At 48.6% G+C, this 115,343-nt stretch carries 64 protein-coding genes, 1 tRNA gene and 2 pseudogenes (2 of these 67 only partly in view); 29 read left to right on the top strand and 38 right to left on the bottom strand.

From position 1 onward, the window contains the following. The 4 genes from T360_RS0101680 to T360_RS0101665 all read right to left on the bottom strand — a co-directional run. Positions 1–299 carry the 5' portion of a GH92 family glycosyl hydrolase gene (locus T360_RS0101680; protein ID WP_028911250.1) on the bottom strand. It extends 2,089 nt beyond the left edge of the window, so only the first 299 of its 2,388 coding nucleotides appear in the window; the start codon lies at positions 297–299; the stop codon falls past the left edge of the window. A 19-nt stretch (positions 300–318) separates the two neighbouring features. Further along, a complete protein-coding gene (locus T360_RS0101675) occupies positions 319–1,422 on the bottom strand; it encodes an ROK family protein (RefSeq protein WP_028911249.1) in 1,104 nt (367 codons plus the stop codon). Between the two features lie 21 nt (positions 1,423–1,443). Further along, complete coding sequence (locus T360_RS0101670) at positions 1,444–3,165, bottom strand: class I mannose-6-phosphate isomerase (protein WP_028911248.1); 1,722 nt, start codon at positions 3,163–3,165, stop codon at positions 1,444–1,446. Between the two features lie 148 nt (positions 3,166–3,313). Then, a tRNA-Leu gene (locus T360_RS0101665) sits at positions 3,314–3,398 on the bottom strand. A gap of 154 nt (positions 3,399–3,552) precedes the next feature. Here T360_RS0101665 and T360_RS0101660 point away from each other — a divergent pair. Continuing rightward, complete coding sequence (locus tag T360_RS0101660) at positions 3,553–4,650, top strand: mannose-1-phosphate guanylyltransferase (RefSeq protein WP_028911247.1); 1,098 nt, start codon at positions 3,553–3,555, stop codon at positions 4,648–4,650. Here T360_RS0101660 and T360_RS0101655 read toward each other — a convergent pair whose 3' ends face one another. The 4 genes from T360_RS0101655 to T360_RS0101640 all read right to left on the bottom strand — a co-directional run bounded on the left by T360_RS0101655 (position 4,651) and on the right by T360_RS0101640 (position 7,617). Continuing rightward, positions 4,651–5,043, bottom strand: a complete 393-nt coding sequence (locus T360_RS0101655) for an HIT family protein (RefSeq protein WP_028911246.1) — start codon at positions 5,041–5,043, stop codon at positions 4,651–4,653. A 20-nt stretch (positions 5,044–5,063) separates the two neighbouring features. Further along, a complete protein-coding gene (gene greA / locus T360_RS0101650; RefSeq protein WP_028911245.1) occupies positions 5,064–5,531 on the bottom strand; it encodes a transcription elongation factor GreA in 468 nt (155 codons plus the stop codon). 143 nt (positions 5,532–5,674) lie between these two features. Next, the gene (locus T360_RS0101645) at positions 5,675–6,631 is read right to left on the bottom strand and encodes a phosphatase PAP2 family protein (RefSeq protein WP_028911244.1); all 957 of its coding nucleotides are present in this window, start codon (positions 6,629–6,631) and stop codon (positions 5,675–5,677) included. Continuing rightward, positions 6,622–7,617, bottom strand: a complete 996-nt coding sequence (locus tag T360_RS0101640; RefSeq protein ID WP_028911243.1) for an NAD(P)-dependent oxidoreductase — start codon at positions 7,615–7,617, stop codon at positions 6,622–6,624. The genes T360_RS0101645 and T360_RS0101640 overlap by 10 nt, the downstream gene beginning before the upstream one ends. A 161-nt stretch (positions 7,618–7,778) precedes the next feature. Here T360_RS0101640 and rnr point away from each other — a divergent pair, with 161 nt between their 5' ends. The 5 genes from rnr to pulA all read left to right on the top strand — a co-directional run bounded on the left by rnr (position 7,779) and on the right by pulA (position 18,541). Continuing rightward, a complete protein-coding gene (gene rnr / locus T360_RS0101635) occupies positions 7,779–9,944 on the top strand; it encodes a ribonuclease R (protein ID WP_028911242.1) in 2,166 nt (721 codons plus the stop codon). Between the two features lie 39 nt (positions 9,945–9,983). Continuing rightward, a complete protein-coding gene (locus tag T360_RS0101630; protein ID WP_081772650.1) occupies positions 9,984–11,624 on the top strand; it encodes a transporter substrate-binding domain-containing protein in 1,641 nt (546 codons plus the stop codon). A gap of 116 nt (positions 11,625–11,740) precedes the next feature. Continuing rightward, on the top strand, positions 11,741–14,419 hold the full coding sequence (locus tag T360_RS0101625) for a 4-alpha-glucanotransferase (RefSeq protein ID WP_028911240.1): 2,679 nt from the start codon (positions 11,741–11,743) through the stop codon (positions 14,417–14,419). Continuing rightward, positions 14,420–16,633 carry a glycoside hydrolase family 97 protein gene (locus T360_RS0101620; protein ID WP_028911239.1) on the top strand — a complete coding sequence of 738 codons (2,214 nt, stop codon included), beginning with the start codon at positions 14,420–14,422 and terminating at the stop codon, positions 16,631–16,633. It begins immediately after the preceding gene. Between the two features lie 3 nt (positions 16,634–16,636). Then, on the top strand, positions 16,637–18,541 hold the full coding sequence (pulA, locus tag T360_RS0101615) for a type I pullulanase (RefSeq protein ID WP_028911238.1): 1,905 nt from the start codon (positions 16,637–16,639) through the stop codon (positions 18,539–18,541). Between the two features lie 96 nt (positions 18,542–18,637). Here pulA and T360_RS16450 read toward each other — a convergent pair whose 3' ends face one another. The 7 genes and pseudogenes from T360_RS16450 to T360_RS0101580 all read right to left on the bottom strand — a co-directional run bounded on the left by T360_RS16450 (position 18,638) and on the right by T360_RS0101580 (position 31,087). Further along, positions 18,638–20,410, bottom strand: a complete 1,773-nt coding sequence (locus T360_RS16450; RefSeq protein WP_231488023.1) for an alpha/beta hydrolase — start codon at positions 20,408–20,410, stop codon at positions 18,638–18,640. Further along, a complete protein-coding gene (locus T360_RS0101600) occupies positions 20,407–21,591 on the bottom strand; it encodes a hypothetical protein (RefSeq protein ID WP_028911237.1) in 1,185 nt (394 codons plus the stop codon). The genes T360_RS16450 and T360_RS0101600 overlap by 4 nt, the downstream gene beginning before the upstream one ends. 17 nt (positions 21,592–21,608) lie before the next feature. Beyond that, complete coding sequence (locus T360_RS15595; RefSeq protein WP_197019248.1) at positions 21,609–23,537, bottom strand: alpha/beta hydrolase-fold protein; 1,929 nt, start codon at positions 23,535–23,537, stop codon at positions 21,609–21,611. Between the two features lie 22 nt (positions 23,538–23,559). Continuing rightward, entirely contained in the window at positions 23,560–25,701 is a 2,142-nt protein-coding gene (locus T360_RS0101590) for a TIM-barrel domain-containing protein (RefSeq protein ID WP_028911236.1), read from the bottom strand. 9 nt (positions 25,702–25,710) lie between these two features. Beyond that, on the bottom strand, positions 25,711–27,036 hold the full coding sequence (locus T360_RS15925) for a family 43 glycosylhydrolase (RefSeq protein WP_081772663.1): 1,326 nt from the start codon (positions 27,034–27,036) through the stop codon (positions 25,711–25,713). An 81-nt stretch (positions 27,037–27,117) separates the two neighbouring features. Beyond that, positions 27,118–28,440, bottom strand: a pseudogene (locus T360_RS14355) (glycoside hydrolase family 43 protein); the annotation flags it as partial. Between the two features lie 148 nt (positions 28,441–28,588). Next, the gene (locus T360_RS0101580) at positions 28,589–31,087 is read right to left on the bottom strand and encodes a glycosyl hydrolase 115 family protein (RefSeq protein WP_028911235.1); all 2,499 of its coding nucleotides are present in this window, start codon (positions 31,085–31,087) and stop codon (positions 28,589–28,591) included. A gap of 248 nt (positions 31,088–31,335) precedes the next feature. On the opposite strand from T360_RS0101580, the gene T360_RS0101575 reads away from it, so the two are divergent. Continuing rightward, a complete protein-coding gene (locus tag T360_RS0101575; protein ID WP_231488021.1) occupies positions 31,336–35,268 on the top strand; it encodes a two-component regulator propeller domain-containing protein in 3,933 nt (1,310 codons plus the stop codon). Positions 35,269–35,295: 27 nt separating this feature from the next. Here the strand turns inward: T360_RS0101575 and xyl3A are convergent, their stop codons facing one another. The 8 genes from xyl3A to T360_RS0101535 all read right to left on the bottom strand — a co-directional run bounded on the left by xyl3A (position 35,296) and on the right by T360_RS0101535 (position 47,422). After that, positions 35,296–37,878 carry a xylan 1,4-beta-xylosidase gene (xyl3A, locus tag T360_RS0101570; RefSeq protein WP_028911233.1) on the bottom strand — a complete coding sequence of 861 codons (2,583 nt, stop codon included), beginning with the start codon at positions 37,876–37,878 and terminating at the stop codon, positions 35,296–35,298. A gap of 12 nt (positions 37,879–37,890) precedes the next feature. Next, positions 37,891–40,365 (bottom strand): glycoside hydrolase N-terminal domain-containing protein, encoded by a 2,475-nt coding sequence (locus tag T360_RS0101565; RefSeq protein ID WP_028911232.1) that lies wholly within the window; start codon positions 40,363–40,365, stop codon positions 37,891–37,893. Between the two features lie 229 nt (positions 40,366–40,594). Further along, complete coding sequence (gene xyn10D/fae1, locus T360_RS0101560) at positions 40,595–42,790, bottom strand: bifunctional endo-1,4-beta-xylanase/feruloyl esterase (protein ID WP_028911231.1); 2,196 nt, start codon at positions 42,788–42,790, stop codon at positions 40,595–40,597. A gap of 226 nt (positions 42,791–43,016) precedes the next feature. Next, positions 43,017–43,325, bottom strand: coding sequence for an HI0074 family nucleotidyltransferase substrate-binding subunit (locus T360_RS14350; RefSeq protein WP_051523273.1), 309 nt, complete (start codon positions 43,323–43,325; stop codon positions 43,017–43,019). Between the two features lie 104 nt (positions 43,326–43,429). Beyond that, positions 43,430–46,027: a carboxypeptidase-like regulatory domain-containing protein gene (locus T360_RS0101550; RefSeq protein WP_028911230.1), complete on the bottom strand. Its 2,598-nt coding sequence runs from the start codon at positions 46,025–46,027 to the stop codon at positions 43,430–43,432. 3 nt (positions 46,028–46,030) lie between these two features. Beyond that, entirely contained in the window at positions 46,031–46,726 is a 696-nt protein-coding gene (locus T360_RS0101545; RefSeq protein ID WP_028911229.1) for a GLPGLI family protein, read from the bottom strand. 71 nt (positions 46,727–46,797) lie between these two features. After that, on the bottom strand, positions 46,798–47,043 hold the full coding sequence (locus tag T360_RS0101540; protein ID WP_028911228.1) for a hypothetical protein: 246 nt from the start codon (positions 47,041–47,043) through the stop codon (positions 46,798–46,800). Between the two features lie 16 nt (positions 47,044–47,059). Beyond that, entirely contained in the window at positions 47,060–47,422 is a 363-nt protein-coding gene (locus T360_RS0101535) for a hypothetical protein (RefSeq protein WP_028911227.1), read from the bottom strand. Positions 47,423–47,633: 211 nt separating this feature from the next. Here T360_RS0101535 and T360_RS0101530 point away from each other — a divergent pair, with 211 nt between their 5' ends. The 3 genes from T360_RS0101530 (at position 47,634) to T360_RS15920 (ending at position 51,782) form a co-directional block, all read left to right on the top strand. Beyond that, complete coding sequence (locus T360_RS0101530) at positions 47,634–49,127, top strand: lipopolysaccharide assembly protein LapB (protein ID WP_036928449.1); 1,494 nt, start codon at positions 47,634–47,636, stop codon at positions 49,125–49,127. Between the two features lie 228 nt (positions 49,128–49,355). Further along, positions 49,356–49,838, top strand: coding sequence for a DUF6078 family protein (locus T360_RS14345; RefSeq protein WP_051523272.1), 483 nt, complete (start codon positions 49,356–49,358; stop codon positions 49,836–49,838). A gap of 120 nt (positions 49,839–49,958) precedes the next feature. Then, positions 49,959–51,782 carry a VapE domain-containing protein gene (locus T360_RS15920; protein ID WP_081772647.1) on the top strand — a complete coding sequence of 608 codons (1,824 nt, stop codon included), beginning with the start codon at positions 49,959–49,961 and terminating at the stop codon, positions 51,780–51,782. A 129-nt stretch (positions 51,783–51,911) separates the two neighbouring features. Here T360_RS15920 and T360_RS0101515 read toward each other — a convergent pair whose 3' ends face one another. The 3 genes from T360_RS0101515 to T360_RS0101505 all read right to left on the bottom strand — a co-directional run bounded on the left by T360_RS0101515 (position 51,912) and on the right by T360_RS0101505 (position 55,034). Continuing rightward, positions 51,912–53,036, bottom strand: a complete 1,125-nt coding sequence (locus tag T360_RS0101515; protein ID WP_036928447.1) for a helix-turn-helix transcriptional regulator — start codon at positions 53,034–53,036, stop codon at positions 51,912–51,914. A gap of 87 nt (positions 53,037–53,123) precedes the next feature. Beyond that, on the bottom strand, positions 53,124–53,759 hold the full coding sequence (locus T360_RS14340; RefSeq protein ID WP_051523271.1) for an AAA family ATPase: 636 nt from the start codon (positions 53,757–53,759) through the stop codon (positions 53,124–53,126). 132 nt (positions 53,760–53,891) lie between these two features. Then, positions 53,892–55,034 carry a DUF4421 family protein gene (locus T360_RS0101505; RefSeq protein WP_028911223.1) on the bottom strand — a complete coding sequence of 381 codons (1,143 nt, stop codon included), beginning with the start codon at positions 55,032–55,034 and terminating at the stop codon, positions 53,892–53,894. Positions 55,035–55,163: 129 nt separating this feature from the next. Between T360_RS0101505 and T360_RS0101500 the strand changes: the two genes are divergently transcribed. Continuing rightward, complete coding sequence (locus T360_RS0101500) at positions 55,164–59,177, top strand: hybrid sensor histidine kinase/response regulator transcription factor (protein ID WP_028911222.1); 4,014 nt, start codon at positions 55,164–55,166, stop codon at positions 59,175–59,177. Here T360_RS0101500 and T360_RS0101495 read toward each other — a convergent pair. The 5 genes from T360_RS0101495 to T360_RS0101475 form a co-directional block, all read right to left on the bottom strand. Then, on the bottom strand, positions 59,172–60,326 hold the full coding sequence (locus T360_RS0101495; protein ID WP_028911221.1) for a glycoside hydrolase family 76 protein: 1,155 nt from the start codon (positions 60,324–60,326) through the stop codon (positions 59,172–59,174). The genes T360_RS0101500 and T360_RS0101495 overlap by 6 nt on opposite strands. 17 nt (positions 60,327–60,343) lie before the next feature. Continuing rightward, a complete protein-coding gene (locus T360_RS0101490) occupies positions 60,344–61,468 on the bottom strand; it encodes a SusE domain-containing protein (RefSeq protein ID WP_028911220.1) in 1,125 nt (374 codons plus the stop codon). Between the two features lie 53 nt (positions 61,469–61,521). Further along, positions 61,522–63,138 carry a RagB/SusD family nutrient uptake outer membrane protein gene (locus T360_RS0101485; protein WP_028911219.1) on the bottom strand — a complete coding sequence of 539 codons (1,617 nt, stop codon included), beginning with the start codon at positions 63,136–63,138 and terminating at the stop codon, positions 61,522–61,524. A gap of 20 nt (positions 63,139–63,158) precedes the next feature. Continuing rightward, positions 63,159–66,248 (bottom strand): TonB-dependent receptor, encoded by a 3,090-nt coding sequence (locus T360_RS0101480; RefSeq protein ID WP_036928569.1) that lies wholly within the window; start codon positions 66,246–66,248, stop codon positions 63,159–63,161. Between the two features lie 105 nt (positions 66,249–66,353). Next, a complete protein-coding gene (locus tag T360_RS0101475) occupies positions 66,354–68,504 on the bottom strand; it encodes a GH92 family glycosyl hydrolase (protein ID WP_369793476.1) in 2,151 nt (716 codons plus the stop codon). Positions 68,505–68,680: 176 nt separating this feature from the next. Here T360_RS0101475 and T360_RS0101470 point away from each other — a divergent pair, with 176 nt between their 5' ends. Then, the gene (locus T360_RS0101470; protein ID WP_028911216.1) at positions 68,681–70,138 is read left to right on the top strand and encodes a glycoside hydrolase family 125 protein; all 1,458 of its coding nucleotides are present in this window, start codon (positions 68,681–68,683) and stop codon (positions 70,136–70,138) included. 54 nt (positions 70,139–70,192) lie between these two features. On the opposite strand, the gene T360_RS0101465 is transcribed toward T360_RS0101470, so the two are convergent. The 3 genes from T360_RS0101465 to T360_RS0101455 all read right to left on the bottom strand — a co-directional run bounded on the left by T360_RS0101465 (position 70,193) and on the right by T360_RS0101455 (position 77,320). Next, entirely contained in the window at positions 70,193–71,806 is a 1,614-nt protein-coding gene (locus T360_RS0101465) for a RagB/SusD family nutrient uptake outer membrane protein (protein ID WP_028911215.1), read from the bottom strand. A 19-nt stretch (positions 71,807–71,825) separates the two neighbouring features. Further along, complete coding sequence (locus T360_RS0101460) at positions 71,826–75,035, bottom strand: TonB-dependent receptor (RefSeq protein WP_028911214.1); 3,210 nt, start codon at positions 75,033–75,035, stop codon at positions 71,826–71,828. Positions 75,036–75,295: 260 nt separating this feature from the next. After that, positions 75,296–77,320, bottom strand: coding sequence for a bifunctional carbohydrate acetyl esterase/feruloyl esterase (locus tag T360_RS0101455; protein WP_028911213.1), 2,025 nt, complete (start codon positions 77,318–77,320; stop codon positions 75,296–75,298). Positions 77,321–77,525: 205 nt separating this feature from the next. On the opposite strand from T360_RS0101455, the gene T360_RS0101450 reads away from it, so the two are divergent. From T360_RS0101450 to T360_RS0101430, 6 genes and pseudogenes are all read left to right on the top strand, one after another. Next, positions 77,526–79,826 (top strand): PP2C family protein-serine/threonine phosphatase, encoded by a 2,301-nt coding sequence (locus tag T360_RS0101450; protein ID WP_028911212.1) that lies wholly within the window; start codon positions 77,526–77,528, stop codon positions 79,824–79,826. Between the two features lie 323 nt (positions 79,827–80,149). Next, positions 80,150–83,233, top strand: a complete 3,084-nt coding sequence (locus T360_RS0101445; protein ID WP_231488020.1) for a TonB-dependent receptor — start codon at positions 80,150–80,152, stop codon at positions 83,231–83,233. 29 nt (positions 83,234–83,262) lie between these two features. Beyond that, entirely contained in the window at positions 83,263–84,984 is a 1,722-nt protein-coding gene (locus T360_RS0101440) for a RagB/SusD family nutrient uptake outer membrane protein (RefSeq protein WP_028911210.1), read from the top strand. A gap of 560 nt (positions 84,985–85,544) precedes the next feature. Further along, a pseudogene (locus tag T360_RS16685) lies at positions 85,545–86,429 on the top strand (family 43 glycosylhydrolase); the annotation flags it as partial. Positions 86,430–86,948: 519 nt separating this feature from the next. Further along, a complete protein-coding gene (locus tag T360_RS16680) occupies positions 86,949–87,647 on the top strand; it encodes an acetylxylan esterase (protein WP_369793479.1) in 699 nt (232 codons plus the stop codon). A 26-nt stretch (positions 87,648–87,673) separates the two neighbouring features. Beyond that, a complete protein-coding gene (locus T360_RS0101430) occupies positions 87,674–89,125 on the top strand; it encodes a family 43 glycosylhydrolase (RefSeq protein WP_028911209.1) in 1,452 nt (483 codons plus the stop codon). 53 nt (positions 89,126–89,178) lie between these two features. On the opposite strand, the gene T360_RS0101425 is transcribed toward T360_RS0101430, so the two are convergent. Together T360_RS0101425 and T360_RS0101420 are read right to left on the bottom strand one after the other, a co-directional pair. After that, positions 89,179–91,110, bottom strand: a complete 1,932-nt coding sequence (locus tag T360_RS0101425; RefSeq protein WP_028911208.1) for an alpha-amylase family glycosyl hydrolase — start codon at positions 91,108–91,110, stop codon at positions 89,179–89,181. A 109-nt stretch (positions 91,111–91,219) separates the two neighbouring features. Next, complete coding sequence (locus T360_RS0101420; RefSeq protein ID WP_028911207.1) at positions 91,220–95,254, bottom strand: two-component regulator propeller domain-containing protein; 4,035 nt, start codon at positions 95,252–95,254, stop codon at positions 91,220–91,222. Positions 95,255–95,516: 262 nt separating this feature from the next. Between T360_RS0101420 and T360_RS0101415 the strand changes: the two genes are divergently transcribed. The 11 genes from T360_RS0101415 (at position 95,517) to T360_RS0101365 (ending at position 112,965) form a co-directional block, all read left to right on the top strand. Beyond that, positions 95,517–98,546 carry a TonB-dependent receptor gene (locus T360_RS0101415; RefSeq protein WP_028911206.1) on the top strand — a complete coding sequence of 1,010 codons (3,030 nt, stop codon included), beginning with the start codon at positions 95,517–95,519 and terminating at the stop codon, positions 98,544–98,546. Between the two features lie 40 nt (positions 98,547–98,586). Further along, positions 98,587–100,152, top strand: a complete 1,566-nt coding sequence (locus tag T360_RS0101410; protein WP_028911205.1) for a RagB/SusD family nutrient uptake outer membrane protein — start codon at positions 98,587–98,589, stop codon at positions 100,150–100,152. A 63-nt stretch (positions 100,153–100,215) separates the two neighbouring features. Further along, complete coding sequence (locus T360_RS0101405) at positions 100,216–101,130, top strand: hypothetical protein (RefSeq protein ID WP_036928444.1); 915 nt, start codon at positions 100,216–100,218, stop codon at positions 101,128–101,130. Positions 101,131–101,179: 49 nt separating this feature from the next. Further along, positions 101,180–102,388, top strand: coding sequence for an esterase (locus T360_RS0101400; protein ID WP_028911203.1), 1,209 nt, complete (start codon positions 101,180–101,182; stop codon positions 102,386–102,388). 3 nt (positions 102,389–102,391) lie between these two features. Continuing rightward, entirely contained in the window at positions 102,392–104,755 is a 2,364-nt protein-coding gene (locus T360_RS0101395; protein ID WP_028911202.1) for a beta-glucosidase, read from the top strand. Between the two features lie 207 nt (positions 104,756–104,962). Continuing rightward, a complete protein-coding gene (locus T360_RS0101390; protein ID WP_028911201.1) occupies positions 104,963–105,580 on the top strand; it encodes a fumarylacetoacetate hydrolase family protein in 618 nt (205 codons plus the stop codon). A gap of 36 nt (positions 105,581–105,616) precedes the next feature. Then, positions 105,617–108,763, top strand: coding sequence for a type IX secretion system sortase PorU (gene porU / locus T360_RS14330; RefSeq protein WP_036928441.1), 3,147 nt, complete (start codon positions 105,617–105,619; stop codon positions 108,761–108,763). 80 nt (positions 108,764–108,843) lie between these two features. Beyond that, complete coding sequence (gene porV, locus T360_RS0101380) at positions 108,844–109,968, top strand: type IX secretion system outer membrane channel protein PorV (protein WP_051523268.1); 1,125 nt, start codon at positions 108,844–108,846, stop codon at positions 109,966–109,968. Between the two features lie 25 nt (positions 109,969–109,993). Beyond that, complete coding sequence (gene ispF, locus T360_RS0101375; protein ID WP_028911199.1) at positions 109,994–110,473, top strand: 2-C-methyl-D-erythritol 2,4-cyclodiphosphate synthase; 480 nt, start codon at positions 109,994–109,996, stop codon at positions 110,471–110,473. Positions 110,474–110,911: 438 nt separating this feature from the next. After that, positions 110,912–112,174 carry a glycosyltransferase family 4 protein gene (locus T360_RS0101370; RefSeq protein ID WP_028911198.1) on the top strand — a complete coding sequence of 421 codons (1,263 nt, stop codon included), beginning with the start codon at positions 110,912–110,914 and terminating at the stop codon, positions 112,172–112,174. Continuing rightward, positions 112,171–112,965, top strand: a complete 795-nt coding sequence (locus T360_RS0101365) for a glycosyltransferase family 2 protein (protein ID WP_028911197.1) — start codon at positions 112,171–112,173, stop codon at positions 112,963–112,965. Before T360_RS0101370 ends, T360_RS0101365 begins: the two co-directional genes overlap by 4 nt. 4 nt (positions 112,966–112,969) lie before the next feature. Here T360_RS0101365 and T360_RS0101360 read toward each other — a convergent pair whose 3' ends face one another. Together T360_RS0101360 and T360_RS0101355 are read right to left on the bottom strand one after the other, a co-directional pair. Next, positions 112,970–114,757: an alpha-amylase family glycosyl hydrolase gene (locus T360_RS0101360; protein ID WP_028911196.1), complete on the bottom strand. Its 1,788-nt coding sequence runs from the start codon at positions 114,755–114,757 to the stop codon at positions 112,970–112,972. 126 nt (positions 114,758–114,883) lie between these two features. Next, positions 114,884–115,343, bottom strand: the 3' portion of a protein-coding gene (locus tag T360_RS0101355; protein WP_081772646.1) for a DUF5115 domain-containing protein. Its footprint extends 914 nt past the window's final position; only the last 460 of its 1,374 coding nucleotides appear in the window; its start codon lies beyond the right edge, outside the window; its stop codon occupies positions 114,884–114,886.

Here is a 115,343-nt window from a genome sequence, read left to right as displayed (position 1 = left end):
CCTCCCACCTGGAACTCATGCAAACAAGGGAAACCATCAATAGAACCATGCCCGTCTTCATAGCCAACAGCCTCCCAACCTTGGTTATTACCATAGGTTCCATTGGTAGAAGCACCCAACTTTGCCAATCCAAAAGGCTCGGCTGCAGGGGTATAGAAGAACCAACGACTATGTACTGTACCGAGATTAGGCTTCACATAGTCTAATAATGTCTCGTCGAGCTTTGTGCTCTCTGGTGTAGAGCAACTCATCAAACAAGCTAAGGAAATCAATCCTAAGATAAATCTAGATTTTTTCATTTTTGTGTTATGTTTTAAGTTATCTATTGTTATCAAGTTGTGCCAATGCAAATGTATATGCACCTAAGGCAATAGCGCGACTAGCACCCAATTCAGATAATGTCACACCAATCTTCTTTTCACAGACGTATCTGACTTGTCTTCCGATCATGGGAACCTGTACAAACAGGTCTTTCCCTTCCAGGAATGCAGTCAGTTCTGCCTGGTCTGTCAGGTTATAGGCATCCATCTGCAGACAAGGGAAAGAGTCACCACCAAATGTCTTCAACTGCGCTTTCAGTTCCATCATCAGTCTTGGCATAATATATTTGGCAGCACCTGATACGCCTCCACCTATGGTCACTATACCATCAACGATGTTAAGCGCATTAACGATAGCAGCACCAGCCATCTCTCCTAGTGCCTCAAAAGCAGCGATAGCAGCCGACGGATTACCCATCTTTGCGCCTTCTGCAATATCAAAGATATCTTTTGGAGTAAGCATACTGGCATCGGTCTGTGCCAACTCACCATAGACTCTACGGATGGCACGGATACTCACACTCTCTTCGGCTATCAGCTCCGGATATCTCTTGTTGCGCATCAGCCACAAATCGCCACCACAACCGTTATCACCGGTCAACAGCTTCCCATCTATGACCACACCTGCACCAAACCCCGTTCCTAAAGTGACGCCTATAAGATTCTTATAACGCCTGTCACACCCATGTGCCTTCAGCTGCTGGTTGATGGCAGGCAACGAACCAGCAAGTGCCTCACCGTAAGCAAACAGGTTCCCGTCGTTATTGATAAAAACAGGCACACCAAACTTTTCTGCCAGAAACGGTCCTAACGCCACACCACCTCGAAACGAGGGGAAGTTTGGCAGGTCGCCAATGATGCCATGTTCATAATCAGCGGGACCTGGAAAGGCAAAACTGATGGCCACAGGTACTTCATCCAGTTTATCCATCACTTGCGAGAACCCTTCGACAAGCACCTGCAGACATTTCTCTGTATGATCGGTCACTGCAGCCAGATGGATGGGTTCAAGCAATTCCTTACAGCCTTGTATAGCCGAGAAAACGAAATTTGTACCTCCCGCATCAAGCGTCAGTACTATTCTTTTATCGTGTTGATACATAAGTAGCTACAAGTTATTTGGTTAGCAACGTACATAAGCTTTTATGGTCATGCATGTCTTCCCTTCTGAAAGACCGAAAGGACGAATAGTGTATTCACCCACGCAGGCCGGTACGATGAAGGTCTCTGCATAATGCACCACGAAGGGTTCGAACGCATGGGTAGGACTCTCAATGACAGCCTCCTCACCTTCTATCAAATTAAACACATTCACCCCATTATCGGTATGATGCGTGACAGCCTCACTGAAGGTATGCCTACGTGTTTCTATAAACTCATTCCGATGCAGTCCTGTGCGCTCCTCTGTCCAACCGTCACCTTCTGCCACAACCTCAAACTGATTGCGCAGATGCTGATACACATACTTTGTATCACGCCCCCAGTCGATAACATCCTTACCACGCTCCACATTAATCGGACGCGGCTTTCCGTCTAATCCTAATCGCTGCCAGTCCCACAACTTGAAAGTAAAGATATTGGGTGTAGAACTGATCTCCAGAACCATACTCTCCGAACCAGAGCAATGCACCGTACCGCCAGGAATCAGGAAATGATCATGTTTCTTGGCATCTATCTTATTCACATATTTCTCAGCATCAAACACGAGATCGCCTTTTTGTGCTTGGCGCAAGTCGGCTATCATCGCTTCCTTATCAATACCTTCTTTCAATCCCAGATAGACAACAGCCTCTTTACCGGCATCCAACAGATAGTAGCTCTCATCCTGAGTATAATACATTCCGAAATTCTCACGGATAAACTGAGTGGTAGGATGAACCTGAAGACTCAGGTTTCCACCTCCCATCGTATCCAGGAAGTCGAAACGGATGGGGAAGTCCTTACCGAAACGAGCCTCAACAGGCTCACCAAGCAACGGTCTGCTTTTCAATAAGACCAGATCGACAGAAGGTAATTCAAAACGAACACCATTCACCTCAAACAACAAACTATTCTCTTCGGGCACACAATCAAAGCACCAACCAAAGTTTGATACCGAACGATCCAGATCGCACACCTCTTTCATCCATTGTCCACCCCATGGGGCTGGATCAAAGAATGGCACAACACGGAAAGGTGTCTTTGAGGTGAGCTCTATACCTTTGAAGAACGTTGCCTTATCTATCATTTTGGGTACTGCTGGTATATGCGTATCCAACCACCAGTCGATATCGGCAAAACATTTATCTTTATACTTGTCTAATACGCGCCAGTCGATAAACAAGCCCCTTTTATATTGAATTGAGACGGCATCGTCACGGTTGTCAACACCCAAGGCCTTCACTTCGTGCCTACGGAAACGTTGCTGGATCTCCCAGCGCGCCATATCGACATAGACTTTCAGCGCACCAGATGGTGCCACTTCACACGCGCCTATACCTATTATAATAGTAGGCTCTGTCACCGACGTCAACTCCTCACGAACCGCCTCCAACTTATCAGAACAGAAAAAATCGTCCAACTTTAGGTTGGTTACATAACCAAAGAGCACATCATCGGTCATGAAAGGGGCTGTCATCTTTCTGATTTCTGACTCAGGTTTCATGAGATCACGTGTACGAATGACTCTCCCTAAACCCGAAAACTCACGGATAATAGCCTCCTCATATACACCAGTATAGAAATCTACGCACAAAACCTGATGCTTCATTGCTTCCTTCAATTGGGCAATGATGGCCTCCCAGCCTTGCACAATAGTCCCTTCATACTTCGTAGAAGGAAACTTGTCATAATTAGCTTTCCTCATTGTTAGTTAATGTACTTAAGTTTAGAATTTGCGCTTGCAAAATTATAGACATTAACTGAGTAAACAAAATTAATTTGCATTTTTTAAAATAAAAAAAGTGTTGCAAGTATTTACTCACAACACTGCTGCTCTTGGAAAACTTATTTCTTGGTACCCAGACCCGGGATCGAACCGGGATGGATTGCTCCACTGGTGTTTGAGACCAGCGCGTCTACCGATTCCGCCATCTGGGCTTAACAGAAAACTGTTACATCTCCTAAAGCGGGTGCAAAGATACTACTTTTATTTGAATTACCAAAAGAAAATGAAAAAAAACTCTATTTTTCTTGCTAGTTTCATAAAAAATGCGTATGTTTGCAGGTAGAATATAATACTAAAATCCTAATGATGGAAATAACAGATAAAAAAAATTACTGCGTGATTCTGGCAGGGGGTCGCGGCCAGAGATTATGGCCTGTTAGCCGAGAGCAGCACCCCAAACAGTTCTTAGACCTCTTTGGCACAGGCCGTACATTATTACAGTCAACTTACGATCGCTTTGCAAAGATATTGCCTCCTGAGAATATATTAATATGTACATGCGCAGGCTATCTCGATTTAGTAAAAGAGCAGCTACCTGAAGTTGCCACCAGAAATATTATTGTAGAACCCATACATCGCAACACTGCCCCCAGCGTAGCATGGGCAGCTATGCGTATTCTGCACCAAACGCCAGATGCCAACATTGTCGTATCGCCAAGCGATCAGTTGATACTGAATGAAGCTTCATTTGTCCATAGCATAGATATAGGCATAGGCTATGTCAAAGAGAACAATGTTCTCCTGGCAATGGGTGTAAAGCCCACGCGCCCTGAACCCGGATATGGTTACATCCAGCTTGGCGACCTGAGTTGCAAGCCCGATGTATATAAGGTAAAGTCATTCACCGAGAAACCTGAACGCGACTTTGCACGTATGTTTATGGAGAGCGGCGAGTTTTACTGGAACACGAGTATCTTCATCTCCAGCGCCTATCACCTGCTCGACACATTTGAGCATGTTTTCCCATCGGTGCTTCGCAAATTACGCTACGAGAATCCCAACTACACAGAGGAAGAAGAAGCCAAGTTTGTGGCCGAGAACTATTCTCGCTACCCCAACCTCTCACTCGACTATGCCATCTTAGAGCAAAGTGACAACAACGTATTTGTGATGAAGTGCGACTTTGGCTGGGCCGACCTGGGCACATGGCATGCTATCTACGAAGTGATGCACAAGGTAAACGACGACAATGTTGTGATGGACTCAGAAGTGATTCTTGAAGATTGCAAAAACAACATCATCAAACTCCCTAAAGGAAAACTTGGGGTATTCAATGGTCTGGAAGGTTATATTGTTGCCGAAGAAGACGGAGTACTACTCATCTGCAAGAAGAGCGACAACTCATCGATGGTGAAGAAATATGTAAATGAGGTAAGGATTAAATATGGTGATGAGTTTGTGTAATCACACAAACTCACCACGTATTTTTTCAGCAATCGCTTTAAACTGTTCTTCAGTAAGCTTCAGTTTTTCACGACGGAAATCCACATCAGCCTCACTCTGCATAGGGATGAGGTGGATATGTGCGTGGGGCACTTCAAGACCCAGCACTACCTGTGCAACCTTCTTGCAAGGGAATGCTTTCTTCACGGCCAAAGCCACACGTTTTGCAAACACCTGATAGCGCGCCAGCTCATCATCGGTCATATCGAAGATATAATCAACTTCGCGACGTGGAATCACCAACGTATGCCCCTCTACCAATGGATTGATATCGAGGAAAGCATAGAACTCTTCGTTCTCAGCACACTTGTAGCTGGGAATCTCGCCTGCAGCGATTTTGCTAAATATATCCATACTCAATTATCAATTATATCTTATCCCACGGTAATCTTATCGATGCGCAGCTTGATAACGCCACGAGGTATCTTCACCTCCACCTCATCACCTTCCTTGTGGTTGAGCAAGCCCTGGGCAATAGGTGTCTGGATAGAGATCTTACCCTCACGCAAGTTAGCCTCACTCTCACTCACGATAGTGTAGGTCATCTTAGCCTTGTTGGTAAGATTAGTCATCTCAACCTTAGACAGGATCTGTACAGAATCAGTACTCAATCTGCTGGTATCGATGATCTTTGCTTCTGAGATTGTCATCTTCAACTGATTGATTTTATCCTCAAGATGAGCCTGTGCCTCCTTAGCGGCATCGTACTCAGAATTTTCACTCAGGTCGCCCTTCTCACGGGCCTCGGCGATAGCTGCTGACGCCTTTGGACGCTCAACACCTTCTAAACGCTGCAGTTCGGCTATCAGTTTGTCGTAGCCTTCTTGTGACATGTATGCCATAACTATTCAATTTTATTAATTTACACTATTACTTGGATGGACAAAAAAGAAAAGAATCCCGACTCACGTTGTGTCGGAATCCCTATTTTATAAAATGTCTTATCCTTACTTAATCGGATGCAAAGATAAACATTATTTTCGAATCAAACAAATTTTTTCGATAAAAAAAACAAAATGGCGTAAATAGCAAATGCCGAAACCCAACCACCTATCACATCAATCGCATAGTGGGCTTGGATATAAACAGTAGCCATACACATCAGCACATAAAAAGGCAGAAGTGCGTACAACAACTTCTTATTACGAGCATGCCATGCCAGCAGCAGCAGAATAGTGGTTATACCCACATGACTACTTGGGAAGGCTGCTGTAGGACGTTCACCTGCGTCATGAGCGCTGGCAACACACTGATAGAAGAAGCCATCTTGCCATCCTGGTGTGGTCAGCGACTCAGAGTGCGTAGCAAAGAAATCACCGATATTCGGCAGGTTCCCCTGTGCTATCTGCTCTACGCCTGCCGCCAGATAGTAATACTGCGGTCCTGTAACAGGCAGCAGCACAAAGATGACATAATAAAGCATGAACGACGCCAGGAGGATGAATGCCACACGCAGGAACTCCTGATAGCGATACCAGAAATAGTAGAATATCACAAGTGCTATCAGCGGATAATACGAGGCATACCCCAGATGCATCAGCTCACTAAACACCGGATTGCTTATCTTCTGTGAGAACAGCAAGGCTGGCTGACAATGAAACAACTGCTGCTCATAGCCGGCAAACACATGGTCGAGATTCGGGAAGATACGATTTATCTCGAAAGTATCCGGATACCACCACGACAGTAATATGAGTTGCAATGCCACTCTGAACATCATCGTGAGTCGGCATGGAATCATGCGATACACACCCCACAGGGCCAATGTAGAGATGACCACCTGTACACGTCCCCATATCATCGCACCAGGAGCCTGTAACTTGGTGTAGGTAATGACAATGAGCAGCAACGTGAACACCAGATAAGCCATCACGGCCCACTCAAAAGCCATCAAACCCTTATGAGGTTTCTTTTCTATCTCAAATAATTTCTTTATAGCCATCGGTTATCCTGATACCATTTGATTGTTTCCTTAACGCCATGTTCCAGATCATACTGGGGTTTGTAACCCAACTCACTCACTGCAGGCTGAATATCGCATCGCCAATTGCGCTGACGCAGGATGTTATACTTATCGTTATTGAGGGCAGTAACCTTACCGGTCAACCTACCTATATATTCGCCAAAGAATGTCACCACGCGCAGCACCCAGATAGGTGCCTTGATACGAATCCACCAAGGATGGCCCAGTTCCTCACGGATAAGATTGCTGAATGTGGCACTTTGATACACATTACCATCACTCAAGAAGTACTTACGACCATTTTTACCCTTATACAAAGCCAGGAATACGGCTTGCACCACATCCTTTACATATACAAAGGTAATATCCTGCCGCTTATATCCCACAGCAAAGTCGGAGTGCTGCTTGATACTCTTAGCCATGATAAAATAGTCCTTTTCGCGAGGGCCATAGACACCTGTCGGACGTAATATTATATAAGGTACGCGAGAGGCCATCTGCTCAAGATACTGTTCGGCCGCCAACTTACTGCGTCCATAGGCCGTATTAGGCTGTGGGGTGTCAGTCTCCTTGATTTCCTGATAAGGCTGTTGTTCACGGATAGCCCCAAAAATACTGAGACTGCTCACAAACACAAATCGTTTCAGTGGCATCTCCACCTCCAAGAGTGCATCGATAAGATTCTTGGTACCCTCGGTATTGATTCGGAAAAAATCTTGTTTATCCAAACACTTGGTCACACCAGCAGCGTGCACCACATAATCAAAACGATGCCCACGCAGTTGCTCTACAAGTTGGTCTTTCGACGAGAGGTTCAACTCAATAAAGTTGATGCGCTCATCCTGCAGATAAGCCTTAGAACTACTTCCTCGCACCGCAGCCCAAGTATCAAAGCCACGACGGAGTGCTTCCTCAACAATAAACGAGCCAATAAAGCCACTCGCCCCAGTTACTAATATCTTCATGCAGTTTACAATTTGAGTGCAAAGGTACACAAAAGTTAAGAGTTAAGAGTTAAGAATTAAGAAAAAATAAGTTCTGGCAGCAAATTTTCTTAACTCTTAATTCTTAATTATTAATTAAATTGCTATCTTTGCAGTCAGAAAATAAAAAAAGAAAACAAGCTATGGGTAAGAAGAAAGGCGGAAAAAGGCTAGGAAAGAAACAGGTGAGCGAATTGCTGCAGAATCTGTTTCAGCATAATCCTAACGAAACATTCTCGTTCAAACAGATTTTTAAAGTATTGAAACTCGATACGCATCCACTCAAGATGCTTGCCATCGATGTGATGGAAGAGATGGCATGGGACGACTTCCTGCTGAAGGTGAGCGACAACTCCTACAGACTGAATCAGAAGACTCAGGTTCAGGAGGGCATTTTCCACCGGAAAGCCAGTGGTCGCAACTCTTTTGTGCCCGATGATGGTGGCACGCCGGTGTTTGTGGCCGAGCGCAACTCGATGTCGGCCATGGATGGCGACCGCGTCCAAGTATCACTTATGGCACGTCGCGATAAGCACATCAAAGAGGCGATGGTCATCGAGATTGTGAAGCGTGCCCGCGACACCATCGTTGGTAAGTTGCGTGTTGAGAAAGATTTTGCTTTCTTGGTCACTGCCGACTCAACGATTGTACACGACATCATCATCCCTAAACGCAAGCTTAAGGGTGGAAAGACCGACGATAAGGCCGTTGTAAAAATCATCCAGTGGCCCGACCAGGATCATAAGAACATCATCGGATCGGTGATTGACATCCTTGGAAAGACCGGCGAGAACAACGCCGAGATGCATGCCATATTGGCTCAGTACAACCTGCCCTACAAATATCCGAAGCTTGTAGAAGAGGCTGCTGAGAAGATTGATGCTGCCATCACACCTGAGGAGATAGCCCGTCGCGAAGATTTCCGCGATGTGTTCACTTGTACTATCGACCCGAAGGATGCCAAGGACTTCGACGATGCGCTGTCCATCAGACCAATCACCAACACCCAACACCCAACATCCAACACCTGTCTCTGGGAGGTGGGTGTTCACATTGCCGATGTATCACACTACGTAAAAGAGGGTTCAATCATCGATAAGGAGGCTTTCGCGCGTGCCACCAGTATCTATCTGGTAGATCGCACTATCCCTATGCTTCCCGAGCGCCTATGCAACTTCATCTGTTCGCTGCGCCCTGATGAGGAGAAGCTGTGCTACAGCGTAATCTTCAAGATGGACGACGAGGCCAACATCAAGGATTGGCACCTGGCTCACACCGTCATCAAGAGTAACCGCCGCTATGCCTATGAGGAGGTACAGCAGATTATAGAAGAGGGCAAGGGTGAAAACGCCGAGGTGCTACTGAAACTCGATGCACTGGCAAAGAAACTGCGCGAAGCCCGATTCAAGAACGGCAGCGTGAAGTTCGACCGTGAGGAGCTGCACTTTGACATCGATGAGACAGGCAAGCCCATCAGAGCTTATTTCAAGGTATCGAAAGATGCCAATAAGTTGATTGAAGAATTCATGCTGCTGGCCAATAAGACCGTAGCCGAATCAATAGGTCGCGTAAAGAAGGGTGTTAAAGCCAAGACACTGCCCTATCGTATCCACGACCAACCCGACCCACAGAAGTTGGAGAACCTGCGTGAGTTTGTTGCCAAGTTCGGCTATAAAGTGAAGACAGCAGGCACGAAAGGGGCTATCACCAAGTCTCTCAATGCCCTGATGTCGCAAGCCGAAGGTACCCGCGAGCAGAATGCTATCGAGACAGTTGCCCTGCGTGCCATGATGAAAGCTAAGTACAGCGTGCACAACATCGGTCACTATGGTCTGGCATTCGACTACTACACGCACTTCACTTCGCCTATACGTCGTTATCCCGACATGATGGTTCACCGTTTGTTAACCAAGTATCAGGATGGTGCCCGCTCGGCCAACAAGGAGAAGTACGAAGAGCTTTGTGAGCACTGTAGCGACATGGAGCAGATCTCTATGAATGCAGAGCGCGACTCTATCAAGTACAAGATGGTTGAGTTCATGGCCGATAAGATAGGCAACACTTACGATGCCCATATCAGCGGCATCACATCCTACGGTATCTATGCACAGATAGACGAGACTCACTGCGAAGGTATGATTCCTATTCGCGACTTGGGCAACGACTATTACGACTTCGATGAAAAGAACTATATGATTATCGGTCGCCGCCATCACACCAAGTACCAGCTGGGTGACCCGATACGCATACAGGTGGCCCGTGCCAATCTGGAGCGCAAACAGTTAGACTTCACGCTAGCCGAAGATTAATTATAGGAACTTATATAACAATAGTTACACGCGATAACAATGAGACGGTATAAACACGTATTCGTAGGACTGTTACTGACCACTTTATGCTGCATGCCTATGCGTGCAGCATACGTTCCACCAACAGAGCAGATCACCATTGGCCTCGATGCCAACTATGCTCCACTGCAGTCTGTAGATAAAGACGGTCTGCCACATGGCTACGATATCGACTTCACACGCGAACTGATGAAACGTATGGGTATCAAATTCTATTATGTACCCAACCTGTGGAACAAGGTTGCCACATCAGTACTGAATGGTGATACCGATCTGGCCATGATGGTCTATTCACCTTATCGCAAAGACTCTATCTACTATTCACGCCCTATCTTCCGCCTGTATTATCAGGTGGTTTACCGCAAGGACGACTATAAGGTCTTCGACTTCCGCAACCTGAAAGACAAGACATTTGCCTTCCTGAATTCACGCCATATCAGCGAACTGGTGGAGCGCGAGGGTGGTAAAAGTGTGAAGGTGAACGACCTTGACCAGTCGTTCCGCGAACTGGCAAGCGGGCGCTATGATGCCATCATCTGCTACCGCTATCAAGCCAAATATTTCATTGACCATTATCACTTAGACAATCTGGCTCGTGAAGAGATCTCACTACAGCCGCGCGAATATTGCTACGTCGGACATAACAAGGAACTCATAGATGCCATCAGCTTAGAAATCGCCAAGATGGATAGTGAAGGGCTGGTGGACAAAATCTATGGTGCCGAAATCAAAGATGTCATCAAGCACAGCTTCATTCCTCAGTGGTTATGGTATGTAGGCTTGGCTATCATCATCTCATTCATCACGCTATATATATTCACGCTCTACAAATCGCGCCGCAAGCTTAAATTCAGCAATGCCATGCTTGAAACCAACTATAACATTCTGGAGATGAGCCACATGGAGCTGGAGCAAATTAACCATCAGCTGATAGAGGCCACGGCCAGAGCCGAGGAGTCATCAAAGATGAAGACCAAATTCATCCAACAGATATCTCATGAGATTCGTACACCTCTGAATATCCTGAGCGGATTCACACAGATATTGACTACACCCGATTTAGAATTAGGTGAAGAAGAGAAGAAACAGATTTCAAAAGATATCGTGGCTAATACCGAGCGTATCACAGGACTGGTCAACAAGATGCTGGAGTTGAGTGATGCCAGCTGCCGCAGCGTTATTGAACTAACCGACAGCGTATCACCCTCCAAGATAGCAAGGGATGCGATAGCCAAGAGTATGATTGCCGAGAGCGAGAATCTATCATTCGATTTAGAGATGCCAACCGACATAGATGATGTGACTATAAAGACCAACCTGACAGCAGCGGTGCGTGCACTCTCCTTATTATTAGACAATGCGCGCAAGTTCAGTACAAAAAACGACAGTCCACAAGTTAAGTTGCACCTGGAGACTTCAGTCAACAAGATACAGTTTATTGTAGAAGACAATGGCATCGGCATACCAACCGATCAAGCCGAGCATATTTTTGAGGAATTTGTTCAACTTGATGATTACTACGACGGAACAGGCATCGGTCTGACCGTGGCTCGCAGCATGGCACGCCGGATGGGAGGCGACATTACCCTGGACACCAACTACAGTCCTGGAGCCAGGTTCATCATGACACTGCCACGATAGACAGACAGGCAATCATGCAATCGTTTGCATCGAGAAACCATCAAATACAAACCCGTTTGGAAACACCGAACGGGTTATTTTTGTACTTTTGCCAAAAATAACTAAAAGCAATTGGTATGAAGATCGTATTCAACCTGGAGTACCAGACTATCTTCGGCGAAGAGCTGGCACTTAACATCCTAATGGATGGCAAGACGGAAGAGCACAAGATGACAACCCTCGACGGTTTACACTGGATGTGCCAAATGAGTAAAACAATGAGGTCGGACGACCACATTGATTACTATTATGCAGTGATGCGCGGCGATCAGCAGCAGCGTCAAGAGTGGCTGACGATTCCTCATCGTTTGGAGTTTGCAGCCACCAAGGGTGCTCGCTATATCGTTTACGACCACTGGATTGATATTCCAGAGGATTCTTTCCTGTACTCAACAGCTTTTACAGAGTGCGTGGCAAGTAGAAACTTAAAGATGAGCGAGCCTGCTTCTTACGACAAGACCATACGTCTGAAAGTTCGTGCACCACAATTGCGCAACAACGAACGTCTGGCACTGCTTGGTGGCGGCGAAGCCCTGGGCAACTGGGAAGCCAAGCGCGCTATCGAAATGACTGAGCACGAGAACAACGAGTGGGTAGTCAGTCTTGATGCCGATAAGTTGCCTCGTAGTTGCGAGTTTAAGTTTGTAGCACTCGACGAGGAGGAGGATGTCACCCCACTTTGGGAGAATGGCATGAACCGCACTATCGAACTGCGCGAGGTGGCTGCAGGCGAGGTGATTGTCTATGAGCTGTCGCAAGCCTACTTTCCTGTTTATCCTTGGAAGGGCGCCGGCACCGTTATCCCAATCTTCTCACTGCGCAGTGAGGGTAGCTTTGGTGTTGGCGATTTTGGCGACCTGAAGTTGATGATCGACTGGTGCGACAAGACCAAGCAGCGCGTGCTGCAGGTACTGCCCATCAACGATACCAATATCACCCACACCTGGCAGGATTCATATCCTTATAACTCTATCAGCATCTATGCACTGCATCCGCAGTACACTGATTTGCGCCAACTGCCACAGCTGAAAGACGAAAAGCTGCGCCAGGAGTACGAGGTACTGCGCCAGACACTGAACGCGCTGCCACAGATCGACTATGAGCGTGTGAACAACGCTAAGATGGACTATCTGCATGCCATCTATGCTCAGGAGGGTGCCAAGACGATGAAGACAGCAGCCTTCAAGCAGTTCTTCGAGCAAAACAAGGAGTGGCTGGTACCTTATGCTGCCTTCTGTCATTACCGTGATCTGTACGGCACAGCTACCTTCCAGGACTGGCCCGACCATCATGAGTTGCCCGACAGCGAGCGTGAGGCCATGAGCAAGTCAACAACTAAGTTATATAAAGAGGTGGCATTCTGGTACTATGTACAGTTCAACCTTGATCAGCAGATGCATGCCGCCCATGCTTATGCCCGTCAGAAGCGCGTGGTACTGAAGGGCGATATCCCCATCGGCATCAGTCGCGATGGTGTAGAGGCTTGGGTAGAACCTAAGTACTTCAACCTGAACGGTCAGGCCGGTGCGCCACCTGATGCTTTCTCAGCCAACGGACAGAACTGGGGCTTCCCCACCTACAACTGGGATGCCATGCTCGAAGATGGCTGTTCATGGTGGGTACGCCGCTTCCGCAAGATGGCAGAGTACTTCGATGCCTATCGCATCGACCATGTATTAGGATTCTTCCGTATCTGGGAGATCCCCATCCATTCAGTTCACGGTCTGTTAGGTCAGTTCTCACCCTCATTGGGTATGACGCGTGAGGAGATAGAGGCTTATGGTCTGCACTTCCAGGAGGAGCTCTTTACGAAGCCATTCATAGCCGACTGGACACTGGATCGCATCTTTGGCGAGCGTGCCCAGTACGTGAAGGACACCTTCCTGAATCACGCCCACGATGATATCTGGCAGATGAAGCCCGAATACGACACCCAACGCAAGGTAGAAGCAGCCTTTAAGGGTAAGACCGACGAGACCGACATCCATCTGCGTGATGGTCTGTATGCCCTCATCAGCGATGTACTCTTCGTGCGCGACCGCAAGAACAAGGATAAGTTCCACCCACGTATCGGTGTGCAGAACGACTTTATCTACGAGGCCCTCTGGGATAACGACAAGGCAGTGTTCAACCGCCTGTACAACGACTACTTCTATCGCCGCAACAACCAGTTCTGGTACACCGAGGCGATGAAGAAGATGCCTCGTCTGACACAGGCTACGCGCATGCTGGTATGTGCCGAAGACCTGGGAATGGTGCCCGACTGCGTACCCTGGGTGATGAACGAACTGCGCATCCTGAGTCTCGAGATTCAGTCGATGCCGAAAGACCCCAAGACACGCTTTGGCAAACTGTCGCACAACCCCTATCGCTCGGTCGATACCATCTCTACACACGACATGTCAACACTGCGCCAGTGGTGGGATGAAGACGAGGAACAGACACAGAGCTACTACAACACCACACTGCGCCGTGGTGGCGCAGCCCCTCACCCACTACCAGGCTGGTTGGCCAAGGACATCGTGAGCCGTCATCTCACATCACCCTCTATGCTCTGTCTGCTGTCACTGCAGGATTGGCTGAGCATCGACGAGGGCCTGCGCCTGCCCGACCAGAATGCCGAGCGCATCAACATCCCGGCCAATCCACGCCACTACTGGCGTTACCGCATGCACCTCACCATCGAGCAGTTGCTGCAGGCCGACGACTTCAACAACGAGATTAGTACACTTATTATTCAAAGCGGAAGAAAATAAATGAAAAAATTACTTTTGTCGCTGGCATTGCTGCCACTGATGGTCATCGCCGGCAATATCAAATCGCCTAACGGCAACATCGAATTAAAGTTTTCAGTTGACAACACCGGTCGCCCTGTCTATGAGATGACCTACAAGGGGCGTGCCGTCATCAAACCATCTCATCTCGGACTGGAGTTGGCCAAGGACCGCCACTCTTCGAAGTGGACCAACGAGACCGACCTGATGGACGGCTTCACCATCGCCAAGGAAGAGACATCTACCTTCGACGAGACCTGGCAGCCAGTATGGGGCGAGACCAAGAACATTCGTAACCACTACAACGAGCTGGCCGTCACCCTGGATCAGCCATCGGCAAAGCGCCAGATACTCATCCGTTTCCGTGTCTATGACGAGGGTATCGGATTCCGTTATGAGTTCCCCCAGCAGAAGGAGCTCAACTACTTCCTCATTGAGGAGGAGCGCACGGAGTTTGCCATGGCAGGCGACCATACAGCTTGGTGGTTGCCTGGCGACTACGACACACAGGAGCAGGTGACACAGGAGACCAAGCTCTCGGGCATTCGTGGTCGTTTCAACGAGGCTGTCAACTGGTACAACTCATCGGTAGCCGTGTTCTCGGAGACGGGTGTGCAGACATCACTGCAGATGAAGAGCGACGATGGTCTTTACATCAATATCCATGAGGCAGCCTGTCTGGACTATGCCACCATGCATCTGGAACTGGTGGATGCTCAGACCAAGCACCTCTCACAGGAGCTAAAGGGCTTTACCAATGCCTATACGCCTAATCCAGCTCCCTCACGCTATCCTTTGCCACAGCCTTTCACCTTCGTGAGCCACCTTACTCCCGATGCTACAGGCTTGAAGGGTGCCATGCAGACACCTTGCAACACCCCTTGGCGCACTGTGATGGTATCGGATGATGCACGCGACATGCTGTCGAACAACCTCATCCTGAACCTGAACGAACCTTGTAAGATTGAGGACACCTCATGGATCCATCCTACCAAGTACTGCGGTGTATGGTGGGAGATGATTGTGGGTAAGAGTTCATGGAACTATACCGACGAATACCCCAGCATCAAACTCGACCAGATCGACTGGAACAAGGTGAAGCCCAATGGTCGTCATGGTGCCAACAACGAGAAAGTGAAGCGCTATATCGACTTCGCTGCCAAGAACGGTCTCGACGAAGTGCTCGTAGAGGGTTGGAACGTAGGTTGGGAAGACTGGGCCAACCTGTGGAAGCGCGACGTGTTCGACTTCGTGACTCCCTATCCCGATTTCGATATCAAGATGCTCAACGACTATGCCCACTCTAAGGGCGTGAAACTGCTGATGCACCACGAGACCTCAAGTTCTACTCAGAACTACGAGCGCCACATGGAACAGGCTTTCAACCTGATGAACAAATACGGCTACGACGCTGTGAAGACCGGTTACGTAGGTGACATCATCCCTCGTGGCGACCACCACTACTCGCAGTCGATGAACAACCACTACCTCTATGTAGTGAAAGAGGCTGCCAAGCACCATATCATGGTCAATGCCCACGAGGCTACACGTCCTACAGGTCTCTGCCGCACATGGCCTAACCTCGTAGGCAACGAGTCGGCACGCGGCACAGAGTATGAGGCCTTCGGCGGTTCTAACCCCGACCACACCTGCATTCTGCCATTCACCCGTTTGCAGGGCGGTCCGATGGACTACACCCCAGGTATCTTCGTCACCAAGCTGAAGGAGTGGAGCGACAACGACTCTTGGGCACGCATCACCATCGCTGGTTCGTTGGCACTCTATCTCACCATGTACTCACCATTGCAGATGGCTGCCGACCTGCCCGAAAACTACGAGAAGTTCGACGATGCCTTCCAGTTCATCCGCGATGTGGCTTGCGACTGGGATGAGAGCATCTATCTGGAGGCCGAACCAGCCGACTATATCACTGTAGCCCGCAAAGCCAAGGGCACCGACAACTGGTTTATCGGTGGCAAATGTGATGAGAACGGACATAAGAGCACGATTAAGCTCAACTTCTTAGACAAAGGTCGTAAATACGACTGTACCATCTATGCCGATGCCAAGGATGCTCACTACGAGAAGAATCCTCAGGCTTATGTCATCACCAAGAAGGTGGTAACAGCCAAGGATGTACTGAAGCTCACAGAGGCTCCTGGCGGAGGTTTCGCCGTATCACTTATTGCAAAGTAAAGCATGAAGAAATTGTTTTTCGCAGGATTGCTGTCTATGCTACTACCCCATCAGGTAGTAGCACAGACGTTTAAAGAGGTGAGCTATGCGCCTCAAGAAACCAAGTTCCAGTTGTTTGCGCCTAATAATGCCAAGCAGGTCACCGTTCGTATCTATAAAGACGGACTGGGCGGCAAGGCCATCAAGCGCGTGAGAATGCAGAAGACTGGCGACGAGTGCTGGACAGCCACCATCAAGGGCGACCTGATGGGTAGGTTCTACACCTTCGACATGGGTAAGGGCGAGTGCCCTGGTGTCTTTGCCAAGGCCGTAGGTGCCAACGGCAAGCGTGGTGCCATCATCAATATGGCCAGCACCGATCCTGAGCACTGGTGCTGTGATGAGCGTCCTGTCACAAAATCGCCTGCCGACCTGGTGATCTACGAGATGCACCACCGTGATTTCTCCATCAAGCGTCAGGATGCCCAGTATCCGGGCAAGTTCATGGCGCTCACCGAGCCTTGGGCTATCGACCATCTGAAGTCGTTGGGCGTCAATGCCGTGCATATCCTGCCCAGCTACGACTATGGTTCGGTGGATGAGACCCGACTGAGCGACAACAAGTACAACTGGGGCTACGATCCTGTGAACTACAATGTACCCGAGGGTGGCTATTCCACCAATCCTTACAAGCCTGAGGTACGTATCCGCGAGTTCAAGCAGATGGTGCAGGCACTGCACAAGGCTGGCATCCGTGTGATTCTCGACGTGGTGTATAACCACACCTACGACATCGAGCACTCCAACTTCCAGCGCACCTATCCCGACTATTTCTATCGCAAGACAGCCGACGGTCAGTACAGCAACGGCAGTGGCTGCGGCAATGAGACTGCATCCGAAAAGCCGATGATGCGCCAGTTTATGATAGAGAGCGTGAAGTACTGGATCAACGAATTCCATATCGACGGATTCCGTTTCGACCTGATGGGCGTGCACGACATCGAGACGATGAACGCCATCCGTCAGGCTGTCGATGACATCGATCCCACCATCTTTATTTATGGCGAGGGTTGGAGTGCAGGCAGCTGTGCTTATCCACAGGAAAAGCTCGGCATGAAGGCCAACATCCCACAGATGCCACGCATAGCAGCCTTCAGCGATGAGATTCGCGATGCGCTGCGCGGTCCGTTCAGCGACGACACCAAACCTGCCTTCTTAGCAGGAGAGCCTGACCAAAAGGAGAGCATTAAGTTCGGTATTGCTGGCGCCATCAGTCATCCACAGGTAGATATGACCAAGGTAAACTACAGCAAGGAGCCATGGGCGATAGAGCCAACGCAGATGATCAGCTATGTGAGTTGTCACGACGACATGTGCCTGGTAGATCGCCTGAAGAGCAGCATCCCTGGCATCACCACCGAAGAGCTGATCAAGCTCGACCTGCTGGCACAGACAGCCGTGTTCACCTCACAGGGTGTGCCCTTCATGCTCAGCGGTGAGGAGCTGCTGCGCAACAAGAAAGGCGTGCACAACAGCTTTGAGTCGCCCGACAGCATCAATCAGCTCGACTGGGCCAACAAGACCAAGTATCCACAGGTGTTCAATTATTATAAGAACCTGATTCAGCTGCGCAAGAACCATCCTGCTTTCCGTTTGGGCAATGCCGACTTGGTGCGCAAGCACCTGGAGTTTATCGACGCCCCAGAAAGTGTCGTGGCTTTCCGTCTGAAGAACTATGCAGGACGCGACGACTGGCGCAACATCATCGTGGTGCTCAATGCCAACAAGGAGCCCATGGAGCTCACCATCCCTGATGGTCACTACACCATCGTATGCTGCGACGGCACCATCAACGAGAATGGCCTCGGCACCCTCAAAGGCTCCAAGGCCATCGTAGATGCCCAGTCGGCATTAATCCTCCACGACTAAACAGAAAGTTACTTTTCGATGCCCGAAAAGTAACTTTTCACCGGATAAGAAGTAGCTTCTCACCATACGAGGAGCTACTTCTTGTAATGTAATGGACTATTTAAACTTAGCGTTCTTTTCGATGGTCCAGTCCTTGCGTTTCAGGAGGGCGGGCTTTTTGCCTTTGAACAGTTTCTCGGCCTGCTTGTCGCCCTTCAGCTGCCAGTCGAGCCAAGCCAGAGCTACTACGGTGAACTCACCACCATGGGGCTCACGATAGGTGCCACCATGACCTACGGGATAGTTGACAGCACAGGCTGGCACGTGACTGATACGATGGAAGTCGTCCATACCATTGCCATAGGCGATATCTGTCTCGCCACCCAGTATATATATAATAGGTGTATGAATCTCATTCAACTTCTCCTTAGGAGGCATGGGCATACCGCCTACTGCCTGGGCAGCATTCTGCTGGTTGAAGAGACCGCTATTGCAAATCATGAGCGATTTGATACGAGGGTCGGCGCAGTTGAAGAGGGTCTGCAGGCCGCCACACGACATACCCGACACACAGATATTCTTCACGTCAATCTTCTGATAGAAGGGTGACTCGGGATCGGCATTCTGCGCGATAGCCCAGTCGATAGATTCTATCTGCTGCTCTGAGCGCGACATAGGACCTTTATACCACTCATCGTCCATGGGGATGATGCCAGTGGCCAATACCAGATAGCCATGCGAGGCAATCTCGTTGAGGAAGTTCATGTGCTCGAAAGGCGAGTTGGCACACGCACCGTTACCCCATACCAAGACGGGCAGTGGATGCTGGGCATCAAACTGCGAGAGGTCCTGCGGACAGAACACGGTGTGCTCCTTCAGACCGGGCACCTCTTTCATGATGGCCTTATAGGCACCGGTACCACCATCCTCGATGATGCGCTCCTTCAGCATCACGTCCTGCAGAAAGTTCACCATCTTCTTCAGATTCTCTGAAGTGTACATAGCTGGTCCGCCATGACTGCCCTCGGGCACGAAGGTGGCCTCGGTCTTCACACCGGCAGTCTGCAACAACTCGTAGAACTGCTTGCCCTGACAGCAGGGCACCACATTGTCCTTTTCACCATGGAAGATGATAATGGGGGGATCATAGCTGTCCACATAAGTGGTGGCACTCAGGCTGCGATACTTATCTGGCTCCTTGTCCAACTTCGCATTGAGCAGCACGTCCTCAGGACTGTTTTCGCCCATCGTCATGTGCTCGCCACAGTCCATGGCGGTCAGATCGACAGGCCCCGACCAGTCGCAGGCGGCATTCACCTCACTGCTCTGGCAGAGATATTTGCCGACGGTGCCTTCCAGGTCGATATCCACTGTACCCACCTTCAGGTGCTTCACACCACTGGTGGTGGCAGCAACTGATGACAGATGACCACCAGAAGAGAAACCGCTGGTAGCGATGAACGAGGTGTCAAACTTATACTTCGCAGCCTCACCACGAACGAAACGGATGACGGCACGGATATCATGAATCTGAGCTGGCCACTTGGCGTCCATACTCGAACGGTGGTTAGGACAAACCACTGCAAAACCGGCATCCAACAGACTCTTCACGATGGTTCCCAAGTCGGCCATGCCCTTACTGTTGTTGCTGAACCAGGCACTGCCATAGATATGGATGACCACGGGATAAGATGCCTGCTCCTTCTTGGGGAGATAGATGTCACAGGTGTGATAGGCCTGGTCGTCGCCAGCATAGTTCACATCCTTCCACTCTTGCGAGGTCTCCAGCTTCACCTGGGGTGCCTGAAAGCCTCCGAATCCGCCTGCAGGCTGAGCCATGGCTACAGCCGAGAGACAACACATACATACTGATAATATAGTCTTCTTCATTTGATTAATGTTTTAGAATAAACGCGAATATCACTCGTTTTAGTATCTTTGCCTAACAAAAATTTATCAATAAAGGCCAAAACTTCGGGCCATTGGCACTCGGGCAGTTGGCAATGGCCATGACCACCAACGATACTCCAGCCCATACGGTCGGCAATACCGAAACGCTCCCACACCTTCTTGGCAGCCTCAGCAGATACCAGCATGGCATCATCGGCCAACCACTTGTAATCGGGATTGCCCAACAGCAGCAAGGCACGCGGACACACCAGTGCACAGAGCTCGTGCTGGTCGTAAGGCAACTGATACACACTGTCGCCATGGAAGTTGGCAAGCTGACTCTCCAGGAACCAGTGATAGTCGGTCTTATCCAGATTCTCTACACTGTCCTGCAGATGCGAGTAGCGCCAGGCAGCAGCACCGCCACCACCAGGTTCCTGAGCGATGGTGAGTGCCACACGCTCATCGAAGGCACCGCAATAGAGCGCCATCTTACCGGCATACGAGCAACCAGTGACACCGATATGCTTGGTATCGATCTTGGTCACCTCGGGACCTAACAACTCCAAGCCATCTATCAAGCGACTGAAGCCCCAAGCCCATTCGCTGTAGGCTCCGTTGTCCTTCAAGTCGGGATAGAGGCGGTCGAAGTTGTGCTCACCACGCTCATGGTGCTTACCCCACTGTCCGTAGTCGTTCACCTGCTTCTCGTGGAAGTTCATGGTGGCGATAGGACGGTCCTCAAAGAGTTGACGTGGCAGTGCAATCATGCTCGAGCCGATCATCAGGGGATAAGGGGCATTACCTGTCTTGGGATATCTGATTTCCGAACTCAGGGTGAGCGTCTGTCCATTCACGGTCACATCGACGATGAGGGTGTCGCCACTCATATGGGCTTTGATATGCTCTTTCTTCACAGCTGGCTTCTCGCCAATACCATAATGCTGTATCAGCGCTGCTATCTCACTACGGCGACGTGCCCAGTCGCTAAAGCCGTTGACACCTTTCAACGGGTCGGGCAGGTCCTTGATGACTGGCAACTGACTGGCCTCGGGCATGGGAGGCTTAGCAAAAGCAGCACCTGTGTTCTCTACTTGATAGCTAAAAGGAAGTTGGCCACCCTGCTGCGCCTGAGCGCAGAGGGCAGCACAACACAGTACAATAGTTGATATAAGTTTCATAGTTCTTTTCTCTTGATTTACATACCGAAGCCGCCGCCGAAGCCACCGCCTCCATTAAAGCCGCCACCGCCGAAGCCACCCATAGCTGGGAACTCAGGATCGGGCTGTTTCTTAATTTCAAGCAACAGTTTTACTAAGGCTCTGCGACGCAAGCTCCATGTAGGATAGTCATTGGCGTCGAGCTTGTTCATCTTAAAACCAGGCATCTGCATACCACCCTGCTGCTGACTCAGATCCTGAGCGCTCACGGTAATCATACAGGGTTTGGCATTGCCATCAGCAATCAATCGGTCGGTAATGGCATCAGCACCACCTACCTTAAACCAGCTTTCTACTGATTCACCTTCGACAGGAATCAGCTGGATAAAGGCAGGCATCACGCCCATACGCATATTGCCAGAGATATAGAAAGCGGTATTACGCTCCAGGTCGTAGCTGACACGACCGTGATCTATCTCACCTTGCGAGGCGAAGTTGAATGGCGACTTAGGATTGTCGGCCACACTGTACTTAAAGCCGGCATCAGGCGAGATATACATGTTGCTGGGGTCGGTCACCTGCATGCTGTCAACCACAAAACAATACTTAAAGGTCTCAAACAGATACTCGTTCAGTTTCACGCTCCACACACCATCGCTGTCGCGCTCCATAGCCACATGCTCGGGCAGCATCTCGCATTCCAACTCCACTTTCTTGGCATCAGGCGCCTTGAAACGGAAGATGATACCATCCTCGGTATATTCAGGTGAGATGATAGGACGTGGGAAGAGTCGGGCCATCACACCGGGAGTGAACTGCTGCTCTTTTCCGGTCTTGGCAGGGGCTGGCTCACCGGTTGCCATAGCGGCTTCGGCAGCTTTCTTATTGAAGAGCAGTGGCAGGGTCTTGGTCAGGAAATACTTGGCGTTCATCCAGGTATGTCCGAACTTATCATTGGTAAACTCCTTCACACTACGGATGCCCTTGGTATCCAGAAACTCCATATAGTCGCGGGCATTGCCATACAGGAAATCGTCGGTGCCAACGCCCAACCAGAACAAGCGAATCTTCTTGTTCGTATCCTCGGCATTATCGTAAACACCTGCAATATCGGTTGATGTAAACGAGCTGTAGCTGCACAGATACGAGAACTTATCGAGGTTGCTCAAGCCATTGAACAAGGCCTGGTTACCACCACGCGAGAAACCACCGATGGCACGATGATCCTTATTGTTGATAGTACGGTAGTTCTTCTCGATATAAGGCATCAGGTCGTTGATCAAGTCCTTACTGAAAACGTCGCCACCAAAACGGGTCTGTGGAGCGCCGTTAGCAGCAGGCGCAGCCAACAGTTTGGTGGGATTACCATAAGGCAGCACGATAATCATCTCCTTGGCAGCCTTCTGTGCCAGCAGGTTGTCGAGGATATAGTTCACACGACCCACCTTGTAATATACCTCTTCGGTATCGGTAGTACCACTGATGAGATAGAACACGGGATATTTCTTATCACGACTCATCATGTAGTTGGGTGGCAGATAAACGATGGCTGTATTGGTGCCGCCTAAGCTCTTAGAGTAATAATGCACATACTCCATGGTGCCATGGGGCACATCCTTGATGTCGTGGGGTAATCCGTCTTTCGATTTAATTTCCAACAGACTGTTCTTAAAGCCCTCGTTGGGGAAATACTGAGGGTTATCGGGGTCCATGATGCTCACACCATCAACCACGAAACAATAGGGATACATGTCGGGGGCAGCCGGACCCAGTGTCACGGTCCATAAGCCAGTCTTGGCATCTTTCTGCATGGCCTTTCGCCCTGCAAACTGCACATCAACCAGCACCTCTTTGGCCTGGTCGTTCTTGTACTGGAATGTCACCGTACCATCGGCATGGGTAATGGTGCCGGCCTTTGCCTGCATACAGCAGGTTAGGAGTAACAATAAAAAGGTTTTTGTTTTCATACGTTTAAAGTTTATGTTATTACTAGATCGAATAGCCAGCTCGGATAAACACCGGGATATAAGCCTTGGTGACTGGTGTCTCCACATATTGTCCGCCGTCGTAGTGTTTACCAGTATGATAGTCGGTCCAACCACCAGGATGTTGGGGCAGATAGGTGCGCCAAGTGGTCACGCCAGGCTCGGTAACAGGACTGATGAGCAGTGCCGGACCGAACATATATTCGTATGGCTGCTTCAAGGCTTCTTCATCATGATAGAAGTCGAACACCAATGGACGCATCAGTGTGCCGCCTTGCTCCGATACCGCCTTGGCACAACGCTTGATATAAGGCAGAAGCTGATAGCGCTCCTTCAGACAGTTGGCAATAACAGTCTGTGCTTCCTGTCCGTAGTTCCAGGGCTCAGTATTACTCATATAGCCGTGCACACGCATCAGTGGTAGATAGACGGCTGTCTCAATCCAGCGCAGCATGCGCTCGATATAGGCGCTGTCGGTGTATTGGTTCTGTGGACGGAAGAAGCCGCCGGCATCATAGGTCCACCAGGGGATGCCAGCAGCCTGCATACCCAAGCCGGCTGTTATCTGGCGACGGAAGGTCTCCCAATCGTTACCCACGTCACCACTCCACATGGCCGAGCCATAGCGCTGGATACCAGCAAAACCGCAACGGGTGAGTATCATCGGTTCTTTACCGGCCGCAACAAGACCTTCATACACCGTCTTGTTCACCAGCAGCGGATAGACATTACGCACCTGTTCACCATTCCATCGACCGTTGTTCACCTTGCGGCCCAGCAGATCGTCGTTCTCTGGTTCGGTAGCATCCTGCCACCAGGCATCGATACCCAAAGGCAACAGGCGCTCCTTGAAGTTCTTCCAATAGGCTGCGGCAGCCTCGGGGTTGAAGAAGTCAATCCAGTCGGTCTCGGGGATATAATAGTTAGCGGCCAGCATCTGCTTGCCTACCTCCGAGTTCTTGTCAATCTTCGACCATACACTCAGCATCAGCTTCATGCCCATCTGGTGCAGACTGTCAGTCAATGCCTTTGGATCGGGATAGAACGCCTCGTCAAATCGCATCGAGTTCCAACCGTACTTGCCCCAATACTGCCAGTCTTGCACCAGCATGCTCACAGGCAACTGTTCGCTACGGAAGCGGTTGGCGGTCTGCAGAATCTCATCCGACGAATGGAAACGCTCACGACAATGGATATAGCCCAGCGCCCAGTCAGGCATCTGTGGGCATTCACCCGTCAGTTCACGATAGGTGGCGATAATCTCATCAGGTGTACCAACAAACACGGTATAGTCCACCCCATCGGCAACAGGCGAACGGAACACCGTTTCATCCTTCACCTTATTATAATATACGATAGGTTGATCAATCTTGGTTAATTCTGCCGACAACTGGTGACGCCCTTTGGTAAGGTGTACGATTTTCGAGGCCGTAGGTGGCAGCCACACGTTCTGCATCTCTATCACCTGCTGCCCGTCTATTGTCAGGTTATGGCGGCGTGCCATCTTCTGTCCTACATCAAGCAACAGGGCATAATCGCCGGTTTCATCGATATCAATCGTGGCTTCGAAGATATGGCGCTCGCGCACTTCGCGCTTGCCACCTTCGGTAGAAGTGACATCCACCACCTCACGCTCACCGGCACCAGCACGCTTCGTCAACTTCACACTGTGAGCGCAAGGGTTGAAGTCGGTCAAGCCGTAGTTATTCCACAGCACCCCGTAGCCTTTACTCGAAATCAGCATGGGGATACTGATCTGGGTGTTCACCTGCGTGAGGCGGCGCGACAGGCCACGCACATTGCTGTAGCCATCCTGAAACTGTCCCAATCCAAAGAGATATTCATCCTTTGGCGAGTCGAAAGTCAGCGTAGCCTCACCGGCAGTGAGTTGATGTTTCGTGGCGCGAAACACCGCACAACCGGTTTTATCGCTCACAGTCAGCGTGTTGCCATCAACCACTGCTTTGACATCGGCCTTTTTCAGTTCATCGTGCTTCACATAGAGCCAGTCGGGCAGGTCGCTTTTCTCATTGCCAGCATACCTCACTCTGACAGCATTCTTTGCCACATAAGTTACAGAAAAGTTCTGCGCTGTGGCCATCACAGCCACCACGCAGAACAAAATAGTTGATATTAGTTTTTTCATTATCATTGATTACTTTTTAAACTGCCACCAATCCAGACGGACATCGCCGTTGGCCTTATCGAAACAAATATAGAGATCATGCACACCAGCAGCATTCTTCACTTTGCCACTGAATGAGCGGTACTTCTCAGCACTACCGGTCTTACCGATGGTGACGGTACCTACCACAGGACCATCAGCACAGTCTAATCGCAGACTGACGGTGCAACCACCAGTAGCGGCAGCGGTGATGTTAAACTGCTTGGCACCTGCACCAAAGTCAACACCACGCAGTTTGATATATTCGCCATCGTTGATATCAAAGATATACATATTCTTCTTACCCGTAGAGGTAGGCATATCAGCTACCACACCGGTATTCTCGATACCCATCTTGGCACTCTTCAGTCCGAAGCCCCATGCCATGGTCTCAGCCTCCACACGCTGGTAGGGGTTCAGCCAGTGCAACTGCTTCATGGGCTGCTGGTCCAACCAATAAGGAATCTCCTGGATGGTACCATCGGCATTGTAGGTAATCTCCTGTGCCGACACACTGCGACGCTCATGGTGCACAAAGGTCTCCAAGTGCATCAGGTCGTAGTTCTGACCGAACACATACGAATGCCCCTTGAAATCGCAGATACCGGGATGGTTACCACGGTCGCGCTGGGTGGGTTTCATAATATAACCCTTCCACTCCCAAGGTCCGGTGGGACTGTCACTCATGGCATAGCCCAAAGCCTCAGGACAACAAGTAGAAGCAAAGCCCAGATAGTATTTTCCGTTCCGCTTATAGAACCAAGGTCCCTCCTGATAGTTAGGAATATGTGGCAACTTGGTGACACTGCTCGTCACAGATGTCATGTCCTCACCCAACTTAGCCCAGAAGGTATGGGGATTACCCCAGTACATATAAGCCTGGCCATCGTCGTCGGTATAAACCGATGGGTCGATATCATACCAGTTGCTCTGATCCCATACCAGCGGTTTGCCGAGTGGATCCTTAAACGGACCGTAAGGCGAGTCGGACTTCAGCACACCAATGCCATGACCATGCAAGGGCGCATAGAGATAATATTTCCCATTGCGCTCCACGGTCTGGATGGCCCAGGCACCATTCTCACGACTGCGCCAAGGGAAGTCCTTCAACGAAGCCACAGCACCATGCTCGGTCCAGTTCACCATATCGGTAGTGCTCCACAGCAACCAATCGTACATAAAGAATCCAGCCGAGCTCTTCTCGTTCACATCGGGGATATCCTCTGGCGAGGCATCGTGCGAGGTATAGAGGAACAGGGTATCACCTACTACCAGTGGCGATGGGTCGGCCGTATATTTGGTTTGGAACAAAGGCATGTTCACCTGCTCCAGTCCACGCATTTCCCACCAGTCGAAATTAAAGAGTTTCGGACCCTTACGACCTTTGAACACCAGATAGACATCGGCTGTCTCAGGGAGCTTTAAACCCGAGATGGTACGGGTAGGCGCGTCAATATCGGTAATGGTCGAGTAATCCAAATCAGTAGTAATGGTCTGCCACTTCTCCCAACCACCCGTAGCAGGCACATTCAAGGTGCCAAGACATCTGCCACCGATACTGTCGAGATGTATCTCAATTCGACCACCACGCAAACCACTGGCCACACGGGCTGTGAACGTACGTGGATACTTGTTGGCAAAGGCCACATTCTGCAATTTGATATAGTCGCCATTGTGGATGTCACTGACATAAACCCCTACCTCATCATTTTGCTCGGTTTTCAAACCTTTCGAGAAGGCCATGGTCTCGGCCTCAACCTTACGATAAGGGTTAAACGTGCCAACAGGCTTCACACCGGCATCGGTAGGCATAATCTTAGGAAAGCTGCCATCGGCATTGTACTTAAACTCCTCGACAGCCACACTGCGACCGAAGCCACCACCATTGGGCAACTTTCCGGTATGGTAGAAGAAATAGCTATGCCCCTTATAGTCGGCCACACCACAGTGGTTGGTAAACGAGTTGGTATCGCAGAGTGGCATAATCTCGCCAGCATACTTCCAGGGCCCTAGAGGCGATGGAGCTGTGCTGTAAGAGATATGCTCAGGCACACCGCCAGCAGCATAGAGCAACTGATAAACGCCATTGCGCTTCGTGAGCCAAGGGCCCTCTACATACGAGTCCTTATAGACCTTTCCTTTCTCGCGCTCTTTCATCATCGGACCGCCAAAAGCTTCTTCGGTCATCGGCAACTTACCCAGTTCACCTTCATACGATATCATGTCGCGGTTCAGCTTCAGGTAATACACCTGCGGGTTACCCCACATCAACCAGGCCTGCCCGTCATCATCTATCATCACCGTAGGGTCGATATGATCCCACGAACCATTCTCAAAGAGCGGTTTGCCGATGGCATCCTTAAACGGCCCTGTGGGCGAATCGCTCACAGCCACACCGATGGCCATGCCGCCCGACAGTTTTGAATGCGCACAGATATACCAGTAGAACTTTCCGTCGCGCTCGATAGTCTGACCAGCCCAGGCACGGTCGTCGGCCCATGAAAAACTCTCTAGAGCCAAAGGCGAACCATGGTCCTGCCAGTTCACCATATCCTGCGTGGAATACACACGCCACTCCTGCATCCAGAAGAAGTCGGCACCATCCTCATCATGACCAGTATATACATACATCGTACCGTTGTGCACCAATGGCGCGGGGTCGCTGGTACACCAAGTCTGCACGAAGGGATTCTGCGCCTTCGCACCTATCGATAACAACATGACTGCTGCTACTGCAGTTGATCTATTTATCATTCTTTTTACGTTTATTAGTTTGCTGCTGCAAAGGTACACCAATTTCACGACATATCTTTTAGCAAATGTAACTTATACTTTACGAAAAGTAACACAACAAAAAAAGTCCGAGCTGTTATAAGCCCGGACCAGTATATGTTTTAGGCGACTCTTTTCCAAACAGGTACTGCGGTTGATAGCCACCCAGATCTATCACAATCTTCTCAAACACGATACCAGGGTCTTGTGGATGCAGGGTCAGCGTGTGTATATCCTTGCTGGCATCTATCGGCAATTCCACCACCTTTTCTACCACGCGCTTGGCCACTGTTGGATAATATACCGAGTAGATATTCTCGGGCTTCTCGTTCAGGTTTTGATTGAAATTCACTGTGGCAGACGGCTGCCCATCAATGGCCACCTCATACACCAAACCGCCTTTATCCAAGAAATCGAGCGTAGATTTGGTGACGACATGCACTTTCACCGTTTTCACATCGCCTGATCTGAACTTATAAGAAAGCTCAGCCTGACCGGTTGCGGCAGTATAAGGCATCAGGGCGATACCACTCAAAGTGCGCCCCATATAAGGAATCACCGTCCATCGGGCATCCTTCGCATCCTGACGGTCATAAGTATGTTCGGCCTCTATACTGATATAACCATCACGAGGCACAAACACCGGTCCATGGGCAGGCGCGGGCACTTCAACCAGGCGTGGACATACATCAGCACGATAGTTATCATTCCAGGTGCGATAGCTGATGTGCTTCTGTATCATCATACCATCCCACTTACCGCCTGCCATCACCTTATTATAATAGCGGCACAGCACCGAGTCGCGCTTAAAAGCCTGACGACAGCGCTCTGCCCACTGGTTGGCTTCGGGGTCGTTGGCCTTGGCCAGTTGCAGGTTCATGGCCTGCGCATAGTACATCTCGTAGATGTTACCCATGGCCTGAACCGGGAAGAGGATCAACTGGCGATAAGCATCCTGACAGGTAGGATCCAGTTCGATAAACAAGCGCAAGGCACGGGCTTCGAGTGCACGATACTCATTCACCACCCGTTCAAACTCATCGCAGGTATAGGTACGGGCATCCAACATCTCTGCGGTGATACGACCATTATACTTACAAACCAAGTTCAGGATAGATGCCGCCTCATCAGCATGCGCCTCGCCAAAACTCTCTGCACAGAAGTCGCGTGTGTGCTCAAGCAGGTTGTCAGCCTGATACTGCGTGGGATTCCAAGCCATATCCATAAACAGCTGGATAGGATATTCCATCGGCTTCAGGTCGCCCACATTCAGGATCCACAGTTTCTGGATACCACCGTTATAGGCCAACTGTAGCTGCTCCCACATATTCTGAGTGGGGGTGACATTGATCCATTTCGAGTTACGAGGGGCACCCACGTAATCCACATGGTAGTAGAGTCCCCACCCGCCTTTACGTTTACGTTCCTGAGCAGTAGGTATTCGACGCACATTTCCCCAGTTGTCGTCACACAACAGGATCGTGACATCATCGGGCACACGCAGTCCGGCATCATAATAGTCCTGCACCTCTTTATATAAGGCCCATATCTGCGGTGTCTCCTTGGCAGGACGCTTAGTCACCTCCTTGATAATACGGCGCTGGTTGTTGATGATATCCTCCAGCAATCGTGTATCAGTGGTGTTACCCATAGCCTCATCACCATCACCACGCATACCGATGGTCACGATGTCGTCGGTGTTCTTCATGCGCTCTATTCCTTCACGGAAAAAGCGATCCAAATTATATTTATTCGTAGAATAGTTCCAAGCTCCCCAGTCTTTACGGTGGCGGGCATACTCCTGATGGTTACGCGCCATGGGCTCATGGTGCGAGGTTCCCATCATCACACCCATCTTATCAGCAGTCTTCAGGTTCTCTGGGTCGTCGGCATAGAAAGCCCATCCCCACATGGCAGGCCAGAGGTAGTTGCCTTTCAGTCTAAGAATCAGTTCAAACACTTTTTCATAGAACTGATGCCCGCCGTAGTCCGTACCGAAAGTATTCTTAACCCATGTCGTGAGACAGGGGGCCTCATCATTCAAGAAAAGACCACGATAACGCACGGCAGGCTCACCATCGGTATATTCACCTTTCTTTATATAGAGCGCAGCATGCTGCTCTACTGGCACATCGGCCCAGTAATACCAGGGCGAGACACCGATTTGCTTCGACAGTTCATAGATACCATACACTGTTCCACGCTTATCACTGCCCGCAATCACCAACTGACCACCGATGGTCTTGATGATATATTTCTCGGTCTTACCTTTCAAGTCGGCCAGTTCACCTTGCTTCACCCACTGGTCTATCTGTTGATTACATCCCACTGTACCTATCAGCACCTCGACTGCCTCATTGGCGAAAGTGCCTTTCTTACCCGTCACCTTCTCAAAATCAGTCAAGAGGTTGCCAGCAGCCAACTGCACACAACTATGCTCACGCTGACTCAAACCAACAGTCATTTGTCTCAACTGCCATGCGTCTGCCGAGGGCTGGAATGCAACAAAACGATCAGTCGCTCTCAGATGCGAAACAGCCATCATACACATCAGGAACACCATTGTTCCGAACAAAACAAGTCTTCTATTCTTCATCGCGAATGTTACAAATTATATAATTTGCCGCAAAGTTAAAGAGATTTTAGGAGCGAAACTACATCAAATGTATCAAAAACTTTAGAATTTGTAACATTTGTTTGTTACATCACAAAAAATACAGTATCTTTGCAACAAATAAGCAATAAAACAACTAACGCGACCATTTAATTACTAACAAAACAATGATAGTGAAGTTTTTACTAACGCTAGCTACGTTTTTCATCTCTTCAAGTGCTTTCGCCCAAATGGGAAAGTACTTCACGACTGATAACCAATTATCAAGCAGCTTCGTTACACAAGTCTATCTTGATAAAGATGGTTTCATTTGGACTACTACTCGTAACGGTATCAACCGATACGACGGCTATCAATTCCGCGTATTCAAGAAAGAAAATAAGCACGACAGTTCATTAGCCAGCAACTATGTCAACAGTATGATGCAAGACCGGAACGGACTCTTCTATTTCGGTATGTATGGTGCGCTGCAGACATGGGACGGGAACGGTTTCCACGATGTGACCATGTACGACACGAAAGGCAACATCGGCCACAGCTACCCCAACTGTTTCTTAGAGCGCACAAACGGTGACATACTGGTGGGGACCTCTGGTTTGGGTATCATGAAATTCAAGGATCAGAAGACCGCCTATCAGGAGAAGGGCCCATTAGCAGCCATTCACACTGTCAACAGCATGATTGAAGACCGCACGGGCTTACTGTGGATAGCCACCGAGCACATGGGACTCCTTTCTTATAACGGGAAAAATCTGAAACGCTATATGAAGGACTACCCCAATGTCATCTTTTCATGTCTCTGTGAAGGAAAAGATGGCATTATCTATGCCGGTAGTACCAACTATGGTGTATTCAGGATGCAAGGCGACACGTTCGTACATATCGATGAGACCGGCTATAATGCCGTATCAGCACTCTATTGCGAGAACGACGGCAATATTGTGATTGGCTACGACGGCAATGGTCTGGCACTCTATAACCCCAGAAACAAAGAACTCACCAACAATCCCTTCTTCTCGCTTGAGGTGGACCTCGCTAAGAGTAAGGTATATTCTATTACTGAAGATAAAAGCGGCAACCTCTGGTTTGGTCTGCTGCAGAAAGGTATCTTCATGCAACCCCGCAGTTTCAAGGGATTCAACTATATGGGTCACAAACTTGGCACCAGCAATATCTTAGGTTCGGCCTGCATCGTCAGCGTCATCCTTGACAGCAAGACACGTATCTGGGCGGGCACAGATAAAGATGGACTATACTGCTATGATTTCAACTCGAAAGTAGCCAAGCATCTGAAGGATCAGTACCCATCGGTTGTCGTGTCGCTGGCCGAAGACTTGAATGGTCGCATCTGGTTGGGCACCTACCGCGAGGGCATTGGCTGGGTTGACCCTGTCACCTTCCAATACCACAAAGTAGCATTCCCCGCCGATCCGCATCTGATTGTCATGGATATCGCCGTTGGCAACGACGGCACTCTGTGGTTGGCCACCATGAAATATGGTATCGTCAGGATAGATGCCAACGATGGACATGTGATTGCCACGTACAAGATGCGAAATGGCGCCGATAAGAACAGGAAGTTAAACTGCATCACTAACGACTATGTATCGCAGGTTCAGCTTTCACCTGATGGCAAGCGTCTTTACGTTTCCACAACCATGGGCCTATGCTGTTTAGACATCCCCAACAACAGTTGGACAAGCACTTTCGGTACAAACTGTCTAAACTACAGCACCCCCGTCAGGATAACCCGTGAATATGACGACAAACTATGGTACGGCACCAATGAAGGTCTCTTCTGCTATGATCTGAGAACCCACAAGACCAAGCAATACACCCGCGAAGACGGTCTGGCCGACAATGGTATTGCCACCATCGAGCGCGACCTTCACGGTCGCCTTTGGATAGCCACCGACCATGGACTGAGCTGCTTCAACCCCAAGACAGAAATCTGGCAGAACTATTTTGCCGACGACGGACTGCAGAGCAACGAGTTCAGTGATGGTGCATCCTTCATGTCGCCAAACGGCATCCTTGCCATGGGTGGCATAGCCGGTATATCATGGTTTAACCCGAATCATATCGAGCCCACCAAATGGGAGGCCGAAGTGAAACTAACCTCCTTCTCCATCAATGGTCAGCAGGTAAGTCGTGCCACACGTTCCGGCAGCTATCAGGTTACCGATACCACCATCCTGGCCAGTCAACGTTTCGAGCTCAGCTATAGCGACAACACGTTCTCTATCCAGTTCTCGACACTCACTTACGAGAACCCGGAACACATCTCTTATTTATATAGTATCAACGGCGAGCCATTCAACCGTCTGCAGCCTGGCGAGAATATCCTCACGCTGTCGCACCTGCCTCAAGGCAGCTATCGCTTCAGGATAAAAGCCGAGCGCAACAATGTTGAAACCCCGGAAAGAGAGTTTACCGTGATTATCCACAGTCCGTGGTACCGCTCGGCATGGGCTTACTTCTTCTATGCCTTGATCATCGGTCTGTTCGGTTGGCAGTACCTGTCATACCGACGTCATAAGGAGCAGGCCAAGTTGCGCCTGCAGGCCCATATCCATGCCGAGGAGATGGGCGAGGCTAAGCTGCGTTTCTTCATGAATATGAGTCATGAGATACGCACCCCAATGACACTGATCATCACACCACTGCTCTCGCTCATCAAGAATGATGACGACCCCAACAGAAAGATTGTCTATGAGACCATCAAGCGCAATGCCGAACGTATTCTCAGTCTGATCAATCAGATGATGGACCTGAGAAAGATCGACAAAGGCCAGATGCAGATGCGCATGCGTGAGACAAACCTTGTATCTTTTGCCAAAGACATCTATGACCTGTTCGACAATCAGGCCAAAGCCAAGCAGATAAAGTTTATCTACCAGTACGACAACGAAAGGATCCCTGTTTGGATCGACCGTCAGAACTTCGACAAGGTGTTTATGAACGTACTCTCTAACGCCTTCAAGTACACCCCGGTAGGTGGTGAGATTGGCATCCGCTTGAGTCACAACAGCGATTCGGCCACGATTGCCATCTATGATAATGGTGAAGGCATCCCCGAAGATAAGATCAACAAGATTTTCGAGCGCTTCTATCAGACGCCGTCATCAGTCAACGACCGTTATATAGGCACAGGCATCGGTCTCGACCTCACCCGTTCGCTGGTAGAGCTCCACTATGGCTCCATCACCGTTCATAACTTGGATAAAGGTTGTGAGTTTGTCATCACCATCCCATTGGGCAACAGCCACCTGAAGCCCGACGAGATTGCCTATGACGAAGAGGTGACAGAGAACGCCACCTCAGCACTGCAGTTGGAAGAAGAGCCACAGCCAGAGGTAGTCACTCCGGATATAGAGAACAGTCAGCCTAACCGCAAGACGACGTTGGTTATCGCTGAAGACGATGAAGAGATACGCAACTATCTGGAGAGTGAGCTGTCAAAAGACTATGAGGTGCACGCCTGCACCAATGGTCGTGAAGCACTTGGCGAGATCATCAGGACCAAGCCCGACCTGGTATTGAGCGATATCATGATGCCAGAGATGGATGGTAACACCCTATGCACCCACCTGAAGACGAACCCAGACACCAATTCTATCCCCGTGATACTGCTTACGGCCAAAAATCGCGATGAAGACAAACTGGAAGGTCTGGAGACAGGTGCTGATGCCTATCTTGTGAAACCATTCAATATGGATATCCTGCGCCGCACCATCCTGAACCTCATCAACAGGCAGCGCCTGCTACGCCTGAAATACGAGCGTACCGACTCACTGGAGGAGCAAGTCAGCAACGTGGATCTCAAATCGCCCGACGATAAACTACTGGAGCGCATCATGGAGTGTATCAACAAGAATCTGAACAACTCCGACCTCAGTGTTGATATGATAGCAGAAACCGCCGGTATCAGCCGTGTACACCTGCATCGCAAGATGAAGGACCTGACAGGTCAGACCCCACACGATTTCATACGTAATATCCGCCTGAAGAAAGCAGCCCAGCTGCTGACGATGCCAGGCATGAACGTTACCGAGGTGATGTATGCATGTGGTTTCTCTAACTCCGCTTCGTTCTCTACCGTCTTTAGGAAATTCTACGGCATGTCGCCACGCGACTATCTGAGAGAGCACGAAGAACGCTGATGCTCATAAAAGGAAAAATGACCACCACTATAAAGTGATGGTCATTTTTTTCAGGTCTTTATCCAGCGAACTGGTTCCGTAGAGTATCTCATACTTTCCGGGTTTTGTTCGCATGGTGTTCGTCTCGGCATCCCAGAACTCTAACGATGCCTTGGTGATCTTCAAGTTGGCAGTAGCGGTCTGTCCGGCTTTGATGTCCAGGCGCTCGAAACCGCGCAGACTCTTCAGCGGTCCGTTGGGATCCTGCAGGTTGCGGATATACAACTGGATGGTCTCACTACCACTGCGTGTTCCGGTATTAGTAACAGGAATCTGCACATTGTAGAGAGCATCATCGCCGGCAGCCTCCAGCTTAGCCTCTCCCACCTCGAAGGTCGTATAGCTCAGACCATAACCGAAGGGGAACAGGGCGTCATCGAAATAACGATAGGTACGACCTTTCATCGAGTAGTCCTCATAGTCGGGCAACTGCTGATCGTTCTTATAGAAGGTTACTGGCAGCTTTCCACTGGGGTTGTAGTCGCCAAACAGCACTTCGGCAATAGCTGTTCCACCCTCCTGTCCGGCATACCAGGCCTGCACAATGGCATCGCAGTTCTCGGTCTCTGGTGTCAGTGCGATGGCAGAGCCTGAACAGTTCACGAAGATCACCTGCTTACCGGCAGCCTTCAGAGCCTTCAGGAAGTCGCGCTGCACCTTAGGCAGTTCAATACTGGTACGGTCGCCACCTTTAAAACCTTCTATCTGTACTGGCATCTCCTCGCCTTCGAGTGCAGCAGAGATACCACCAACAAAGATCACCTTGTTGATACCCTTCAACTGAGCGATTATCTGCTGATAGTCGATAGGCAGCTCCTTGGCGATATTGATCTTCAGGTTGGCATTATAAGTATGTACATGCGAGAAACGCACTTCTATACGATAGCTCTTACCCTTCTCGGCCTGGATAGCCACACGGTTGGGCGTGGTGCGCCAGATATGATGCATGAACTTACGCTCGCCGTCGATATACAGTTCGAAATGACCGCAGCCATCCACGTTCACCACATACTCACCTGCTTCTTTGGGCGTAAACACCGTCTCATACTTAGCAGAGAAATCCTCCAACTGCACGCCAGACGCAAAGTTATGCATACCTGCTGTGGTGACAGCCAGCGGTGTGGTGTAGTACTGGGTGGTGACAGGCTTTCCTTCCATCTTACGGTTATTCCAGAAGATACCCTTCAGTCCTTTTTTGCCTTCAAAGCTACACTGCGATGCCATCAGGCAGTCCATCACCTTATCATAGGTCAGGTCGCAACCGGCAGCATAATACAGTTTCTTCTGCTTGGCCTTGATACCATCCAGAATGGTTACCGTGTGGTTAGGCATACCGTTGTAGTTACCCCACATCATTGGGGCGTTGTCGGCATTCGGACCAATCACGGCTATCTTCTCAGCATTCTTTTTCAGGGGCAGGATATTTCCTTTATTCTGCAGCAGCACGATGGTCTGTCGCGCCATGTCGAGGGCGGTAGCAGCATGCTCTTTGCACGACATCTTTGAGTAAGGAATCTTCGACCACTCCACCAGCGCAGGGTCGTCCATTTCACCCAGGTCGAAACGACCTTCCAACAGTCGTACCACATGCTTATCCACCTCAGCCTCGGTGATGAGTCCGCGTTTCACGGCCTCGGGAATACTACGATAGGCATAGCCATAGCCACACTCCACATCGGTACCAGCGATGGTAGCCTTAGCCGAGGCATGGACAGGGTCGGAAGATGACTTATGCGACTCATAGAAATCGCTCACAGCACCACAGTCGCTCATCACCAGATACTGGAAGCCCCACTCATCGCGCAGGATTGTCTGCAACAGGCGCTGCGAACCGCAACAAGGGTCATCATCCAGTCGCTGATAGGCACACATCACCTCGCGCACCTTACTATCCTCGACCAATTTCTTGAAAGCTGGCATATAAGTCTCCCAGAAGTCGCGAGGCGACACATTGGTGAGATTGGCACTATGACGGGTATATTCCGGGCCGCTGTGCACAGCATAGTGCTTGGCACAAGCCCACAACTTACGATATTTGGCATCCTCAGGCCCCTGCAAACCACGCACCACCTGGTCGCCCATCACACTGGTCAGATAGGGGTCCTCACCATAGGTTTCCTGTCCTCTGCCCCATCGTGGGTCGCGGAAGATATTGACATTCGGTGTCCACACGCTCAGACTGTGGAATTTCTCATCCTGGCCTGAGCCACGCAGCATGCGCTCATTATACTGGGCACGAAATTCAGTCGAAGCCGCATCAAAGACACGGAACAAGAGGTTAGGATTGAACGATGCAGCCATAGCCACCGGCTCTGGGAACACCGTCACATGATCCATGTTGGCAGCACCATGCAGGGCCTCACTCCACCAGAAGAACTTCTTGATACCCATACGTGGAATGGCAGGACTCTCATCGAGCATCAGCATGGCTTTCTCTTCCAATGTCAACCTGCCGCAGAGGTCGATGGCACGCTCCTTGGCCGACAGGTTAGGATTCTGATAAAGTAATGTCTGTGCCGAAGCTTGCAGACTGGCGCACAACGCCATTGTTACAAACAGTTGATACTTCATATGAATTAGTTATTATTGATGATATACTTTATATGTTTTACCAGGCATAGTGTAGATATCATACTCATAAACCTTGCGGATGGGCAGCAGTTTGAAGTCTTTTAGTTCATCCGACTTGAGCGGTTCACGAATCACGGCACCCTTCAGCAGTTCGTTGGTACACTCGCCTTGCGCTGGCTCCAGACCAGCACCACGCAGTGGTACATACGAACGCAGGCGCAGCTGACCACCAATCTTCGATTCGATGGTAGCTTCTGTCAACTCACCATACTGCCATTTCATGTCAACCTCGAAGTTGCCCCTGGCGCGCAGACCTTTCACCTCGCCGTCAGCCCAGGCATCTGGAAGGGCAGGCAACAGATGCACCGCCCCATCATGACTCTGCAGCAGCATCTCGCAAACGCCAGCCGAGCAGCCGAAGTTACCATCAATCTGGAATGGTGGATGGGCATCAAAGAGGTTAGGATAGGTACCGCCACGAGGGCCCCATTCAGTGGTGCTCGGTATCACATTCAGCATGTTCTTGATAATCTGGAAGGCATGGTTGCCATCCAGCATACGAGCCCAGAAATTGATTTTCCATCCCAGGCTCCATCCTGTGGCCATGTCGCCTCGCTGCTGCAGCGTGTTGGCAGCGGCCGAGAACAGTTCTGGGTGACTGTAAGGCGATATCTGATTAGAGGGATAAAGACCATAGAGGTGGGAAATGTGGCGATGCTCATCCTTGGGGTCATCACCATCAATCAACCACTCCTGCAACTGGCCATAGCGTCCTATCTGCATAGGTGGGAGCTTGGCGATGGCATTGGAGAGCATGGTGGTGTAAACAACATTGCCGTAGCCCAGTATCTGATGGGCTCTGAGTGTGCTGGTCAGCACATCAAACACGATCTGGTTATCCATGGTTGAACCAGCCGTCACAGTGGTTGTCTTACCCACTGGTCCGTGCTCTGGCGACACGGTAGGCACGGTGACGAGCCAACCGGCAGCCTGTTTCACCTCACCCCATTTAGGATATTCCTGCATATACGACAGCAGGAAGTCGGCAGCTCCTTTCAAGATGGGGTAGTAAGCCTCAAGGAAGCGCTTGTCGCCGGTATAGAGATAGTACTGCCACAAATGGGTGGTGAGCCAGGCCCCTCCTGTTGGGAACATACCCCAAGTGGTGCCATCCACCGGACCGGCAATACGCCACAGGTCGGTATTATGATGCGCCACCCAACCCGGACAATCATACATCACACGAGCCGTCTTGGCGCCTGTAGCACTCAGGTCGCGAATCATGGAGAACAGCGGTTCCTGCGTCTCAGCCAGATTGGCCACATTAGCAGGCCAGTAGTTCATCTCTGCATTGATATTGATGGTATATTTCGAATCCCAAGCGGGATCCATCTTATGGTTCCACACACCTTGCAGGTTGGCAGGCTGCCCACCAGGCTGCGATGAGGATATCAGCAGATAACGCCCATACTGCATCATCAGCGACACCATGTCGAGATCGGTTCCATCGAAAGCAGCCAGACGCTGATCGGTGGGAAGACTGGCCGAACTAGCTGTACTTGGCAGCACCAGACTCACACGGTCATACTGTTCCTGATAGTTATCCAGATGACGCTTCAGCAGTTGCTTATAATTCTTATTCTTAAGCGTCAGCATCGTCTGGTTATTCTTCTGCACAGGATTGCCGCTCACATCTTGGTAGTTCACGTAGTTAGTAGCAGCAGTAATCAGGATGGTGGCTGTGGTAGCATGGCGTACATGCATGCTGCTGGCATCATCGGTCACCACACCGTCGGCCAGCACTTTCACACGCACCTCTGCGTTCAACTTGCCAGCCACGCCCTCGTGTTCCACATTACTTATTGTATAGGCGTGCTCATTCTTACCCACAGCGCCACCCTCCAGGGGTTGCTTGTTGCGCATATAGTTCACATCGAAGCTTAGTGCTTTTTTCTTGCTGGCAGTAATCTGTACGATGACTGCATTATCAGCCTGCGAAGCAAACACAGTACGGCTATATCTCACATCATCCACATCGAAGCTGGTGGTACAGAGCGCATCACCAAGATTCAGTTCGCGACGATAGTTGGTTGGTGCAGATGCACTGTTATAGTCGAAAGAGAGCATCAGATCGCCAAGAGGCAGATATTTCTGTCCATGAGGTCCTTTAAAAAACGTGCGCTCTATCAGGTCGTGCGCCTCCTGCTCTTTTCCCTCAAAGATCAGGCGTCGCACATCCTTGATGGCCACTTTGGCATCAGCACTATTGTTATGATGCGGCGAACCACTCCAGAAGGTTTCCTCATTCAACTGAATCTGTTCTGTAGCAACACCGCCATACACCATTGCCCCCATGTGCGAGTTACCTACAGGCAGAGCCTCTAACCACTGGTTAGCGGGAGTGTTGTACCACAACTTGTGCTGCTGGGCGTTGGCTGCTATTGCGCCAGTCATGCAAATCAGCATAAAAAATAAAATCCGTTTCATATTTGCAATTGGTCTTTAAATAAAAACCCTGGGACAAGAAACGCTTTTCTTTAGTCCCAGGGAAGGAAAAACTACTAACTACTAATATAACTAAAACAATTTTAACCGATTCTTTAACTTATCTGGGTGCAAAGTTAATACATTTTCTTTAAAGTGACTTATCCTGATGTTACATTTACTTTATCATTTGTTTCAATCACTAAAAAATGTACTATTTTTCACACTTTTCTTATTTAAAAAGACTCTGAGCCATCTTTTCAAGGCAGCGACGCCATGTCAAGAACTCATGGGCAGTGCCTTCTGATACCAGACCTTCGGCCTTGAATCCAGCAGCCTTCAGAGCCTCAACGCTCTTGTTGATACCCTCTGGGTTCTCCTTATCGCCACAACCTACGAAGATATACTTCACAGCCTTGGGATCCTTAATCTCCTCAGGCATATAGGTACCGCCACTCAGCAGGCCCCAGTAACCGAACATTTCAGGACGGCGCAGGGTGATGAGCTTGGTTTCCATACCACCCATCGACAGTCCTGCCATCGCACGGTTCCACTTGTCGGCCTTGGTCAGGAAGTTCTTATCGATAGTAGGAATCAGCTCGTCGATGAGCACCTTCTCAAACTCCTCGGCAGTAAACTTACCGATTGAACCAAACTTGAAGTCGTTGGTCAGTCCGTAGGCCATTACCACGATAAATGGCTTAATCTTTCCATCAGCAATCAGGTTGTCCATAATGAGTCCAGCCTTACCTTGTACAGGCCAGCTGGTTTCGTTCTCACCCCAGCCGTGCTGCAGGTACAGTACTGGATAGCGCTCCTGTGTCATCTTACCATTCTTACCCTTTACCAGCTTGCCGTAACCGTAAGGCAGATAAACATTGGCAGTCTGCATCTTACCGGTGCTCTCGCTCCAGAAGGTTACCTGCTGGATGTTACCATGGTTGATATCCTTGCGATAAGCGTAGAAGTCCTGATCCTTGGCAGGAATCTCGATACCACTCTCCCAACGGCAAGAACCGAAGTAATTATGTGTACCAGGATCGTTGAACACGCCACCATCGATAGTCAGGTGATAGTAGTGGAAACCAGGATCCATTGGACCATCTGTAGTACCAGTCCACACGCCATCCTTATCCTTGTGCAGTACGGTACCGCCACGGCCACCAAGACCCAGGCTAACGATAACCGACTTAGCATCGGGAGCCACCACACGGAAACGGGCATAACCCTCAGAGTTAACCTGTGGATACTCCTGACCAGGCTGGTTCATGGGGTTGGGCACGAAATCCTCTTTGGGCTTGCGGTTGTCCATAGCGGCATCAAAGTCGCGGATAATCTGCAGTGAGCGCTTAGCCTTGAAGTTCTCGTCGAAAGGCAGTGGGTGATTGTTCACACCCAGCCAAGAGTCCTTATCGCTCAGGTTCCAGAATGTAACGTTCTTAATCACATCCTTGTGCTTGCGGAAAATCTTGAACAAGCGGGCATACTGGTCCTCCTGCAGTGTCTGCATATAAGCAGGCTGTGGCTTAGCCTCGCCACGCGAGAACATCAGCTGGCCACCGCTCTCGGTATTGGTACGCAGATCCAGCTCTGTGATATGGATAGTGTTTACAATCTCGCTGAAACGGTTGATAGCCTTCTCCAGCTTCTCCTCATCAGGGAAGTAGATATTGTAGTGACCCTGCATGCCGATACCATCGATGGGCACACCAGCCTCTTTCATCTTCTTCACCATATTATATATACGCTCACGTTTGCCCTCGTCAACACAGCTGTAGTCGTTGTACATCAGCACACCTGTTGGGTCGGCCTCGCGTGCAAACTCAAAAGCCTTAGCAATAAACTCATCGCCACACAGCTTGAAATGGCGGCTCTGACGATAAGGACTGGCAGGAACCATCTTACCATCAACAAACTCGAATGGACGACCATCGTCGGCCATAGCCTCGTTTACTACGTCCCATGCATAAACCACGTCCTTATAGCGATTAACCACTGTGTGGATATGCTCGCGCAAACGCTGGTAGAACACCTCTTTCTTTACGGGCTTACCCTTCTTGTCGGTAAACATCCAGTCGGCAAACTGCGAGTGCCAGCACAAGCAGTGACCACGCATCTTGATACCGTTTTCGCGACAGAAGTTGGCAATGCTGTCAGCCAAACCAAAGTTCCACACACCCTCTTTTGGATGAATCTCGCCAGGTTTCCAAGCATTCTCAGCAGTTACACTATTGAACTGCTTTTTGACGATTGCTGTCTGAGCAGGATCCGAGATGTTGAACTTGTTTACAGCCACACCGATAGTAAAATAGCCTTTATAGGCATCTTTCAGTCCTGGACCCTCGCTGAAATCCACGGGGCGCCCCCACTGAGCCGATGCTGTCAGGCTACCGGCAATAAGCGATAATGCTACGAGTAGTTTCTTCATATTTATCAATTTGATTTCTGTTTATTAATTAATTCGGCTGCAAAGTTACAATAAATCTAGCAAACCTTCTATTCCTAGAGTATCATAAACTTTATTATTTGTACCATCAATGGCCGAAATATCAAAAAAGCGATAGCCTATAGGCGAATATAGGCTATCGCTATTTTTGGTTTCCGTCCAAAAATCACAGGAACTCTGATGAGCACTACTAACCAGACCTAGGATATTATGCGGGGATGGGGACATCATCAATCATTTCCATCCATGCGTCTCCATTATCTATCAGTGACAAGCTAAATGCCTGGCGCACTACATCCTTTGAGCCTACCAATCCTATCACGCCATTATCTTTCTCATAGCTCATCATCAATTTCCACGCCATCTCATAAGTAAATTCAAACCTCTTGATAAGACTGTCACGCTCAAACTGATTAAGTGGGCGCTGCTTGGTGATGGCAATAACTTCTGCCATCCTTACAATGGCATTTTTGAATATGCTAAGGCGCTCAATCCACCTGGGTTGTTTTACTTCCATCTTGTGCTATTTATGATTTCTGCTGCAAAAATACAATGAATTATTGAAACATGCAAATAAAACAAACAAAAAACGGTGAGACCACACTACCACCCCCAGAGAACTTAAAAAATCCTTTTAATTCCAACAATGATATAGCCTGGCAGACGCCTTTCCACAACCGTTTCCATGTAATCACTCGTTGCATCAATACTGATACGCTGAACACATCTGGTGTTCAGCAAATTGTCTCCTTTAACAAAGAAAGACCAAAATCCAGCTGTATAACTCCCCTGAACACTACAATCAAAATGCCCCAACTTCTGGGAACCAGACTGGTCATGGACGTAGGTCAGTGGCACACTGACATCCCACTTTCCTTTTTTCGCCACAAATGGTCTGAGATATAGTTCATAAGACATCATGTTTAGCAGAGAGCCCGACAGTCCCAACTTACTTTGCTGCATAGTGAACCTGTATCCCATCTCGGCATTGACTAAGGAATATTTGAACTTGGTGGTCATGGAAATCTCCCCTTCTGCCTGAGAATGCCGATTCTTACTCAAACGATTATTATAGGCAGACTGATAGCGACTATTCACTAACGTTGATTTAAATGACAGGATAAGGGGGAACCGAAATCCTTTCTTTATATTAAAGTACGCATGCTGGGACATATCACTCTGGTTAGATTCTATCAACGATGCTATTAGCACATTCCCTGCATTATCATAATTACGAATATATGGTTTTTCTGTTAGAGAGCATCCTATATTCATAATCCACGTAAAATCCGATAGTATATTAAAATAATGACTGCTAAACGTTAAATTATGATGCAGATGTAGCAAATCCGTTTTTCCATCAAAAACCGTCAGTTGCCTATAGTCATTAATCACTGTCCCATGGGCAAAATAGTTATCGTCGCGTTCATATCCGCTGCTATAGGTTAAACTCATGGCATTAATAGTACTTAAAGCTAACTCTATAGAGGCATTTGGCAAAACCGCCACTTTACTTGTTGTGTGGATTTGATCAATATATGCAAGGTCAATCCCAGCATCGAAGCGAAGCCTTCCCTTATTTTTCCCTAATGACAGGCCATAATCATATAGGCGGGTTAGATCTTTATCTTTTTGTTTTACTGAATGTGCGACATACGGAGATATTGATGATGTGGAGCGAATCAAGTTCCATGCAGCACTCATTCTAAACTGCCATGCTTTTGAAAGTCTGTGCGTCCAAGATGCAGCCAGATTATGATCCAGCAGAGTGGTTCGCTGAACCTGCGATACCGACTGTGAACGTTGGTTCGGCATAAACAAAAGACTATCATCTGCCTCAACACTAATAGCCCGGAAATTATTGTTATAGGCAAGTTGTGAACTGACAGACAACAAATTACGATTATACCAGTTCTTTACAAAAGCTAAGTTATTACTAACATTCCAAACATTCATATCCTCATCCCAGGCATATCTTCCCAACTTATTCTGGCTATTCTGAGGCGCGGCAATCAGATTGAATCTCCAGTCTAAAGCCGCATCTGGTTTTAACGTATTCTTCATGTTGATTCCCACATGATGAAAACCCCTTTCTGCCTCGGCAATCTGCTTAGTATTCTCTACAAAATTCTTGCCAAAATAGGTGCGAGTAATATCATACTGTCCCTTACTATTCTCAAGATTAAACAAGTAATAAGCATTAATCTTAACATGCTCATTGGGATTCCAAGCAATATTAGCAGAAGCCACCCCATTTGTGCGACTATATGTATTTATACTGTTATTGATGTATGATACAGCCGATAATCCATTATCTATAATTTTGCTAGTACCGCCGAGAGTTTTAGCATAGTCTTTCACACCTCCAAGCAGTTTGATATAATCCATCAATGTCATCATCTCCTCGCCTGTATTAAAAAACTTTGCGTTGACTCCCCACATCAGATTCCCGCCAAAGGAATATAGGTTTGCAGCCATCCTGTATTTGTCACAATACCCTCCATACAGTTCTGCATTTCCTGTAATATTTCCTAAATGCACTGAATCAATTGTAACATTCAATGCTGTAGATTTATGAGTTTTGAAACCTTCTACAAAAGAGTACTCACTATAGTTTTTTTGCAATTGGATCTTATCTACATAATCAGAAGGAAGATTGTTTGTAATTTGCTCATTATGCTCACCAAAGAAATCTTGGCCATTAACAAGTATTTTCTTTACGGCCTGCCCATTGGCAGTGACCTGTCCCTTATCATCCACATCCATTCCAGGCAGTTTTGCCAGAATATCCTTCAGCACTCTCTCTGAACCATCTGTATATTTCTGAAAGTTGTAGTCTATAGTATCTCCATGAACCTTAAATCCTGGCATACGCCCTTTCACTACTACATTTTTCAGCATTACTGCTTCGGGCTCCAAGGATACAAAAACAGTACTATCCTGTAAAAAGGAGACAGCCATTTCAGATGTCTTATATCCTAAACATGTAACCTTCAATAAAATGTTATCAGGAAGACCATCAATTAAGAAACTACCAGAATCATCCGAAACAGCAAATCCTATGAGAGCACTATCAGGCAAGGCATAAGCCATCACATTGGCAAACGACACATAGCCACCTGTTGAGGAATCTTTAACAACACCGCTAAGTGATTTGCCAGTTGCTGCATCAACAGAAAAAGCCAAACACAACCATACAGAAAGAAAAAAGTGCCTCATGTGCTACCTCTCCAGTGCTAACTTTTTAATTTCTTCAAAGCGTTCGGCTGAAACCTTTTTCCCATGTTTCTTCCCAGCCAGTTCTGAACGAGAATTGGTATCTATCGAAATACATCGATAGATATTCCTATTGTCCTCCAAGTCTAATATTAACCCTGGCAGTCCCCAATACAAATCAGGTCCCTCACTAATTGGAATCTCAGGACAGAACCAAGCAGTAACAGTATCATTTAGAACAGCACGATAACACTTCAATCCCATAATATCTTTACTATCTGAGCTTAGCTTCCAACTATACTGAGGAGCGGTCTTTTCTATGATATATGCCTCTGCCAATAAATCCCTAACTTCAACTACTGTTCTGTTGGACAGATCCTTATATACGGCATGATCTTCCTCACTATAAGACGCATTAACCAATATAATCTTCACACCTCCTCCTTCTCTCAAGTCTTCATCTGGTTCCAAGCGCACATAGGAAGACTGTCTGTTTTTGACAACAAGACAGAAGGAATCCTCCTTTTCAATATTTAGGCCAGCAAACAAACCATTGTGCTCCTGATTATTAGGATTTCTCATTATTTTATCAATTTGCTCCTTCCGCTGTTTTGAGTAAACAGAATATTTCACCTCTATGCTCTGCGCTTTACACAACACAGTAATCATCATCAATAATAGTAAAGATATTATTTTCTTCATATTAATTTAATTAAGAGAAAAACTCAACCCGTTTATATAGTAATAAACGAGCTGAGACACTATAGACCGGATTATTTTCCTTTGTGCTTGATAACAATAATATCTTTTATAGTACCATCATCGTTATAAATGACGATAACTTCAACATCTTTTTGCTGAGTTACTTCCTGCACTTCTGGAGTAGGAATACTTGCCACGGGCGCAGCAACTAAAGTTGTAGCCATTCCAAAAGCAACAACTAATGCTAAAAATAATTTCTTCATTTTCTTTTGCTTTTTTATTGTTAATACTATTCTATTTTTTGGAGTTTCCTCCATGGGCCCATTTCCTTATTTACGAGTATATGATAATATGGTTTTCTGAACAAATCAATTCAATGCTGTACATTCTTGAAGATACAAATTCAGGCAAAACAATTGCATACTCATCACCGATTGTATCGGTAACATCATATAGAACATTACCATCCTTATCACGTATTATCAACTCTGCATTATATAATGTAGCATTTGTCAAGACGGATAATACACCTTGATTAAAAGATATGACTGGTGTAGATGGCTTCTTAGGAGCTTTATGCGGATGCCCCTTTTCTCCTTTATCATATCCATTTGGATTAATGCCATTAGGCGTTCCATCCGCATAGGACATTTGACTCATAAAAGTCAATAATAGAATAGAAATAATTTTCTTCATTGTAGTGTATATTTATGAATTGACGGTGCAAAAATATCAAAATCATGGCGTTTAACCAAACTTTTTAGTACGCAAATGAGTACGCATTTTCTGCGTACTGTACGCAGAAATGTTAAAATATCGATGAAATGGCGGTTTTTCTAAAAAATATGTATTACCTTTGTCAGCGAAAAAAAAGACTGTTATGAGATCATATCTATTAAAGTGCGTTATGTACATAGCCATACTAGCCATTACTTTTTCGTGTCAGGGGGAAGATTCGTCTCTTGAAAAAGAGATGTATCAGAAGTTGCAAAGCATCAAAACGTCCGATAAAGCCGATAATCCCATATCAGAATATGACTCTTTGGCACTTTCGTTAGTTGACTATTATGAACATCATGGCAGCAAACTTAAATTAGCTGAGGCCTATTATTATGCTGGCCGCGTGTTCTACGAGCAAAGAGACTTTCCAAAGTCACTAAATTTTTACTACAAAGCAGCAAAAGCCCTTCCTGATAGCGACACCCCAAGCCTGGGAGGAGTGATCTATAGCCAAATAGGTTATGTATTTTCGTACCAAGACTTATCTGATGAGGCCATTAAGGCCTTCAACCAATCCTACCAATTATGTAAAAACCAAAATGACACACTTGGCATGATTTATGGACTGAGAGATATGGGAAAAGAATTGAGCGACCATGGGAACTACAAGGATGCAAAAAAGATGTTATTAGAATCAATCCGGTTGGCAAAAGCAAAAGGAATAGATTACATGTATTATGGCAACAAAAGCAACCTTGCAGGTTTGTACTATAAACTTCATGATTATCAGAAAGCAAGAGCAGAAATAAATGAAGCGTTGACTTGTGTTTATGGGCCAGATAGCAGTGGTGTATTGGCTACAGCAGCAAATATTTACATGACTATGGGAATGATTGACTCTGCCGAATACTACTCTAAGCTATTATTGGAGAATGGTACAATATATGCCCGCAGCTCAGCCAATGAGCGCTTGGCCGAAATTGCCCTCAAACGAGGACAAGCTAATGAAGCATTGCATTATCTAACGATATATAAGAATCTTACCGACTCAATCAACGAAACAACAAGCACAGAAACCGTTGCCAAAATAAATGCACTATACAATTATCAGCGACAAGAGCAGGAGAATGCCGAGTTACGAGCAAGCAATCAGCGCAAGAATATTTATCTTGCGGTGGCCTGTTTTGCCATTCTGGCCCTTGCATTTTTATTCATTATCGCATATTTATATTACACCAAAAACAAAGAAGCCAAAAGCCTGAGAACTGAGATATTAGAGCAAGCAAAGAAATGGCAACAAACGCAGGCAGAAAAAGCCTTATTAGCAGATAGGCAAAATAAAATACAAGCATATAACATCTGCAAGAAATTCAACAGCCTTGCTGATGACAGCACAAATAAACTAACTACAATCACAAACACTGACTGGCAAAAATTAGAAGAGGCTATCAATAGTGTTTACCCACGCTTTACAGAGAGGTTGGAAAACCTTTGTAATATTAGCACCACCGAACGCCAAATCTGTTTATTAAGGAAAATCAATATGAACCCTGTAAAAATCGCTACTCTACTCAATAAGAGTAAACAATCTATCAGCTCATCCCGAGTACGACTATATGAGAAATCATTCGGCCAGAAAGGTACACCCACCCAATGGGATGAGTATATCCAGAGTTTATAATCGTGTGAGAATTTTGCAAATTTATCTACCACTCTACCACCAGTCTGGCGGAGTACCTGTGTTTATGAGGACTGGAGAGGTGGTGGCAGATGGGTGGCAGATGGTGGATAATTGCAAAAAAGTGCCTTAAATCGATAAAAAGAAATGGAAAAATGCTTGGAAATGCGCCTAAATTTTTGTATCTTTGTAGGCGAATTAATAACAAACATAAGCATAACATCTTAAAAAATGGAAATTAAGAAAGAAATTAAACCTATCGGAACCGAATTCGACTTTACAACAGTCCCCTCATGGTATGCACTCTGCACCAACAACGCCTGCCCACTAAAGGCTGACTGTCTGCGATATGTAGCAGCACAGCATGCGCCCAGTAACCTGGAGACTGCCACCTGTGTGATGCCCCAAACACTGCACAACGACCAGTGCCGCTGGTACGACAAACCCACTATAGAGGTTTGGGCAGCTGGATTCAGTCACCTATACGACAAGGTGCTGAAGAAAGACTACACCGTGATGCGCAAAGACATCACCAAGTTTCTGCATGGAGCCAAGCTCTACTACGAGTACAAACGAGGCGAGCGTGCCCTATCATCTGGACAGCAGCAATGGATTCGCAATTATGTAAAGAGTCGCGGCTATGAGTGGGAGGTTGAATTCGACAGCTATTTCGAGGCATACATATTCCATTGTCAGGTACCATCTAACAGATAATATGGCTGAAAACATCGTTTTCTAAGGCAGAAAACAGTGTTTTCCACGGCAAACCATACTGTGGTAGTCCATCAAAAACAGCCGTACCCCAAAGCAAAACTAATATTATATACGATAGATATGAAACTAACATTTGTACTACGCAACAAAAAGAACGCCCTGAAGCTGTCAACCAAAACCATCGAAAGCTTCGTAGAGCGTATCAAGACAGATACCAAAGACGGTGCCGTGGCACGTCGCCGACAGCAACTGGCCTTCGACGACTATATCGACAGCTACGATCGACAGTATCCCTCGCACCTAATTTACCCATCGGCCGAATTCGAGAAGGATGCCAACGACAACCTGCGCCTCAAGGCATTTAATGGGCTGGTGGCACTCACTATCGACAATCTGCCTACACCTGCCGACCTCGAAGCCGTAAAGCAAGCCGCCCAAATACTGCACTACACGCTGGCAGCCTTTATCGGACCATCGGGCCACGAAGTCATCATACTCGTAAAGATAGCCAAAGCAGATGGCAGCAACCCTATAGACGAAGAGGACGCTACCAACCTGTGCCATCAGGGGCATCAGCTGGCCACAACCGTTTATCAGGGATTGCTACCCAAGCCCATCCGTCAGGAATCGGTTAGCGCTCGCAATACATTCCGCATGCCGCTTGATGCCGCACCCTATTACAACCCAAAGGCGCTGGCACTGCCCGTAAGCGAAAAGCCTATGCCCCAGCAACCCGCCCCTATCGAACAGATAGCCATAGAGCCAGCCAACGACAAGAACTCGCAGGCCATCACACTGGCCACAGCCCGATTGATGGATTTTCTGAACACCCATTACCAGTTCCGCTACAACACCATGATGGGCTATACCGAGTATAAAGACCTGATTTACAAGTATATGGAATGGACTCCTGTTGACGACCGCGTATTGAAAGGCATGACGATGAAAGTACGACTGGGCGGCATTGATGCCAAGGATAACGATGTGCGACGCTATGTACAGTCGGATATGATTCGCCCCTTTAATCCCATTGGCGATTACCTGTGGGAGCAGTACGACAAATGGGATGGCAAGGACCACATACGCCAGCTGGCCCGCACTGTGCCCACCAACAACCCGCATTGGGCCGACTGGTTTTACACCTGGTTCCTGGGCATGGTTCGCCAGTGGCAGGTAACCAACATGGCCATGTATGGCAATCAAGCCGTACCCCTGCTGATATCAGCGCAGGGCTGGAACAAAACCACCTTCTGCGAACAGTTGTTACCACCCGAGTTGCGCTGGGGATACACGGGCAATCTGCAGATGGACGACAAGCGCCAGGTTCTCAACCAGATGGCACAGATGCTACTGATAAACCTGGATGAGTTTAACCAGATTTCGCCTCGCACACAGCAGGGATTCCTGAAGAACATCATCACCCTGTCGAGTGTAAAAATCAAGCGCCCCTATGGGCGACATGTCGAGGATTTCCCACGTCGAGCCTCGTTCATCGCCACCACCAACCAGGCCGATGTGCTAGCCGATCCATCAGGCAGTCGCCGATTCCTGGGAGTGGAGCTTACAGGTCCCATCGACGTGAGCACACCACCCAACTACGAACAGCTGTATGCCCAGGCCATGCGCGCCCTGCATCAGCACCAGCCCTACTACTTCAGTCAGCAGGAAACCAAGGTGATAGCCGAGTCGAACCGTAAGTTCAGTGTAAAGAGCGCTGCCGATCACTTCTTTTTTGATTATTTCGAACCAGCCACCAACGCTACAGACGGCGAATGGGTGAGTGCATCGGCTATTTTCGGCTACCTAAAGCAGCAAGTTGGCGTAAGTTTGCTAAAACCAGCCAGCATTTCGGGTTTCGGACGCATGCTTTCTAACATGCCAGAGCTACAAAAACGGCTCACAAAGTACGGTTCGGAGTACCTTGTAAAGCGCAAAAAGCCCTAAACGGCCCATTATCTACCATCTACCACCTATCTACCACCACCCCGCAAACCTGCATAAACAAAGGCATCACAGCAGGTTGGTGGTAGAGTGGCAGACAAATTTAGAGAGTATTGAATCAATTGATGGTTTTTAATCGTGATTTTTCTCGCGGTAGGTGCTGGGGGCCATGCCGAACTGGCGCTTGAAGGCACGGGTGAAAGTGGGCAAATCGTGATAGCCACAGCTATCGGCTATCTCACTAATCTTACGCTGGGTGGTGGATAGCTGCTGGGCACAGTGGCGCAAACGCTGATCGCTCACCCACGCCACCAGGTTGACGCCCTGCTTGGTCAGGAAATCAGACAGGTCGCTATTTTCTACACCCAGGGCCTGCGCCACATTATCGAGCGATGGGTTGCCACAAAAGAAGGGGTTGCACAACAAGACCACGCCCCATTCGGTGGTGCCGCCTTGCTCCATGGTTAGCAGTTTGGGCAGGCGACGGACAATGAGCACTGAGGCCAGACGACCATCGGCACGGGCACGCAGATAGCGCACCAACCGGTAATAGCCCCACGCCGTAGCTATCAGGGCGACAATCACCAGGATACTATAGATGATATATAGCAACAGGCTGTTAAAAAGCATCGGTACCAAACCTGCTATCATCAGGCCAGCCCAAAGTAATATGAAACGCAGCTCCACGCGATGGCGCTCGGCATCGTCGCTAAGCGGAGTGGCGGCGCGCTGACGGCAGTCGAAGACAAATGCATCGACAAGCATGCCTGCCGACAGCAGCCAGAACAGCAATTGGAACAGCACGAACACCAGACGACCATAATAAAACACGGGCTGACTGTGACGGAAACCGATTAGCTCGCTCCAATGAAACAACGGATGATAATTGCCCGAAGCCATCATCACTAGATTGAGCTGCAAGAATGCCACAGGAGTGGCCAACATGAGCACCCATAACGCTAAATTGCAATGATGCTTGCGCCCCATGATGGCCGTACCGCCCATACACAGGATGATGAGTGAAACACACAACAAGCCCAACGGCTTCGAGGCAAACACCTCGACACCCTCGGGATGAAGAATGGAGCCAAGACTGCACTGATGACAGGCAAAACTGGTGAATACTGCTGCCACAAAGCGGCGCAGCAGCAACACATCGCTGCCAAAGCGGCGGCCATGGAAGAACACTCCCCAGCCCAACAGCAGACAACCTACAGAGGTTATCGCATTAAATATATGGAACAACCCTTCGGACATTTAAATGCAAAGGTACTTATTCCTATTAAAAAAGCAAACATACAGTATGCTTAACGCCTGCTATTTAAGATTTTTTAGCATATAAAATTATGCGATAAACTTCAGTATCAGGTTGGCTATCTGCTCCTCGGTCTTGCCGTCGGCAGAAATTACAATATCGTAATTGCGGGTGTCGTAACGTGAAGTCTTGGTGTATTTATTGACGTAGTTCTCACGCATCTTGTCAACCTTATCAATAATCTTGCGAGCCTCTTCCTCGGTGACATGCTGTTTACGAACCACACGCTCAACGCGGAAAGGCATAGAGGCTTGAATGAGGACACGCAAATGGTTGGGATGATGGCGGAACACATAGAAGCCACTACGACCAGCTACAACACACGACTCCTCGGCTGCTATACCGTTCAGGATCTCGGTCTCGGCACTAAAGAGTTCATCAGTGTCCAACAGCTCGGGCTCATCGCCATTCTGCGGTATATAATAGTTGGCCATATCTGCACCACAAGCCATCTGGCGCTTGAAGTCGGGCCACCAACCTTGCTTGCGACCTTTCAGCCTCTCAATCTCCTTCACAGTGAGGTGATATCTCTCCTCAAGCCCCTTAATAACAGCCTTATCGTAGAACTCTACACCCAATTTGGCTGCTAACAAGCGACCTACCGTACGACCTCCACTACCCAACTCGCGATTGATAGTTATTACAAATCTTTCGTTCCTTTTCATAATAGTAATTGTTTTATCTTAGAAAATCAATAATCATCTTAGGTATAGTTCTCCGTCTGCAAAAATAGTAAATTAATCCGAAAGTGCAAAGTTTTTAATAAAAAAAAAACGCAATTCGGGCTTTCCAGATAATCACAGGCGCACACCAATGGAGGCATTGATAAACCAATCGTTCATATGACCATAGTTGGCACTATGCTTGTAGCGGAAGTTATTAAACTGGCCATAGGCATTGACAAACCAATTGCTGAAATTGTAGGTAACAGACAGTCGGGCATCAAAGTTGACACGCATACCACTATTAAAAAGCTTGTTGCCCTTCGGCTCTATACGCACTCTTTCATAAAACCACTGGTCCCATTCTTCATCGGTCATTTCTTCAGCCTCATCCAGAAACCAAGGTTCGGTCATCAGCTCCTCAACATTGGTAGAATAGCTATACACTTTTATCTTGTTGACAAAGGTAATCATAGGCATAGCCATGGCATTGATCAACAATCCGCGAACAGGCACCCAGTTGTAAGCATAGCCTATGCCCACACTGCCTTGCCACAACTTTACACGGCCCAAACCACGCATCACATAAACCAGATCGCCATTATAATTGGAAGCATAGTCGATACTACCATAATAATACATGGCGCCTGCCATCAGCGAACCAGCAGAACGCTTCTGAATCACACTCTGATCATAAGCAGCGGCATAAGAGAAGCGCTTACCGTTGAAGAGATAGTAGCCATCGGCTATCACCGTGTGCATCTTGATAGGATCAATCAGCTTCACCCGCTCCCAGGCATCCTTACTTTCCTCAGGTATAATGGCAGACTGCAGATTGAAATTGGGATGGTCGTTCTCGAAGCGATGGAGGCGCACATTGACACCATAGGCACCACCTGTAGCACCAAAGGTGAAATAGCTACCATCATCGCCACCAACATTCACGGTATAACCAAGACCATAGCCACGATAGCCTGCCCACAGACCTACATACTGCGAAGGCTCGGTTTTAAGATAAGGCCTGGCTACGTAATCAAAACCAGCAATATTGCCATTGGTATTCATACTCAGAACACTCTGGTTGACATTGCCTTTGACAATAACCTGCCATGGCTTGGCGGGGGACTCGATATAACGACTATCCAAGCCACTGACAGACATGGAGTCGATAGCGGCACCAACCTTTTTGAGCAGGCCAACAATATTTTGGGCAGAAACCGGCATCATACAGCCTAATACGAGAAAGGCCACAGACAGATAACGTTTTAGATTTTCCATGGGCTATTGGATTTTTTGCAAAGATAAGCAAAAAAAACGAATCTCTCCAAATTCTTTACGTTTTTTTTTGCACAAAAACACTTTTATTACAGATATTATGAGTATCTTTGCAACCAATAAACTAAAATAATGAGAAAACTATTACTCATAATCCTACTGCTATGTCTGAATCTTCAGCACATATTGGCATATAATATCCGACACATCTCCAGTGCCGACGGACTATCTGCTAGCTCGGTGCTCACCATTGAGCAGCAACCCAACGGCACCATGCTGTTTGGAACCATCGACGGACTTAACACCTACGACGGAAGTAAGGTGCGACCTGCCATCTTTAATGCAGGGCAACGACTCTATGGCAACCTGATAGAACACGTGCTGAACGTGGAAAACAACAAGACATGGGTGCTGACCAACTACGGACTGAACATCGTTACTGCACAAGGACAAGCGGTGCGCTACTACCCACAGTTTCAAGGTTTAAGACGCATACGCAAGAATCCGCAGGGCGACGGATTCCTGCTGACAGATGGCAAACTGAACTACATCGACAAGCGCGACGGCAGTGTTCACACTCTACCCCTCAAAGGCATTACACTAGCCAACGTGTGTGATTTCGCCGTATCAAACAGAACGCTGATTCTCTTTACCAGAGAAGGTATTGTAACCTATCCACTACATGCCAGCAACAACGTATATACCATCGGCAAGCCCAAGATGACGCAACGCCTGCGTATCATCTCGGCCATGCCCGACGACGACATAGAATATATGGTGAGCGCCGACGGACAGCTTTACAGCTACAACCTCACCACCCAAGCAATGCAATACGAGATGTCGCTGAGCGAGGAGACTAGCCGGCGCGGATTTGTGAACGAGGTGCTGAGATATAAGAACTCGCTCATGATAGGCTTTGGCGAGGGCGGCGTGATCAAGGTGAACAAACATCAGAACAAGTCTGCCGAAATTATCGACTTAGGAATAGAAACGGGCGTGTTCTGCATGCACAAGGACCGACTGGGCGACATTGTATGGATAGGAACCGATGGTGGCGGCGTGATGATGTATAGCGACGAACCGCTCACCCTGCGCTCGTTTGCTAGCGCTGCACTGAGAGCAGGCAGGTCGTTCCCCATCAGAGCGCTCCTGAAAGATGGTGACGGCAACCTCTGGGTGGGCACCAAAGGCGACGGACTGATATGTGTGCCACACTTCAGCACCTACCAGAACCCACACCAATTGGGCGAGACGGTGTTTAGGGAACAGAACAGCGGACTGAGCAGTAATGTGGTATATAAACTGGCTGAAAGCAAACACCCGTGGTTCTGGATTAGTGGCGGCAATGGTATCTGCTATTACTCGCAGGTTACAAAAACCATACGCCCCGTACCCACCGAACTGCAACTGCTACAGGTGATAGACATCCGCGAAAAAGGCGACGAACTGTGGATGGCCACCTTAGGCTCGGGCATCTGCAGAGCTACCATCAGTGTAGAAAACGGACAGCCACGCCTCACTCATATCAAGCGCTATGTGCTTGACGGAGGAAAAGGCTCGTCGAACTATTTCTTCTGTCTGACCTGCGACGAACAGGGACAATGGTGGTTTGGCAACCGTGGTAAGGGGCTATACACCTTTGAAAACGAACGACTGAAATATGTGGCACCGGCACAAACCACTGATGACCCGAGCGTGAACGATGTGTTTACCCTGCAGGCCGTGGACGACAATCTTTGGATTGGTACAGGCATGGGTATCTTTATTCGCGATAAACAAGGGCATAGTCGCCGACTGAGCACTGCCGACGGACTGCCTAACAACACCATTCATGCCTTTACAAAAGGTACTGCTAACGAGGTGTGGGCCACCACCAATGGCGGACTGGTTGAACTGTCGGCCAACGGCACAGTGCTGAAGGTTTACGGCATGAACAGCGGGCTCGACGTGACCGAATACTGCGATGGTGCTGCCTACGCCAAAGGACAGGAACTGTTTTTCGGCGGCATCAACGGTTTTACTACGGTGGTCAACGACACCACCTTACACCAAAAGGTGCACGAGTCGCGCATCAGCTTTACAGCTCTCGACATCCTTGGCAAGCTGCAGAATATCAACGACTTCCTGGAGGGAGCGCACAACAACCTGACGCTGACACTCGACCACACACAGAGTACATTTGCTGTGAGCGTGGCCACATTCAACTATCTGGAAGAGCCCTTCTATCACTATCTCTACCGTCTGTCGGACGAAGGAGAATGGATTGACAACGGCTCTAACAATGCCATCGCATTCACACAGATGGCTGAGGGTAGTCACACTCTCTATGTGAAAGCCCGAAATATGATGAATGGTAATGAGACGGCTGTGTCGGAACTGCATATCGACATCAAACCACCTTACTACCGCACCATCTGGGCCTATCTCACTTATGCCTTCCTGTTTATCGTGCTCATAGCAACCTATGTGCGCCATTGGTATGAAGACCAGAAGCTGCACCAACAGATGCAGCTGGCCAAGATGGAACAGCAACATCAGGACGACCTGTATGAGGAGAAGCTGAAATTCCTGACCAACATCGTACACGAGCTGAACACCCCGCTCACACTGATCTATGGTCCTTGCGAGCGCATCCTGCAGTACAACAAGGCCGATGGATTCGTAAAAAAATATATCAGCAGGGTGATGCAGAATCTGGGGCGCCTGAACAGTCTGATTCAGGAGATTATCGACCTGAGGCGCGTCACCTCGGGCCACCATATCATCAGCTGGCGACGGGTGGATGTGTCGGCGGTGGTGGGCGACTATGCCAATGCCTTTACCGAGATGGCCGAACGCAGTGGCATCACCTATCAGCAAGACATCGAACAGGGACTGGTGTGGACATCAGACGACAAGGCACTGCGCAGCATTGTGGGCAACCTCATCTCGAATGCCTTTAAATACACCAAGCGACAAGGTACCATCAAGGTGAAACTATCCCAGCAGAAAGATGGACTGCTATTCTCGGTCTATAACTCAGGGCGCGGCATAGCACCGGAAGACCAGCAGCGCATCTTCGACTACTACACCGTGTTTGACAGTGTGGAAGAGAGCCCCAATGCCGGACAGACCTCGCGTAACGGCATCGGCATGGCCATCTGCTATAACATGACCAAGATGCTGGGCGGACGGATTGAGATAGACAGCGTAGTGGGCGAATATGCACAGTTTAATGTATATCTGCCCTACCAGCCTCTGCCAGAGGGCGTGAGCCAGGAGGTGGTGACAAGTGATAAGCAAACAGACGAGATGACGATGGCCGTGCCAACCATAGGCAGCACTACCGGCAAGGAGACACGCCCACTGCCGAAGATGGCTGGCGACCGCACACCCACCATACTGGCCATAGATGATAATCAGGAGATGCTGGACCTGCTTGCCGACTGTCTGACGGGCTATCGGGTGCTGACAGCGCTCAACGCCGAAAAAGGATTGGAATATCTGAAAGCAGAGACGCCCGACCTGATCATCACCGATATCATGATGCCTGGTACCGACGGACTGGACTTCACACAACAGGTGAAGCGCAATAAGCATACCATGCACATACCACTGATCATCCTCTCGGCCAAGACATCGGAGGAAGAGCGCATCGAAGGACTGGAGAGCGGAGCCGACGTGTATATCAGCAAGCCTTTCAGCATCAACCTGCTGCAGGCCACCGTGGTACGCCTGCTGGAGAACAGTAATATGCTGCGCGAGTACTATAACTCTGGTGCTTCGGCTTATGTCTATGCAGCAGGCAACCTGATTTCTAAAGAGAACCAGAGTTTTGCCGACGAGGTGACAAAGGTGATTGATGAACACCTGATAGATACAGAGTTCACCCCAGAGAAGTTGGCGGAGCTGATGAGTATCAGTCCGCGCAATCTCTATAGGAAATTCAGTGATGCTAACCTCCCTACACCCAAGGACTATATCAAGACCTACCGTATTAATGTGGCAGCGCGCTGGCTTACCACTACCAATACTACCATTCAGGAAATCATCTATAAAACGGGCTTCAACACGCGCTCACAGTTCTATACCGAGTTCAGAAAGCATTTCGGTATGACACCTAAGGAGTATAGGGAACAACAACAAGCAAAAGACAACCAGCTATAGGCCATCAGCACCACTGAGGATGGCCATAGCTTCGAACAAAGCACATCCGCTGACCTGGGTGCCCAGATCGACGGCAGAGTTATTGCGTGCCCAGTTGCAACCAATCAGCTTCTGGGGCTGCATACCTTTCTCTTTCAGCACCTCGGCATTATGCTTGAGATAAGCCACAAAACGGGTTTTATCCGACTGCTCCAGATGACTGTCCTGAAGCAACAAAGTGAAATAACGCACAAAGATACCCTTGAACAAGCCACCATCGCCTGTACCCTCATCCTTCAGCACACTCTCCGACAAGTCGCTCAGGCTCGACAGGGTGTATGACGAAGCACGCACGGCATCGCGCAGATAGAGGTTCTCGCCAGTGATACGATACAACTCGTAGCACATGCCCACAAACGTGCCTTGATTATAGGTAAACACCCAATTGGTGATGCTATTGCCGCTCTGACCGTTCATACTGTCGTAAACAGCACCAGTACCGGCAGCATAGAGGTTGTCGCGCTCCCAGTTGTAGATGCGCTTGGCCAGGTCGAGGTCGGCATCGCGCTTCTGGATGTTATACATACGGGCTGCGATGATGCCGGCAGGACCATTGCTGCAGGCATTCTTGCTCCATGGCTGACTCTTACGCCAGGCCATGCCGCCACCACAGTACTTGGTGTTCCAGGCATTCTGGATGTCGTCCCACAGCAACTGGGCGGTATCCAGATATTTCTGCTCCTTGGTGCAGTCATACAGGCGCAGCATGGTGAGGCAGATCCACTCCTCATCGTCGTAGAAATCATTGAAATAGCTGTTGCCAGCCTTTTTCTTGATACCATCATGCCACTTATCAAACAGCACCCGATAGCCCGAGCTGCCTGTACGCAGATAGGCATCAATCACCACGTCCATGGCATGTGCCTGCGGCCAGTACTGATTATGCTGGACGTCGGCCACATCGGGCAGAGAGTTGAAATAGCCCTCGCCGCCGTTCCAGAAGTGAGTCACCAGAGCCTGTGTGGCATCCTCAGCCACCTGCTGCCAGACCACCGTGTTGGGGGTGGGCTTCACAATAGGCTCGTCATCATCCGAAGAAGAAGAACCGCAACCCTGCAGTACAAGGCTGCAGAGAAGCGGTACAAAGAAAACTTTAAGTATGTTATGCATAAGTTAGAAAGCTATGATCAGTCGGCCAACTCTACGTGGTGAGTGTAGTTAGCGCCATGGAAGAGTACGGTGATACGGGTCTTAACGCCGGGGTGAGGACCGTCGGCACCACCATCAAAGTCGCCATCAAACTTCCACTTGTCGTCCCACTGGTTGTTGCCGGTCTCCATAATATAATAGTAAGGATCATCCATAGCCAGACCACCAGGGCGTGAGTCGGTGCCGTTCTTGGTGCCCCAGAACTGCTTGGTGCCATCGGCATACTCCATCAGGAACTTATAGCGCTCGTCGCGACCCCAGCCCTCCTGCTTGAAGGCTACTACGCCAACGCCAGAGAACTCGCCATTGCCAGCATAGGGCAGATCGAACATGATATTGTTGTTAGGACAGAAGAACAAGCCGATGCTCTTGATTTCGCGAATGGTAGCTGAAGCTACGTTGAAATCAAGAACCAGACGATAGATGCCTGTAGCTGGAGCTGTGGTTGAACCGCCCTCGCGCAGCTTCAGACCATCGAGCGAGAAGATAGTACCATCGCCCTTGTTGTTGCTGCAGAACTGGTAGGTCTTGCCACCCTCGAGCTTAGTGAAAATCTCAAAGACGCCCTGCTCTGGTGATGAGAAGGCACGACCGCTCTCGGCACCATCGCCCATGATGAAGAGTGATGAAGGTATCTCATCGAAGCCTTCGAGCGAGGTGATGTTCAGCTGATGGCGAACAGAGGATTCGGCCTGATTCAATCCGCGCGAAGCGATGATTGACCAGCTAACCTTACCACTGGCACCGCCCTTGAAACCAGCAGCGGCAGCCACCTTGTTCAGCGTCTTATGGGTGATGGTGGCACTGTTCATCATACCATTCTTGTCGGAGAGTACCTTATAGATAGGTGTGCTCTCGCCTTCCTTATAGAACGCTACCTCGTAGAGGGGAGAGCCACTGTCTTCGGCCTTGGCAGCCTCCCACTCAAAATAGGTAGAGGCGGTGGCCGAAGCCTGCAGGGTTACACTCTTGCCATCGGCAGGCTCATAGAGCTGTGTGATAGCTGATACCTTACTGTCCTTGAACTCCATATCGGAGGTGCAGGATGCCATGCTGAGCAGTGCGCCAACCAGCGCAAATGCCTTAATATACTTCTTATTCATAGTTTTAATTTTCTTGTTGATGTTGTTGTAAAAATACTCATTGATGATAGGAATTAATTGCCATAGCCAGGGTTCTGCCCCAGGTTGGGGTTCAGGTCGATCTGGCTCTGTGGAACAGCCCAGAGGTAGTCGCGGTTCTCATCGAACGTAAACTTCCAGGGGATGTCGTGGGTGAAGCTGGCACCTCTAACCTGCTGGGTGAGATACTCCTTACCAGCCTTCCAGCGCTTGATGTCGTACCAGCGCAATCCCTCGAGGGCAAACTCGCTGCGACGCTCATTGCGCAGAATCTGACGGAGCTCGGCCTGCGACTTGTCGGCAGGGAAGTCGAGTGCTTTGGCTGTCTTGAAGCCGGCACGCTTGCGGATGGCACGAACGGTGTTGTTCCACACATCGGCAGTAAACTGGTTCTGCTCCAGCTTGGCCTCAGCCTCCATCAGGAGAATATCAGCATAGCGGAACATGATGATGTTAAGACCAGAGCTCATGTCACCTACTGCCTGTGGCGCAAACCACTTACGGGTGTAATAACCGGTAGAGGTGGTGTTGCTACCTGTGCCGATATAGGTGTCAACAGTGTTGTCGGCAGCTGGGTCGATATGGATGGTCACATCCTTTGAACCATCGTTCACGTTAGCGCTCCAGTCATAGTTGTCGTAGATGACAGTGGCGCTGAGGCGTGGGTCACGGTTGTCGTAAGGATGATTGGGATCGTAGTCGGTACCAGCCTCATCGATGGTATAGCCAGTGAGGGTGAGGTAGTTGTCGATGAGCGACTGCTGTGGCACACGGTCGGCCACACGTCCACCCTGACTCAGAGGAACCATATCCACAATCTCACCCCAGGTGAGCAGGTTGCGCACATAGGCACGGTCCAGAATCACCTCCTCGTTATACTCGTTGTCTTCCTCGAAAAGGCCACGGTAACTGGGGAAGAGGGCGTATGAACCATAAGTCTCAGGCTGATTGATGAGCATCTCGCAGTACTTCTGCACATTGCTCCAGTCGCTATCCATCAGATAGGCACGAGCCTGCAGAGCCACCACAGCACCCTTGGTAATCTTACCATTCTCGCTGGCGGGTAGTTCGTTGCGCGATGGCAGGTCGTTGATAATCTCATTCAACTCCTGATGAATGAAGGTCATCACCTCGGCATGGGAGGTACGACTGATGGTGTTTGACTCGTCCACGGTGATATCCTTGGTGAAGAAAGGAATATCACCATAGAGATTGGTGAGACGGAAGAAGATGTAAGCACGGATAAAGCGTATCTCGGCTATCATGCGTTGTTTCTTAGCAGGATCGAGATTCGTGATAGCATCGATATTCTCAAGGAACACATGACAGGTCTTGATGCCGCCATACAGGTCTCGCCACTCATTGGCAAAGATACCGGTAGTGGAGGTGGCCTGCCCCATGCGCATCAAGCGCTGGTCGGTGGTTGAACGACCATCGATGACATTGTCGCTCAGCGACTCGTCGCTCCACATCTTGCCCGCATTATACATCTGAGCATAGGCCATATTCACAACATATTGTGCTCTGTCGGGAGAGTCCCAGAAGTTTGCATCGGTAAACTGATTGACTGGGGCGTTCTCCATGCCGTTGCAGGCAGTAAGCGTGAGGGTGCCCACAGCAGCAAACAGATAGATATATTTCTTTATTTTCATATTGATAAGATACTTAATCATTAAAATTCTACATCGAAGCCAAAGCCATAGTACTGCAGCATAGGATAGTTGCGACCACTGTTACCGCCACCTGAGTTCATGTTAGAGCCAAACTCTGATGACTCAGGATCGATAAACGAGTTCTTGGTCAGTGTGAGCAGATCCTGTCCGGTGACATAGACACGGAGCTTCTGCAAGCCTGCAGGCTCAATCCATTTCTTAGGAAGTGAATAACCGATAGTCAGATTCTTCAGACGGGCATACTTAGCGTCGAGTACAAAAATGTCTGACGGGCGGCCCCAGTTGTTGGTGTCTGAGGCCGAGCCCTGTGATGCCAGACGTGGATATTTAGCGTTTGTGTTTGTTGGGGTCCAGAAATCAAGTTGATGTTTATACATCACGTAAGAGTAGTTTGAATGATAAGGTTCGAGCAACTCGCCGCGCAGCATCTGCGAACGCTTGCCTACACCCTGCCAGAACATACTGAAGTCGAATCCTTTCCACTCAAAGCGGTAAGTGAATCCGAATGTGTAGCGTGGGAAGGCATTACCCACAATCACACGGTCGTTGGAGTCGATGACGTTGTCGCCATTCTGATCTTTAAACTTCAAGTCGCCAGGAGCGACCTCGGCACCAAGGGGCAGCGCAGAGTTCTTAATCTCATCATAGCTCTGGAACAGACCTTCCACCTGCCAAGCATAATAAGAGTTCAGAGGCTCGCCCACACGGATAATCTTGAAGATCTCATCAACACCGCTGATCTGCTCGTTGCCAGGGAACTTGGTAACCTTGTTCTTGGTATCACCGATATTGAAGTAGAAGTTGTGCTTCATATCGCCAGTCTTCAAACGGTAGTTGATAGAGAGTTCCCAACCATTGTTTGACATCTCACCGATATTGGTACTTGGCATGGTGGTTCCGAACACACTGGGCTGCAAGGGCTTCATCAGGATGTCCTTGGTACGCTTGGTGTAGTAGTCGAAGGTGATGTTAAGTGCATTATGCAGGAACGAAGCATCGATACCGATATTGAAGGTGTTGGTGCGCTCCCATGTCAGATCTTTCAAACCGAGATTGAATCCGGCACCAGCCACAGCCTGGTTGTTATAAGCATAGGTGGTGGAGCTGACGCTATAGCGGGTGAAGCGGTCGTAGTCGCCCACAGCCTGACTACCCAGGATACCGTAAGAACCACGAATCTTCAGATCGCCCACATGCTCACGATACTTGTCCATAAACGACTCCTCGCTGATGCGCCATCCCAGTGATACAGAGGGGAAGAAACCCCAACGGTAGTCCTTATGGAACTTTGAGCTACCATCATAACGGAAATCGAATTCGGCATAGTAACGCTCGTTGTAGTTATAGCCGATACGACCCAGCAATGAGGTGATACTGGTCTGACCAGAGCTATCCACGGTGGTGCCGCCGCCGATATTTCCTACCTCGCCAGTGGTGATGCTGGTAGAGGTGCCCAGATCGGGATCAACATAGTTCTTCCAGATTTCATTGTTAGACCAGGTATATGACTCGTTGGTGGCTCCAAACAAACCACTCACGGTGTGCTGTCCGAAGGTCTTATTATAATCAAGCAGAATCTGGGTGTTCAAACGGTAGTTGTCGGCATTCCAGTTGCTGGTACGGAAGTCTGACTCCTTACGTGGACGGGGCTCAGTGGCATCCTCGCCAGCATAATAGTAAGCAGGCATGCTTCTGGAATAGCGGGTGTTGCCTACTACATCGGCACCAAACACACCGCGCAACTTCAAACCATCGATAATCTTAAACTCGCCGGTGACACTAGCTGTAACAGCGTTGTTGCGATATTTATCGAAACCGCCTGACTCCAACTGACCCAGAGGGTTGAACTCCCCCCACACGTCGTTGAGCAGATAGCGACCGTCGGCCGACTTCATCTTATAGATATAAGCGCTGGGCACACGACTGGCATCAATCTCCAGACTACCGCCATTGGTATTCTTACTGTCGGTACGTGTGTAAGCCAGGATGGCAGTGAGCTTGAGGCGACCCAGCTCGGTGGTGAAGTTGGTACGGAAGTTATAACGCTGCAAACCAAACTTCTGGGTGCTGACGTAGTTGCTACCCTGATCGAAATAGCCGGCAGAGATCATGTAGGTAGTCTTGTCGCTACCACCGCTGATGCTCACATTGTAATTCTGCTGCATGGCTGTCTTGAAGATCTGGTCGAGCGCCCAGTGCTCCTCGCTCTGATGGGCATAGAAGTCGAGTATCTGGTCCTGACTGTAAACAGGGGCATTGCCCACGTTTGTCTCGGCAGTGTTGCGCAGCACAGCATTCTGATAGCCCTTGACGGGGGTGAAGAGAATATGTGGATCCTCCCATCCCACCATACCGTTGAGGCGGATGGTGGTACGCTCATTGGCCTTACCCTTCTTGGTGGTGACCAGTACGACACCATTGGCCGAACGAGAACCATAAATAGCGGCGGTACCAGCATCCTTCAGGATAGAGATATTCTCGATATCGTTAGGATTCAAACGATTGAAGTTGTCATAGTCGGTCACCAAGCCGTCGATGACAAACAGCGGACTATTATCGTTGAGCGTGCTGATACCACGGATATTGAAGTTATTATTCTGCGAGTTTGGGTTGTAGTTCTTGCGCTGGATAATAACGTTTGGTGCGGCACCCTGTAATGCCTGAGTAACATTGGCCACAGGGCGATTTTCTAACAGGTCGGAACGAACCTGATCAACAGCACCGACAGCACTCTTACGGGTGGTGGTACCATAACCGATAACAACCACCTCTTCCAAAATAGAATTGTCTTCCTTCAGTACGATGCGACCTACAGGAGCGTTAGCACGCACCTCCTGCGTGATAAAACCTACATAGGAGAACACTAACACATCGGTTGGTTTGCAGTTGAGTGAGAAACTGCCATCAAGACCAGTGACCGTGCCTGAAGTTGAACCTTTAATCGCAACTGTAACGCCAATCATAGGTTCTCCCGATGCATCTACAACCGTACCCCTTACAGTGGCTTGCTGGACGCTGTTGGTCGCAGCCACCGAGGCACCAGCGGCAAACACTGGCGACGGACTACCCACGCAGAGAGCCACACCCATGAAGCCTTGCCAGATGAATCTGGAATAGTTGAAATTTACTTTCTTCATTGAGAAAAATGTTTAGAATGAGTTTAATTTTAGTTATTAGAATAGTTTAAATCTATTTTAATTAGTATATATGATCATCTCAGAACCTTGTGCCAGTTTGCTGTGAGGCACAAACCAGCCCTTCAGCAACTTGCCACCCACGGTGATACGGTTGATCTTACGACCACTGCCCTCACGACGGATGGTAAAGGTCTTACCCGTGGTACCAAGGGTGAAGCTCACCTTATCAAACAGAGGTACCGTGACGATATACTGTGGGTCGGCAGGCGAGTAGGTATAGATACCAATGGCATTGAGTGCGTACCACGACGACATCTCACCGGCATCGTCCATGCCAGCATAGGCCAGTCCCTCGGCACCCATACCATAATAATGATTGAGCAAGGAGTCGATAACCGCCTGAGCTTTTTCTTGTTTATCGGCAAAATAGTAAGTATAGGGAATGCTATGACCGGGCTGGTTGCCGTGACAGTAAGTGCCAAGGAAACCTGTCAGGTTCCAGGCCTCATAGCCATGGTTAGGTTCAGAGAAGAGAGAGTCGAGCTTCTGTTCCACGGCCTGCTTGGATGGATAGAGCGCTACCATACCCTCAGGGTCGTGGGGCGCGAAGAAGAGCGAGTTCCAGGCATCAGCCTCACGATACTGATAGGCATAATAAGGGTACCAGGGATCGAAGTCCTTGATCCATTTGCCATCGGCAGTTTTTCCGCGCCAGAAACCTGTAGCTGGGTCGAACAGGTTCTTATAATTCTGTGAATGCTGCATCAGCAGCTGGTAGTTTTTCTTATCTTTCAGTTCACGGGCAATGAGGGCGGTGGCATAGTCGTCGTAGGCATACTCCTGGGTTTTGGTGACCGACGCCTTATACTCATCCCATGTAGGCACATTGGTGGTGTCCTTCTCAGCTATCCAACCTTGCTCCAGGTATTCTTTCAGCCAGGGGCGTCCGCCACGACCAGGCACGGTGGCATTCTTCAGCAACAGCTTATAAGCACGCTGCAAGTCGAAGTCGCGGATACCACGCAACCAGGAGCCTGCCACAAAGGTAGAGGCATGGTCGCCATGGAAGAAGGTGGGCATATAGCCACCTGCCTTCTCACCCTTATCGATAATCGACTTGATGATGTCGGTAGCTACATCGGGAGTGATCATACCCAGCAGGATGAGTTTGTTGCGATAGGTATCCCAGAAAGAGGGATTGGTATAGTAACGGAAATCGGCCTTGCAGACACGACCCTGCTCGTCGGTATATTCGCCATTGACATCGCTGCGCAAGGCTGGCCAGAGGAAAGCACGGTAGAGCGTAGAGTAGAACATAGTCTGCTGCTTCTCGGTACCGCCCTCTACCTGGATATGGCCCAACTGCTTGTTCCAGATATCATCGGCCTCCTGACGAACCTCATCAAAACGCTTTGCCAGCATCTCGGCTTCAAGGTTCTGCTTGGCATTGGCAATGCTCACAAACGAGAAACCAATCTTCAGCTCTAACGCACGCGTACCTTTATTATTATTAAAGTCAACCACGGCTATCTGGTGACGGTGGTCTTTCTGAATGTTGATACCACTCACCTCATGATTGGTGACTGCATAGAAAAAGATGCGGCCCTCGCCATCTTGAAAACCTTCAAAACTATTAGGACCTGACTGCTGGATGTGCCACTGACGAGGACGGTTGTTGCTACGGGTGATATCGACAATCAGACGCTTCTCATCCTTCGCACGGAAAGTGTAACGATGGAAACCGCAACGCAGTGTGGAGGTCAACTCTGCATTCACATGATAGCGGTCGAGATAGACCTGGTAGTAGCCAGGATGTGCCGACTCGTTATCATGACTGAACCATGAACAGAAATTATCTGGATAGAAACGACCCGTGGCTGGCATGATGGGCAGATGAAGCAGGTTCCAATGACCTTTGCAGGTATGCGCGAAACCATAAATCTGATGATCTTCATACTGATAGCCCGAACCCGATGGATACATGGTAACAGGAGTGAGTTGCACCATTGCATTGGGAAGAGCTGAGCCAGGAAATGACTCAGCTCCCCATGCGCGCTTAGTTTCTGTGTGGGTGTAACCCAGATCCTCTGGGGTCCATAGAGTTGTTGTTCCGATGAAAGGATTCACCTTCTCGGTTAAATTGCTGGCCTGCAGTTGATGTCCTGAAAAGAGCAGGCCAAGGATTAGCGTCAGAGTCTTATTCATCATTAATAATCGGTTTTATTAGTTTTGCGGCGCAAAGGTAGGAAGAAGGCGACAAACCGTTGTCCTCATTTCTGCATTTTTTGTCCTGAATACAGATTTGGCAAGGATTTTAACAAGATTATGAGATATTCTTAGTATCTTTGCAATCGAATAATTAAAACATTAAATTTCAAGCGAATATGAACAGACGTAAATTACTAACGACCATCCTGCTTGCAGGATTATCACTACCTGTCATGGCCGACGGGATTGAAGACTGGAGCAAGACGATTGCTGCACCTTCAGACAACACAAAAGTATCGCGCCGCCCCGACGCCAAAGAGCGCCTTTTTTACTCAGACACCATCGAGAAGAAAATATCCGAAGTAAAGAAAATGCTGAAAGATGCACCTTATCTGGCATGGATGTTCGAAAACTGCTTCCCCAACACCCTCGACACCACGGTACACTTCTCGGATGCTGAAGGCGATGACGACACTTTTGTATATACAGGTGATATCCATGCCATGTGGCTGCGCGACTCGGGCGCTCAGGTTTGGCCATACGTACAGTTTGCCAAGAAAGACAAGAAAATACGTAAGATGGTGAGAGGTACCATCCTGCGACAGCTGAAATGCATCTGCATAGACCCTTATGCCAACGCCTTCAACATGGGACCAACCGGCAGTGAGTGGAAGAGCGATCACACCACGATGAACCCCAACCTGCATGAGCGCAAATATGAGATTGACTCTCTGTGCTATCCACTGCGACTGGCCTACTATTACTGGCAGGTTACAGGCGATGACAGCATCTTCGGCGACCTCTGGCAGGAGGCTATCGGCAAGATCCTGAAGACATTCCGTGAACAGCAGCGCAAGAATGGGCGTGGTCCATACCGCTTTATGCGTACTACCGCCCAGCAGTATGACACGGTGAGCCATGGCGGCTACGGCAACCCCGTTAAGCCTGTTGGCTTGATCGCATCGATGTTCCGTCCCAGCGACGATGCCACGGTATTCCCCTTCCTCATCCCATCCAACTTCTTCGCTGTGACCTCACTGCGCAAGGCTGCCGACATCCTGACTAAGGTAAACAAGGACAGTAAGACTGCTGACGAATGCACAGCACTAGCCAACGAGGTGAGCGAGGCACTGCAGAAATATGCTATCTACAACCATCCGAAATATGGTAAGATATATGCCTTTGAGGTGGACGGTTTCGGCAACCAGCACCTGATGGACGATGCCAACGTACCCAGTCTGCTGGCCATGGCCTATCTGGGCGATGTGGACATCAACGACCCCATCTATCAGAACACACGCCGCTTTGTGTGGAGCGAGGACAATCCTTACTTCTTCCGCGGTAAAGCTGGCGAGGGTATCGGCGGTCCTCACGTTGGCTACGACATGGTATGGCCTATGTCAATCATGATGCGCGCCTTTACCAGCACCGACGACCAGGAGATCAAGCAGTGCATACAGATGCTGGTTGACACCGATGCAGGCACTGGTTTCATGCACGAGTCGTTCAACAAGAACAATGCCAATGAATACACGCGTCACTGGTTTGCATGGCAGAACACACTGTTTGGAGAACTCATTCTGAAACTTATCGACGACGGTAAGCTTGATGTTCTTAAAACCATTCAGAAATAATTTAAGATAGCAAAAAAAAGAGCGATAGCCTAGATGTAGGCTATCGCTTTTTTTTTACTCCCAACCGGGATTCTGTGTAAGAGCAGGATTGTGCTGGATCTCATCCTGAGGAACAGGCCAAAGGAGTACCCACTCGGGGATGGCGCCCACCTTGACATTATCTACAGGTTTGTTCTGAATCTTAGCACCTGAAAGGGCTACCCAATTGAGTTTGCCACTATAATCGCCAGCAGCTTCGGGATACAGACGCGTGCGACGGATATCATCCCACACCTTGAACTCGACAGGGAACTCGTGAAGACGTTCTGTCAAGATAGACTGAACAAGTTCATCGCCCGTGGCGGTCTCAGCAGCCAAGCCTGCACGCTTACGAACCTGGTTCAGATATTCCAATGCTTTTACGGTGTTGCCAGTGCGGGCATAGCCCTCGGCAGCAATCAGCAGAATCTCGGCATATCGCATGGTGGGGATGTTATAGTCGCCACCATGATTCTTGATGATGGCATCCTCATCAAACCATGACCAGATACCTGTATAGTTGAGCGTATGCTCCACACCGGTCTTATCGGTATAGGTATTGAAGAAGAACTGCTTCTCATGACTTCTGATATCCTCGGGAGCATAGCTCTTGAAGAGCATGTCGCATGGATGATAAGCCTTATGCAATACGTTCATACTGAACACCTGATTGCCATTAGCATCCTTCCAGGTGGTGGCATCAGAGCCAATGCTGAGATTGACATAGCCATTACCTATATTATTATTAGCATAGTCGTACTCCTTTGCAAAGATAATCTCCTTAGAAGTCTTAGAGGTCTTGATGACATTATAAGCCGAATTCAAATCGTCGGAACTGCCGTTTGCCTGCTCGAGTGCAGCGGTACCGCCCTCGATGACCATCTCTGCCATCTTTGCTGCCTTCTCGTAGTCGGCATTACCACCATTCATGGGGAAACCGGCACGCTGAAGATATACCTGCGCCAGAAGGGTTTGTGCCATGGCACGGGTGACACGACAGCCATTGTCATAGAAAGACTTGTTGGGGAGCGCTGAGCCAGTAGCAATATCAGAGAGGTCGTCGATGATATGCTGATATACCTCAGCAGCTGGCGTACGCTCTTTGAACATACCATCGGTAGATGTGTAGGGCTCATCAACATAAGGCACATCACCAAACTCCTTCACCAGATAGAAATAAGCATAGGCACGGAAGAATTTTCCTTCAGCCACATAGTTATCGATAGTAGCCTGATCAAGCACTTCGGTCATCTTTGGTACATTTGCCAATACGAAATTGGCACGAGAGATGCCTTTGTAGAACTCATGCCACAAGGACATGGCTGGACTGGAGAACTTCTCCAGCGTATAGGTACATGCCTTAGAGGCCTCGGCCAACTGTGAGTCGCCATGGTCGTCATAGAACAAGCCAGAGATGATGCCGCCGTACATCGTGGCCTTTGGCTGCCAACCGCCACCATTCTGATTCAGATAGGGCACACCACCGAAATAAAGGGCATCGACACCTGTCTGCGCATCTTCCTTCGACTGCCAGAACTGACTGGAAGATTTCTGATCCAATGGCTTTTCTTCCAAGAATGTGTCACAAGAAGTAAGTCCGAATGTGACACCTGCCATCACGCCGTATATGATATTTTTTATCGTTTTCATAAATCTGTAATATTATTATTTAGAAAGTTACATTAACACCAAAAGAGAATGTCTTTGGACGGGGATATGAGAAGAACTGACGGTTAGCACCCCAGTTATTACTACCCAGACGTGTAGAGTTGTCGGGATCGTAGCCCTTGTAGTCATCAGAGCAGAGGAGCCAGAAGTTGTTCAGGTTGGCATATACACGCAGGGCTGTGATACCAATGCTACGACAAGCAGCGCTGTCGAAGGTGTAACCAAGTTGCAAGAGGTTGAAACGCAGGTAAGAACCATCACAAATCCAGTCGGAGTCGGCCTGGTTGTTGGCACCCATACCGAAGTTGTTCAAACGCAATGCCTGCTCTACACCATCGGGGTTGAGTGTGGGATGCCATGCTTCCTGATAAAGACGGTCGAGACCATTGGTGAGGAAACGAGCCAGTGTAGAGTGATAATACTCCTGCATGATGTCGGCACCCATAGAGAACTGCAGATCAAGGGTGAGATCGAAGTTCTTGTAGTTGAAGGTGTTGATGAAAGAACCTGTCCAGTCGGGCAGACCATTACCCAGGATTTGGCGCTGCTTATAGGTGACCTTCTCACCAACAATAGAAGGAATATTCATCGTGGCGGCATCCCAGTTCTCTGGATGACCATCATAGATACCAGCACGCTTGTAACCATAGAAGGTAGAAAGCGCCTCGCCCTCGCGGATAAGCATATCATAACCTACGAATCCATCTGTAAGAATCTGGCGTTTGCCACTTACAGGGTCGACAGAAGCACCCTCATCAAGCTTCTCTACCTTATTCTTATTAAAGCCCAAGTTCAGGGTTGAAGTCCACTGGAAGTCTTTTGTCTGGATGGGATAGGCAGTTACCAGAATATCAAAACCATGGTTTGATACGGCACCGATATTGTCCATAATAGAAGAATAACCTGTTGACTCAGGAACAGGACGGTTCAGAAGCAAGTCGGATGTGTACTTATGATAATAAGAGATATCGAAATTCAAACGGTTCTTGAACAAGCCTAATTCGAAGCCTAAATCCCACTGGGCGGTCTTCTCCCATTTCAGATTGGCATTAGGCATATTGTCCAAATAAGATACGGTAACCATTTTACCACCCAGGATTGTGGTTGACTGACTGACAGTAGCCAGCGAGCGATAGGTACCGATCTCTGAGTTACCGGTCATACCAAAAGATGTGTGCAACTTCAATTTGCTGATAGTCTCAACATCCTTCATGAACCTCTCATTAGAGACTAACCATCCTAATCCAACAGATGGGAAGAAGGCATACTTATTATTCTTACCGAACTTAGAAGAACCATCATAACGTCCGGTGACAGTTGCCATATAAGTATTATTATAGTTATAGGCTAAACGCAGGAAGTAGGAGTTCATGGCCCACTTATCGTAGTCGGAACCAACAGATGGCTTCAGTGTACCAGAACCCAGGTTATAGTAGCCATAGTAGTCGTCGGTAAAGGTGTTGTCTGAAGCGCCGAAGTAATCATACTTACGTGCCTGCCAAGAAGCACCTGCCATGGCATTCAGGCGATGCTTGCCGAAGTCGTTGACATAAGTAAGATAGGTTTCTTCCTGCCAATAGAGGGAGTTGGAGTTACTAGCAGATGCTGAACCCTGAGAGGCACCTTGGTCGATGAGCTGATGAGGCTGGAATGGTGTATAGCCCTTGCTACGGTTGTTATGGTAGTCAATACCCAGCTGTGTTCTCAAGTCCAAGCCTTTTGCAAGATGGAAAGTAAATGCGGCATTACCGAAGATCTGGGTCTTATACTGCACTACCTGTACACGCTCAAGTAGCTCAACAGGATTGGCAACACCCTCTGGCGAGAAGGTCTGATAACCACTATTGGGGTTGTTCTTATCCTTCAGTATGCCAGTGGTGTTAATCATATTATTCTGGATATACTCACCATTGAGCTGTACGGGCAACCATGGCAACTGCTCTATCATAGTACGCAAAGCACCCTGACCGTATGGGTTGTCGGAGGTGTGGTTACCCCATGAATGGTTCACCAACAAGTTAACGCCAGTAGAAAGCCACTTAGTGGGGTTGTCATCATAGGCAAACTTGGCATTGACACGCTTATAATATGTGTTGCGAAGAATACCCTGCTGATCGGTGAAGTTAAGGAATGCGCCTACAGAAGAGCCATTATCACCAGAACGCTGGATACTGAGCTCATGGTTATGGGATACGGCTACACGAGAGCATTCTTCCTGCCAATCGGTATCATAAAGCGGATTGCCATTGCCATCAAAATAACGCGAGTCGGTGAAGATCTTAGACAAATCAGTGTCGAAGTTCATGCCCTGGAACTGATTGGCATTCTCAAGACCTTGCTTGAAAGCACTCATCCACTCAGAGGCATTCATGACATCCATCTTGCGGGCCATACTGCTGACAGACAATGAACCATCATACTTCACATGTACACCCTTACCGGCATTACCGCGCTTGGTGGTTACCATGATAACACCATTGGCACCACGTGCACCATAGATAGCGGCCGAAGAAGCATCCTTCAGCACCTCAATACTCTCAATATCATTGGGGTTAAGGAACTGGAAGTCGGTCATGGCTACACCATCTACGATATACAACGGACTAGAAGAGGCATTGATCGTAGAGATACCACGAATGATAACACGCATCTCACCACCAGGCTGACCTGTATTATTAAAGATGTTAACGCCAGCGGCCTTACCTTTCAAACCTTCCAAGGCGTTGAAACCCTGGACTTTTAAGATATCAGAGCCCTTGGTAGTAGAAGAAGAACCGGTAAGGTCGGACTTACGCATCGTACCATAACCTACAACCACCACCTCGTCGAGAAGTTGTTTGTCATCAAGGAGCACAACCCTCATCGAACCTCCTTTGCCTAGTTTAATGGTTTGTGTGACATAACCAATTGACGACACTCTGATCTCGTCGCCAGAGGCAGCACTGATGTCGCACTGACCGTTGATATCGGTAATGGCACCGGCTTGAGAAGACACAATCATGATACTGGCGCCAACGATGGGTTCGTTTTTGTCATCGACAACAGTAATGATCACTTTGTTTTTCTGTTGAACAGAAGATACCTCTGTCAACGGTTTGGAAACTGAGTTTGCTAGGGCTTTGACAGGCGAACCTAAGGTCATTGCTCCTACAGAAAGTAGTAAAAGCGAAGAGCACATTGCCTTCGAAACTTTTCTTTCAGGTTTGTACATAATGTTAATAGTTAATGTGTTAATAATTACATATTAAGTAATAAATATAGAATCGATTAAACTTGTTAGTGAATATGGAATTCAGGTTGCAAATATCTGTCATTTTAAACAAACAAGTGTCCTATCCTCTGCCATTTTTGTCCAAATACAGTTTAAAATGCGCTTTTCGATGATTAAATGAAGGGCAACAGGTAACAGAAACAGAAGCGCCCCTACCGAGTCATATCGGAGAGGCGCCATACTAGGTTTTTGGGAATTGGCTATTTTTTAAACAGATGTGGGATAAACTCATGGAGTCCACGGCGCCAGGTGAGGAACTCATGTCCTGTGCCTTCGGATACTGACGAGTCAACCTTGATGCCCAGCTCGCGCAGACCATCAACGATAGGTTGACTGTTCACAAAGTCATCACTACCCCAGTTCATATAGAGGTAATGAATCTTTTTGTTGAACTCGTCGGCATTGGCAAACACGCCGTTATAAGCGGTCTTGACATCAAGACCAAAGATAGCACCACTGAAAGTACCCATCCAAGCGAACTTGTCGAGGTTCTGGAGCACAACATCAAATGTCTGATGACCACCCCAAGAGAGTCCGGCCATAGCACGGTTCTCACGATCGGCCTTCGTACGGAAGTTGCTATCGATATAAGGAATCAGGTCGTTGAGCAGTACGGGATAGAATGATGCGCCATACTCACTGCGGCCCTGCTGGTTGGAACCACCACCGGCGAAGTTGAATGGTGCCTTAATGTCACCGCTCTCCATTACTACAATCATTGGTACGGCCTCGCCCTTGGCAATGGCGTTGTCCATGATGTGCTGCATCTTACCCTGCAGCATCCAACTGGTTTCACCCTCGCCCATGCCATGCTGCAAGTAGAGTACAGGGTAACGCTTCTTACCAGTCTCGTATTCGGCAGGTGTGTAAACCAGGGCATGGCGCCACTCACCCACCTTTGAGTTGGGACTGTGGTAATAGATGCTGCGCACCTGACCATGGGGCACACCCAACTGTGGACGGTAGTAGTCGCCTTCAGGACCCTCGGGCACCTCAAGACCACCGGCCTCGCGGTTGCAACCAAAATAGGTCTCGGATGCAGGGTCGATGAAGTTGACACCCTCGATATTCATGAAATAATAATGGAAACCTACGGGCAGAGGATCGGTAACAGCCATGAATCCTCCCTTACCGTCGGGCAGCATATCGTATTTCTTACTGCAGATATCAACGACCACTTTATGGGCCTCAGGAGCGTTGATGCGGAAATAAGCACGACGCTGACTGTCGATCTTAGGGAACTCATTGCCTGGGATGGCGTTCTCAACAGTAACGGCATCAGCAGGTACCTCGATCTTCTTTGGCATCTCGATATAAGGACGCTTGGGCTCGAAACCAAGGTGACGCGCTACAGCCTCGCCATAACGGCAACCTAACTCGCGATAGCCTGCGGCATCGAAATGCAGACGGTCGGGACCATTGGTACAGCCATCTGACGAGATCACCTGAGAAGTATGAAGGGTAAGAGGAAGCTCATCAATCTGCTTCTTGCAGCCGATACACACGCCCTTGCCATCGGCCTGAACAATGTTACCGGCATAGAGGTTGACCTCCTCGGGCTTCAGATTCAGATCACCACACAGGTTGTCGTAAACCTGCTTGACCATACCTGCCCACTTAGGATCACCAGTATTGGTCTCGCCCTGATGCATCAGGATACCCTTGATGACACCATCCTTCTGAGCTTTCTTAGCCAGTGTAACCAAACGCTCATAGGGATTATTATCATAGGCGGCCAGCATGCCCTTCATCCAGTTGGGGGCCTTGGTCTTCACATAGTTATCAATGCTATCAGGCAGGAAACCCTTGATATCAATGCCACCGATGGCAACATGGATGACACCTATCTTAATATGCTCTGGCAAAGAAGCAACAAGGGTGCGACCAAACCAGTCGGCAGGGGTCAAACCTGTATTAGGACGGCACAGTGGGGCTGAGGCCTCACACCACTCACCCATCTTTCTTCCCTTCTCAGGGAAATCAACTGCTGGCATCAGCAGGAAACGAGGACCAGGACTGGCAAGATCTTGCGCCTCAGGACGGGCATTACCCTCCATGTTTGACTGTCCGAAACAAAGGAAAATGTAGAAATTAGGATCAGGCTGGCTGACCTGTTCGGTAGCTGCCTTCTTGGGAGCGGCCTTACGCTTCTGGGCCGACAAGCTGACTGGTAACACAAGTAGTGCTAGAAGCAGCGAAACAGTTTTAAATGTTGACTGATACATCATTAGTGTTAATAATTAATTAGTAAGATACAATTACGTGTGCAAAGGTACACACTTTTAAAGAAAAAACCTTTTCAGAGAGTTACAATTACTTTTTCATGCGTATCATCCTCACGTTACAAACACTTTTTTAGCTTGTTTTGGGGTTAATTTAAAATTCTTTTGTATCTTTGCATCCAGAATCATCAATTACTTGAAACCAGATATGAGACAAAACAGATTTTGGATATTCCTGACGGTGATGGTCGGACTGCTGCTGGCAGCCTGCAACGATGGAGAGCAGAAAAAACAAACCAGTGAGGCAGATAAACTGATAGAAAAAATCCAGAAAACCAAGGATTACACTGAGCTGTTGAAGGTTGTTGACAGCTTGGAAATAAAAGGTAGCATCTCGCCTACCAAAGCCTATTATTGGCGAGGATATGCCAGCGACAAGATGAAACGTCAACGTCTGGCAGAGTTCTATTGGAAAGCGTCACTTGAAGCTGCAGAAAACGCATCCAACAATGATGAACTGGCCTATTATGCCAAATCAGCCAGTCGACTGGCCAATATGCTGAGCGTAAGAGGTGATTACGAAGAAGGATTGAAGATCACCGTTACAGCAGCCAATAAACTGGAAGAGCAAAACTGCGACAGTATCAGCGACTATCTGAATATACTTATATATTTAGGATGCTGCCAAGAAGGCTTAGGTACAAGAGATAGTAATTCCGACGGATTCAACCAGGCCTATCAACGCCACAAGGAAAACATCGAGTTATATCATAACGACGTGGTTTATAAAGATGGTATCACGGGACTCATCAACATCGCTTATAATTTTATTTTTGCCAAGAAATGGCAAGAAGCACTGGTTTGGACTACCCGCTTCGGACAGTTGCTGAGTGAATATGAGCAACGCCCTGATGCCGATGCTGACTTTATCGACCGTCAACTGGCTCGCTATGACATCTATCAGGCAATGGCACTGCAGGGACTAGGAAGAACCGAAGAGGCTGCGAGCATCTACAACAAATTCCTCACAACCCAATACAGTCAGACGCCGAAAGGGCGCATCGATGCCAACGACTATCTGACTGCTGCCAGTCGCTGGGAGGAAGCGGCCGACAACTATAGCAGTCTGGATGCCATGATGGGCGAGACACCACAGAACTACTCACTTGAGAATATCGAGACACTGGTACTGAAGAAATATCATACAGAACTTCAGGCCGGTCGACGCGACTCGGCTATCCAGGTGGCACTGAATATCAGCAATGCCCTGGGACAGGCCATAGCAAAATCGAAGAAGATAGAGAAAGAGGATCAGGCTGTTGTTGTGAAGAATGTAGAGAAGATGACTGAGCAGGAAGCCAAAAAGCACCGCAAGTATCAGTTTATTATTGCTTTCGCCATTGCATTCGTCATGCTTTGTCTCATAGGATTTGTCATTATCCGCCATCGCATTGCCAAACAACTGCAAACTGCCTACGACGACCTGAAATACGATTTCGACCGTATGGAGGCCGACACCATAGTAAAAGAACGCGAAGCTTCAGAATTCCGTATCGCACAGAATATCCAACGAATCATTACGCCTCGTATGCTGCCCAAACACAAGTCGTTTGACATGTGGAGCGCCATAAAGATTGGTCAGATGGAAGGCGGTGGCGTAATGGACTATTGTCTGCGCGACGGGAAACTGTATTTCTGTATAGGTGATGCCACTGTAGATGGCGTGAAAGCATCAGTGCTAACAACACTTGTCAAAGCGCAATTCCGTACGGCAGCGGCATTCGAAAGTAAACCAGACAAGATCATGACGGCCATCAATAATGCCTTGGGACAGAATGATGAACAGAATACGCAAGTGCGACTGTTTATCGGTGTACTCGACATTTACAATGGCATACTCTACTTCTGTAATGCGAAGCACGATGCCCCATTGATAGTAAGTAATGAGCTGCACCACCTGCCAGTAGAACAGAATAAGGCCATCGGTGAACAGGCCAACTATCAATACGAGCTCCAGGAAATCATCATGCAACCAGGTAGCATGATCTTCCTCAATACAGATGGACTCATCAAGGCCAAGAATAATGAACGACGCATATTCAACGAGAAACGTATGCTGGGATCGGCTCTGCAAGCCATGAAACTGGATCCGCGCCCGAAACCTTTTATCGACAATATGCTAGACGCGTTGCACCGCTTTGCAGGTGAGTTCGAGCAGCGTGACGACATTTCATTGTTGGCTATCAGATTCAGAGGTGTGGCCAAACTGGCGCAACAACCCGACGAAGAACCTGAGCCAGAGCCAGAAACAACTGCCGCACAAGAGCCGACAATGCAACAGCAGCCAGAAGAAGCTATAGTGCCAGATCCTATCGAAGAGATCAAGATAACCGAAGAACCGAAAGTCATCGTAGAACCCGAATTCTATGATGATGACGATACGCATCAGGAAGAACCTCATAAAGAAGAGCCACCCATCGAGGAGGCTGAGGTTGTTGAAATCTCGTAGTTCACACTACTCAAATCATATCCACAGGGGCAACAAGCAACGCTTGATTGCTCCTGTTTGCTATTTAATTCTATTTAAAAAGAATAACAGTTTAAAACGTTTACTTTATAAAATGTAACGCAAATTTTATCATATGTAACAAAATTAAGACTTTTATCAAAAAATAAACTCTAGGTTACATATAACAAAGTTCATTAAACATATTTATAATATCTTTGCAACCACATTAACAAAGTGTGCCAATAATAACAACCAAATATATTACAATTATCTAACTAATTAAATTAATTATGTGGAATTTTAAATCTTTGCAAAAGCCGCTAATGGCATTGTTCCTGCTCTGTTTGTTCCCACTGGGAGCACTGGCTCAGAGTCTTATCAAGGGAACAGTGAAAGATGTATCTGGTGACCCTATTATCGGTGCCAGTGTTAAAGTGCAAGGTGCAAAAGGTGGCACCATCACTGACTTTGACGGTAACTTCAGTTTACAGGCAGACAATAATGCCACTCTGGTTATCACTTACATCGGCTACACCTCTGAAACTATTAAGGTAAATGGCCGCAACAATCTATCAATTACACTTAAAGAAGACGCACAGACACTGAATGACGTTGTAGTTATCGGTTATGGTGTCCAGAAGAAGAGCGACCTGACTGGTTCTGTAGCATCAGTAAAGGCCGAAGACCTGAAACACCGTTCAACAACCGACGCTGCCGCTGCTTTGCAGGGTAAGGCTGCCGGTGTACAGATCCTGAACAGTTCTGGTAAGCCTGGTCAGGGTGCTTCTATCCGTGTACGTGGTTATTCTTCAAACTCTAGCAACATTGGTCCTCTGCTGATCGTCGATGGTCTGCAGGTATCAAGCATCCAGTACCTCGATCCTTCAATGATTGAGTCAATGGAGGTGCTGAAGGACGCTGCTTCGGCTGCCATCTACGGTGCTGAGGCTGGTAACGGTGTTGTTCTGATCACCACCAAGAGCGGTGCCAAGAGCAAGGGTCAGGGTTCTATCACTTACGAGGCTAAGTTCACAAACCAGGCTCTCGGACACGTTGGTAAGCTTCTGAACGCTGGTCAGTTCAAGGATTGGATGACCATGCAGCTCGGCGCAGAAAAGGTAAACGCTGATTTGGATGATGCTGTTAAGCAGTACGGTTGGAATCCCAACACAAACACAGATTGGCTGAAAGAATATTTTGAGGACACATGGGCTCAGCAGCACACTCTGACCTTCCAGGGTGGAAACGATCGTGGTTCTTACTTCCTGAGCACAAGCTATGTAAACCAGGATGGTATCGTAAAGGGTAGCAAGGATAAGTATGAGCGTCTGACAGCTCAGATCAATGCTGACTATAAGATTAAGGATTGGTTGCAGATTGGTACCAACACCGCTATCGAGAAATGGTCATCACGTGGTGTTTCTGAGAACGGTTACGGTTCTTCTTTCGAGATGCTGCTCTTGATCGACCCATTGACTCCTATGTATTGGACATCTCCTAACCAGATGCTGGGCGACTATCGTAACTACTACGAGCAGATCCAGGCTGGTAACTCTAATTATACTCTGTTTGGTGATGAGAACGGCTACTATGCTACCTCATACTTCAACCAGCGCTTGGCCGGTGGTAACCCATTCTCACAGCGCGACCGCGCTTATGGTAAGAACGAAGGTGTGAATGTAAATGGTACCGTATTCATGAACATCACTCCTATCAAGCAGGTTACATTCACCTCTCGTCTGGGTTATCGTTTGTCATTCAACAACAGTTCTGACTGGCAGTTCCCATACTACCTGAATGGTCAGACCAAGGGTGACAACTACACCATCAATGGTGCTAGCAACAACAACACCTGGTATCAGTGGGAAAACTTCGTAAACTACAACCAGGACTTCGGTAAGCACAATGTAGGCGCCATGGCCGGTATGTCATTCCGCCAGTACAACTCTAACGGTGTTAGCGCCAATGCTTCTGGTCCAGACATCCTGAGCGCTTATGCACCTAACTTCCGCTATCTGAACTGTGTAAACGGTAATGATGATACTGTTAAGGGCTTCAGCGGTATGCCTAACATGACACGCGCGCTCTCTTACTTCGGTCGTGTTCTCTACAGCTACGACAATCGTTATAGCGTACAGGGTAACTTCCGTGCTGATGCATTCGACTCTTCTAAACTGTCAAAGGACAACCGTTGGGGTTACTTCTTCTCTGGTTCAGCTGGTTGGACATTCTCTAACGAGAAGTTCTTCAAGGACAACATCGACCCAAGCATCATGTCATTCGGTAAGATCCGTGCATCTTGGGGTACTAACGGTAACGTAAACGTACTGGGTAACTACTCATACACCGCAGGTATCGCTACCAACGGTCAGTGGTATCAGTATGGTGAGACCAATGCAGGTACATACGGTTCTATGCCTAACGGTATCGCCAACCCTGATCTGACTTGGGAGAAATCAAGACAGATTGACCTCGGTGCTGACTTCCGTTTCTTCAACGATCGCTTGTCACTCGGTATCGACTGGTATAAGAAGACCACAAAGGACCTGCTGGTTTCAGCTCCTGCTATGCCAGAGTCTGGTGTTTCTTCTCTGACTATCAACGCTGGTGAGGTTGAGAACTCAGGTCTTGAGGTTGAGCTCACTTGGAAAGACCATATCGGTGACTTCAGATACAGCATCTCTGGTAACTTCGCTACACTGAAGAACAAGGCTACCTATCTTGATCCTTCTATCGAGCGTATCTCTGGTGCAACTGTTGAGGGTGCAAGCCCTGAAGTTGTTCGCTGCTACTTCGAGCAGGGTCAGCCAGTATGGTACATGCGTGGTTACAAGTATGCCGGACGTGCAGCTGACGGAACTGCTCAGTACTACACTAAGGACGGTGGCATCACCAACGACCCACAGGCAGAGGATATGACAAACGTTGGTTCTGGTCTGCCCGACCTGACCTACGGTATCACTATCAACGCTGAGTATAAAGGCTTCGACCTGACCGTATTCGGTGCAGGACAGGCTGGTAACGATATCTACTACGGTCTGTATCGTACAGGTTACAACAACATCGCTAAGGGTATCTACGATGACTTCAAGTCTGGTAAGCTTCCAACAGCTGCTTCTGTAGCTGGTAGCGGTACATTCTGGCGTTCTTCTGCTATGGTATATAATGGCTCATTCTTCAAGCTGAAGCAGATCCAGCTGGGTTACACACTGCCTCAGAACCTGACTAAGAAGGTTTACATGCAGAACGTACGTGCTTACATCTCACTTGATGACTTCTTCACATTCACCAAGTATCCTGGTCTCGATCCTGAGACAAGCACACAGGAGTACAACTGCCCAGGTCTTGACAAGGGTAACTATCCTAACATGCGCAAGATGGTTCTTGGTTTAAGTGTTACATTCTAATCCAATAATTTTAAATACTGAATATAAATATGAAAAAGATAATATTTTCTGTAGCTGTGCTAACTGCTGGCATGATGCTTACATCATGTAATCAGGATCTGCTCGACATTGAGCAGAAGGCAACCAGCAGCACTGACAACTTCTATAAGACAGATGCCGATGCCGAGTCTGCCGTAACAGCTATGTATGCCACATACATTGGTGAGATTGGCGGTACCGAGGGTATTTGGAACGCCTACATCATGGGTTTGAACTACTCTTCTGACGATGTATTCGCAGCTGGTGGTGATATCAACGACCACGCCGACTTCCGTATTCTGAACGAGATGCGTTACGACCCAAGTTCAGGTCCTATCGGAACTCTTTATAATCACATCTATAAGTCAATCTACTCTGCCAACTTGGTTATCAACTATTTTGGCGAGACCGCTGATACTCCAGTTAAGCGTCAGGCTGTTGCCGAGGCCAAGGTTATGCGTGCTTGGGCTCACATGCTGGCTGCACAGGTTTACTACCAGCCACCTATTGTTGACCACCTGATTCTGGACGACAAACCAACAAATGCTGAGTCACAGAAGGCAATCTTCGACTTCTGCGTGAAGGATTGTGAAGAGGCTATGGGCGACCTGCCCGAGCGTAAGGGTCAGAGCGACAAGGAAGGTGCTTGGCGCGTAACAAAGGGCTTTGCTCAGTTCGTTGCTGGTAAGGCAGCTCTGTTCGCCGGTGATAACGCTAAGGCAGCTAGTCTGCTGAAGCCACTGGTAGAGTCTTCTAACTATGCACTGGTTCCCGGTGAGCGTTTCCGCGACCTGTTCCACATCGAGGGTGACGGTTGTGAGGAGAAGATCTTCGAGTTCAACTATAGCACTAACACTGCTATCGGCGGTACATGGGGCGGTAGCATTCAGCGTGGCCGTTGGATGGTAGCCAACGTACTGAACTGGCGTGGTGATGATATCAAGGGTGGTGGTAAGAGCCCACTGATTTGCTCAACTGGCGGTTGGGGCGGTGGCTCTATCAACCAGGACTTCGCTCACAAGATGCTTGCTAATGATGGCGACAGCTATCGTCGTAAGGCAACCTTCCTCACCTCTGATGAGTTCTTCTATGATGAGAAACTCTGCGGTTGGAGAAGCGATGCTACCAAGAAGACACGTGCCGAGAAGGAGTTCGACCCAGAACGTGGTATCACCAAGAGTGCTGGTTCATTCTCTCGTAGCGACGTGATGGAAGTAAAGATGATGTGTCATCCTAATGATGTTGACCTCTCTGTAGGTGACAACTGTAACAACACAAACCTGTGTATTGCTCGTCTGGGTGAGGCTTATCTGCTCTACGCTGAGGCTTGCCTGGCATCTGGCAACAGCTCAGAGGCTCTGAAGTATGTGAACAAGATCCAGCAGCGTGCCGGTTCTAAGACCATCTCTTCATCAGTTGACCTGCAGACCATTCAGGATGAGAAGCAGTATGAGCTCTGGTTCGAGGGTTGCCGTTGGTTCGACATCGTACGTTGGGGCATTGCGAAGCAGTGCTACGACAAGGTGCTTGACAACATTCCTCTGCAGTGGGATGAGTACTTCCAGTCAGGTGGTACCAAGCCTCACAAGCTGGTTTACAAGATTCATCATCCATTCGCTGATGCTGGTATCAAGCTGGAGTTCGTAGCTGGTAAGCACGAGTACTGGCCAATCCCACAGACCGTTATCGAGGTTAACGACCAGATGCACCAGGTACGTGGTTGGGCTAACTAAAATGATTGTTTAGTAAGATTCATAATAATAGTAGTTAGTATTAGACACATTGTTTTGGTATTTAGAAGGTGCTGCGTCGCGATGACGCGGCATCTTTTTTATCCAAATAGCCCAAATACCCGCCTTATTACCACAAATTAACAAGAATGATATAAATAAAAAAGTATTTGTTACATATAATAAAGTAAGAATACACATTTTCGTTGTATATTTGCACCGTGTTACAGAAGTAGCATATGGTTCTAGTCAACCATAAACTTTTTTCTAACTAACATATTATCACTACAATACCAGAATCTGACCATACGACTATACAGATTAATACGAAAAAGACTTGTTTTGGTTTTATTTTGAAGATGCTGCGTTGGGACTACGCGGCATCTTTTTTAAAGAGAATGTTACAATCTGTTTCTCAAATGTAACATTTGCATATAAAAGAGCTATCATGCATTAAACTTTTCTCTAAGAAAAGACTCAAATAAATAAACCGTCAAGGAAATGTAACAGAACATAAAGAATTGTTTAACAACATATATTATCTATAAATAAATAACAAACCAATGCCAATGAAGAAGATTTGTCTTTCTTTACTGATGACTGTGCCTCTGGTATCACTGGCACAGAATCCGGTTATACGCGACCAGTTTTCGGCAGACCCGACGGCTCGTGTTTTCAACAACAAAGTGTATCTCTATCCATCGCACGACATCATGCCACCTGCTGATCAGCGCCAGGACTGGTTCTGCATGGAAGACTATCACGTGTTCTCATCTGAGAATCTGACCGACTGGACTGACCACGGGATGATTGTTACCCAGAACAAAGTGCCCTGGGTAAGACCTAACTCCTATTCGATGTGGGCGCCCGACTGCGTTTACAGAAATGGAAAGTATTATTTCTATTTCCCATCTGCTCCAGCAGAAGGTAAGGGATTTGGATTCGGTATCGGCGTAGCTATTGCCGACAGTCCTGAGGGACCATTCATTCCGGAACCAGAGCCAATCAAAGGCATCAGCGGTATTGACCCATGTGTACTGCAGGCTTCAGACGGTAATGCTTACATCTTCTGGGGTGCCGGCCGCTGTGCCAAACTCAAGCCCAACATGAAAGAGTTGGCTGACGACACACCTACAGAGAAAGTAAAATTCGGTGAGCGTGAATTTGAGATGAAAGGTGTCAACTGTCTGAAAGGGTTACCAAATCGCCAGGCTGAAGGTCCGTTTGCATTTGAGTACAACGGCAATTACTATCTGACCTACCCCTATGTAAGAGAGAACACCGAAGTACTTGGCTATGCAATGAGCAAGAACCCTATGGGCCCCTACGAGTACAAGGGCTTGATCATGGCTGAGCATGCAAATGGTTGTTGGACCAACCATCACAGCATTGTCAATTACAAAGGTCAGTGGTATCTATTCTATCACCACAACGACTTCTCTCCACGTGATGACAAGCGCCGCTCGGTATGTATCGAGAAACTGTATTTCAACCCCGACGGCACTATCCAAGAGGTGAAGCCCACCATGCGTGGCGTAGGTATCAACCAGGCTACCGAGAAAATTGAAATCGACCGCTACAGCGAGGCAAGCAGCAATGTTACCACCTCACTCATCGACACCGTTAACACCTTCCGCAGCTTCCAGGCTACACTACCTGTAAAAGGCAGTTGGATTAAGTATAACGATGTGAACTTCGATTGCCTGACCGAAGGCTATCTGATTGTTAACGCTAAGGCTGCTGGCAACACCACACTCTATGTACGTGAAAAAGCTGCCAACGGCAAGATTATCGCAAAGATTGAGATGACCGTGAAACCAGAGAGTCCTGCAGGCGCACCTGCTATGTTCCGTCGCGACTTCAGTAACCAATGGCTCACACTGACAGCTCCTCTGGAGTATATGCCAAAGGGTGTTACCGATCTGGTTATCACCTGTGAAGGCAATGCTGGTGTAAGTGTTGACTGGATTCAGTTCAAGAACCGTCCTAAGTACTTCTCAGCTGCTACCACACCTACAGCTAAGCCCGATGACGAAGGATTCATCCGTCGCTGGTTGCTCTTGGAGCCTATCGACAAACCCAATAGCGGCAATACGGTATTCACCGACTCATATCTGCGTGAGCACTTTAATACAGAGTATTTCAAGGGACAGCAGACCATCGTTCCAAAGGACGGTCAGAAGGTTAAGGCCGAATATAAGAAGGTTGAAGTAGCCCCAGGCTTCGGTCGCGGCTTTGGACAGCAGGCTCCTGCCGAGCCAAAGGTAACAACCGTTAAACAAACACTTACCTGGCACGCACTCGACAGCGAGAATATGAACGTTAAACTGTTCCGTTTCGCAGAGAAATGGGGACAGCAGGTTTATGGTGTACTCTTCTGGGCTGTTACCATCATCGACTGCGATGAGGACATCGAGAATGTACGTCTGGCTGTAGGTTCTAACTCAGCCTCTATGTGGTGGCTCAATGGCGAGGAAGCATTGTTGCTCTCTGGCGACCGCCGTATGGTAAAGGACGACGCCATGTCGGCACGCCTCACCCTGAAGAAAGGACGTAACATCCTACGTGGAGCCGTCATCAACGGTCCAGGCATGAGCGACTTCTGCGTTCGTTTCCTCGATGAGAAAGGTAATCCTGTTACAAACTACAAGGTAGTTAAGAATTGATAATTGAAAATTGACAATTGATAATTATGAAAAGACTTCATACAATACTGGCGGCACTCGCTGTAGCAGCTGCCGCTAATGCGCAGATTGGCGCTCCTTATATTCACGACCCCTCGACACTGGCTGAGTGCGATGGCAAATACTACACTTTTGGAACTGGTGGCGGCGGTATCATCACCGACGATGGCTGGAGCTGGCATAGCGGAGCCGACCGTCCTGGCGGCGGCGCTGCCCCCGATGTACTGAAGATTGGCGATCGTTACCTCTGCATCTATGGTGCTACAGGCGGCGGACTGGGTGGCGGACATGCAGGACGAATCCTCACCATGTGGAACAAAACCCTCGACCCCAAATCACCCGACTTCAAGTGGAGTGAGGCTGTAGAGGTTTGTGCCTCTGACGGCATGGAGGATCAGGATGCTATCGACCCAGGTCTCTTGTTAGATCCTACAACAGGCCGCCTGTGGGTAAGCTATGGTACTTATTTCGGCACTATCCGTCTGATAGAGCTCGACCCAAAAACGGGCTTCCGCAAAAAGGGTAATAAGGAGAAAGATATCGCCATCGACTGTGAGGCTTCTGACTTGATGTATCGCGATGGTTGGTACTATCTGCTGGGAACCCACGGCACTTGCTGTGATGGTGTGAACTCTACTTATAATATTGTAGTGGGCCGTTCACGCAACGTAGAAGGACCTTATCTCGACAATGTAGGTCGTGACATGTACCATGGCGGCGGTAAGATGGTGATTGCAGCTGAAGACCGTGCCTGCGGTGCTGGACACTTTGGACGTTTCATCGTTGACGAAGGTGTTGAGGTGATGTCGTTCCACTGGGAGGCCGACTTCGAGCAGAGCGGTCGTTCGGTATTGGCAGTACGACCTATCGTTTGGAAGAATGGCTGGCCTGTTGCCGGCGATAACTTCAAGGGCGGCAACTTCTGGATTGAGTCAGAGCGCCGTGGTTATGCATTGGAACTGACTGTTGATTTCGTGCGTATGCAGCAGGAGCGTCAGGGTTGGTTCAACCGCAACCAGATGGAACAGCCTGTAAAGCCAATTGCCAACCAGACACTTGCCGAAGTAATCGGAAATTGGCCTAAAGGTGATATTCCCGCTCGCATCTGTGATTATATGAATCGTCCTCACCAGCGCTGGACCATTACTCCTGTTGACTCTGCCGGTGGTTATCTGAGCAATCCCTATTTCAAGATTACCATCGAGGGTACAGAGCGTGCTTTGGCAGCTACAGCCAATAAGGAAGTAACAACCGTTCCCGCCTATACAGGTGCCGACGAACAGCTTTGGCGCATTGAGCAGCTGACAGATGGTACTTACCGCATCATGCCTAAGGCCATCCCCGGCCAGGAGGGTGTAAACAAAGAACTCTGTCTCTACTCTGCTGGTGACTCTACACCTACACTCGCTAAATATGATTTCAACTCAGACAACTCTAAGTGGAATTTCAAGAAGCGCTAAACAAAAAGATTCCCTCCTGCATGGCGGGAGGGAATCCTTTCTGTTTGATTTATTTAAAATTCAAGAATGAGCGACTGACGTGACTTTAGCTCCATATTCTTCGATAAATCATAATAACGATTAGTCAGGATATCCTTAGCCTTTGTTGTCTTACCAATCACTTCTGCATAGCGTCTAACATCAAACGTTGCAGGCTGTGATGTTCCATTCAAAACTGTCAGTGCTGTCTTACCCCCGTACTGACGTGCAATGACGTAGATACCATTAAATGGTGTAAACTGTATCTGCTTACCCTTGATAATCACATCGTTACCCTGACGCCAGTGCAACAGGCGAGAGAGCCAGGTAAACATGGCCTGTTCACTCTGTGTACGACCTTCCTTAGTAAAACAGTTATGTGTATCACCAGGGAATCCGCCGGGGAAGTCCTTTCGCACATTACCATCGGTTTTCTCCTTAGTACCATTCATCAGCACTTCCGTACCATAATACAGTTGAGGAATACGATTTACGGTGAGCAACAACGCCAAAGCCTGCTTCAGGGCGAGGGTATCTTTACCATTACCCAGGTAACGGTCGGTATCGTGGTTCTCGATAAAGGCCATCACACTCGAAGGATTAGGATAGAGATAATCGTAAACAAACGAGTTGTAGAGACGGTTCAGGCCCTTCCACCAGCCATCAGTTTCTTCATCTCGTGCCTGTCCCAGCTTATCAAAGAAGCTAAAGTCCATCACTGTCTTCAGATAGCTGTTTTTCTCCGAGAGTTTTGAATCTTTCTGCCAAGCAGCCGTATAAGCAGGCTCTGTCACCCATGTTTCGCCAACGGTATTAAAATGAGGATACTCGTCGTCGAGTTCCTTCATCCACTGAGCCATCGCATCGGCATAGGCATAAGGATAGGTATCCATACGGATGCCATCGATACCAACAGTTTCAATCCACCAGATAGAATTCTGGATGAGATAACGCATCAGATGAGGGTTATGCTGATTCAGGTCAGGCATAGAGGGAACGAACCAGCCTTCTACGGTCTCCTTCAAATCTACTTTGGCTGCATATGGGTCAACAACAGGCATAAGCTTATAGCTGGTTTGCAGATAAGCACTCTTAGCAGGCTCAGAACCATCAGCATTGGCTGTAAAACCAGTCATCGGGTCGCGACCACATTGTTTTTCAGCCAACCACTCAGGCGTGTTAAGCCAGTCCTTGCTAGGCATATCATGAGTCCAGGGATGCTCAAAGCCACTGTGATTGAAAATCATATCCATCACAATCTTCAAACCTTTTTGATGAGCCTCATCACAAAGGCGCTTGTAATCCTCATTTGAACCGAAACGGGGGTCCACCTTATAATAATTGGTGGTAGCATAGCCATGATAAGTAGAATGACCATTCTCCGAATCTGGGGAGTCGTTCTCTAATACAGGTGTGAACCAAAGGGCTGTAACGCCAAGCTCTTTGAAGTAATCGAGATGCTCACGAATACCATTCAGGTCACCACCGTGACGCAGACTGGGTTTTGAGCGATCCTCTACATAGTGGCGCATACCTTTAACTTGCTTAGGATGGTTTGCGCCTTGAGCAAAACGGTCGGGCATCAACATATAAAGCACATCGGCATTGGTAAATCCCATACGCTTATCACCACTCATCTCACGCTGCTTGAGCTGATACTGCACCTTGGTCTTTCCAAAGTTCAATACCATCGTGCCAGGCTGCGCATCACGCAAATTCATATAAACCAACAAGTAGTTGGGCGAATCAAGTCGAACGATACTGTCGATGACAGCACCTGGATAATCGGTGGTTACACTAGACACATCGCGGACACCCTGCCCATACACCATCAACTGTACCTGAGGATTTTTCATACCTACGTACCAGTCGGTTGGTTCAATACGGTCAATCACTTGTTTCTTTGCTGCACTCATTGTCAAGACATTTGCCATCAAGATGGCGGTTGCTAATAAAATCCGTTTCATTTTTGTTCTTAGTTTATTCTCATGCTGCAAAGATAGGGATTTTTCTGATACGTTGTTCTCATCAAGAAAAAAATCCCATCACATAGCTGTGGCAAACGATTGCATAGCCCTACCCTTTGTATTCGGAAGGTGTGACGCCAAACTGCTTTTTGAATACTACCGAGAAGTGACTCTGGGTACTAAAACCCGTCATATCAGCAATCTCAGCCACTGTATGCTTACCGCCCTTCAACAGTTCGGCAGCGCGGTTCAGCTTGTAGGTGCGGAAGAAATTACTAGGCGTCTCGCCTGTCAAACCTTTTATCTTATAATAGAGTTTAGTGCGTGATATGTAGAGCATCTTGGTGATACGGGTTACATCGAGTTCTGAATTCGACAGTTCTTCTTCCATCAGCTTATAGAGTTCCTCCATGAAGTGCTTATCCTGCTCTGAAAGGGCATTATCAACACCCTCATCCTCGGTGGTGGTGGCATTGGTAAGCAACTTGCGCACACGATCACGGTTCTTGAGTTGCGACTGGATGAGTGCAGAGAGCACTGCGGGCTCAAAGGGCTTAGTCACATAGGCATCAGCACCCACACTCAAACCCTCAACCTGATTCTCGGCCGTAACCTTGGCCGTAACAAGGATAACTGGAATATGACTCAACTGAATATCCTGCTTGATTTCCTGACACAGCTGGTAACCATCCTTGCCAGGCATGGCCACATCGCTCAAGACAATATTTGGTTCTTCGGCCCTCATCTCTTCGAGCGCCGTATCGGCATCAAGACAGGTTATCAAACGATAATCATGCGAGAAGAGCATCCGCATATAGTTGATGATTTCTGTATCATCATCAACAACAAGGATGGTTGGTCTGTCGTCTTCATCCTGGTGATGGGTAATAGGTGAAGGTTGATAGGTGGTAGTGGACAACTGGGCACCGACAGCCAACGTATTATCGCCTTCCAATGGTCGGCGCTCTGCATCGGAATATGCCTCTTCGTTCATGGGATAAACCAGGGTAAACACAGCCCCTTCGCCGCCATCACGGTTACCAGCAGTCAACGTTCCGTGATGCAGTTCAGCCAGTCGGCGTGCATAATAGAGTCCAATACCTGTACCATAGTTTACAATCGCTTTTGTTTGGTTATCCAACTGATAGAAACGCTTAAAGATATTCTCCATGTGTTCCTCAGGAATACCTTTACCTGTATCGACAATAGTTACTTTCACTTTATCGTCAACTACATCCAGGTGAACATCTATCCTACCACCACGTGGTGTGAACTTCATGGCATTCGACAGCAAATTGCTGACGATTTTCTCTAGTTTGTCGCCATCGGTCCAAGCCATCAACTGGTCTTCCATTCCACAACGACTCAACGTCAACCCCTTTTCCTTGGCATTAAACTCAAATGTATCACAGATGTCGTTCATCTGTTTTACCACATCTATCTGCTCCACACTCAAGCGCAGGGTATCGTTCTCCAGTTTATTAAAGTCCATCAGCTGGTTCACCAGTTTGAACATACGCTGGATACTACGCTGGGCAATAATCAACAAGCTACGTTCCTCGCCTCTTATGCTATCACTCTTAGCCAACAGTCCTACAGGTCCGGCAATCATCGTCAATGGCGTACGGAATTCATGAGCAATATTCGCAAAGAAACTCATGTTCATCTGGTTGGTACGCAACTCCTGCTCCTTCTCCATCTCAGCCTTTCGGGCAGCACGACGGGCGGCTACCACACGTTTGGCATTGCGGTAGAGATACCAAGCCAACAGCATGCCCAGTGCCAGATATATCAGCCAGGCCCACCATGCGAACATCGGTGCCGGTTCCACGATGACACTTATCCGACGCTCGTCGCTGCTGGCTTCATCACTGGCACTATCGGTGATACGAACACGGAAGGTATAGTGGCCAGATGGCAGATTGGCATAGCCAGCGGCATGCCTGCTGCCTGCATCAATCCAGTCGTTGTCGAACCCTTCAAGTTTATAATAATAATGTACGCGTTCGTATTCGCCAAAGTCAAGGGCGGTATATGAAATGCTAAAGCTGTTCTCACTATGCTTCAGTCGTATCTCCTGACAGTTATCAAGCATCGACTCTATAGGTCCGTCCTTTGTAGGACGCACCATTTGATTATGAATCTTCAGATGAGAAAACTTCAGGGGGATATTCCTCAGCGTATCGATATCTGCAGGGTTAAACATCGTGATACCATCGGTTCCGCCAAACACCAGACTACCATTAGGCAACTGACACGAGGCACGATCGGCAAACTCATCCCCAGCCAGACCGTCGGCCTTATAAAGTGCTGTGATAGTCCCCGTCTTGGGGTCGAGGCGGTTCAGGCCTTTCATCGTACTAATCCACAGATTACCCTGCTGGTCTTCCTCAATACTACCCACATCCGAACAAGAAAGGCCCGCAATACGACGCACTTCGTTGGTGTGCGGATGAAAACACAGTAAACCATTGCTCACGGTACCTATCCATATATTTCCTTTCGCATCCTGCAGCATATCGGTAGGGATATACACACTACGACGTATGCAACGCTGCATACTAGGAATATCCAGCGCACTCAGTTTACCCGTCTGAGGGTTCATCTTCGTTATAGGCTGATAGAAAGCGGATATCAGCATCGAGCCATCCTTCAATTTCAGAAGTGATGGGATGAAAGTGAAATCGACATTAAATGCCTGTTTGGCTTCGGGCTCATTGCAACCTGGCTTAAAGCCGAAGATATAGGTGGTGCTTGAAGCCGCCCACACTGTACCATCGTCGGTTTGTTCGAAACACATGGTTGGTGGCAGTTGCCACTGACTCAGGATATTCAGTTTCGTACCATCATACTGGCACTTCATCACCCCGCTGGTGGTAGATAGCCAAAGTAGTCCGTCGCGATCACAGAAGATATTTGTGATGGCATTCTTCTTTTCGCCTGCCGGTAAACCTGCAATCTCGATATGTTCGGCTTTCTGGGTAGTAGAATGATACACAAACACGCCCTTCAGTAGCGTAGATATCCACAAATTAGCTTGCTTATCAATAGCCACAGCCAATACCGACGAGTTCTCGATTACACGATTCAGGTAGTTATCGCTACCACCGAACTTCTCCTTATAATAGTAGTCGGCAAAAAGTCCTTTATCATAAGTACCCAACCAGACATTCTTTCTGGAATCCTGGAATATCTTGGTAACGTATGCATCGGGCACTGGCAAACTAAAGTTAGCGTCAGCCTGACCCTTCAGCGTATGTGTCAGCAAGTTCAGTTCAAAAAGACCATTACGCGATGTACTGAGTAATATGGTATTGTTATCCAGCAAGCAGGCTGCCTGCAGCACACTATTGTGAGTCGTTAACCGATCCTGTATCTCTACACTCAGCGGAATCTGCTGCTGCGATTTTGTATCGTACAAAAGCAACGTACCATTACCCGAACACAGTAGCAAACCGTTGGGCAGCAGTTCGAAGAAATAGAATCCCAGCTGCTGACCCGCCTTCACTTCGGCTTTCTGCTTAAACGTCTCACCATTGATAACCTGCAGATTGTCGGATCCCACCATCAGGATATTATCGGCACCATCAATAAAACAGTCGCCCCACGTCTGATTGGTTTTCGTTCTGTTAAACTTCGAAAGAAATATATGATGCTGTTCGTCGTATGCCAGCAGTTCCATGCCATTATACGCGAATATGCGCCCTTTGCTATCCATCAGCAGTTTACGGGCATTTCGGTTGCTCGTTTGCATTGGTATCGATTCAAAATTGTCCTGACGGGTATAACGGCACACTCCGTTAACAGTAGCCACCCACAATCGGCCTTGCTGATCGCAAAGCAGACTCTGTATCTGGTTGTCGGGCAGTCCGAGCGAGTCGAATGTACAGAAGTATTGGTGATATTCGTGTCCGTCGTAACGGTTCAAGCCGCGGAAGGTGCCAATCCACAAATACCCATCGGCATCTTCGGCAATACACTGCACACGACTGTTCGACAGTTCGGTGGCCACCACCAGATCATGCTCCTCATCCTTATCAAGTGTTGTACTATCTGTTCCACGACGCTGGCATCCCAGCATCATCAGCACCAACACGGCACAGAATAGTACAGCAAAAACAGGTTTCCTATTCCTATTAGTCATATTACGTTATTATTTGCTTGCAAAGATAAGAAAAACTCCTGATAATAAGCCGCTTATTGCCATAATTTGAACATACAAGACAACTTTTAAACAAATTGGACAACACCCATATAGATTTGAACATGCGGAAAAAACGAAAAACAGAATAAAAAAGTACTATCTAACAAATCCCATTACCTTTGCAGCCGAGAATTTTAAAACCAAATAATATTCCTAACAATTAACTCAAAACAATTAAAATTCAATGAAGAAGAGTAGTATTATGCTGATGTTGATGGCACTGATGATGTCAGTAACATCTTTCGCCCAAGGACTGAGGGGCCATGTAATCGACGAAAACGGCGAACCCGTTATCGGAGCAACCGTAGCCGAAAAAAGTAATCCCAAAAATGCCACCATCACCGATTTCGATGGTAATTTTGTGGTAAACGTAAAAGCTGGTCAAACAATTACCGTGACCTATATCGGCTATCAAACCTTTGAAGGTGCCGCCAAAAACGGCATGACTATCAACCTGAAACCCGACAACAAGGTACTCGATGAAGTGGTGGTTGTAGGTTATGGTGTACAGAAGAAGAGCAGTGTAACCGGTGCCATCTCGCAAGTAAAACCCGAGGATATGGAGAACCGCACCATCGCCAACGCTCAACAGGCCCTGCAGGGTAAGACCTCTGGTGTACAGATAATCCAGTCGAGCGCTGCCCCTGGTTCATCGCCAACCATTCGTGTACGCGGTTATTCCTCTAATTCAAGTTCAGAGCCCCTGTTCGTTGTTGATGGTGTGCGCCTGAGTGATATCAGTGGTATCGACCCCAGCACCATCGCCTCGATGGAAATCCTGAAGGATGCAGCCTCGGCCGCTATCTACGGTGCCGAAGCTGGCAACGGTGTGGTACTCATCACCACTAAGAAAGGTAAGCCCGGACAAGGAAAAATCTCTTACGACTTCATGTTTACCGACGAGAGTCTGGCCCGCATCCCTAAGATGCTGAACGCCGAGCAGTATATCCAGTATATGGACGAGGGTAACATTTTTACGAAGGACTATATGCTGAAGAACTGGGACGGTGTGACCAACACAGCCTGGACCGATGTGGCATTCAATCATGGTCACATGCAGAAGCACGCCCTCTCGTTCACCGGTGGTAACGACCGCGGCAACTATTTCCTCTCGCTCGCGTACCTTAATAATAATGGTATTGTAAAGGGTAACGCTGATGTTTACAAACGTCTCACAGCCACTATCAACGCAGAATATAAGATAAAAGACTGGTTGAAAGTAGGTACTACCAACCAGATTGAGAAATACGACGTTCGCTCGGTATCTACCAACAGCGAGTACGGCTCGCTGCTGACATCCATCCTGATGCTCGACCCACTGACTCCCGACACCTACACTGCCGAGACCCTGCCTTACCAGATGGTAAATGCTCAGGCCAACGGCAAGCAGCTGCTGCAGGACGGAAATGGCAACTACTATGCCGTATCTAAGTTCTATGCCGGCGAGCAGTATCATCCCATGATCATGCGCGACAACGGTCTGTCGAAGAACCAGGGTTTCAATATCAACGGTTCTATCTATGGCGACTTTACACCTATAAAGGGACTCACAGTAACCTCGCGTTTCGGTTATCGATTAGCTGGTACTCGCAGTAGCAACGCCAGTCTGCCATTCTATGGCAACGGTGTGCAGAGCCGCGACTATCTCGACTTCAGCGCAGGCTCTTCTACCTCAATCTATTATCAGTGGGAGAACTTTGCCAACTATATGAAACAGTTTGGTGGTCATACCGTTACAGCTATGGTTGGTATGTCGTTCCAGAAGTCATCAAACGACAATGTGAACGGTTCGCTGACAGCCAATGGCGAGGATGCCTTGAAGAAGAACGACCCACTGTTCTACTATCTGAACTATGCCAACGCCTCAGCCACCAAGGGTGTGAGCGGCGAAACCAACGAGAGTACCAAGTACTCCTACTTCGGTCGTCTGTCTTACGATTTTATGGGCCGTTACCTGTTGCAGGCTTCGCTGCGCGCAGATGCTGCCGACTTGTCGAAGCTCTCAAAGAAAACCCGTTGGGGATACTTCCCTGCCGTATCAGTAGGTTGGACCATCAGTGAGGAGAAGTTCTTTGCACCACTGAAGAAAGCCTTCGATAGCTTGAAGTTCCGTGCCAGCTGGGGTCAGAACGGTAGTCTCTCTGCATTGGGCGGCTACAGCTACAGTACCGACATGGCACTGGGCGGACTGTATCCTTTCTCAAGCGGTATCAACTATACCCAGGCCGCAGCCCCATCAACCATGGGTAACGATGATTTGAAGTGGGAGACTTCAGAGCAGTTGAACTTTGGTTTCGACGGTATCCTGATGGGCGGTCGCATGACCTTCGGTATCGACTACTTTATCAAGAAGACTAAGGACCTGCTGGTATGGGGTACCACACCATCGCTCATCATCGGTGGTAGCACTTCACCTATGAATGCCGGTAACGTTGAGAACAAGGGATTTGAGTTTGAACTGGGCTGGCGCGACCATATCGGCGACTTCAACTACAGCATCCGTGCCAACCTCTCTACTCTGAGCAATAAGGTGACCTACATCGATCCCTCTATCACCCGCCTGAGCGGTAGCAACTTCCACACTTACACCATCACTTACTTCGAGAAGGGCTATCCCGTTTACTACTTCCGCGGCTATAAGTTTGCTGGCATCGACAAGGAGACGGGTAATCCTTTGTTCGAGGATCTGGATGGCGACGGAAAAGTATCGGATGGCGACCTGACCTGCATCGGCGATGCCATTCCCGACTTCACCTATGGCCTCACCCTCACAGCGGCCTATAAGGGCATCGACCTGACTGTATTCGGAACCGGTTCGCACGGCAACAAGATTTTCAACTGTATCAACCGTCCCGACTACGCTGCTTCGAACCGTTTGAAGGAAGTGTTCTACGACAACCGTTGGACGGTAGATAATCCTAACGGCACCGTACCCCGTGCTGGCGCTAACGACATGGATAAGTATGCCACATCGAGTGCGCTGGTTTACGATGGCAGTTTCTTCAAGATCAAGCAGATTCAGCTGGGTTACACCCTGCCTAAGAACCTCATCAACAAAGTAGCCTTGAGCCATGCCCGTATCTACGCTTCGCTCGACGACTTCTTCACCTTCTCTAAGTATCCAGGCTTCGATCCTGAGGCTGCTACCAACTCTACCTCGGGTATGGGTATCGACAAGGGTGGCTACCCCACCTCAAAGAAAGTGGTACTTGGTTTGAACATTGAATTCTAAGAGAGTTAAAGAATTAAAGAATTGAAAAATTGAAATCATTATGAAAAAGAAAATCATATATATCGCCATGTTAGCTGTTTCATCGCTCGGCTTTAGCAGCTGCGACAGCGAGCTCGACATTGCCAAGCACGGCAACCTGGGAAGTATGGAAGACTTCTACACCAACGACGAGAACACCATGCAGGCCACCTCTTCGCTCTATCTGCAGATGCGTAGCCTACATTACAATTGGTTTATGACCAAGAACTGTCTGTCTGACGATGTCTGGACAGGTGGCGGTTCGCGTGGCGACAACGCCGAGATGGAAAAACTCAACGAATACACCTTCGGCACCGATCACGGTATGGTTCAGAGCCTCTATTCAGGACTCTATGGCGTCATCTATAAAGCCAACCTGATTATCGACAAGACACAGGGAGAAACCTCTATTATGAAACGCGCCATCAACGAGGCTAAGGTGTTCCGTGCATGGGCTTCGTTCGAACTGGTAACCATGTTTGGCACAGCTCCTGTTGTGGATCATCTGTTGGAACCAGGTGAGTATCGCTTAGGCAACAGCGATCCTGCCGAGATGTGGGCACTCATCGAGAACGACCTGAACGAGGCCATCAACAGCGGAACCCTGCCCTCGAAGAGCGACGTGAACGATGCCGAGGGAGGCATCCGCATCACCAAGGAGACGGCTCAGGCTTTCTTAGGCAAGGCTTATCTCTTCGAAGGTAAGAACAGCGAGGCTGCCGCCATGCTCGACAACGTGATTAACTCAGGCAAATACGCTCTCTATCAGGGCGAGTACGATGCGCAGTTCCATGCTGCAGCCAACAACAACTGCGAGTCGGTGTTCGAACTGCAGAAGCGTAACGATACCGAGCAGATGTGGAACCAGTTTGATATGGGGCTGTTGATGCAGGGCTGGCGTACCGACAAGATGAACTACAGCGGACAGGCTGCTACCGTGATTGCCCAGGGTACCTACGGATTCATGAACCCACGCAAGTCGCTCTACGATGCGTTCGTGGCTTGGGAAGGTGCCAACGGCTACCGTCTGAACAAGACCATGATGACCTACGAGCAGCTGAAGAACTTTGGCGTTAGCATCCAGACGGGCGCCTTGGTATATGGTTGCGAGGGTTACTTTATGTGGAAGAACCAGTCGCTGAAGGAGGACTGCGTTGTGGATCAGTCGTTCTTCCAGGGTGTTCAGTTCACCAATCTGAAGATTATGCGCTACGCCGAGGTTCTGCTTCTGGCCGCCGAGGCTCATCTGCAGGCAGGCAACAGCAGCAAGGCACTCGACTACATCAATCAGATTCGAGTACGTGCCAAGGAGACACCGCTGACCAGCGTAACGCTGAACGACATCAAGACCGAGAAACGTCTGGAGCTCTGCAACGAGAGTGTACGCTTCCAGGATCTGGTTCGCTGGGGCGATGCAGCGTCGGCACTGGGTCAGCAGGGTAAGGAGATACCAGCCTTCGGTACCGAGGGTGTACAGTGGCTCTTCAAGAACGACAAGTATGGTTTCCAGGAGAAGCACAACCTACTGCCTATCCCTCTGAAGGAAATCGAACTCAACCCCAATATGACTCAAAACACAGGATGGTGATGGGAAAATGGAAAAATTTAAGAATTAAAAAATGGAAGAATTAAAACATTAAAAAAGAACAATATGAAAGCTTTTAGATATATCATCATGTTGCTGGCGGTGATTGGGTTTACGGCTTGCAGCAACGACTCCATCGAAGACTTGAACGGTGAATTCAGCAACATCACCTTCTGCACCTTCAATAACGGCAGCGTACAGCCTACCACCAAGTTGGGTAAGGGCATCAAGGCGCTGAACACACAGTTTACCGATGCTGCAGGCAACAGCCTCAGCCTTAGTTTTGGCAGTAAGGAGTGGATTCTTGGCGAGGGTACCTATCAGCCTGTAGCCACCCTCACTACAGGTGGCACCTACGCTGGTACCATCAATGGTGCTGCCATCAGCGAGGGTAGCATCGACGTGAGCGCCGTCAACGGCTGCTACTTTATCAGCGGACTGGTGAAGACCAGCGACGGCAAGCAGTACAAGCCTTACTTCAAGGGTGAGCTGACCTTCATCGTTGGCGAGGATGATCCTGAGCCCAGCGGCTATACCATGACCATCGCAACGAGCGAGGTAGCCATCATGGACTGGACCACCTTCCAAAACACCGTTTATCCCGACGTTACCAAATATACCATTACCGTCAAAGATCCTAATGGTCAGCAGGTGGCTATGTTCGATGCCATCAATGGCAACAACAAGCAGGCAGCCGACCTGGCAGGAGTCTATACTATCGTTGGCGATGCGCATGATGCCATGCAGGTAAGCGCCGGCTTCTCAATACCCGATTACGGTATGGCAGGCGGCACCAGCTATCTGGATAATGGCGGCACAATGCAGTATCTGACCGGTGGAAGCGTGGAGATAACCACCGCCAAGAGCGCCGAGGGCGAAACGCTGTTCTCGTTCAAAGGCACAGGCCTCGAAACCATCGATGCTGCAGGTACTACCGGTAGCGGTGCATTCAATTTTATGTTCATTTCACTTGTAAAGTAAGAAAAAAATCGTATATTTGCAGCGTGAATAGCTAAATTAAATAATAATAATGAAGAAACTAATGCTTATGGCTGCCCTCTGCCTGATGGGCATGGCAGCCCAAGCTCAGCAGAATCTGAGCTGGGGGCAGGGCCCACAGGTGGCCTCGCCCGATGTACATGCCGACAACAGTGTGACATTCAACCTCATTGCCCCCGAGGCACAGAAGGTGCAGATTACCGGCGATTTCCTAGCCCCGAAAAAGGTAGAATTTGGCGGTAACACCTACGACGCTCCCAACGTGGTGGATTTGGTAAAGAACGAAAAGGGTGTATGGAGTTTCACGACCGAACCCCTGAAGCCCGAGCTTTATACCTATAATATGATTGTGGATGGTGTAAAGATTATCGACCCGCTGAATGTGTATAACATCCGCGACATCAACAACCTGTTCAGCGTACTGCTGATTGGTGGCGACCAGCGTGCCGACCTCTACAAGGTCAACAAGGTGGCTCATGGCACCGTTAGTAAGGTGTGGTACGAGAGTCCTACTGCCGGACTCACCCGTCGTCTCACCGTTTACACCCCTGCCGGCTACGAAACCAGCGGTAAGGCGTATCCAGTACTCTACCTGCTGCATGGTATCGGTGGCGACGAGAATGCCTGGAGCGAGCTGGGACGTGCTGCCCAGATTCTCGACAACCTGATTGCTCAGGGTAAGGCCGAGCCTATGCTGGTGGTGATGACCAACGGCAACATCTCGCAGGAGGCTTGTCCTGGCGAGACCAGCGAGGGATTCAAGGTGCCTACCATGATGCTGCCTAAGACCATGGAGGGCAGTTTCGAGACTGCTTTCCCCGATGTCGTGAAGTTCATCGAGAAGACCTACCGTGTGAAGAAGGATAAGGCCCACCGCGCCATCGCCGGTCTGTCGATGGGTGGTTTCCATAGCTTGTTCATCTCTATCAACAATCCTGATATGTTCGGTTACGTCGGTCTGTTCTCAGCCGCTGTCGATCAGCAGCAGAACGGTCAGGGTGGTGTGCCCAGCGTTTATGCCGACCGCAATGCTAAGATCGACCAGCTCTTCGCCAAGAACCCCAAGCTGTTCTGGATAGGTATCGGCAAGACCGACTTCTTGATTAAGAACAACAACGACCTGCGCGCTTATCTCGACTCTAAGCACCACAAATACACCTATCTGGAGACCGAGGGTGGTCATATCTGGCGCAACTGGCGTATCTATCTCTCAGAATTCACTCCACTATTGTTCAAATAATCTATGAAGAAATCTTTTATTTTATTAGCCTCAGCCGCACTCGTAGTTGGCTGCGCTACAGCCGACAAACAAGGTCCCAAGAACACCATCAACCAGGAAGAGGTGATGTCGAAACTCTCACTTGAGGACAAGGCACACTTTGTGATCGGTACTGGTATGGCGGGCTTCTCGGGCAATGATGCCGTGATTGGTGCAACCCGTAGCTTAGTGCCTGGTGCCGCTGGTACCACCTACCCTCTCGATTCGTTAGGTATTCCCGCTGTTGTATTGGCCGACGGTCCTGCCGGACTGCGTATCGATGCTAAGCGTGAAGGCGATTCAGCCACCTATTACTGCACCCACTTCCCCATCGGAACCTTGCTGGCCTCGACCTGGAACACCCAGCTCATCGAACAGGTGGGACAAGCCATCGGCGAGGAGGTAAAAGAGTATGGTGCCGACGTGCTGCTGGCCCCTGCCCTGAACATCATGCGCAACCCACTGTGCGGTCGTAACTTCGAGTACTACTCTGAAGATCCCGTGGTGGCTGGTAAGACAGCTGCTGCCTATATCACTGGCGTTCAGAAGAACGATGTGGGTACCAGCATCAAGCACTTTGCAGCCAACAATCAGGAAACCAACCGCATGAACAACGATGCGCATATCTCTCAGCGAGCCCTGCGCGAAATCTACCTGAAGGGCTTCGAGATTGCCATCAAGGAGAGTAAGCCTTGGACGGTGATGACCTCATACAACTATATCAATGGTGTTTACACCTCTGAAAGTAAGGATCTGGTAACCACCGTTCTGCGTGATGAGTGGGGCTATGAGGGTACGGTAATGACCGACTGGTTTGGCGGCAAGGATGGTGCCAAGCAGATGTGGGCCGGCAACGACATGCTGCAGCCAGGTAAGGCCGAGCAGTTCGACAGCATCGTAGCTGGTGTGAAAAGCGGTAAGCTGAACGAGGCCGACCTCGACCGCAGCGTCAAGCGCATTCTGAACCTGGTTGAGAAGAGTCCTCGCTATCAGGGTTATAAGTATTCAAACAAGCCTGACCTCAAAGCACATGCTGCTGTCACCCGTCAGAGTGCTGCCGAAGGTATGGTACTGATGAAAAATGGAGGCGCCCTGCCTTTTGCCAAGACGGTAAAGAATGTAGCCCTGTATGGTAACACCTCATATGATTTTATTGCCGGTGGTACTGGTTCGGGTAATGTGAACCACGCTTATGTGGTATCGCTGCTCGATGGTCTGAAGAATGGTGGTTATACCGTTTCGGACGAGTTGAAGAACGCCTATGCAGCCTACGCTGCCGAGTGCAAGGCCAAGGTAGAGGCAGAGATTGCAGCTGCTGCCAAGAAAGATCCCAAGAACGCCATGCTGATGCGCTTCATGCCCCGACCATTGCCTGCCGAAAAGCAGTTCAGTGCCGACGAGCTGACCAAGCAGGCCGCTGCTTCGGATATCGCCGTGATCACACTCGGTCGTATCTCGGGTGAGTTCATGGACCGCAAGGCTGCCGACTTCAACTTGAGCGACTCAGAGCGCCAGCTCATCACTCAGGTGTGCGATGTTTACCACAAGGCCGGCAAGCAGGTTGTGGTACTGCTCAATATCGGTGGCGTTATCGAGACAGCCTCTTGGAATCAACTGCCCGACGCCATCCTGTGTGCTTGGCAGGCTGGTCAGGAAGGTGGTAACAGCGTGGTTGACGTGCTCAGCGGTAAGCAGTCACCCAGCGGAAAGTTCACCATGACCTGGCCCGTGAAGTTTACCGATGCCTACAGTTCAAAGAACTTCCCCGTAGATCAGGATCCACGTATCGACATGACCAATCAGGGCTCAAAGAGCGCCAATATGAAGAATGTGGATTATACCGATTACGAGGAGGATATCTACGTGGGTTACCGTTATTTCGACTCGTTCGATGTACCCGTCAGCTATCCATTCGGTTTCGGTTTGAGCTACACCACCTTCGAGTATAGCGATGCCAAGATTGTTGAGAACGGCGACGCCTACGAGGTGAGCGTAACGGTTAAGAACACCGGTAAGCACGAGGGCAAGGAAGTGGTTGAACTCTACATCTCAGCCCCCGATAACCAGGCTGCCAACAAACCCGTCAAGGAGCTCAAGGCCTATGGTAAGACCAAGCAGTTGGCTCCAGGCGAGAGCGAGACAATAACGATGACCGTACAGGCTGCCGACCTGGCTTCGTTCGACGAATCAGCCTCAGCCTGGGTAGTAGCTGCCGGCGAATACCAGTTCCTGGTAGGCGCCTCATCGCAGGACATCAAAGCCACTCTCAAAGCCCAAGTCAAGGGTCAGCAAACCAAGGTTCATAACGTCATGACCCCCCAAACCCAGCTGAACCTCTTGAAGAGATAATACCTAATCAAATTTCTAACTATTCTTACCGCCGATGAGAATCTCCCCAGATCTCACCGGCGGCTTTATTTAGTATCACACTATCCGCCTGATAGTATAACACAAAAGGGAAGTTAGTATCATGGTAAAGCACCTTTAGCGTTTGGGTAGAAAAAAAACGCATTTTATTTTGTATTTCGCTCGCTTATTTGTAATTTTGCCACCGATATGAAGATATTTGCTATTGGCATGAACTATGCCGCACATAACCAGGAACTGCATGGGACGCTGAAGCGCCCTGATGAGCCTGTGATATTTACGAAGGCCGATTCGGCGATACTGAATCAGGGTAAACCATTCTTTATCCCAGACCACCTGGGGCGTATCGATTACGAAACCGAGGTGGTGGTTCGTATCTGCCGACTGGGTAAGAATATCCCCGAAAGATTTGCACACCGCTACTACGATGCCGTGACCGTGGGCATCGACTTTACAGCTCGCGACCTGCAGCGCAAAGCCAGCGAAGCCGGACAGCCCTGGACCATCTGTAAGGGATTCGACGGCTCGGCAGCCATCGGCGAGTGGGTGCCCAAGGAGAAGTTCATGGATTTGCAGGCCTTGCACTTCCATCTGGACATCAACAACCAGACGGTTCAGGAGGGTTGCACCAGCGATATGCTGTATAAGATAGATGAGATTATTGCCTACATCTCACAGTTCTTTACTCTGAAAACAGGCGACTTGTTATATACCGGCACCCCAGCTGGTGTGGGACCGGTGAAGATTAACGACCATCTGGAAGGCTGGTTGGAAGAACGAAAAGTACTCGACTTTCATTGCAAATAATGCAATAAAAGTCAGTAATTTACGTTAATACATATAGTGAAGACTATCAGCACGTTACTATCAGTGCTGCTCATGATAGCCTTAGGCACCACGGCCAAGGCACAAGGGCGGTATGCGGAACACTCGGTGCTCCGCGAGGGTAACTGGGCAAAAATCAGCGTAGCCGAAACCGGTTTTTATGCGCTTACCGATGCACTCATCAAAAAGGCAGGGTTCAGTGATGCCAGCAAAGTAAAGATATACGGCTATGGCGGCGCGCTGCAACCCGAACGCCTGACTGGCGACTACCTGACTGCTACCGACGACCTGAAAGAGGTGCCCACTTGCACGATGAACGGTCAGCGGGTGTTCTACGGCATCGGACCGGTAAACTGGAATAGTAAGGAATCGCTCGTGCGCACACGCAATCCTTATTCTGATTATGGCTATTATTTTCTGACCGAAAGCGACGGTGAGCCGTTGACGACCGACAGCGCTACCTTAGTGGCACAATGCTACCCCGCAGCCAAACACTACCATCAACTATATGAGGTGGATAACTACTCGTGGTATCACGGCGGCAGAAACCTGTTTGACAAGACGCTCTACACCATCGGCACGCCACAAACCTACGCCCTGAAAGCCACTGGTAGCACAGGCAGTATAGGCATTGCCCTCACAGCCGATGCCGACTACGAAGCCACCATCAGCGTCAACGATTCGCTAGTAGCCACCATCAGCAAGAATGTATCACTCGACAGCTACACCAAAGCCGATGAACAACTGTGGCAGTACACACTGAACAACCTGAAGGCCGACAACACCATCAGTATCACACAAAAATCTGGTGGAAATCTGCGTCTGGATTATATCGACTTGCAGCACGATAGTCCTGCTCCCATCACCATCAGACTACCAGAATATGTGTATCACATAACCAACCAAGACCATCATGCCGACCCACAAACCGACATGGTCATTATCATACCCACCTCGCAACAGCTATTAACCCAAGCCATGCGATTGAAAGAACACCACGAACAGCACGACGGTCTGCGCGTAACCATCGTACCTGCCGACGAACTGTATAACGAATTCAGTAGCGGCACCCCTGATGCCACCGCCTATAGACGTTACCTAAAAATGCTTTTCGACCGTGCCAGCACAGATAGCGACAAACCACGCTACCTGCTGCTAATGGGTGATGCAGCCTGGGACAACCGTATGAACACTGCCGAATGGAAAGGTTACAATCCTAACGACTTTTTGCTTTGCTACGAAAGTGAGAACTCGTTCAGTCAAGTGAATTGCTTTGTAAGCGATGACTACTTCTGTCTGCTCGATGACGAGGAAACAATACAAACCAATAACGGCGGCCATACCAATTTTACAGGAAAACCCGATGTAGCTGTGGGCCGTCTGCCTGTGCGAACAGCCGAAGATGCCCGTATATTAGTGGATAAGATCATTAGCTATGCTCAAAATGAACATGCAGGTGCTTGGCAAAATGAGATATGTATGATGGGCGACGACGGCAACAACAATGCTCACATGAAGACCGCCGACAAGGTGGCGACGATGATAGAAACCACCTACCCCAACTACAATGTAGATAAGATATACTGGGATGCCTACCAACGCACCTCGTCGAGCACCGGCTACAGCTATCCCGACGTGACACGCCTCATCAAACAACAGATGCAGAACGGAGCGCTTATCATGAACTACTGCGGTCATGGTGCTCCCTATGCCATGAGTCATGAGCTGGTGATGAAACTAACCGACTTTGAAACCCAGCAGAGCAACTACCAGCCATTGTGGATGACCGCCTCGTGCGACATCATGCCCTTTGACGGACAGGAAGAGAATATCGGTGAGACGGTGATGCTGAACAGCAAAGGTGGCGGCATAGCATTCTTTGGCACCACACGCACAGTCTATGCCACCTATAACGAAGTAATGAACCTGGCTTTTACTAAATACGTGCTTGCCCCAGGCATGCCGATAGGCGAAGCTGTACGACTAGCCAAGTGCGAACTGGTGGACAAAAACAGCGACCTGACTTGTAACAAGTTGCAATACACCCTACTAGGCGACCCCGCTCTGCAGTTAGCTACCCCTAAACAAGAGATTTTCGTTGACAGTATCAACAACCAAGCAGCTACCGACGGCATCAAGCTAGCTGCAGGTTCAGTCGTAAAGATAGTAGGCCATATTGCACAGAATAGCCATACCGATAGCGACTTCAACGGAATAGTAAACCTAACAGTAAGAGATGCCGAAGAAACTATCACCTGTCGACTGAACAACACTGGTAGCGATGGTGCCGACAAAGCATTTGTTTATCATGACCGCACCAACTATCTCTATCGCGGTTCAGAGCATGTGAACAATGGAACCTTCCACATCACATTTGCCATCCCGAAGGATATCAGCTATACCGACGGCAACGGTCTGATGACTCTCCATGCCATCAGTTCCGACAAGATTCGATCAGCCCACGGCAAGAATGAAAGTTTTGAACTGATAGGTAGCGAGACTGCCTTAAACGACTCTATCGGTCCATCGGTGTATTGTTACCTCAACTCAAAAGCATTTAAAAATGGCGACAAGGTGAACACCACCCCCTACTTCATAGCCGAACTTTACGACGACAGTGGCATCAACGCCTCAGGTGGAAGCATCGGTCACGATTTAGAACTCATCATCGATGGGGATAAGAACAAGACATATCATCTGAATGATTATTTTGAGTACGACTTTGGTGATTATCGTAGTGGCAGCATCGGTTTTAGCATACCCGAACTGAGCGTTGGCATCCATAAACTGCTATTCAGAGCATGGGATGTGTTGAACAACTCGACCACCACCGAACTGATATTCGAGGTAAGCGAGGATGCTGGTTCGGGCGAATTCAACGTTACCTGCACGCAGAACCCAGCCCAAACAAATACACAGTTTGTCATTACCCACAATCGCCCTGGCAGCGAACTGAAGGTGGTATTAGATGTGTTTGACTTAGGTGGCCGACAGGTATGGCGACAAACCGATACGGTGACGCCTAGCAGCGATACGATTACAATAGACTGGAACCTGAACGTGGCTGGTGGCAGCCGACTACGCACAGGCCTCTATCTGTGTCGTCTGACTCTGAACGACGGCGATGCAAAAACCGTTAAATTACTGATTAAAAGCAATAATTAGCAATAGAGATACGTTATAATGATATGATAACAAAAAACAGCATATTTACAAAAAAACGCGCTCTCGTAACATTGTTCACAATGAGCTGCTCATTCTTTACTGCATCGGCTCAGGACGAGAAAAACGTCATGTTCAATCCCGTAGAGCACGCCGTGATATCACAGACCATTGCACCTGATGCCCGCGGTGCCGGTATGGGAGACGTAGGTGCAGCCACCGATCCCGACGTAAACTCACAGTATTGGAATCCTGCCAAATACCCCTTCTGCATCAGTCGCGCAGGCATTGCCTTAAACTACACACCATGGCTGCGACAGCTGGTAAATGATATCGACTTAGCCTATCTGGTTGGCTACTACCGCATTGGCGACTATTCGGCCGTCAGCGGTTCGCTGCGCTACTTCTCGTTAGGCGAAGTGTTTGCCAACGACGGTATGACGGTAAAGCCCTACGAGATGTCGTTTGATGTGGCCTACTCGATGATGCTGAGTGAGAACTTCTCACTGGCAGCAGCCATCCGCTGGATATACAGCGACCTGCGCTACGACTACAGCGAAGACTCGAAACCCGCATCGGCCTTTGCCGCCAACCTGGCGATGTACTATAATAAATATGTGATGTTAGGCAGTCGCGAGTGCCAGTTAGGTATCGGTCTGAACATGTCGAACATCGGTAGTAAAATCAGCTACTACGGCGATGACGAGAGCCAGTTCCTGCCCGCCAATCTACGATTTGGTGCCTCACTCATGGTGCCTATCGATGAGTATAACCGCTTCTCTATCTCTGCTGATGCCAACAAATTATTAGTACCAACCGTGCCACGACAGGAGGAAGGAGAATCAAACAGCGACTATCAGGACCGTGTGCGCCGCGAATATAGCGACATGAGTGCCATCAGCGGCATATTCAAGAGCTTTAGTGATGCTCCTGGCGGATTCAGCGAAGAGATGAAGGAGATACAATGGAGCGTTGGTGCCGAATACGTATATCACGATCAGTTTTCACTGCGTGCCGGTTACCACCATCAAGCAGAAGAGAAAGGAAACTTGAAGTATTTCACCGTAGGCGGAGGCTTCAAGATGAATGTATTCTCACTCGATGTAGGCTACGTCATCTCTACTGCTCGCAGTAATCCACTCGACCAGACACTTCGCTTCTCCTTGACATTCGACATGGATGGTATTAAGGACCTGTTTAGACATTAAAGATTAAAGATTAAACATTGAGAATATGAAGATTAGAGTAGGAATGGGCTTTGATGTCCATCAGTTAGTTGAAGGCCGCGACCTGTGGATGGGCGGCATTAAGTTGGAACATAGTAAAGGACTGTTAGGACACAGCGACGCAGACGTGTTGCTGCATGCTGTATGCGATGCCCTTTTGGGGGCAGCCAACATGCGAGATATTGGCTACCACTTCCCCGACACAGCAGAGTTTACTGATGGTATGGATAGTAAAGTTATCCTGAAAAAGACTATTGAGCTGATAGCTACCAAAGGCTATAAGTTGGTAAATATCGATGCCACTATCTGTGCAGAGCGCCCCAAAATGAATCCACACATCCCTGAGATGAAGGCTTGCATGGCCCAAGTAATCGGTTGCGACGAGGACGATATCTCTATCAAAGCCACCACCACCGAGAAACTAGGCTTCACCGGACGCGAAGAAGGCATCTCGGCTTATGCTGTGGTACTGATAAAAAAGGAATAAAAAGAGTGATGCCACAACCCTCACGAGCTGTGGCATCACAAAAGCCTATGTTTAACTAAAAATCCTTTTCAAAAAAAGAAATTTTCAGTCCAACAGGACCAAAAATTTGAAAGTTTAAAAGGGAGCTTCACAGCGACCTCCAGTTATCCCACTGTTGAAAACTTTCTTTTACCAATAACTAAAAACCTAAAACTATAAATATTACTACTAACCTAAAACAATCTAATCTATTAACCTTTTGACGATGCAAAGGTACGATGTTTTTTCGAATTACACAAGCATTTCTGCAGAATAAGTGTATAAATACACGCCATTCTTGATTTATATCAACCATTGTGCGCGAACACATACATTTTTTTACTTATTTTTACTCGGTTTTAACAAAACCTCAAATATTATTTGGTTTTCTTCTCACTTATTCGTATCTTTGCAACCATAATGAAGGTACTTATAGTAAATACAAGTGAGCGAACAGGTGGGGCAGCTGTAGCTGCCAACCGCTTGATGAAGGCCCTGAACAATAGTGGTGTAAAGGCAAAAATGCTGGTACGCGACAAATGCAGCAACAATCTGACAGTAGTCGGATTGCCTAAATCACCCATGAAACACTGGCACTTCCTTTGGGAACGGTTTGTAGTGTTTTGTCATCTGCACTTTAACAAGCATCACTTGTTCGAGATTGACATTGCAAATACTGGCAGCGACATCACGCAGCTACGTGAATTTCAAGAGGCCGACATCATCCACCTGCACTGGATTAACCAGGGTATGCTCTCACTTGGCAATATCCACAAGATTCTGCAGACTGGCAAGCCTGTGGTATGGACCATGCACGACATATGGCCAGCCACAGCCATCTGTCATCTGACGCTCAATTGCCGACAGTTTACAACAGGCTGTCATAACTGCTACCTGTTGCCAAACAATGGTTCCAACCATGATCTGGCTTACAAGATATGGCAACGAAAAAAGGCTATGATAAAAGATGAGAACATCTACTATGTGGCCTGCAGCCGTTGGTTGGAATCAGAAGCCAAGAAAAGTGCATTACTCTATGGACAAAAGATCACCAGCATTCCTAACTGTATAGATACACATATATATAAGAAAGGAAACCAACAGGAAGCCCGCCAGCGATTAGGTCTGCCTGCCAACAAGAAACTGATACTCTTCGCTTCACAACGAGTCACCAACGAGAACAAGGGCATGAGTTATCTGATAGAAGCTTGCAAACAACTGGCTACAGATCATGAGCAGCCCGGTGTAGTCATCCTGGGCGGGCATGCCGAAGAGGTGGTCAATCAATTGCCATTAGATTCATACCCACTGGGCTATGTGAACGATGAGCATCGTATTGTTGACGTGTATAATGCAGTTGACGTGTTTGTACTGCCATCGCTATCAGAGAATCTGCCTAACACCATTATGGAAGCAATGGCCTGTGGTGTACCCTGCGTGGGATTCAGAGTTGGCGGCATACCAGAGGAGATAGACCATAAGAAAAATGGCTATGTGGCAGAATACCGAAATGCAGAGGACCTGGGCCGTGGAATCAATTGGATTCTGAACGAAACAGACTATGAAGCACTGAGCAAGCATGCCATCCATAAGGTGGCGCAAAACTATTCGCAACAGAGTGTCGCTTTGAAGTACCTGGATATCTATCAGCAGGCCATGGCCTTTAAACACTACCACTTATGATACGCATCACCTACGTCACTATCACATACAACGCAGCCCAAGTACTGAAGCGCACCCTTGACAGTGTGCTGCAACAGGATTATCCCGAAATAGTACACTTAATCATCGATGGTGCATCAACCGACGATACGCTGAAGATTGTAGATGACTATACCGCTCAGTCGAACGCAGCCGGAAACGGGCATCAGGTAAAGGTGACTTCCGAACCCGACAAGGGCATCTACGACGCCATGAACAAAGGCTTACGCGGCGTAGATGGCGACTACGTTTGTTTCTTGAACGCCGGCGATTTCCTCCCCGCCCCCGACACCGTCCGCCGCATAGCCGAAGCAGTCACCAACACCCATCAACCAACATCCACCACCCAACTACCAGCAGTGCTGTACGGTGACACCGACATTGTAGATGGCGAGGGCCGTTTCCTGCATCACCGCCGATTGGCGCCACCCGAAAAACTTACTTGGAAATCATTCCGTCAAGGCATGCTCGTGTGCCACCAGGCTTTTTATGCGCGCACCGATTTTGCCATTGCCACACCTTACGACATGCAGTACCGCTACTCTGCCGATGTGGATTGGTGCATACGTGTGATGAAGGCTGCTGCCAAGGAAAACGAACCTCTGCTCAATCTGCACATGGTAGTGGCCAATTACACCCAAGAGGGCCAAACAACACTCCACCACCGTGAATCACTCATGGAGCGATATCGGGTGATGGAGCATCATTACGGACGGGTACAGACCTTGCTTCTGCACTGTTGGTTTGCCGTCCGCGCACTACTAAAATACTAACAAACTACCTTACTATGATTTTTTTCTTATTGACAATATAGACTCCTTTGTTCAGTGAAGATCTTGATGTGCCCACCTTGCGCCCCTGAAGGTCATAAACGGTATATGCAGCATTAGGATTATCCTGATCAATATGACGTATGGCCGTAGCTGTCACAGTAGTTTTAAGGCCTTCATTGCCGAAATAGTAGCCACCGTTGGTAAACTTCATATTTACTGTCTGAATGCCAGCACCACTGAAGATGATGAGGTCAGGATTTGTAGTGGCTGTTACGGTCCACTTCCATACGCTATTGCCATTATCTGTTGTGCCTATCTTTGTTGCATTCACGCCAGGCCAATTGGCACCAAGGTAATCCTCTCCCTTGCCATTGTTTATCCAAGCCCAAACAAATATTTGACTGCCCCATGAGATAGGAGCCTCGAAGAAAGCACAGCGCTCACCCTCTTCCATTGTACAGAAGGTTGGTACACCTGCATATTCACCATCTTTCTCTTCTACGGTATTTATTTCTGGATAAACAATAGTGGCTGGATCAAGATCGCTCACATAATATACATAATGGTATCCGCTGATGACTTTCTTCCACTCACTACCTTTGGGCGTGTAATCAGCGGCATTGGTTCCCACCACAGCAAGCAGTTTGCCGTTGGTACCAGTTGTCTGCGCAGCATAGTAGCCCTTAGCCGATGCCAAATTCGTAGTAGCACTGGTGTTGGTAATTCCCACAGCCTTACGCACAGTTATCATGTTGGCAATCTCCTGTCTATAGGCTTTCCAATGAGTGAGGAACACACAAGGTGTACCTGGCATGGCCAGCAGATAAGCATTAGCTGCTAAAGTATCCTTTTTGAGAGGGTCCTGATCTGCATCAGCACGCTTCTCGGTATCATGATTCTCCACAAAGGTCACTGCATACTGACGATAGCTACCACTCTCATTCTTGGCGCTAACCAATGGCCAGTTACCTTCATTCTGCTTACCAAGTTGTGTCCAATCACCATTATTGGCAGCATTTCTTACGGTATAACGGAACTGGAAGTCGAAAGCAGCACTTGTCTTGCCTGTACCTTCAATCCAATTTTTGATAGTATTGCTGCTATCCCAGCACTCACCTACAGAGAACTGAGGTTTACTATCCTCATTATACATCTTGGTATATTCGGCACTGTAGCCTTTCACCATGTCATAGCGAAATCCGGTATAGCCCAAATCGTTGAGCAGGAACTTGAGATAGGCCTTGACATTGTTCTGCACATTCTCGCTCTTGTGATCCAAGTCGCGCATACCATCCCAACCTTCGCCTGTATCCTTATTCGGACCCACCTGATAATTTTTTGCTGCCTCATCATTGCTGCAGATATCATTATAAGTGAGCTGATAGGTTACGCCATTATAGGTCTCCGCAGGAAAATCAGTCCACGATGAGAGATTACGGCGGTGGTTGACAACCACATCAGCAATGGTGCCTATACCTTTTTCTTTAAACGTTGCAATCATCGAGCGTAACTCCTCTTCTGTACCGAAAGAACTATTATAGTTGTTAAACCAGTACAGATCGTCGTAGCCCATCGATCGTCCGCCACAGTAGCCACTCTGTGGAATCCACACCAGGTCGAACACCTTCGCGAGGTCGTCAGCCTGTTTCTCCAGACGTATCCACTGTGTATCGGCATAAGAGTCCCAGTAGAACCCTTGCAACATCACACCGCTATAATCTTTGGGCCATCCCTGAGCCATCGCAGCCATTGCCACAATGCAGAATATGAATGTAGAGTAAAGTCTTCTCATACGCCTTTTAGTTATCTGTATTCTTGTTTTTGCTGCAAAGATATGAAAAAAGCCGCTTGGTTATTCTCCAAGCGGCTCAATTTTTGTAAGTCACAATGTGCAAACGGTTGCACCAATCACTTTACTTTATTGTTTGGTGATAACAACCTTGTGCTTTCCTTCGCAACTCAGATAGAGCTGGAACTTATAAGTACCGTCAGCATCAACAATGATGTTGGCACCGTTGTCCTGGGTCAGGTTATTGTAATTCTTACCATCGCCATTAGCACCACCCCAGCTGATAGCCCAGTCGTGGTTCATACGGAACTTGAAGCCATTAGCATTGACAGCAGCGGTAGCCTCCCAACAGCCTTCCTCCTTGTTGTAGGTCATATCTACATCAGCACCCCAACCATTGAAGTCGCCAATGATACTGATGACATCAACCTTGGTCAAGCTGTAACTCAATGCACCTGCATCAAGATTAATCTGATAGAAACCTGCACCTGGGTCTGGACAGTTTGGTCCACCCGTAGACTGCAGTGTTCCACTCAAGTTATCACCGCTCACATACTCCAGGTCATTATCCCAGTTATCCTCGTTGGGC

The organism is Prevotella sp. MA2016, assembly GCF_000619825.1.
In the GTDB taxonomy this organism is placed as follows: Bacteria; Bacteroidota; Bacteroidia; order Bacteroidales; family Bacteroidaceae; genus Prevotella.
The sequence above is the reverse complement of the archived record's forward strand: the minus strand, read 5'-3'. Positions and strand labels throughout refer to the sequence as shown.

Excerpts from the sequence above, each read along its gene's own strand:
- T360_RS0101645 (WP_028911244.1), bottom strand. The coding sequence starts at position 6,631 with ATGGCTATAAAGAAATTATTTGAGATAGAAAAGAAACCTCATAAGGGT.
- T360_RS0101490 (WP_028911220.1), bottom strand. The coding sequence starts at position 61,468 with ATGAATAAGAAGTATATTAAGGCATTTGCGCTGGTTGGCGCACTGCTC.
- T360_RS0101530 (WP_036928449.1), top strand. The coding sequence starts at position 47,634 with ATGTACATAGCCATACTAGCCATTACTTTTTCGTGTCAGGGGGAAGAT.
- T360_RS16450 (WP_231488023.1), bottom strand. The coding sequence starts at position 20,410 with ATGAAGAAGACTATATTATCAGTATGTATGTGTTGTCTCTCGGCTGTA.
- T360_RS0101365 (WP_028911197.1), top strand. The coding sequence starts at position 112,171 with ATGATACGCATCACCTACGTCACTATCACATACAACGCAGCCCAAGTA.
- T360_RS0101370 (WP_028911198.1), top strand. The coding sequence starts at position 110,912 with ATGAAGGTACTTATAGTAAATACAAGTGAGCGAACAGGTGGGGCAGCT.
- T360_RS0101670 (WP_028911248.1), bottom strand. The coding sequence starts at position 3,165 with ATGAGGAAAGCTAATTATGACAAGTTTCCTTCTACGAAGTATGAAGGG.
- T360_RS0101390 (WP_028911201.1), top strand. The coding sequence starts at position 104,963 with ATGAAGATATTTGCTATTGGCATGAACTATGCCGCACATAACCAGGAA.
- T360_RS0101400 (WP_028911203.1), top strand. The coding sequence starts at position 101,180 with ATGAAGAAACTAATGCTTATGGCTGCCCTCTGCCTGATGGGCATGGCA.
- T360_RS15920 (WP_081772647.1), top strand. The coding sequence starts at position 49,959 with ATGAAACTAACATTTGTACTACGCAACAAAAAGAACGCCCTGAAGCTG.
- T360_RS0101430 (WP_028911209.1), top strand. The coding sequence starts at position 87,674 with ATGAAAAGACTTCATACAATACTGGCGGCACTCGCTGTAGCAGCTGCC.
- T360_RS0101630 (WP_081772650.1), top strand. The coding sequence starts at position 9,984 with ATGAGACGGTATAAACACGTATTCGTAGGACTGTTACTGACCACTTTA.
- T360_RS0101675 (WP_028911249.1), bottom strand. The coding sequence starts at position 1,422 with ATGTATCAACACGATAAAAGAATAGTACTGACGCTTGATGCGGGAGGT.
- T360_RS0101660 (WP_028911247.1), top strand. The coding sequence starts at position 3,553 with ATGGAAATAACAGATAAAAAAAATTACTGCGTGATTCTGGCAGGGGGT.
- greA (WP_028911245.1), bottom strand. The coding sequence starts at position 5,531 with ATGGCATACATGTCACAAGAAGGCTACGACAAACTGATAGCCGAACTG.
- T360_RS0101575 (WP_231488021.1), top strand. The coding sequence starts at position 31,336 with ATGGGAAAGTACTTCACGACTGATAACCAATTATCAAGCAGCTTCGTT.
- T360_RS0101410 (WP_028911205.1), top strand. The coding sequence starts at position 98,587 with ATGAAAAAGAAAATCATATATATCGCCATGTTAGCTGTTTCATCGCTC.
- T360_RS15925 (WP_081772663.1), bottom strand. The coding sequence starts at position 27,036 with ATGCCTTTGTTCCAAACCAAATATACGGCCGACCCATCGCCACTGGTA.
- T360_RS0101480 (WP_036928569.1), bottom strand. The coding sequence starts at position 66,248 with ATGGGTGTGGCTCTCTGCGTGGGTAGTCCGTCGCCAGTGTTTGCCGCT.
- xyl3A (WP_028911233.1), bottom strand. The coding sequence starts at position 37,878 with ATGAAGTATCAACTGTTTGTAACAATGGCGTTGTGCGCCAGTCTGCAA.
- T360_RS15595 (WP_197019248.1), bottom strand. The coding sequence starts at position 23,537 with ATGAAAACAAAAACCTTTTTATTGTTACTCCTAACCTGCTGTATGCAG.
- T360_RS0101470 (WP_028911216.1), top strand. The coding sequence starts at position 68,681 with ATGAACAGACGTAAATTACTAACGACCATCCTGCTTGCAGGATTATCA.
- T360_RS0101540 (WP_028911228.1), bottom strand. The coding sequence starts at position 47,043 with ATGGAGGAAACTCCAAAAAATAGAATAGTATTAACAATAAAAAAGCAA.
- T360_RS0101625 (WP_028911240.1), top strand. The coding sequence starts at position 11,741 with ATGAAGATCGTATTCAACCTGGAGTACCAGACTATCTTCGGCGAAGAG.
- T360_RS0101395 (WP_028911202.1), top strand. The coding sequence starts at position 102,392 with ATGAAGAAATCTTTTATTTTATTAGCCTCAGCCGCACTCGTAGTTGGC.
- ispF (WP_028911199.1), top strand. The coding sequence starts at position 109,994 with ATGAAGATTAGAGTAGGAATGGGCTTTGATGTCCATCAGTTAGTTGAA.
- T360_RS0101455 (WP_028911213.1), bottom strand. The coding sequence starts at position 77,320 with ATGTATCAGTCAACATTTAAAACTGTTTCGCTGCTTCTAGCACTACTT.
- porV (WP_051523268.1), top strand. The coding sequence starts at position 108,844 with ATGAGCTGCTCATTCTTTACTGCATCGGCTCAGGACGAGAAAAACGTC.
- T360_RS0101500 (WP_028911222.1), top strand. The coding sequence starts at position 55,164 with ATGAGAAAACTATTACTCATAATCCTACTGCTATGTCTGAATCTTCAG.
- T360_RS0101565 (WP_028911232.1), bottom strand. The coding sequence starts at position 40,365 with ATGAAACGGATTTTATTTTTTATGCTGATTTGCATGACTGGCGCAATA.
- xyn10D/fae1 (WP_028911231.1), bottom strand. The coding sequence starts at position 42,790 with ATGAAGAAACTACTCGTAGCATTATCGCTTATTGCCGGTAGCCTGACA.
- pulA (WP_028911238.1), top strand. The coding sequence starts at position 16,637 with ATGAAGAAATTGTTTTTCGCAGGATTGCTGTCTATGCTACTACCCCAT.
- T360_RS0101590 (WP_028911236.1), bottom strand. The coding sequence starts at position 25,701 with ATGAAAAAACTAATATCAACTATTTTGTTCTGCGTGGTGGCTGTGATG.
- T360_RS0101425 (WP_028911208.1), bottom strand. The coding sequence starts at position 91,110 with ATGAAACGGATTTTATTAGCAACCGCCATCTTGATGGCAAATGTCTTG.
- T360_RS0101545 (WP_028911229.1), bottom strand. The coding sequence starts at position 46,726 with ATGAAGAAAATAATATCTTTACTATTATTGATGATGATTACTGTGTTG.
- T360_RS0101600 (WP_028911237.1), bottom strand. The coding sequence starts at position 21,591 with ATGAAACTTATATCAACTATTGTACTGTGTTGTGCTGCCCTCTGCGCT.
- T360_RS0101550 (WP_028911230.1), bottom strand. The coding sequence starts at position 46,027 with ATGAGGCACTTTTTTCTTTCTGTATGGTTGTGTTTGGCTTTTTCTGTT.
- T360_RS0101460 (WP_028911214.1), bottom strand. The coding sequence starts at position 75,035 with ATGTACAAACCTGAAAGAAAAGTTTCGAAGGCAATGTGCTCTTCGCTT.
- T360_RS0101465 (WP_028911215.1), bottom strand. The coding sequence starts at position 71,806 with ATGAAAACGATAAAAAATATCATATACGGCGTGATGGCAGGTGTCACA.
- T360_RS0101415 (WP_028911206.1), top strand. The coding sequence starts at position 95,517 with ATGCTGATGTTGATGGCACTGATGATGTCAGTAACATCTTTCGCCCAA.
- T360_RS0101420 (WP_028911207.1), bottom strand. The coding sequence starts at position 95,254 with ATGACTAATAGGAATAGGAAACCTGTTTTTGCTGTACTATTCTGTGCC.
- T360_RS0101620 (WP_028911239.1), top strand. The coding sequence starts at position 14,420 with ATGAAAAAATTACTTTTGTCGCTGGCATTGCTGCCACTGATGGTCATC.
- rnr (WP_028911242.1), top strand. The coding sequence starts at position 7,779 with ATGGGTAAGAAGAAAGGCGGAAAAAGGCTAGGAAAGAAACAGGTGAGC.
- T360_RS0101495 (WP_028911221.1), bottom strand. The coding sequence starts at position 60,326 with ATGCATAACATACTTAAAGTTTTCTTTGTACCGCTTCTCTGCAGCCTT.
- T360_RS0101405 (WP_036928444.1), top strand. The coding sequence starts at position 100,216 with ATGAAAGCTTTTAGATATATCATCATGTTGCTGGCGGTGATTGGGTTT.
- T360_RS0101655 (WP_028911246.1), bottom strand. The coding sequence starts at position 5,043 with ATGGATATATTTAGCAAAATCGCTGCAGGCGAGATTCCCAGCTACAAG.
- T360_RS14345 (WP_051523272.1), top strand. The coding sequence starts at position 49,356 with ATGGAAATTAAGAAAGAAATTAAACCTATCGGAACCGAATTCGACTTT.
- T360_RS0101505 (WP_028911223.1), bottom strand. The coding sequence starts at position 55,034 with ATGGAAAATCTAAAACGTTATCTGTCTGTGGCCTTTCTCGTATTAGGC.
- T360_RS0101440 (WP_028911210.1), top strand. The coding sequence starts at position 83,263 with ATGAAAAAGATAATATTTTCTGTAGCTGTGCTAACTGCTGGCATGATG.
- T360_RS0101450 (WP_028911212.1), top strand. The coding sequence starts at position 77,526 with ATGAGACAAAACAGATTTTGGATATTCCTGACGGTGATGGTCGGACTG.
- T360_RS0101535 (WP_028911227.1), bottom strand. The coding sequence starts at position 47,422 with ATGAAGAAAATTATTTCTATTCTATTATTGACTTTTATGAGTCAAATG.
- T360_RS0101515 (WP_036928447.1), bottom strand. The coding sequence starts at position 53,036 with ATGTCCGAAGGGTTGTTCCATATATTTAATGCGATAACCTCTGTAGGT.
- T360_RS0101360 (WP_028911196.1), bottom strand. The coding sequence starts at position 114,757 with ATGAGAAGACTTTACTCTACATTCATATTCTGCATTGTGGCAATGGCT.
- T360_RS0101485 (WP_028911219.1), bottom strand. The coding sequence starts at position 63,138 with ATGAAAATAAAGAAATATATCTATCTGTTTGCTGCTGTGGGCACCCTC.
- T360_RS0101580 (WP_028911235.1), bottom strand. The coding sequence starts at position 31,087 with ATGAAGAATAGAAGACTTGTTTTGTTCGGAACAATGGTGTTCCTGATG.
- T360_RS0101640 (WP_028911243.1), bottom strand. The coding sequence starts at position 7,617 with ATGAAGATATTAGTAACTGGGGCGAGTGGCTTTATTGGCTCGTTTATT.
- T360_RS0101445 (WP_231488020.1), top strand. The coding sequence starts at position 80,150 with ATGGCATTGTTCCTGCTCTGTTTGTTCCCACTGGGAGCACTGGCTCAG.
- T360_RS14350 (WP_051523273.1), bottom strand. The coding sequence starts at position 43,325 with ATGGAAGTAAAACAACCCAGGTGGATTGAGCGCCTTAGCATATTCAAA.
- T360_RS14340 (WP_051523271.1), bottom strand. The coding sequence starts at position 53,759 with ATGAAAAGGAACGAAAGATTTGTAATAACTATCAATCGCGAGTTGGGT.
- T360_RS0101475 (WP_369793476.1), bottom strand. The coding sequence starts at position 68,504 with ATGATGAATAAGACTCTGACGCTAATCCTTGGCCTGCTCTTTTCAGGA.